The organism is Vibrio sp. JCM 18905, assembly GCF_055393305.1.
In genome coordinates this window covers 1,672,331-1,783,610 of sequence record NZ_AP043879.1, presented here as the reverse complement: position 1 = coordinate 1,783,610, position 111,280 = coordinate 1,672,331, and the positions used below count along the sequence as shown (strand labels likewise).

125 protein-coding genes (2 of these 125 cut by a window edge) are annotated in these 111,280 nt (G+C 43.7%); 91 read left to right on the top strand and 34 right to left on the bottom strand.

Annotated features, from left to right (window positions below; all coding sequences use genetic code 11):
* The 10 genes from ACZ5ZC_RS16400 to ACZ5ZC_RS16355 all read left to right on the top strand — a co-directional run.
* Nucleotides 1–314: the 3' portion of a hypothetical protein gene (locus ACZ5ZC_RS16400; protein WP_054868445.1), read on the top strand. It extends 112 nt beyond the left edge of the window; 314 of the gene's 426 nt are visible here — the last part of the coding sequence; its start codon lies off the left edge, out of view; its stop codon occupies nt 312–314.
* Between the two features lie 142 nt (nt 315–456).
* On the top strand, nt 457–768 hold the full coding sequence (locus ACZ5ZC_RS16395; protein ID WP_005477810.1) for an antibiotic biosynthesis monooxygenase family protein: 312 nt from the start codon (nt 457–459) through the stop codon (nt 766–768).
* Nucleotides 769–905: 137 nt separating this feature from the next.
* Nucleotides 906–1,331: a hypothetical protein gene (locus tag ACZ5ZC_RS16390; protein ID WP_054868447.1), complete on the top strand. Its 426-nt coding sequence runs from the start codon at nt 906–908 to the stop codon at nt 1,329–1,331.
* Nucleotides 1,332–1,468: 137 nt separating this feature from the next.
* Nucleotides 1,469–2,026, top strand: a complete 558-nt coding sequence (locus tag ACZ5ZC_RS16385) for a hypothetical protein (RefSeq protein ID WP_464932116.1) — start codon at nt 1,469–1,471, stop codon at nt 2,024–2,026.
* Nucleotides 2,027–2,162: 136 nt separating this feature from the next.
* Nucleotides 2,163–2,531 (top strand): VOC family protein, encoded by a 369-nt coding sequence (locus tag ACZ5ZC_RS16380; protein ID WP_054868449.1) that lies wholly within the window; start codon nt 2,163–2,165, stop codon nt 2,529–2,531.
* 153 nt (nt 2,532–2,684) lie between these two features.
* Complete coding sequence (locus ACZ5ZC_RS16375; RefSeq protein WP_054868488.1) at nt 2,685–3,179, top strand: GNAT family N-acetyltransferase; 495 nt, start codon at nt 2,685–2,687, stop codon at nt 3,177–3,179.
* Between the two features lie 108 nt (nt 3,180–3,287).
* Nucleotides 3,288–3,593, top strand: a complete 306-nt coding sequence (locus ACZ5ZC_RS16370; RefSeq protein ID WP_054868485.1) for a hypothetical protein — start codon at nt 3,288–3,290, stop codon at nt 3,591–3,593.
* A gap of 139 nt (nt 3,594–3,732) precedes the next feature.
* On the top strand, nt 3,733–4,539 hold the full coding sequence (locus tag ACZ5ZC_RS16365; protein WP_268854139.1) for a restriction endonuclease: 807 nt from the start codon (nt 3,733–3,735) through the stop codon (nt 4,537–4,539).
* A gap of 232 nt (nt 4,540–4,771) precedes the next feature.
* Nucleotides 4,772–5,149: a Tse2 family ADP-ribosyltransferase toxin gene (locus ACZ5ZC_RS16360; protein ID WP_025611528.1), complete on the top strand. Its 378-nt coding sequence runs from the start codon at nt 4,772–4,774 to the stop codon at nt 5,147–5,149.
* A 381-nt stretch (nt 5,150–5,530) separates the two neighbouring features.
* Nucleotides 5,531–5,977 (top strand): hypothetical protein, encoded by a 447-nt coding sequence (locus ACZ5ZC_RS16355; protein ID WP_464932115.1) that lies wholly within the window; start codon nt 5,531–5,533, stop codon nt 5,975–5,977.
* A gap of 180 nt (nt 5,978–6,157) precedes the next feature.
* On the opposite strand, the gene ACZ5ZC_RS16350 is transcribed toward ACZ5ZC_RS16355, so the two are convergent.
* Nucleotides 6,158–6,448 carry a hypothetical protein gene (locus ACZ5ZC_RS16350; protein WP_054868499.1) on the bottom strand — a complete coding sequence of 97 codons (291 nt, stop codon included), beginning with the start codon at nt 6,446–6,448 and terminating at the stop codon, nt 6,158–6,160.
* Nucleotides 6,449–6,733: 285 nt separating this feature from the next.
* Here ACZ5ZC_RS16350 and ACZ5ZC_RS16345 point away from each other — a divergent pair, with 285 nt between their 5' ends.
* The 27 genes from ACZ5ZC_RS16345 to ACZ5ZC_RS16215 all read left to right on the top strand — a co-directional run bounded on the left by ACZ5ZC_RS16345 (nt 6,734) and on the right by ACZ5ZC_RS16215 (nt 24,827).
* Complete coding sequence (locus tag ACZ5ZC_RS16345; RefSeq protein WP_464932114.1) at nt 6,734–7,354, top strand: hypothetical protein; 621 nt, start codon at nt 6,734–6,736, stop codon at nt 7,352–7,354.
* A gap of 105 nt (nt 7,355–7,459) precedes the next feature.
* Nucleotides 7,460–7,933 carry a hypothetical protein gene (locus tag ACZ5ZC_RS16340; protein ID WP_464932113.1) on the top strand — a complete coding sequence of 158 codons (474 nt, stop codon included), beginning with the start codon at nt 7,460–7,462 and terminating at the stop codon, nt 7,931–7,933.
* A gap of 104 nt (nt 7,934–8,037) precedes the next feature.
* On the top strand, nt 8,038–8,445 hold the full coding sequence (locus tag ACZ5ZC_RS16335; protein WP_053812756.1) for a hypothetical protein: 408 nt from the start codon (nt 8,038–8,040) through the stop codon (nt 8,443–8,445).
* A 147-nt stretch (nt 8,446–8,592) separates the two neighbouring features.
* Nucleotides 8,593–9,126, top strand: a complete 534-nt coding sequence (locus ACZ5ZC_RS16330; protein ID WP_005535745.1) for a cysteine hydrolase family protein — start codon at nt 8,593–8,595, stop codon at nt 9,124–9,126.
* 151 nt (nt 9,127–9,277) lie between these two features.
* The gene (locus ACZ5ZC_RS16325) at nt 9,278–9,670 is read left to right on the top strand and encodes a hypothetical protein (RefSeq protein WP_031850676.1); all 393 of its coding nucleotides are present in this window, start codon (nt 9,278–9,280) and stop codon (nt 9,668–9,670) included.
* A gap of 697 nt (nt 9,671–10,367) precedes the next feature.
* Nucleotides 10,368–10,814, top strand: a complete 447-nt coding sequence (locus ACZ5ZC_RS16320) for a GNAT family N-acetyltransferase (RefSeq protein WP_054868492.1) — start codon at nt 10,368–10,370, stop codon at nt 10,812–10,814.
* A 149-nt stretch (nt 10,815–10,963) separates the two neighbouring features.
* On the top strand, nt 10,964–11,410 hold the full coding sequence (locus ACZ5ZC_RS16315; protein ID WP_054868493.1) for a GNAT family N-acetyltransferase: 447 nt from the start codon (nt 10,964–10,966) through the stop codon (nt 11,408–11,410).
* Nucleotides 11,411–11,545: 135 nt separating this feature from the next.
* Nucleotides 11,546–12,022: a GNAT family N-acetyltransferase gene (locus ACZ5ZC_RS16310; RefSeq protein ID WP_054868494.1), complete on the top strand. Its 477-nt coding sequence runs from the start codon at nt 11,546–11,548 to the stop codon at nt 12,020–12,022.
* 157 nt (nt 12,023–12,179) lie between these two features.
* Nucleotides 12,180–12,572 carry a hypothetical protein gene (locus ACZ5ZC_RS16305; RefSeq protein WP_053809337.1) on the top strand — a complete coding sequence of 131 codons (393 nt, stop codon included), beginning with the start codon at nt 12,180–12,182 and terminating at the stop codon, nt 12,570–12,572.
* A 157-nt stretch (nt 12,573–12,729) separates the two neighbouring features.
* The gene (locus ACZ5ZC_RS16300) at nt 12,730–13,122 is read left to right on the top strand and encodes a nuclear transport factor 2 family protein (RefSeq protein WP_213971140.1); all 393 of its coding nucleotides are present in this window, start codon (nt 12,730–12,732) and stop codon (nt 13,120–13,122) included.
* A gap of 151 nt (nt 13,123–13,273) precedes the next feature.
* On the top strand, nt 13,274–14,419 hold the full coding sequence (locus tag ACZ5ZC_RS16295; RefSeq protein ID WP_054866997.1) for a hypothetical protein: 1,146 nt from the start codon (nt 13,274–13,276) through the stop codon (nt 14,417–14,419).
* A 123-nt stretch (nt 14,420–14,542) separates the two neighbouring features.
* On the top strand, nt 14,543–15,031 hold the full coding sequence (locus ACZ5ZC_RS16290; RefSeq protein ID WP_464932112.1) for a 2-thiouracil desulfurase family protein: 489 nt from the start codon (nt 14,543–14,545) through the stop codon (nt 15,029–15,031).
* Nucleotides 15,032–15,182: 151 nt separating this feature from the next.
* The gene (locus ACZ5ZC_RS16285; RefSeq protein ID WP_054866999.1) at nt 15,183–15,491 is read left to right on the top strand and encodes a hypothetical protein; all 309 of its coding nucleotides are present in this window, start codon (nt 15,183–15,185) and stop codon (nt 15,489–15,491) included.
* Nucleotides 15,492–16,146: 655 nt separating this feature from the next.
* Complete coding sequence (locus ACZ5ZC_RS16280) at nt 16,147–16,614, top strand: Sbal_3080 family lipoprotein (protein ID WP_054867000.1); 468 nt, start codon at nt 16,147–16,149, stop codon at nt 16,612–16,614.
* A gap of 159 nt (nt 16,615–16,773) precedes the next feature.
* Nucleotides 16,774–17,370, top strand: a complete 597-nt coding sequence (locus ACZ5ZC_RS16275) for a glutathione S-transferase family protein (protein WP_464932111.1) — start codon at nt 16,774–16,776, stop codon at nt 17,368–17,370.
* A gap of 146 nt (nt 17,371–17,516) precedes the next feature.
* Nucleotides 17,517–18,038 (top strand): GNAT family N-acetyltransferase, encoded by a 522-nt coding sequence (locus tag ACZ5ZC_RS16270; RefSeq protein ID WP_054867002.1) that lies wholly within the window; start codon nt 17,517–17,519, stop codon nt 18,036–18,038.
* Nucleotides 18,039–18,142: 104 nt separating this feature from the next.
* Nucleotides 18,143–18,544 (top strand): putative signal transducing protein, encoded by a 402-nt coding sequence (locus ACZ5ZC_RS16265; protein WP_047009861.1) that lies wholly within the window; start codon nt 18,143–18,145, stop codon nt 18,542–18,544.
* 146 nt (nt 18,545–18,690) lie between these two features.
* Complete coding sequence (locus tag ACZ5ZC_RS16260; protein WP_464932110.1) at nt 18,691–19,299, top strand: pyridoxamine 5'-phosphate oxidase family protein; 609 nt, start codon at nt 18,691–18,693, stop codon at nt 19,297–19,299.
* Nucleotides 19,300–19,400: 101 nt separating this feature from the next.
* Complete coding sequence (locus tag ACZ5ZC_RS16255; protein WP_258668785.1) at nt 19,401–19,682, top strand: RDD family protein; 282 nt, start codon at nt 19,401–19,403, stop codon at nt 19,680–19,682.
* Nucleotides 19,683–20,130: 448 nt separating this feature from the next.
* Nucleotides 20,131–20,772 (top strand): alanine--tRNA ligase-related protein, encoded by a 642-nt coding sequence (locus tag ACZ5ZC_RS16250; protein WP_054867004.1) that lies wholly within the window; start codon nt 20,131–20,133, stop codon nt 20,770–20,772.
* Nucleotides 20,773–20,892: 120 nt separating this feature from the next.
* The gene (locus ACZ5ZC_RS16245; protein ID WP_048626487.1) at nt 20,893–21,180 is read left to right on the top strand and encodes a putative quinol monooxygenase; all 288 of its coding nucleotides are present in this window, start codon (nt 20,893–20,895) and stop codon (nt 21,178–21,180) included.
* A gap of 143 nt (nt 21,181–21,323) precedes the next feature.
* Entirely contained in the window at nt 21,324–21,686 is a 363-nt protein-coding gene (locus ACZ5ZC_RS16240; protein ID WP_256875568.1) for an antibiotic biosynthesis monooxygenase family protein, read from the top strand.
* A 15-nt stretch (nt 21,687–21,701) separates the two neighbouring features.
* Complete coding sequence (locus ACZ5ZC_RS16235) at nt 21,702–22,307, top strand: hypothetical protein (protein WP_048626486.1); 606 nt, start codon at nt 21,702–21,704, stop codon at nt 22,305–22,307.
* 97 nt (nt 22,308–22,404) lie between these two features.
* Entirely contained in the window at nt 22,405–22,758 is a 354-nt protein-coding gene (locus ACZ5ZC_RS16230) for a DUF1428 domain-containing protein (protein WP_048626485.1), read from the top strand.
* Nucleotides 22,759–23,066: 308 nt separating this feature from the next.
* Nucleotides 23,067–23,693: a LysE family translocator gene (locus ACZ5ZC_RS16225; protein ID WP_048626484.1), complete on the top strand. Its 627-nt coding sequence runs from the start codon at nt 23,067–23,069 to the stop codon at nt 23,691–23,693.
* 169 nt (nt 23,694–23,862) lie between these two features.
* Entirely contained in the window at nt 23,863–24,327 is a 465-nt protein-coding gene (locus ACZ5ZC_RS16220) for a DUF2846 domain-containing protein (RefSeq protein ID WP_005397344.1), read from the top strand.
* A 158-nt stretch (nt 24,328–24,485) separates the two neighbouring features.
* Nucleotides 24,486–24,827: a hypothetical protein gene (locus ACZ5ZC_RS16215; protein WP_048626483.1), complete on the top strand. Its 342-nt coding sequence runs from the start codon at nt 24,486–24,488 to the stop codon at nt 24,825–24,827.
* A gap of 47 nt (nt 24,828–24,874) precedes the next feature.
* Here the strand turns inward: ACZ5ZC_RS16215 and ACZ5ZC_RS16210 are convergent, their stop codons facing one another.
* Genes ACZ5ZC_RS16210 through ACZ5ZC_RS16200 form a run of 3 tightly spaced genes read right to left on the bottom strand, consistent with a single transcriptional unit; the run spans nt 24,875 to nt 27,331 of the window.
* Nucleotides 24,875–26,230, bottom strand: a complete 1,356-nt coding sequence (locus ACZ5ZC_RS16210) for an FUSC family protein (RefSeq protein WP_464932109.1) — start codon at nt 26,228–26,230, stop codon at nt 24,875–24,877.
* Between the two features lie 14 nt (nt 26,231–26,244).
* A complete protein-coding gene (locus ACZ5ZC_RS16205) occupies nt 26,245–27,108 on the bottom strand; it encodes an HlyD family secretion protein (RefSeq protein ID WP_054867007.1) in 864 nt (287 codons plus the stop codon).
* A 10-nt stretch (nt 27,109–27,118) separates the two neighbouring features.
* Nucleotides 27,119–27,331, bottom strand: a complete 213-nt coding sequence (locus ACZ5ZC_RS16200; RefSeq protein ID WP_048626481.1) for a DUF1656 domain-containing protein — start codon at nt 27,329–27,331, stop codon at nt 27,119–27,121.
* 301 nt (nt 27,332–27,632) lie between these two features.
* Here ACZ5ZC_RS16200 and ACZ5ZC_RS16195 point away from each other — a divergent pair, with 301 nt between their 5' ends.
* Nucleotides 27,633–28,550 carry a LysR family transcriptional regulator gene (locus ACZ5ZC_RS16195; protein ID WP_464932108.1) on the top strand — a complete coding sequence of 306 codons (918 nt, stop codon included), beginning with the start codon at nt 27,633–27,635 and terminating at the stop codon, nt 28,548–28,550.
* Between the two features lie 221 nt (nt 28,551–28,771).
* Here ACZ5ZC_RS16195 and ACZ5ZC_RS16190 read toward each other — a convergent pair whose 3' ends face one another.
* The 7 genes from ACZ5ZC_RS16190 to ACZ5ZC_RS16160 all read right to left on the bottom strand — a co-directional run bounded on the left by ACZ5ZC_RS16190 (nt 28,772) and on the right by ACZ5ZC_RS16160 (nt 36,172).
* Complete coding sequence (locus tag ACZ5ZC_RS16190) at nt 28,772–29,764, bottom strand: DUF2955 domain-containing protein (RefSeq protein ID WP_048626479.1); 993 nt, start codon at nt 29,762–29,764, stop codon at nt 28,772–28,774.
* Complete coding sequence (locus tag ACZ5ZC_RS16185) at nt 29,754–30,818, bottom strand: HlyD family secretion protein (RefSeq protein WP_048626478.1); 1,065 nt, start codon at nt 30,816–30,818, stop codon at nt 29,754–29,756. Before ACZ5ZC_RS16185 ends, ACZ5ZC_RS16190 begins: the two co-directional genes overlap by 11 nt.
* Before the next feature lie 259 nt (nt 30,819–31,077).
* Nucleotides 31,078–32,229 (bottom strand): ABC transporter permease, encoded by a 1,152-nt coding sequence (locus tag ACZ5ZC_RS16180; RefSeq protein ID WP_464932107.1) that lies wholly within the window; start codon nt 32,227–32,229, stop codon nt 31,078–31,080.
* Complete coding sequence (locus ACZ5ZC_RS16175; protein ID WP_464932106.1) at nt 32,226–33,392, bottom strand: ABC transporter permease; 1,167 nt, start codon at nt 33,390–33,392, stop codon at nt 32,226–32,228. Before ACZ5ZC_RS16175 ends, ACZ5ZC_RS16180 begins: the two co-directional genes overlap by 4 nt.
* Before the next feature lie 22 nt (nt 33,393–33,414).
* Nucleotides 33,415–34,395, bottom strand: coding sequence for an HlyD family secretion protein (locus ACZ5ZC_RS16170; RefSeq protein WP_054867010.1), 981 nt, complete (start codon nt 34,393–34,395; stop codon nt 33,415–33,417).
* Nucleotides 34,396–34,398: 3 nt separating this feature from the next.
* Entirely contained in the window at nt 34,399–35,814 is a 1,416-nt protein-coding gene (locus tag ACZ5ZC_RS16165; RefSeq protein ID WP_054867011.1) for a TolC family protein, read from the bottom strand.
* 130 nt (nt 35,815–35,944) lie between these two features.
* Nucleotides 35,945–36,172 carry a hypothetical protein gene (locus tag ACZ5ZC_RS16160; RefSeq protein WP_005377125.1) on the bottom strand — a complete coding sequence of 76 codons (228 nt, stop codon included), beginning with the start codon at nt 36,170–36,172 and terminating at the stop codon, nt 35,945–35,947.
* A gap of 477 nt (nt 36,173–36,649) precedes the next feature.
* Between ACZ5ZC_RS16160 and ACZ5ZC_RS16155 the strand changes: the two genes are divergently transcribed.
* Together ACZ5ZC_RS16155 and ACZ5ZC_RS16150 are read left to right on the top strand one after the other, a co-directional pair.
* A complete protein-coding gene (locus ACZ5ZC_RS16155) occupies nt 36,650–38,269 on the top strand; it encodes an ATP-binding protein (RefSeq protein ID WP_464932105.1) in 1,620 nt (539 codons plus the stop codon).
* Complete coding sequence (locus tag ACZ5ZC_RS16150) at nt 38,266–38,952, top strand: response regulator (protein ID WP_161444213.1); 687 nt, start codon at nt 38,266–38,268, stop codon at nt 38,950–38,952. The genes ACZ5ZC_RS16155 and ACZ5ZC_RS16150 overlap by 4 nt, the downstream gene beginning before the upstream one ends.
* Nucleotides 38,953–39,043: 91 nt before the next feature.
* Here the strand turns inward: ACZ5ZC_RS16150 and ACZ5ZC_RS16145 are convergent, their stop codons facing one another.
* On the bottom strand, nt 39,044–41,179 hold the full coding sequence (locus ACZ5ZC_RS16145; protein WP_464932104.1) for a TonB-dependent siderophore receptor: 2,136 nt from the start codon (nt 41,177–41,179) through the stop codon (nt 39,044–39,046).
* A gap of 117 nt (nt 41,180–41,296) precedes the next feature.
* Nucleotides 41,297–42,229, bottom strand: coding sequence for a helix-turn-helix domain-containing protein (locus ACZ5ZC_RS16140; protein ID WP_464932103.1), 933 nt, complete (start codon nt 42,227–42,229; stop codon nt 41,297–41,299).
* Nucleotides 42,230–42,768: 539 nt separating this feature from the next.
* Between ACZ5ZC_RS16140 and zwf the strand changes: the two genes are divergently transcribed.
* From zwf to gnd, 3 genes are read left to right on the top strand one after another with little or no spacing between them, the layout of a single operon-like run.
* On the top strand, nt 42,769–44,271 hold the full coding sequence (zwf, locus tag ACZ5ZC_RS16135; RefSeq protein WP_005397367.1) for a glucose-6-phosphate dehydrogenase: 1,503 nt from the start codon (nt 42,769–42,771) through the stop codon (nt 44,269–44,271).
* Complete coding sequence (gene pgl / locus ACZ5ZC_RS16130) at nt 44,268–44,984, top strand: 6-phosphogluconolactonase (RefSeq protein ID WP_152814862.1); 717 nt, start codon at nt 44,268–44,270, stop codon at nt 44,982–44,984. The genes zwf and pgl overlap by 4 nt, the downstream gene beginning before the upstream one ends.
* Before the next feature lie 37 nt (nt 44,985–45,021).
* On the top strand, nt 45,022–46,470 hold the full coding sequence (gnd, locus tag ACZ5ZC_RS16125) for a decarboxylating NADP(+)-dependent phosphogluconate dehydrogenase (RefSeq protein ID WP_005397369.1): 1,449 nt from the start codon (nt 45,022–45,024) through the stop codon (nt 46,468–46,470).
* A gap of 82 nt (nt 46,471–46,552) precedes the next feature.
* Here the strand turns inward: gnd and ACZ5ZC_RS16120 are convergent, their stop codons facing one another.
* A complete protein-coding gene (locus tag ACZ5ZC_RS16120; protein WP_005397371.1) occupies nt 46,553–46,756 on the bottom strand; it encodes a hypothetical protein in 204 nt (67 codons plus the stop codon).
* 579 nt (nt 46,757–47,335) lie between these two features.
* Between ACZ5ZC_RS16120 and ACZ5ZC_RS16115 the strand changes: the two genes are divergently transcribed.
* On the top strand, nt 47,336–47,473 hold the full coding sequence (locus ACZ5ZC_RS16115; protein WP_193288449.1) for a hypothetical protein: 138 nt from the start codon (nt 47,336–47,338) through the stop codon (nt 47,471–47,473).
* 60 nt (nt 47,474–47,533) lie between these two features.
* On the opposite strand, the gene ACZ5ZC_RS16110 is transcribed toward ACZ5ZC_RS16115, so the two are convergent.
* Nucleotides 47,534–49,294 carry a sigma-54-dependent Fis family transcriptional regulator gene (locus tag ACZ5ZC_RS16110; RefSeq protein ID WP_464932102.1) on the bottom strand — a complete coding sequence of 587 codons (1,761 nt, stop codon included), beginning with the start codon at nt 49,292–49,294 and terminating at the stop codon, nt 47,534–47,536.
* A 239-nt stretch (nt 49,295–49,533) separates the two neighbouring features.
* Between ACZ5ZC_RS16110 and exaC the strand changes: the two genes are divergently transcribed.
* Nucleotides 49,534–51,054 (top strand): acetaldehyde dehydrogenase ExaC, encoded by a 1,521-nt coding sequence (gene exaC, locus ACZ5ZC_RS16105; RefSeq protein WP_256899035.1) that lies wholly within the window; start codon nt 49,534–49,536, stop codon nt 51,052–51,054.
* A 133-nt stretch (nt 51,055–51,187) separates the two neighbouring features.
* On the opposite strand, the gene exsE2 is transcribed toward exaC, so the two are convergent.
* Together exsE2 and exsC are read right to left on the bottom strand one after the other, a co-directional pair.
* Nucleotides 51,188–51,493 carry a T3SS regulon translocated regulator ExsE2 gene (gene exsE2, locus ACZ5ZC_RS16100; protein ID WP_005397379.1) on the bottom strand — a complete coding sequence of 102 codons (306 nt, stop codon included), beginning with the start codon at nt 51,491–51,493 and terminating at the stop codon, nt 51,188–51,190.
* A gap of 8 nt (nt 51,494–51,501) precedes the next feature.
* On the bottom strand, nt 51,502–51,948 hold the full coding sequence (gene exsC, locus ACZ5ZC_RS16095) for a type III secretion system regulatory chaperone ExsC (RefSeq protein WP_005397386.1): 447 nt from the start codon (nt 51,946–51,948) through the stop codon (nt 51,502–51,504).
* A gap of 387 nt (nt 51,949–52,335) precedes the next feature.
* Here exsC and ACZ5ZC_RS16090 point away from each other — a divergent pair, with 387 nt between their 5' ends.
* The 20 genes from ACZ5ZC_RS16090 (at nt 52,336) to ACZ5ZC_RS15995 (ending at nt 68,449) form a co-directional block, all read left to right on the top strand.
* Entirely contained in the window at nt 52,336–52,743 is a 408-nt protein-coding gene (locus ACZ5ZC_RS16090) for a YscW family type III secretion system pilotin (protein WP_054867016.1), read from the top strand.
* A gap of 615 nt (nt 52,744–53,358) precedes the next feature.
* The gene (locus tag ACZ5ZC_RS16085; protein ID WP_006741517.1) at nt 53,359–54,219 is read left to right on the top strand and encodes a helix-turn-helix transcriptional regulator; all 861 of its coding nucleotides are present in this window, start codon (nt 53,359–53,361) and stop codon (nt 54,217–54,219) included.
* 148 nt (nt 54,220–54,367) lie between these two features.
* The gene (locus tag ACZ5ZC_RS16080; protein ID WP_054867017.1) at nt 54,368–55,348 is read left to right on the top strand and encodes a T3SS regulon anti-activator ExsD domain-containing protein; all 981 of its coding nucleotides are present in this window, start codon (nt 54,368–54,370) and stop codon (nt 55,346–55,348) included.
* A gap of 12 nt (nt 55,349–55,360) precedes the next feature.
* Nucleotides 55,361–55,789 carry a YscB family type III secretion system chaperone gene (locus tag ACZ5ZC_RS16075; RefSeq protein WP_074191269.1) on the top strand — a complete coding sequence of 143 codons (429 nt, stop codon included), beginning with the start codon at nt 55,361–55,363 and terminating at the stop codon, nt 55,787–55,789.
* A complete protein-coding gene (gene sctC / locus ACZ5ZC_RS16070) occupies nt 55,786–57,660 on the top strand; it encodes a type III secretion system outer membrane ring subunit SctC (RefSeq protein WP_047009833.1) in 1,875 nt (624 codons plus the stop codon). Before ACZ5ZC_RS16075 ends, sctC begins: the two co-directional genes overlap by 4 nt.
* A 5-nt stretch (nt 57,661–57,665) precedes the next feature.
* Nucleotides 57,666–58,967 (top strand): type III secretion system inner membrane ring subunit SctD, encoded by a 1,302-nt coding sequence (gene sctD, locus ACZ5ZC_RS16065; protein WP_012841765.1) that lies wholly within the window; start codon nt 57,666–57,668, stop codon nt 58,965–58,967.
* Nucleotides 58,954–59,157: an EscE/YscE/SsaE family type III secretion system needle protein co-chaperone gene (locus tag ACZ5ZC_RS16060; protein ID WP_054867020.1), complete on the top strand. Its 204-nt coding sequence runs from the start codon at nt 58,954–58,956 to the stop codon at nt 59,155–59,157. The genes sctD and ACZ5ZC_RS16060 overlap by 14 nt, the downstream gene beginning before the upstream one ends.
* Nucleotides 59,158–59,174: 17 nt before the next feature.
* Nucleotides 59,175–59,423 (top strand): type III secretion system needle filament subunit SctF, encoded by a 249-nt coding sequence (gene sctF / locus ACZ5ZC_RS16055; protein ID WP_005395161.1) that lies wholly within the window; start codon nt 59,175–59,177, stop codon nt 59,421–59,423.
* Nucleotides 59,424–59,426: 3 nt separating this feature from the next.
* Complete coding sequence (locus ACZ5ZC_RS16050; protein ID WP_047009830.1) at nt 59,427–59,786, top strand: YscG family type III secretion system chaperone; 360 nt, start codon at nt 59,427–59,429, stop codon at nt 59,784–59,786.
* Nucleotides 59,783–60,418 (top strand): YopR family T3SS polymerization control protein, encoded by a 636-nt coding sequence (locus tag ACZ5ZC_RS16045; protein WP_464932101.1) that lies wholly within the window; start codon nt 59,783–59,785, stop codon nt 60,416–60,418. The genes ACZ5ZC_RS16050 and ACZ5ZC_RS16045 overlap by 4 nt, the downstream gene beginning before the upstream one ends.
* Before the next feature lie 8 nt (nt 60,419–60,426).
* Nucleotides 60,427–60,771, top strand: coding sequence for a SctI family type III secretion system inner rod subunit VscI (gene vscI, locus ACZ5ZC_RS16040; RefSeq protein ID WP_005377202.1), 345 nt, complete (start codon nt 60,427–60,429; stop codon nt 60,769–60,771).
* Nucleotides 60,771–61,517 (top strand): type III secretion system inner membrane ring lipoprotein SctJ, encoded by a 747-nt coding sequence (gene sctJ / locus ACZ5ZC_RS16035; RefSeq protein ID WP_086015689.1) that lies wholly within the window; start codon nt 60,771–60,773, stop codon nt 61,515–61,517. Before vscI ends, sctJ begins: the two co-directional genes overlap by 1 nt.
* Nucleotides 61,510–62,175, top strand: a complete 666-nt coding sequence (gene vscK / locus ACZ5ZC_RS16030) for a SctK family type III secretion system sorting platform protein VscK (protein ID WP_124008916.1) — start codon at nt 61,510–61,512, stop codon at nt 62,173–62,175. The genes sctJ and vscK overlap by 8 nt, the downstream gene beginning before the upstream one ends.
* Nucleotides 62,154–62,792, top strand: a complete 639-nt coding sequence (locus tag ACZ5ZC_RS16025; RefSeq protein ID WP_006741524.1) for an HrpE/YscL family type III secretion apparatus protein — start codon at nt 62,154–62,156, stop codon at nt 62,790–62,792. The genes vscK and ACZ5ZC_RS16025 overlap by 22 nt, the downstream gene beginning before the upstream one ends.
* Before the next feature lie 185 nt (nt 62,793–62,977).
* Nucleotides 62,978–63,409, top strand: coding sequence for a CesT family type III secretion system chaperone (locus ACZ5ZC_RS16020; RefSeq protein ID WP_054867022.1), 432 nt, complete (start codon nt 62,978–62,980; stop codon nt 63,407–63,409).
* Nucleotides 63,410–63,412: 3 nt separating this feature from the next.
* On the top strand, nt 63,413–64,576 hold the full coding sequence (locus tag ACZ5ZC_RS16015) for a VopS family T3SS effector adenosine monophosphate-protein transferase (protein ID WP_054867023.1): 1,164 nt from the start codon (nt 63,413–63,415) through the stop codon (nt 64,574–64,576).
* A gap of 264 nt (nt 64,577–64,840) precedes the next feature.
* Entirely contained in the window at nt 64,841–65,287 is a 447-nt protein-coding gene (locus ACZ5ZC_RS16010) for a type III secretion system chaperone (RefSeq protein WP_031780449.1), read from the top strand.
* Nucleotides 65,288–65,297: 10 nt separating this feature from the next.
* Nucleotides 65,298–66,272 (top strand): type III secretion system effector VopR, encoded by a 975-nt coding sequence (gene vopR, locus ACZ5ZC_RS16005; RefSeq protein ID WP_464932100.1) that lies wholly within the window; start codon nt 65,298–65,300, stop codon nt 66,270–66,272.
* Between the two features lie 230 nt (nt 66,273–66,502).
* Nucleotides 66,503–66,961 (top strand): CesT family type III secretion system chaperone, encoded by a 459-nt coding sequence (locus ACZ5ZC_RS16000; RefSeq protein ID WP_464932099.1) that lies wholly within the window; start codon nt 66,503–66,505, stop codon nt 66,959–66,961.
* Between the two features lie 9 nt (nt 66,962–66,970).
* Nucleotides 66,971–68,449, top strand: coding sequence for a cation transporter (locus ACZ5ZC_RS15995; protein ID WP_104974064.1), 1,479 nt, complete (start codon nt 66,971–66,973; stop codon nt 68,447–68,449).
* 75 nt (nt 68,450–68,524) lie between these two features.
* Here the strand turns inward: ACZ5ZC_RS15995 and ACZ5ZC_RS15990 are convergent, their stop codons facing one another.
* From ACZ5ZC_RS15990 to ACZ5ZC_RS15980, 3 genes are all read right to left on the bottom strand, one after another.
* Nucleotides 68,525–68,728, bottom strand: a complete 204-nt coding sequence (locus ACZ5ZC_RS15990; RefSeq protein ID WP_005395134.1) for a hypothetical protein — start codon at nt 68,726–68,728, stop codon at nt 68,525–68,527.
* A 596-nt stretch (nt 68,729–69,324) separates the two neighbouring features.
* The gene (locus ACZ5ZC_RS15985) at nt 69,325–70,068 is read right to left on the bottom strand and encodes an SDR family NAD(P)-dependent oxidoreductase (protein ID WP_047009819.1); all 744 of its coding nucleotides are present in this window, start codon (nt 70,066–70,068) and stop codon (nt 69,325–69,327) included.
* A gap of 63 nt (nt 70,069–70,131) precedes the next feature.
* Nucleotides 70,132–70,584: a MarR family winged helix-turn-helix transcriptional regulator gene (locus ACZ5ZC_RS15980; protein ID WP_104974065.1), complete on the bottom strand. Its 453-nt coding sequence runs from the start codon at nt 70,582–70,584 to the stop codon at nt 70,132–70,134.
* A gap of 135 nt (nt 70,585–70,719) precedes the next feature.
* On the opposite strand from ACZ5ZC_RS15980, the gene ACZ5ZC_RS15975 reads away from it, so the two are divergent.
* From ACZ5ZC_RS15975 to ACZ5ZC_RS15965, 3 genes are read left to right on the top strand one after another with little or no spacing between them, the layout of a single operon-like run.
* On the top strand, nt 70,720–70,980 hold the full coding sequence (locus tag ACZ5ZC_RS15975; protein WP_041852949.1) for a hypothetical protein: 261 nt from the start codon (nt 70,720–70,722) through the stop codon (nt 70,978–70,980).
* Nucleotides 70,981–71,030: 50 nt separating this feature from the next.
* Nucleotides 71,031–72,044, top strand: coding sequence for an HlyD family secretion protein (locus ACZ5ZC_RS15970; protein WP_005395128.1), 1,014 nt, complete (start codon nt 71,031–71,033; stop codon nt 72,042–72,044).
* A gap of 5 nt (nt 72,045–72,049) precedes the next feature.
* Nucleotides 72,050–73,582, top strand: coding sequence for an MFS transporter (locus tag ACZ5ZC_RS15965; protein WP_258685009.1), 1,533 nt, complete (start codon nt 72,050–72,052; stop codon nt 73,580–73,582).
* Between the two features lie 51 nt (nt 73,583–73,633).
* Here the strand turns inward: ACZ5ZC_RS15965 and ACZ5ZC_RS15960 are convergent, their stop codons facing one another.
* The 9 genes from ACZ5ZC_RS15960 to vscN form a co-directional block, all read right to left on the bottom strand.
* A complete protein-coding gene (locus tag ACZ5ZC_RS15960; protein ID WP_047009923.1) occupies nt 73,634–74,236 on the bottom strand; it encodes a TetR/AcrR family transcriptional regulator in 603 nt (200 codons plus the stop codon).
* 284 nt (nt 74,237–74,520) lie between these two features.
* Complete coding sequence (gene vscU, locus ACZ5ZC_RS15955) at nt 74,521–75,576, bottom strand: SctU family type III secretion system export apparatus subunit VscU (protein WP_048626449.1); 1,056 nt, start codon at nt 75,574–75,576, stop codon at nt 74,521–74,523.
* Between the two features lie 15 nt (nt 75,577–75,591).
* Nucleotides 75,592–76,377: a type III secretion system export apparatus subunit SctT gene (gene sctT / locus ACZ5ZC_RS15950; protein ID WP_031780447.1), complete on the bottom strand. Its 786-nt coding sequence runs from the start codon at nt 76,375–76,377 to the stop codon at nt 75,592–75,594.
* Nucleotides 76,374–76,640: a SctS family type III secretion system export apparatus subunit VscS gene (gene vscS, locus ACZ5ZC_RS15945; protein ID WP_005377227.1), complete on the bottom strand. Its 267-nt coding sequence runs from the start codon at nt 76,638–76,640 to the stop codon at nt 76,374–76,376. The genes sctT and vscS overlap by 4 nt, the downstream gene beginning before the upstream one ends.
* Nucleotides 76,641–76,653: 13 nt before the next feature.
* Complete coding sequence (gene vscR, locus ACZ5ZC_RS15940) at nt 76,654–77,304, bottom strand: SctR family type III secretion system export apparatus subunit VscR (protein WP_054867028.1); 651 nt, start codon at nt 77,302–77,304, stop codon at nt 76,654–76,656.
* A complete protein-coding gene (gene sctQ / locus ACZ5ZC_RS15935) occupies nt 77,301–78,269 on the bottom strand; it encodes a type III secretion system cytoplasmic ring protein SctQ (RefSeq protein ID WP_054867029.1) in 969 nt (322 codons plus the stop codon). The genes vscR and sctQ overlap by 4 nt, the downstream gene beginning before the upstream one ends.
* A complete protein-coding gene (locus ACZ5ZC_RS15930) occupies nt 78,266–79,414 on the bottom strand; it encodes a type III secretion system needle length determinant (protein WP_464932098.1) in 1,149 nt (382 codons plus the stop codon). The genes sctQ and ACZ5ZC_RS15930 overlap by 4 nt, the downstream gene beginning before the upstream one ends.
* Before the next feature lie 9 nt (nt 79,415–79,423).
* Nucleotides 79,424–79,885, bottom strand: coding sequence for a type III secretion protein (locus ACZ5ZC_RS15925; RefSeq protein ID WP_048626446.1), 462 nt, complete (start codon nt 79,883–79,885; stop codon nt 79,424–79,426).
* The gene (vscN, locus tag ACZ5ZC_RS15920; protein WP_258431690.1) at nt 79,882–81,204 is read right to left on the bottom strand and encodes a SctN family type III secretion system ATPase VscN; all 1,323 of its coding nucleotides are present in this window, start codon (nt 81,202–81,204) and stop codon (nt 79,882–79,884) included. Before vscN ends, ACZ5ZC_RS15925 begins: the two co-directional genes overlap by 4 nt.
* Nucleotides 81,205–81,389: 185 nt before the next feature.
* Here vscN and sctW point away from each other — a divergent pair, with 185 nt between their 5' ends.
* The 13 genes from sctW to ACZ5ZC_RS15855 all read left to right on the top strand — a co-directional run bounded on the left by sctW (nt 81,390) and on the right by ACZ5ZC_RS15855 (nt 93,026).
* Nucleotides 81,390–82,283, top strand: a complete 894-nt coding sequence (gene sctW / locus ACZ5ZC_RS15915) for a type III secretion system gatekeeper subunit SctW (protein WP_005395115.1) — start codon at nt 81,390–81,392, stop codon at nt 82,281–82,283.
* Nucleotides 82,264–82,548 carry a TyeA family type III secretion system gatekeeper subunit gene (locus tag ACZ5ZC_RS15910; protein ID WP_012841775.1) on the top strand — a complete coding sequence of 95 codons (285 nt, stop codon included), beginning with the start codon at nt 82,264–82,266 and terminating at the stop codon, nt 82,546–82,548. The genes sctW and ACZ5ZC_RS15910 overlap by 20 nt, the downstream gene beginning before the upstream one ends.
* Nucleotides 82,535–82,909 (top strand): type III secretion chaperone SycN, encoded by a 375-nt coding sequence (gene sycN, locus ACZ5ZC_RS15905; RefSeq protein ID WP_012841776.1) that lies wholly within the window; start codon nt 82,535–82,537, stop codon nt 82,907–82,909. Before ACZ5ZC_RS15910 ends, sycN begins: the two co-directional genes overlap by 14 nt.
* The gene (gene vscX, locus ACZ5ZC_RS15900; RefSeq protein WP_005377246.1) at nt 82,906–83,283 is read left to right on the top strand and encodes a type III secretion system protein VscX; all 378 of its coding nucleotides are present in this window, start codon (nt 82,906–82,908) and stop codon (nt 83,281–83,283) included. Before sycN ends, vscX begins: the two co-directional genes overlap by 4 nt.
* A 5-nt stretch (nt 83,284–83,288) precedes the next feature.
* Nucleotides 83,289–83,630 (top strand): type III secretion system chaperone VscY, encoded by a 342-nt coding sequence (gene vscY, locus ACZ5ZC_RS15895; protein ID WP_005395110.1) that lies wholly within the window; start codon nt 83,289–83,291, stop codon nt 83,628–83,630.
* The gene (gene vcrD / locus ACZ5ZC_RS15890) at nt 83,614–85,740 is read left to right on the top strand and encodes a SctV family type III secretion system export apparatus subunit VcrD (RefSeq protein WP_464932097.1); all 2,127 of its coding nucleotides are present in this window, start codon (nt 83,614–83,616) and stop codon (nt 85,738–85,740) included. The genes vscY and vcrD overlap by 17 nt, the downstream gene beginning before the upstream one ends.
* Complete coding sequence (locus ACZ5ZC_RS15885) at nt 85,740–86,153, top strand: LcrR family type III secretion system chaperone (protein WP_161445430.1); 414 nt, start codon at nt 85,740–85,742, stop codon at nt 86,151–86,153. The genes vcrD and ACZ5ZC_RS15885 overlap by 1 nt, the downstream gene beginning before the upstream one ends.
* A gap of 60 nt (nt 86,154–86,213) precedes the next feature.
* Nucleotides 86,214–86,498 carry an LcrG family type III secretion system chaperone gene (locus ACZ5ZC_RS15880; RefSeq protein ID WP_054867031.1) on the top strand — a complete coding sequence of 95 codons (285 nt, stop codon included), beginning with the start codon at nt 86,214–86,216 and terminating at the stop codon, nt 86,496–86,498.
* A 10-nt stretch (nt 86,499–86,508) separates the two neighbouring features.
* The gene (locus tag ACZ5ZC_RS15875) at nt 86,509–88,332 is read left to right on the top strand and encodes a virulence-associated V antigen (RefSeq protein ID WP_464932096.1); all 1,824 of its coding nucleotides are present in this window, start codon (nt 86,509–86,511) and stop codon (nt 88,330–88,332) included.
* Nucleotides 88,333–88,344: 12 nt separating this feature from the next.
* Complete coding sequence (vcrH, locus tag ACZ5ZC_RS15870; protein WP_054867032.1) at nt 88,345–88,830, top strand: SycD/LcrH family type III secretion system chaperone VcrH; 486 nt, start codon at nt 88,345–88,347, stop codon at nt 88,828–88,830.
* 7 nt (nt 88,831–88,837) lie between these two features.
* Nucleotides 88,838–89,980 (top strand): type III secretion system translocon subunit VopB, encoded by a 1,143-nt coding sequence (vopB, locus tag ACZ5ZC_RS15865; RefSeq protein ID WP_054867033.1) that lies wholly within the window; start codon nt 88,838–88,840, stop codon nt 89,978–89,980.
* 10 nt (nt 89,981–89,990) lie between these two features.
* Nucleotides 89,991–90,995 (top strand): type III secretion system translocon subunit VopD, encoded by a 1,005-nt coding sequence (gene vopD / locus ACZ5ZC_RS15860; RefSeq protein WP_054867034.1) that lies wholly within the window; start codon nt 89,991–89,993, stop codon nt 90,993–90,995.
* Nucleotides 90,996–92,054: 1,059 nt separating this feature from the next.
* Nucleotides 92,055–93,026: a TAXI family TRAP transporter solute-binding subunit gene (locus ACZ5ZC_RS15855; RefSeq protein ID WP_006741544.1), complete on the top strand. Its 972-nt coding sequence runs from the start codon at nt 92,055–92,057 to the stop codon at nt 93,024–93,026.
* Between the two features lie 305 nt (nt 93,027–93,331).
* Here ACZ5ZC_RS15855 and ACZ5ZC_RS15850 read toward each other — a convergent pair whose 3' ends face one another.
* The 5 genes from ACZ5ZC_RS15850 to ACZ5ZC_RS15830 form a co-directional block, all read right to left on the bottom strand.
* Complete coding sequence (locus ACZ5ZC_RS15850; RefSeq protein WP_005395076.1) at nt 93,332–94,102, bottom strand: sulfite exporter TauE/SafE family protein; 771 nt, start codon at nt 94,100–94,102, stop codon at nt 93,332–93,334.
* 81 nt (nt 94,103–94,183) lie between these two features.
* A complete protein-coding gene (locus ACZ5ZC_RS15845) occupies nt 94,184–94,699 on the bottom strand; it encodes a P-loop NTPase family protein (protein WP_065646435.1) in 516 nt (171 codons plus the stop codon).
* Nucleotides 94,700–94,976: 277 nt separating this feature from the next.
* Nucleotides 94,977–96,503 carry a tripartite tricarboxylate transporter permease gene (locus ACZ5ZC_RS15840; RefSeq protein ID WP_048626439.1) on the bottom strand — a complete coding sequence of 509 codons (1,527 nt, stop codon included), beginning with the start codon at nt 96,501–96,503 and terminating at the stop codon, nt 94,977–94,979.
* A 19-nt stretch (nt 96,504–96,522) separates the two neighbouring features.
* Nucleotides 96,523–97,017, bottom strand: coding sequence for a tripartite tricarboxylate transporter TctB family protein (locus tag ACZ5ZC_RS15835; protein ID WP_048626438.1), 495 nt, complete (start codon nt 97,015–97,017; stop codon nt 96,523–96,525).
* Between the two features lie 239 nt (nt 97,018–97,256).
* On the bottom strand, nt 97,257–98,228 hold the full coding sequence (locus ACZ5ZC_RS15830) for a tripartite tricarboxylate transporter substrate binding protein (protein WP_005395072.1): 972 nt from the start codon (nt 98,226–98,228) through the stop codon (nt 97,257–97,259).
* Between the two features lie 259 nt (nt 98,229–98,487).
* On the opposite strand from ACZ5ZC_RS15830, the gene ACZ5ZC_RS15825 reads away from it, so the two are divergent.
* From ACZ5ZC_RS15825 to ACZ5ZC_RS15780, 10 genes are all read left to right on the top strand, one after another.
* On the top strand, nt 98,488–98,886 hold the full coding sequence (locus tag ACZ5ZC_RS15825) for a GFA family protein (protein ID WP_053807462.1): 399 nt from the start codon (nt 98,488–98,490) through the stop codon (nt 98,884–98,886).
* Between the two features lie 265 nt (nt 98,887–99,151).
* Nucleotides 99,152–99,865, top strand: coding sequence for a GntR family transcriptional regulator (locus ACZ5ZC_RS15820; RefSeq protein WP_005395069.1), 714 nt, complete (start codon nt 99,152–99,154; stop codon nt 99,863–99,865).
* Nucleotides 99,866–99,877: 12 nt separating this feature from the next.
* The gene (gene prpB, locus ACZ5ZC_RS15815; RefSeq protein ID WP_176319610.1) at nt 99,878–100,774 is read left to right on the top strand and encodes a methylisocitrate lyase; all 897 of its coding nucleotides are present in this window, start codon (nt 99,878–99,880) and stop codon (nt 100,772–100,774) included.
* 130 nt (nt 100,775–100,904) lie between these two features.
* Nucleotides 100,905–102,047 (top strand): bifunctional 2-methylcitrate synthase/citrate synthase, encoded by a 1,143-nt coding sequence (prpC, locus tag ACZ5ZC_RS15810; RefSeq protein WP_464932095.1) that lies wholly within the window; start codon nt 100,905–100,907, stop codon nt 102,045–102,047.
* Nucleotides 102,048–102,203: 156 nt separating this feature from the next.
* Complete coding sequence (gene acnD, locus ACZ5ZC_RS15805) at nt 102,204–104,795, top strand: Fe/S-dependent 2-methylisocitrate dehydratase AcnD (RefSeq protein WP_464932094.1); 2,592 nt, start codon at nt 102,204–102,206, stop codon at nt 104,793–104,795.
* Between the two features lie 9 nt (nt 104,796–104,804).
* Nucleotides 104,805–106,001, top strand: coding sequence for a 2-methylaconitate cis-trans isomerase PrpF (gene prpF, locus ACZ5ZC_RS15800; protein WP_464932093.1), 1,197 nt, complete (start codon nt 104,805–104,807; stop codon nt 105,999–106,001).
* A 57-nt stretch (nt 106,002–106,058) separates the two neighbouring features.
* Nucleotides 106,059–107,936: a propionyl-CoA synthetase gene (locus ACZ5ZC_RS15795; RefSeq protein WP_464932092.1), complete on the top strand. Its 1,878-nt coding sequence runs from the start codon at nt 106,059–106,061 to the stop codon at nt 107,934–107,936.
* Between the two features lie 190 nt (nt 107,937–108,126).
* Nucleotides 108,127–108,603: a GNAT family N-acetyltransferase gene (locus ACZ5ZC_RS15790; protein WP_046874942.1), complete on the top strand. Its 477-nt coding sequence runs from the start codon at nt 108,127–108,129 to the stop codon at nt 108,601–108,603.
* Between the two features lie 194 nt (nt 108,604–108,797).
* Nucleotides 108,798–110,129 carry a trypsin-like serine protease gene (locus ACZ5ZC_RS15785; protein ID WP_464932091.1) on the top strand — a complete coding sequence of 444 codons (1,332 nt, stop codon included), beginning with the start codon at nt 108,798–108,800 and terminating at the stop codon, nt 110,127–110,129.
* Between the two features lie 388 nt (nt 110,130–110,517).
* On the top strand, nt 110,518–111,280 hold the 5' portion of the coding sequence (locus tag ACZ5ZC_RS15780) for a bifunctional NUDIX hydrolase/phosphatase PAP2 family protein (protein ID WP_085343811.1). Its footprint extends 683 nt past the window's final position; 763 of the gene's 1,446 nt are visible here — the first part of the coding sequence; the start codon lies at nt 110,518–110,520; its stop codon lies beyond the right edge, outside the window.

Below are 111,280 nucleotides of genomic sequence, written 5' to 3'. Positions count from 1 at the left end.
TTCCAATTGATTGCAAGTTGGTTGCTAGTAAATTAGATGCCGATCCTGAGCTCGTATTTGGGCGTTTGTATTATCATTTAGCTAACGTCTATAGATATCAGCAAAGTAAAGATGTTGAGGCTAAGCTATTCGAGTTTAAAGTTGATGGTCAACTTCACTGTATACAGTTTCCAATATTAGCTTCAGTTGTTGCTAACTTGAAAGCAGATAATAAGCGTCATAAATCAACGCTATTTGCTTCTGTATTTGCGGTGATAGTCGCTATTGGTGCGGCTGCCATCACTGCATATGACGTCTTCGGCTCCAAAACATAACAAACAGTTCAAGAGGGATTCAGCACGCGTGGCATTTTTAGTATGTGTTGAATTCGGTGTTGCAGTGCCATGCAGATGCTTAGTCATTGCGTGCTTCACCCCTTAACTGGGCGTTATAACCACGGCATAAAATGGAGTATTTATGATAGCAAGGGAATGGAAAGCTACTTGCCCTAAAGAGTATGAAGAAGGGTTTATTGCATACCTGTATGAGACAGGGATCAAAGATACATCTAGTACACAAGGTTTCCTCGGTGCTCAAATTTTAAATCGAGATTTAGGCGATATTGCTGAAATCACGTTGTTGACCTATTGGGAAGATCTTGAATGTATCAAAGCATTTTCTGGTGAAGACATCAGTGTCGCCAAATTATATCCAGAGGATGAAAAGTACAAATTGAATCCAGATCGTCATGTTAGCCACTATGAAGTCCGTGAGAACATGTGGTTATAACAAATTGTTCAAGAGTGATTCGGCACGCGTGGCATTTTTACTATGCGTTGGTTTTAGTGTTTAAGGTGGTATGCGGAGGCTTCGGTATTGCGTGCCTCACACCTTAACAAGGCGTTAGCTTTCTTTGGGAGAATAAAGTGAGTCAATATTTGATCGAACCAGAAGTTCCTGGGAGTTTGGGTGAAAATACTTTGGCAAATTTCGATTTGCATCCACCGATAATAGAAAAGCTACATTTTCAGTTTGATGGGTGGTTAGGTGATGATTTATTGACTTCATTTCCATGCTTTTTAGTCACTGAACGTTTAGCAACGGCCTTAAGTTCATCGCAGTTGTCAGGATACAATCTGGAAGTGGCTGAAATATCTACTTCTGACGTATTTGAAGAACTGTATCCAGAGTGTACTTTACCTCGTTTTTCGTGGCTCCAAGTATCCGGAACCATCGGTAAAGACGATTTTAGCGTAACAAATGATGGGCTACTCTTAGTTTCTGAAAGGGCAATGGTGTTGTTACAAAGATATCAACTAGAAAATGCTGACATCGTAGTGTACAAAAGCTAACAAAGCATTTAAGAGTGATTCCCAACGCTTGGCATTTTTTATTCCATCGTTAGGTTTCGTGTTTAAGGTGGTATGGTCAAGTTTTGTGAAAGCGTTGCTCACACCTTAATGCGGCGTTATACATTTTAGAGGTTTAAATGCACAATTTTGATAGCTATTTAGCTGATTCGGTCTCAAGAATAAGTGCGGAATATTTTCAATTAGAAGTTAATGGTAGTGATACTGTTATTTTCAGAGAGCGCGTATATTGCTATGAACTTTATCATCAACTGCGTAGCTGCTGGCCAAATGAAACTAACTGGAAAATTTGTGGCGAAATTGATAAACGAGGTCACCCAGTTCTGAGAGATTCTGATGAATCACCTGATTTTCTTGTTCATGTGCCCGGGGAGCCTGCAAACTTTGCAATTGTTGAAGTCAAACCTGCCGACTTTGATCGTCAGAAGATTATAAAAGACTTTAGAACAATAGTTAAATTTATGCAGTCTAATCATGCTGGATATGAACGTGGTATTTGCCTCATTTATGGTGATAAGCCTAGGTTGATCAGAAATATTACAAATGCTGTTACTCAGTTTGTTCAGGATGGTCATGATGCTAGCAACATTGAAATTTGGCATCATCCCAGTGTCGGTGCGCGTGCGCGCCACATTTCGATTGAAGGTACAAAAGTAGTTGTTGAGAACAATGTATAACAATCTGTTTAAGAGTGATTCGCAACGCGTGGCATTTTTACTATGCGTTGAATTTAGTGTTTAAGGTGGTTTGCGGTGGCATCGGTATTGCGTTGCTCACACCTTAACAGGGCGTTAGGGCGCAAGGAGTAAAATGATGATTCATCACATAGATCATATTGTTCTCACAGTCTCCGACATAGAAAAATCAGTGGACTTTTATAAACGGGTTTTGTGCATGGAAGAGGTGACTTTTGCCAAAGGCCGTAAGGCTGTAACGTTCGGAAATCAAAAGATTAACTTTCAGCTTCTTGGCCAAGAACCGCGAAATGTAGCTAATGTTGGTTCAGGTGATGTTTGCTTAATTTCAGATTGGCCGTTGACATCAGTGGTAAACCATTTAGTCAAAGAAAATGTCAAAATCATAGAGGGTCCAGTCGAAAAATCAGGAGCTGTTGGTGCAATCCAATCTGTCTATTTTTTGGATCTTGATAAGAACTTAATAGAAGTCAGCGTGTATCAATAGGCTCTGCGCCCTAACAAACTGTTCAAGGGGGATTCGCAACGCGTGGCATTTTTACTATGCGTTGATTTTAGTGATTAAGGTGGTATGCGGCGGCATTGGTATTGCGTTGCTCACCCCTTAACAGGGCGTTATGTGCTTATGAGGAAAATTGACATGGAAGTGGTAGAGGCTAACCCTGATTTGGCACCAATATTAGCGAGTTATGCGAAAGAATGCCTAGAATCGGGTATTCCAAAATATTCGGGTGTGGAGAAAGATCCGACAGCTTATTTGTCAGGTTTGGTCGAACGTTCTAAGGCAGTCTCCGAGTTGCCAAAGGGATATTTACCTAGTACAACTTACTATTGTGTATCGAACTCCGAAATTTTAGGTGCAATCCGAGTTCGCAAAGGTACTAATGCCAATGTAGAAAATGTCATTGGTCATGTTGGCTACGAAACTAGACCGTCAGCTCGTGGTAAGGGTGTAGCCTCATTTCTGCTTGCTTGGGTGCGAGACCATGTTGTCACTGATTCAGTTATTGTTACTTGCTCAATTGACAATCCCGCGTCTCAAAAGGTCATAGAAAACTGTGGTGGTGAATACCTCGGTAACTACACAGATGACAGAGAGGGTACGGTAAGGCGCTACCGTTTAGCACGCACATAACAAAGCATTCAAGAGTGATTCGCAACGCTTGGCAGTTTCGCTTCGCTCAAGTATAGCCAAGCGCTGCTCACACCTTAATGCGGCGTTAGACAAATAAAAGGAAAACATATGACACTTGGGTGGTTAATTCTTCTTTCATTTCTACACATTGGAGTTTGTCTTTTTAGTCCTTTTGTGTTTTTCATTGTCGTATTTCAACTGCGTGAATTTGAACTTTCTAAACATCACTCAGATATCTGTATGGCTTTAGGTGGAGCATATGTCATTTCGACAATTGTGAGTGTAATTATAGTTTTTAATTACTACCTTGCTGATAGCCAGGAACCATACTATTGGTGGTTTGCAATGCCTTGGGCACTATTAGTCGCTATTATTGTGTACATATTGAAAGTAGCGAAGGTAAAATTTGCCTAACAAACTGTTTAAGAGTGATTCGCAACGCGTGGCATGTTTACTATGCGTAGCGTTTGGTGTTTAAGGTGGTATGCGGCGGCATCGGTATTGCGTTGCTCACACCTTAACAGGGCGTTATGCCTTATAAAAGGACGGTATTTTGAATCAGAATACAGAATATGAATTACTGGTAGCTCAAATACATCAAGGAATGCTTCAGTTTGATGGTGTTGAAAATATCGCCGTAAAGCATGATGTTACGATTACAGGCAAAAGTGGCGCTACGCACCAGATAGATGTTTACTGGGAGTTTAAGTTGGCGGGTGTAACGTATAGGACATGTATTGAATGCAAAAACTACAGAAGCGCCATTAAAAAGTCGCAAGTCGCATCTTTTGCGGAAACATTGAGAGATATTGGCAATGCCAATGGCTTAATCGCAACAACATCATCATACCAAAAAGGGGCTAAACTGCTCGCTCAAGCAAATAATATTAGACTGGTCCTCGTTAACAATCTGCTCACCTCAATCCATTATAAAATTCTACCTATGCAGACACATTTTGATAATGTCGATTTCAACTTTAACCGAGAAAGCGGAAAGGCTGCTTTAGAAAGAAATAACATCGATAAGTTCGAGGTGGCGTATACATATTCGGGCGAGCATCCTTTACTAGATAGTGAAGGTAATCCGATTGGTACGATAAATTCTATTATAAATAGCTTCTCTTTACATGAGGGGCATAATGTTGTTGATTGTTCACATCTCCACCTAGATGTTGAAGGTTTGGGTTTAGTACAACTTGATTCTATTTCGGTTGACGTAAGTTACTCTCAGCGTACACCGATTGAAGGTGTCGTTGAGTCACCTCATTCAGCCAAAGCTGTAATTGAAGATATTGTAGATAACAACTGCCACTATCTTCACAGGGATGGCTCGGTTACGGACAACATAAATAATGCATAACAAACAATTTAAGAGTGATTCAGCACGCTTGGCATTTTTGGTTTGGGTCTAGTTCTGTGTTTACGGTGATCTAATCAAATATTGTGGTAGTGTGCTTCACACCTTAATTGGGCGTTAGCTTTTCATGGCTATTACACACGAGTTTTAACTCCATCGTATATTTAATATCGACAATTAGGTCACTTGTTAGTTCGTAATTAATGTTCAGGTTTTGTTTCATCTGGAGTTAATTATGTTTCCGAAAGATTTTTACATCTTACCCGAAGAACTATTTAGGATAGGTAATAAGGAAACTCCCAAGCTATCGCATGTGAGAGCTAGGGATGTGGACACGATGCAGTTAAACGGTATAACGGTAATTATTGCTAATGGAAAGGGGATCAGTGTGTTTGACAAGACTGGGATTAACCAATCTAATATGACGGGTTGGGTTTGGAGGTTTCCACCCAACACGCGCCCTCCTCAGGGGCTAAAGCTTGTAAACGATAAGCCACATCATTACGGTATCGCACCTATCACAAATATGCCTTTAGATAAGTATAAGGGGTTACTGGAAGAGATGGCTTTGAAAGCAACAAGGGTGTTTAAAAAAGAGGGTAAAGTAGTTTGAGACGGATAACTTTAGATTTAGCATCTTCGGATATGAAATTAGTCCTAGAAGGTTTGGAGTCATTGGAAAAGCAATGGGCACATGTTTGTGAGAACTCTGACGATGAGGATGAAATATCAGACTACGGTAACGATCTGATTGAACTGAGGTTGCTCATTAAATCACTACGAAACGATGCTATAAGTGTATTTGGAGATAATGTGGTCAATTTTTCAAGAGACCTTCTCTAAAATAAAGCTAACAAACTGTTTAAGAGTGATTCGCAACGCGTGGCATTTTTACTATGCGTTGCGTTTATCGTTTAAGGTGGTATGCGGCGGCTTTTGTATTGCGTTGCTCACCCCTTAGCAGGGCGTTATGTCGGTTCGAAAGGTTTAGTACATGGATAACTTCAAAAATGCTTTGATTTTATTAATCGCCGGTTATTTTTCTTTTCAAAGTCCGGTTAGTGCTCAAGAGCAAAACTGGGTGTTAAATTATTCAATCAAAGGTGTTGATATCCCATCACTTTATTTGACGCTGTCTATTAGTGGTTCGCAAGTCTCTGGCACAGGGAAAGCCAGCGATTGTCCAGAAGATCTAGCTACTGTTTCGGGAACTATCGAACAGGGGAAGATCGAACTTGTGCTTCATCCTATTGATAGAGTGCATAATGATGGTCAAGGTTTCTACTTTAGTGGACATTTAAAAAGTCAAATTATGTCTGGTTATTGGAGTATGCCTTACAACATAGAAAATAAGTCCGCACCATGGACAGCAAAGAAAACCGAGTTGTCTGCAAATGAAGCAATAAAGGGATTTATTCGGGTGTGTAATAAACCGACATAACAAACTGTTCAAGAGTGATTCGCAACGCGTGGCATTTTTACTATGCGTTGCGATTAGTGTTTAAGGTGTTATGCGGAAGCATCGGTATCGCGTTGCTCACACCTTAACAGAGCGTTAGGCACCTAATTATAGTGTACCGCTAAAGAGAGGCGTACATGGCACCTCTCCTGAATTTAGTAATTATTTTGCTGCTGCATAATATTTGAGAAGTGCGTTCGCAAGTATTACGCCTGCCATTATTAATGCACCAGCTGCCCTAGTCTTATGTTCAGCTTCATATTGTGCAATAAGGTTTTCCACGAACTCATCAGTAATTATTACTGGAACTGGTAGTGTCATAACCAGTTGTAGCCAACTGTCAGTAAGTTCTGAGCGTACAACATCATTAGATTCTTGATATTTGTCACGTAGCAAAGCAAGGCTTGCTATAAGTTCTTTAGTGGTGAAATCGACTTTAGTTGTAGTTGTCATATATCCTCCTTTGAAACATTATTACGCGTCCTTGTTAATGTTAGCTTGGTGAGCGTAAAACGAGTTTTTATATGCAATGTTGTTGATACGTGTCAATTATTGAGTGATTTGGTAGTTGGATCCAAGATGCCTAACAAACTGTTCAAGAGGGATTCGCAACGCGTGGCATTTTCACTATGCGTTGGTTTTAGTGTTTAAGGTGGTATGCGGCGGCTTTGGTATTGCGTTGCTCACCCCTTAACAGGGCGTTATGTTTTTCAACTAGACTAAGGAGAAATGGTAATAGTGGAAGCATTAATTCGATTTGGTTATGACGTGTTTGGTATGGATAAAGTATCAGCCATATCAATAATTTTGTTCATTACGGTATTCAAGATAATTAAAACGAGAATTGATCGCTATAAAGAACAAAATAAAGGCTTAATTTCAGAAATGATTGCCGAGATAGAAAAGAAGAATCAGCCTCGCTACCATTTGGTGGTAGAGCAGGTGTTTCAAAATAGATTTGGTATATTATTAAACTATCCTGAAATTAAGTTTCTTACTAAAACTCCCACTCCAAGTGCTAACATCGTTGATTATAAAATAGGTAAACGCTATCTGAGCTTTAACGAAGATTGCACAGATATAGGATTTAAAAATGGATACGGAGTCAATAAGTTAAAGTTAGTTAAATGGGTTTATATAAGTTTTTATTTTATCTTTGCGATGGCTGCTTTTTATTTAGTTTGGTTGATGCCTAGTTTGCCGTTAAATGTACATAGTGGAGTCGCAATGTACTTTCTGACAGTAGCGTCATTACTATTTTTGGCTTACTTATGTATAGACGAGTCTATACGTCCTCAAGCTGCAATTGACCTGATGGAAAAACATAACAAAGCGTTTAAGGCAGATTCGCAACGCTAGGCATTTTCAGTTCAGGTCGAGTTCTGTGTTTACGGTGCAGTGGTTTCTGTTGGGTAGTAGGCGTTGCTCACTACTTAACGCGGCGTTAGCCATCAAAGGAGAGAAATGAACAAATACACAATTTTGCGTCTATTGCCTTTGCCTAAGTCTACAAAGCTCAATTGGGTTATTACGTTCATAGAGCGTGATTATCGGGGCCATATTGGTAAGGCTGATAAACCAGAAAAAGTGCGCGATTTAATGCAATCATGCCGCTGGGAAGTTGGGGTGCCGGAAGAAGAACTAGAACACCACTTAAGCCAAAAAATCTTGAGTAAAGCTCGAAAAATGAGAATACCAGTGCCTGAAGCAGACTTTGACGAAGATAGTCACGATAACATGCAAAACTGGGTTGAAGGGAGTCAAACTGGGTATCGCTATCTTAGTGCGCAAGGTTATGCCAAAGTTCGCACTAGTATCCGTAAAGAGCTCAAAGAACGACGAGATTTAAGATCTCATTGGGTGGTTTGGTTATCAGCAATTACAGGATTAGTAGGTGCAATCACAGGTCTTCTTGCTGTTATTGGGTCAAATGGCTAACAAAGCATTTAAGAGTGATTCGCAACGCTTGGCAGTTTCGCTTCGCTCAAGTATAGCCAAGCGCTGCTCACACCTTAATGCGGCGTTAGCTGTTTGAGAAACAAATGAAAATAATCGATAAGCCGTTATTTTGGCTATATGTTAAAACGCGAGACTCAGTCTTTTCATCATTTAAAGGTTTTTCCTCTCTACTCTTAGTCATCATTATTGCGGCTATAGTGTCAGGTAACAAATCTACCGAAAACACCTTCATGTCTTACATGTTGTATCTGTTGGTGCTTAGTGTACCTACCTCAATGGGTCTTATGCTTTTGAAGCTTAAGTTTCGAAAAGTTGCAGGCTCCATTCCTAGGGCAGAGCTAGCGTACTTTTTACAGAATAATAAAGGTATCGAGCTGGAAAATGCTGCAAAAGGGATATTTTCGCTCTACCTATCATTGATGATTTATCTCTGGTTTTTGATGATGATTGTTGCAGTTTTGGGACCTTTGATTTTAATGCTAGTGTTGTAGTTCACAGCTAACAATCTGTTCAAGAGGGATTCGCAACGCGTGGCATTTTCACTATGCGTTGGTTTAAGTGATTAAGGTGGTGTGCGGCGGCTTCAGTATTGCGTTGCTCACCCCTTAACAGGGCGTTAGCCCTATCAGAGGAAAACAATGAAATCTGCAGTATTAGTTATTGATGTTCAGTCGATTCTGTTCGACCCGGAACCTCAACCATTTGAGTCACAAATCGTACTCACCAAAATTAATGAAGTTACGAAATTGGCGCGTGCTAAGTCTGTCCCAGTTATCTTTGTTCAGCACGAGCAACCTAAATCTGTTATTGAATACGAAAGCGCTGGTTGGGCATTGCAGTCGAGCTTAATTACACAAACTGGTGACCATTTCGTTCGCAAAACAACACCAGACTCTTTCTTGAATACTAATCTTCAAAGTGTTTTGAATGAACTCGATGTAGATAGCTTAATTGTGTGTGGCTACGCCTCAGAGTTTTGCGTTGATACCACCATTCGCAGAGCTGCAGGCTTAGGCTACCCCGTAACTTTGGTTTCGGATGCTCACACAACTCATGATAAGGAGCACGCCAGTGGGGCTCAAATTCGAGAGCACCACAATGCCACGTTACCTAGCATTTCTAGTTTCGGTGTTAAAATCGAAGCGGTAGAGGCGTGCAACCTTTGGGCATAGGGCTAACAAGCAATTTAAGAGTGATTCAGCACGCTTGGCATTTTTAGTTTGGTTTAAGTTTGGTGATTACGGTGGTTAAATTGAGTGTCGTGGTTGCGCGCTTCACACCTTAATTGGGCGTTAGGCAAATATTGGTGAGGTGATAATTGAAATGAGTTTAGAAAAAGCACTTATTAAAAATTTATTTACAGATGTTCTTATGGCGCCAGAGTTAGATGTTGCATTAATTGAGCAGTACGTCGACCCATCTTATATACAAAAAGTGGATGGAGTGGAGTTGGATTATGATAGCTTTGTAAATCATATAGAGGCACAGAAGAAAGTTATTAGTACATTAGATGTTAACTTTCTTACTTTGGTTCAAGAGGGCAATGTTCTTTTCAGTAATCATGTAGTAACAGCCCACAAAAAAGATGGCTCGATTATAAAAGTCAAAGTTATAGCCCAGTTCACGATACATAATAATCGTTTAGTCTTGTGTGATGAATTAACAAGGTTAATTGAGGGCGGTGATGAAGATCATGATATTGGGTCAAGGCATTAAATCACTTTGACTATTTGCCTAACAAGCTGTTCAAGAGTGATTCGCAACGCGTGGCATTTTTACTATGCGTTGGTTTTAGTGTTTAAGGTGGTATGCGGCAGCTTTTGTATTGCGTTGCTCACACCTTAACAGAGCGTTATGCGATAGGGCAAAGTTTTTAGGTTTCTTCACTTTCGTAGTCTTTGACCATCCGTTTTTTTGGTGTCGGCAAATCAGCATTGTCGACTCAAATTCTTGAGTCACTGAAACCGTAAAGCATGCCAAGGTTCGTGAAGTTGCCTCATTAAAAATCGTATTTGGGTGCGGAAAGTTTTCTGGCGCAAAGTGTGGAAAGGGCAAGTTTATGGAAAGTCCGTATCCGCTGAAATTTCGGCTCGTTAAGTTTCGGGCAAGCAAGGGCTAATTCTTCGCTGCAAATTAGCGTTCCGCGCTCGTGGCGGACTTTTCTGGAAATGTTGAGTTCGTCGGTTCTTGAATCACGAAAAGTTATCTGCGCGTTTGTAGTTTTTCGTGTTTAAGGTATTGTTTTCGTTAGCCAATTTAGCATTGTTGAAAAATTGCATAACAAACAATTTAAGCAGATTCGCAACGCGTGGCAGTTTTGGTTTGCAGTGAGTTTTGTGTTTATGGCGCAATGCGGAGGCTTCTGTATTGCGTTGCTCACCCCTTAACAGGGCGTTATGTGCTTGGAGGAAAAATGCAATATATCGAAGTCAAAAGTAGCCAGATTCCGCTAGATTTGCTGCTTGAAGCTGATCCTTCTGAAGCGAGTATTTCTTCATATGTATCCGATTCATGGTGCTTTGCTGCACTAGATAATGGGCGTGTTTTAGCAGCTTGCATAGTGAAGCCACAAACCAATAGGCTTGCTGAGATATTCAATGTCTCTGTATATCCAAAGTTACAAGGTCAAGGTGTTGGTTCTGAGTTGCTTAAGTCAGTTCTTTCTCAGTTATCAAGTAAGGGAATTTCTCGTGTTGAACTGGGTACAGGCACTTTTGGTTATCAACTGACTTATTATCAGCGTCTTGGCTTTCGGGTTGACTCAATCGTCAAAGATCACTTTTTGCTGAATTATCCAGAGCCAATCTATGAAAATGGTATTCAACACAAAGACATGCTGAGATTGTACGCACAACTTTAGTACGCACATAACAAAGCGTTTAAGAGGGATTCTCAACGCATGGCAGTTTTGGTTCAAAGTTTAGCTTTTGTGTTTATGGCACAATGAGTTAGGTTTGGTGGCTTGCGTTGTTCACCCCTTAACGCGGCGTTATGTGCTAGGACGGTCAAATGAATATCGAAGAAACGGAAATTTCAGATTTAGGCTTAGTCGTTGACCTTGTCACAAGTGTATCGTTCGCAAACATCCTGCCGCATTTTGATGTACAAGGGCAGACTACTTTTGCGTCAAAAATTCGTCCAGATGTTGAAACAGCTTTCGACAAAGTACGATTTCAGAGCGTGAAAGCCACGATAGGCAATGAAGTTGTTGGTTTTGGTGCGATACGTGACAAAGAGTATATTACTCATTTGTTTGTCGACGTAAATTACCAAGGAAATGGTTTGGGTGAATTGCTACTGAAACATATGCTGGCTTTGTCAAACGGGCGCGAAGTACGTTTAAGAGCCTCGGTTAACGCAGCAAAATTTTATAAATCACAGGGTTTTGTTGCCACAGACACAGAAACGGAAGTTAGCGGTATAAGGTTTGTGCCAATGGTTTGGGTTCGCACATAACAAAGCGTTTAAGACAGATTCGCAACGCGTGGCATTTTCAGTTTGATTCAGCTTTCGTGTTTACGGCACAATGGTTTAGCTTAGGTGGCAGCGTGGCTCACTACTTAACGCGGCGTTATACGATTAAGGAGAGAAATGAAGCCTGATTTACACGGAAGTAGAATTGTTTTGAGGTCAATTCAAACGAATGATTCTGATGATTTGTTTGAAATTTATGGTGATATTCAAACAATGGAATTTGCCTCAGACCCAGTTTTTACATCGAAAGATCTGATAGTTCAGATGCTAGAAAGCGTTGCTCGACTAGAGAAATCAGGTGAATCGTTGGAATGGGCGATTATGGTTCAAGCGACAAACAAGGTTATTGGAACCTGCGGCTTACATGGCTTTAGTGATAACGGTGATTCCTGTGAAGTCGGATGCTTACTAAATTCATCGTACTGGCGACAAGGGTATATGTCGGAAGCTCTTAGTTTATTATTTTCTCATGCTCAAGCTTTGGGTATTGAAAGATTGTATGCAGATATTGATGAGGGTAACTTTCGGTCTCAAGCTTTGTTTAATAAGCTAGGTTTCAAAGCTAAAAACGGTCAGTTTCAGTGCTTGGTGTGAGGCATCGTATAACAAACTGTTCAAGAGGGATTCACAACGCGTGGCATTTTCACTATGCGTTGAATTTAGTGCTTAAGGTGGTATGCGGCGGCTCCGGTATTGCGTTGCTCACCCCTTAACAGGGCGTTAGGCAAATATTGGTGAGGTGATAATCGAAATGAGTTTAGAAAAAGCACTTATTAAAAATTTATTTACAGATGTTCTTATGGCGCCAGAGTTAGATGTTGCATTAATTGAGCAGTACGTCGACCCATCTTATATACAAAAAGTGGATGGAGTGGAGTTGGATTATGATAGCTTTGTAAATCATATAGAGGCACAGAAGAAAGTTATTAGTACATTAGATGTCAACTTTCTTACTTTGGTTCAAGAGGGCAATGTTCTTTTCAGTAATCATGTAGTAACAGCCCACAAAAAAGATGGCTCGATTATAAAAGTCAAAGTTATAGCCCAGTTCACGATACATAATAATCGTTTAGTCTTGTGTGATGAATTAACAAGGTTAATTGAGGGCGGTGATGAAGATCATGATATTGGGTCAAGGTATTAAATCACTTTGACTATTTGCCTAACAAGCTGTTCAAGAGTGATTCGCAACGCGTGTCATTTTTACTATGCGTTGGTTTTAGTGTTTAAGGTGGTTTGCGGCGGCTTCGGTATTGCGTTGCTCACCCCTTAACAGGGCGTTATGTGCTTGGAGGGAAATAATGAATTCAAAGGAAGTCGTCTTAGCTTTTTGGGACGCAATGAAAACTAATGATTTCGCGAAAGCAAGTGAGTGGCTTAGCCCAGATTTTGAAGGGTTTTGGCCTCAATCTGGTGAGCTTATTGTTGGACGAGACAATTTCACAGCAATCAACACTTACTATCCAGCAAATGGTATTTGGGAGTTCGTCGTTCATTCAATCGTCTGCGATGGCGAAACAGTAGTCACTGATGTTTCTATAACTGATAGCGTTCAAGAGGCGCGTGCTATTACTTTCCATACGGTAGAAAATGGGCTTATCCGTAAACAGAAAGAGTTCTGGCCAGACTCAATGGAAGCGCAGGAGTGGCGTTCCAAGTGGGTGAGGGTGGTGCAAGAGCAGGCACGCACATAACAAAGCGTTCAAGAGGGATTCTCAACGCTTGGCGGTTTTGGCTCAAAGTTTAGTTTTTGTGTTTATGGCACAATGGTTTAAGTTGGGTGGTATAGCGTTGTTCACCCCTTAACGCGGCGTTAGAAATTATTTTTAGCTTCGGAGTTTTTGAGTGGAAAATATGCAAGACCAGATCTATTACAAGTCAATATACTTTGACTTGCCGTTTCTCATCTTTGTTAAAGGTGGATTTAAGGATAAGCAACTTGAAGAGTGGGCAGAAGCTTACCAAGCAGGTAAAGAGCTCCCTTATTCACGCTATGCTCCGAGCGGAAAAGGTTCAGGTGGATTAACGATAGGAGGTGGCTTTCCTGTGTATATTCCAGCTACTGTTGAAAGTGCATATGTAGTACAAGTAGAAAATAAGTATATGGGAGTTCAGTTCTTACGAAGAATTACTCAAAACAACCCTGCAAATCTCTGTGGTGAAATTGCTGGCGATAGAGCTGGAAGAGCTTCTTTTTCTTCTGTCCGAGTCAACTTTGATTTGAGAATGTTTGATCCTCGTTTTTACTTCAATACTAAGTATTTCGTAAACCTTGCTGTTGATGCTGTAAACAAGTTTATTGAAAACTATAGAGTATATACTGGCAAATTCTATATAAGACCAGTAACACCTGCAATAATCCAAAGCTTCACGATTTTTAATGAAATTAGAAATCAACCAACTTTTCATCAACATTACGTTACTGATTCAAGTGTACTTGATGTTAGCGATAGTGAACCATCAACGCTACCGCCTTCTAGCTATCATATGGATGCATTGATGCAGGGGATGGGAGGAGCTATCTCTGATGAAATTGATGCAAAATTAAGGGATGTACTTGCGACAGATATAGAACCATCAATTATTGAAACCCTTCATCTGGAAGTCAAAGATAAACTTGATTTGCGTGAATGGCGGCTAGCAGCAATTGAAGCTGCTGTTCTCTTTGAAACATTTCTCAACACATGTTTACGTGAGGAGTATAAAGCTAAAGGGTTACCAGAGTCAGAAATTGAAGATAAGTTTCATAAGACCGATCGCTTTAGAACGCCTCTTTCCTCATATGCAATTGCCAAAACACTAGTTAGTGATGCAACTGGTTTTGACTTTTCAGAAACACCTGAGTTTCAAGCTTGGTCAAATCATACAAAAGATTTGCGTAATGATGTTGTGCATGGGAAAACATATAAAGTTAGCAAACAGCAAGCGACTTTGAGTTATCAGTGTGTTGTAGATGCCATAAACATCATCTCAGCTCACATGGCACAATAATTTCTAACAAAGCATTTAAGAGTGATTCGCAACGCTTGGCAGTTTCGCTTCGCTCAAGTATAGCCAAGCGTCGCTCACCCCTTAACTGGGCGTTAGCTATTTCTAGTATATAAAGGAGTTCCAGTGGTAAAAGTTCTCGTTAGTTTATGTCTGGTTGGAAACAACGTTAGATACAATGCGAGCTGTTTATCAGTCAAAGAGCCTGAGCTGCTATGGCTCAAGTCAAACGCAGAACTAGTGACCTTTTGCCCCGAAGTCTCAGCAGGTTTACCTATTCCTAGAGCACCTGCCGAAATCATTACTGGTAAAGGTGTTGATGTGCTTGATGGTTTGGCAAACGTTGTTGGAAATGATGGTATTGATGTTACTGAACAATTTGTAAGTGGGGCAGAGAACGCTTTGGAGCTTTGCAAAAAACAGCAAATAAAGTACGCGATACTCGCTGAAGGCAGCCCTTCCTGTGGCAGTTCAAAAATTTATGACGGTACATTCAACGGGATCAAAATCGATGGCTCAGGGGTAGCTACTGCATTGTTAGAGCGCAATGGAATTAAAGTCTTCAGTCAACATACGATAGCTAAGCTCCGAGAGGCGTTGGAAAAAAATAGCTAACAAACTGTTCAAGAGGGATTCGCAACGCGTGGCATTTTTACTATGCGTTGATTTTAGTGATTAAGGTGGTATGCGGCGGCATTGGTATTGCGTTGCTCACCCCTTAACAGGGCGTTAGCAGACAAAAGTAAATCAAGGAAGAGGGTGCATTATGTCTGATAAAGTAATTAGGTCTTCAACAGCTACAATTCAAGTCGGTGCGACTAAAGCTGATGGGAAATTAGAACTAACGGAGTCGGATTTAATTTTTATTCCGTACAACGAAAAGTTGGGTTTTGGTCCATATCAATTAAAGCGCCAAGACATTGCTGCCGTAGCTAAGTGCTTGGGCAAAGGTGGTGGTGTAATTCCAATCACTACGGATGCATTTCGTATAAAATTAGCCAACAATACGTGTTATGAGTTTATTGTAGCGAAGCCCGAGCAATGGATAGATGCACTCGGTGAAATTGTCAGCTAACAAACTGTTCAAGAGGGATTCGCAACGCGTGGCATTTTTACTATGCGTTGAGTTTTTGGTGATTAAGGTGGTATGCAGAGGCTTAGGTATTGCGTTGCTCACCCCTTAACAGGGCGTTAGTTGGCTAACGAAGAAAAACGTACCTAAAGAAGAATGTTTAGGGCTAAAGTCCGTGTGTATTTGCTAGGTTTTCTTATTTCCATTTCTAGTTATTTGGGGTTGTGAAAATCGTGCTTTGGTTTCTTGTTTGGTTTGGATCTTCTGTTTCAGAAGCCGCTTTGTTTGTTGAAAGTCAGGTCTGTAACACCGTCTGTCTAAAAGAGCTTTTTTGTGTTGTTATTCCGTTTTCTAAGGCGTTTGAGTTCCAAGTGGTTTCAGTGACAAGTGCTTTGAAAATGCACCTGATTTGAGTCTTTCAAAGCGCATAAAGCCAGTGTTGGCAAAGCGGCAATCAACATCACATCAAAGCTTTAGGTTTGGCAACTAACAAAGTATTCAAGAGGGATTAACAATGCTTGGCAGTTTTGGTTTGAATCAGCTTTAGTGTTTACGGCACAGTAGCTTAGTTTGGGGGGCGTTGTTCACCCCTTAACGCGGCGTTATGCAGCCACTTAAAATTCATTTACAATTATAGATTTATTAAAAGAGATGTAAAATGTACAAGAAACTAATCATTCTTAGCTTGCCTATTCTATTGGTGGCATGCGCAGCGCCAAAATATACAGTTGAAGCTATTTCGGAAGAGAACCAGAGCAAGGAAATTACTATTGTAAAAGATGACGCCACACGAGATGTTTTCTTGGACTCGGTACAAGAATGGTGTTTGGATACAGCACATAAATGTACGGTTGTAAGTGATGGAACTCTTCCTAAGAGCTCTGAACTTACGTTGACTTATGTATCGCGCTGGAGTTGGGACTTTAGAACGTTTATTGCAGATGCCCAAGTTAAGGCATATAAAAACAGTAAAAAAGTTGGCGAAGTAGAGTTCAAAGCGCCAAATAGTGCCAATTCAGATAAGTGGGGAAATGACAATAAACGAATCATCGCGATGATGGATTTACTGTTTGGGAAACAGTCGGTTAATGAAGCTCAGTTCAAAATTAAATCGGGCGAAATGTAGCGACGTAACAAACTGTTCAAGAATGATTCCCAACGCTTGGCATTTTCAGTTCAAGGTTGGGTTTCGTGTTTAATGCACAATCGTTTAGTTTGGGTGGTAGCGTAGTTCACGCCTTAACTGCGCGTTATGCGCTTTACGAATTGAAACATGGAGAGTGTAATGGTTGTATATGGAGATTTGCAGTCAGGTAACTGCTTAAAAGTAAAATTACTATTGTCATTCCTTGGCATTGAGCACCAATGGAAACACGTTAATATCTTAGATAACGAGACTAAAACAACTGAATTTTTAGTCCTCAATCCAAATGGTAAAATCCCGACAGTCGTTTTAGATGACGGTCGAGTACTCTGTGAGTCCAATGCAATATTGGGGTACTTTGCAGAAGATACGCCTTATCTATCTAAGGACAGTTATCAAAAAGCAAAAATGTACGAATGGCTTTTCTTTGAGCAATACTCACATGAGCCTTATATTGCAGTAGCGCGTTTTATTCAGAAGTATCAAGGTATGCCGGAGCACCGTCTAGAAGAATATAAATCACTACAATCAGGCGGCCATAAAGCATTACAAATCATGGAACTACAGCTGTCAAAAACTAAGTTCTTAGTTGGTGATAATATTTCTATTGCTGATATCGCACTGTATGCTTATACCCATGTCGCAGATGAGGGTGGTTTTAACCTAGAAACTTACCCAAATATCGAGCGTTGGATTGGGGTAATTCGCAAGTTGGACAGTTATGTAGGTATGTATTAACCACGCGCATAACATAGCGTTTAAGATAGATTCGCAATGCGTGGCATTTTAACTATGCGTTGAGCTCAGTGATTAAGGCGGTATGCGGGAGTTTCGGTATTGTGTTGATCTCCCTTTAACAGGTCATTAGCCCTCAAAGGTCAAATATGGATATTTACCCAGAAATCGAGTTATCTAAAGCGCAGCATAATGCAACTGAGGCTCTGAGAAACAAGTCGTTTCCTGAACATCAGGTTGCTCGTTCTTACTATAAGCAACTCCCGCATATGAGAGTTCTGAAGTACGAAGGTGACCAGTTAGTTGGTTATATGGGATTAGACTACAGAGCTGTTCGCGTTGGTGATGAAATTTATAAAGTATTAGGTGTGAGTGACTTTTGTGTCGAGAGCACACTTCAAAGGCAAGGTATTGGCACAACAATGTTGTCTCAACTCAGCGAGTATGCGTCAACTAAAGATGTCGACTTCATCATTTTAGTCTCCGATTTGGATCGTTTTTATGTGGCTAATGGTTATGTGCGCCTAAACTCTCTAAGTTCTTGGTTGCGAGTTCATGAACATAAAAATTACGGTGTTGCTATAGAGCAAGTCGATGATTTATATGTTAAGCCTATCAGCGGCAAAACTTGGGCTGTTGGTCATATAGATTGGTTAGGGTATATGTACTAGTCTGTAGTGGGCTAATAAACTGTTTGAAAAGAAACGCCACACGTGGCATTTTCAATTCGCGTAGCTTATACCTTACGAGAGCGTTTTTCCACAAGGAGTAATATGTGATTGTAGTAGCAAGGTTTTCTTTTCCTCATGAAGCTCATATTGCGAGAGCAAGCCTAGATAGTGTCGGAATAGAAAGCCACATCGCTGACGAGCACACGGTGAATACTCAGTGGCTTTATTCAAATGCAATGGGCGGCGTTCGTCTGATGGTGGCCGAAAGTGATGCAGAAGACGCGAAACAAATACTTAGCAGTGATTTCTCAGAATCATTAGAAAATGAACTTGCCGTTGATGAAGGAAAAGATGTTTGCCCTAACTGTGGTAGTAAAGAGCTATATACATTTACAAAAGGTAAGCGTCCAGCTTTCTTAGTCTTTATTTTACTGGGTTTTCCATTGTTCTTTTACAAGCATGGTTACAAGTGTAAGCAGTGTGGGGAATTCAGTGAAAGGCTTTAATTTAAGTCGTTAGATAACAAAGCGTTGAAGAGATAATTTGCACGCGTAGCATTTTTACTTTGCGTTAGGTTGAGTGGCTATGCAGAAGTCAGAGTTCTGCTTACTTCCAAGCAAAGCATTATACGATAGTGAAGGGACAACATTGAATGAGTGAAATTAAAACAATAGAGCAGTTAAAAGAAATTTACGCAGAGCCAAGTGCGAGAGCTAAAAATAAAGCGTTGCCTGCCCTGGATGTTCATGCGATTACATTAATTAATAATTGCCATTTTGTAGTTCTAAGTACCGCCGATACTCAAGGCTATATCGATCTCTCTCCGAAAGGAGGGGAGCCTGGCTTCGTAAAAGTTTTAGATGAATCAACATTGTTGCTCCCTGATAGCTCGGGGAATAATCGTATAGATAGTCTAAAAAATATCATTAGTAACCCCAAAGTTGGGTTGTTATTGATGGTAAATGGTATTGATGAAGTACTCCGTATTAAAGGAATTGCAAGTATTCACACAGACTCCAAATTGATATCTGCTTGCCCCGATGGAAGTAAAGATCCTAAGGTTGTTATCAAAATAGTCATCGAGAGTATGTACTTTCATTGTGCGAAAGCTGTGATGAGAGGGAAACTTTGGTCTGATAACTATAAAGTCAATCGCTCAATTCTCCCTTCATTAGCTCAAATCTTTAAAGATCAACAAAAGTTAGAAAATAAAGCGCTTAATCAAGAAGAGATGTTGAAATATTACCAATCCAGCCTTTAGAGCGAGTGTAGTAAAGTCTTTAAAAGGGAGAAAAATGCTTGGCTCTTTAGGTTTGACCTGCTTCACGGCACTATGGATTAGTTTTTTGGGGCGGCTTAGAAATCGGTATTGAAAAGGAACTTGTTCGCGCTACAGCAGTAACAGCGGCTGTATCGTATTACCTTTTTTCTGATAGTTTCCCAAATGGTCAAAGTGTGGGCAAAAAACTTTTGGGCATTGCAGTTATAAGTGCAAGAACGGGTAAAAGGTGCAATATTTTTCAGTCACTTTTTAGAAATATTATTACTCCATTCTTCGGTTTTATTGACTCAATTTTCATTCTTGGTAAAAAGAGGCAACGGCTCGGTGATAAGTTAGTGAGAACAGTGGTGGTAGTTCACTAGCTTGTTTAAAAATTGACAGCGCTGGGGGTTTGGGTTCAAGTCGGGTTTTGTTTTCAGGGTGGAACAGCTTCGCTTAGGTGGTGGCGTTGCTCACACCTCAATTCGGTGTTAGGCAATCAGAATCAGTACGTAATTATGAATAAAGAGCATTCCGAAGCTTTCATTTTGGAGATTGATAAGGTTTTAGCCCCGAGCGGTTTCAAGTTTATCAAATCTAGACGAGTATGGCAGCGCTGGGAAGTGAATGGAGTAGTATCAGATTCCGCAATTTATGGGTTGTTAGCTAACCCTCTGGACAGCGTTTAGTATCCGGCCTTAAAAGCATCTAATAGGTCTAGCCTGCTCGTGCTCTATACACAGCCTTACACTTGACGGCGAGGTTTCTTGAATTGACTTAGTGGTCACTGAATGTACTATCAAGGATAGGACTTACTGCAAGGATAGCAGCATGAGCGAGAAATTATTTTGGGTTAATCCCTACCAAACAGAACTTAACTCAAGAGTGACCAATGTAGACGGAAATAAGGTTGAATTGGACCAGACTATCTTCTTTGCAGAGTCTGGAGGCCAAGAGAGTGATAAAGGAACGATTAATGGTATTCCGGTTTTGATTGCTCAAAAGCTAGGTGTTCGACTTATTTACACATTGGAATCCTCTCCAAATTTTACTCTTGGTGACATTGTAACTACGAATATTGATTGGAAGCGTAGATACGCCTTAATGAAGCTACACTTTGCGGCTGAAGTGGTGCTCGAGATGTTTTATCAGCGTCGGGAAGGCATTGTTAAGATAGGCGCGCATATTTCTGAAAATAAGAGTCGCATAGATTTCGAGTGGTTTGAAAGTATTGGCCCGCTATTGAAAGAAATTGAAACTGATGTGCAAGATTTGATTAACTCTGATTCACTTATTATTAGTGACTTTTCCGATCAAGAGAGTGAAAGAAGGTATTGGAGAGTGGATGGGTTTGCGCAAGTACCTTGCGGTGGCACTCATTTAAAGCGCACATCAGAAGTCGGCCAAATTCAACTAAAACGCAAGAACATCGGTAAAGGCAAAGAAAGGGTTGAGATAACCTTATGCTCGTAAGTCGATACACGTGGCATATTAGTTCATGGTGATATTCACATTTGCGATATGATGATTGAGATAGAGGGCGTGTTGGCTACTTCTTAACGAAACGCTACACGATAGGAGCGGGAGGATGATATGTCGAAAGTTACATTGAAAGGCTTTATTTTAGTTCCGGAAAAGGATTTAGAATCAGTAAAACATGCGTTAATAACTCACAAAAGGCTCACGTTAGAAGAGCCGGGCTGCCTTACTTTTCTTGTGACTCAAAGCTCGACTAATCCTTTTCGTTTTGATGTCTATGAGGAGTTCGTCGACAAAGCCTCTTTTAAGCAACATCAGGAAAGAGTTCAAGCCTCACATTGGGGAAAAGTAACAGCCAATGTTAAACGGCAATACGAAATCTTTGAATGTGTGCATGACTAATCGAATCGGAGTGATTTAGAGCGTTTACGCTTTGCTTTTTAGGTTGCTCTACGCTCTACTATGTTGCTTTATTCATCTATTCACCTGGCTTAGTGTTCTTGATACTTTGCCGTATTAAATCTAGAAATTTTAATGGAAGTGTTATGTTTAGAGTTGTGTATGAATGGCGTGTGCCAAGTGAAAAAATGGATGAGTTTCAAAATATATGGCGTTCGACGACAGATTCAATTCATCAGTCAGTAGATGGGGCGCTTGGTAGTTTTATGCTTCGTTCTTACGATATGCCGGAAAAGGTTTTAACTATTGCCAAGTGGCGAACACGTGAAGACTGGGAGCGGTTTTGGGGAACTAGTAACCCAGAAAAAATGAAGAAGATGAGTGAAATTGCAGAGCGTGTTTCAGTTGAACCATTCGATGAAATTGAAGATAGAACTAAGTCGGGCAATAGAAACGTTAAAGTGATGCCTAATGAACAGTTTGGCGGACAATATGAAAGACAACCTTAACCAAGGAATAGGGTTATGCAGATTTTAATCGTTGGAGGTAGTAAGGGGCTAGGAAGGTTCTTGGCTACGAACGTACAGGGTACAGAAATTTATGCGATTTCTAGATCAAAGCTAGTTGAGGAGGGAGTCGCTTCTGTTTGTATTGACGTTGATCCCGGTAAAAAGCCAGATTATACGTGCTTCAAAGGTGTAGAGTTTGACATCATAGTTTATTTGGCGTCGATGTGGGGAGAGTCTTCAGAATTGACAACAAACGAACTGATTGAGTTTATGAATGTTGGCCCGATTGGGTATCTTAATTTAGTCAATGAGCTTAACGCTTTAGGTTCACTTAACGATAAATGCAATATTGTATCTATTGGCTCTACAGCAGAGCTTTCAGAAAGTAGTGAATACCCTGCATTCGCCCTCAGTAAAAGATTACTCAAAGATATTTCTAGCCAGCTGCAAAACGTTTATCGTGATTACCGCTTTACTCACTTTACAATAGGTGGGATCGGGCATGCTGAAGAGGAACGTATTGAGTATTCGAGTGTTTTGGAGATTATAAATATGCTAACCAAGCTTGATCCAAACACATACCTTTCAAATATGCATATAAAGTCCAAGCTAGGAATGTAGCTCTCAAGCTGTATTACGTACCTGCTTCTAAGGTTTGGCATCATGTGCATTCTTTTTATTGAGCTATGGTTATAACTCCAATGAAAGGAGTTTACTTATGTCATACATTGATGGGTTTGTCGCTGCAGTACCGACAGCGCATAAAGAAAAGTATATCGCACACGCAAAAATAGCAGCAGAAATGTTCAGGGAGTTTGGGGCCTTAAAGGTTGTTGAGACGTGGGGGAGTGAAGTACCAGATGGTGAGATCACATCATTTCCCATGGCAGTTAACGCTGAAAGCAACGAAACCGTTGTGTTTTCGTGGGTAGTCTGGCCTTCAAAAGAAGTTCGGGACTCAGGGTGGCAGCGGATCATGGGTGATCCTCGAATGAGTCCTGAGAATAACCCAATGCCCTTTGATGGAAAGCGTCTCATTTATGGTGGATTTGATGTTATTTTGGAGCAGTAAAATATCAGAGAATCCCCAGCTTGATTCGTGACACTTGGTGCTTTAATCAGGATTACGCTTCTGATGTACATTCAATAAAGTATTCCGCGATAAGGGTTGATAAAACTTCATGTGGAGGCTTAGAGTAAAAATGGAAGGGATAAATTATTCACTGATTGTCGTATCAGCTATAGCTAGCCCCGGGCCTGCGATGGCAGGCACGTTAATGAACTACGGTCAACGCCTTGATAACCGACGGAAACCTAGACGTTGCATTACTTATAGTTCGATGAGATGTTATCCTGCAAGAAGTTAATCTGGAGAAAAGAATGGATTCAAACTCACTATTACTATTTGTTGTCGCTTGTCTCGCTATCAACATGATTCCTGGACCTGATGTAATTTATATTGTTTCTAATACAATGAAAGGTAAGTTCTCTGCTGGGCTGAAAGCGGCTTTGGGGCTTGGTGTTGGTTACTTTTTTCATACACTAGCGGCATGTTTAGGTTTGTCAGCAATAATTCTGAGTTCAGCTTTGGCTTTTAGCGTTGTTAAATGGTTAGGGGCTGCTTACCTAGTTTATTTAGGTGTTCAGTCGTTACTGTCCATGTGGCGTGGAGAAAGTAAAATCGTTGAAAACAAAAACGTTGATAATAATAAAAATGTGTTTGTTCAGGGTGTTATCGTCAGCGTCTTGAATCCAAAAGTAGCGCTATTCTTCCTCTCGTTTCTGCCTCAATTTATTGATACGTCTGCAAGCTCAACATCAATGCAATTATTAGTACTTGGCTTGCTGTTCAGCGTGCTTGCGACGACATGTAACGTTTTGTACGCATCTGTGGGTAATTGGGTATTTAGTCGTCCACACTCTCCACGATATTCAAGAACTCTTGAAGGTGTTTCGGGTATTCTGCTTATCAGTCTAGCGAGTAAAGTGGCATTTAGTGATCGTTAGATACAGGGCATTTTATTCTCGTGATTTTTATATGGCTAATGTTTGCTCAACCTATACGTAAAATGAGTGCTATTGCATAGGGTGAATCACAAATTTCATAAATACCAATAAGTGAACGTATTTATTTATAGTATGGTTGGCGCGATTTTATCGTAGCTAGGTTAATAACATGAAAAATAAAGTAATTCTGTGTTCCGCATTCCTTTTGGGTTTATCAGGTTGTGCTTCTGTACCTACTGTTGATTCGACAGTATCAAATCAAATGAAATCATTTGAAGCACCTCAAAAGGGGAACGCAGGGATTTACATTTACCGAGAAGATGCTTTTGTCGGAGCAGCACTTAAAAAGTATGTTTACGTCGATGGAGAATGTATTGGTGAAACCGCTCCTGGTGTGTTTTTCTACCATGAGGTCGAAGGCAATAAAGAACATCAAGTAAGTACAGAGTCTGAGTTTTCTGAAAATCACTTAACTATCTTAACGGAAGAGGGCCGTAATTATTTCGTTAATCAATACATTAAAATGGGTGTATTTGTTGGTGGTGCGGGCGTAGAACTCGTGGACGAAAGCAAAGGTAAAGCAGAAGTACTAAAAGTAGACATGGCAGAAAAAGGAAACTGTCCTTCGATCTAGTTTAACTGACTGATTTTACATTTAAAAGTACTTAAAAAAACACAACCCAGCGCTTGACATGAAAAGTTCAACGTTGGGTTGCGTTTTTATGGCCAACAGTTTTTACTTGGTGTTGTTATTGGTAATACATAAGCGTAAATCAGCAACAAGGATGTGTAATGAAAAATAAGATGTGGATCTTCGCAATTATCTTGCTCATTGGTGGGCCTTCACTATTGCCATTTAGTCTGGAAGTTATTTCTATCATCGAGTTATTTGGGCTGTTAGGGTTGTGGACGGTTTATTCATCCTATGCTGAATATTTGATCAAGCATTCTCGGCTCAAAAGAGGCGCATCTTTAGCTACATGTTGGGATCTTCAACCTCAAATATTATTCTCACTTCGTGATATTAAAGTATTCCCACTGCTGATATTTCATATGTTTCCTGTTCAAAGTGTGTTGGTTTGGTCTTTAATTTTTACCTTTTCGGGCAGTGTTATTTGCCATTACGTAATTTGATCTAACCCACTGTTCAAAGCATTTCCTTATTAAGTTTAATTGCTTGTTTAAGCGGTTACGCGGGGATGAAACAGGTCATTAAATAACTTGGCGATCATCAAAATGAGCATGATGTTTACCAGCATGAGTAAAGGTGTTTCGATACGATACTCCGGGGTCAAGTTAAGTGCGCCTGAGGTTAATACCACTAATAAATTGACGCCTAAGACCCTATGGATCATCAGCTGTGGTGTAGAAAATACCTCCCAAATCAAAATAATATTGATGAAATAAAATAACCCTAGTTGCCAGAGCTCAGTCATTATGGGCATCAAGAAGATGTATTGCAGCAGTATCACTGAACCTGTTCCCAAAACGCCAAAGAAGGCATCTTTAACAACGCTAGGAGGCATTGTAGGTACTATTGATGAAAAGACACCGGCCAACATAGGGAAGATAAACCCACCTGGTACAGGGAGATAAATCCAAACCAATAACGAGGTGATAAACATCGATAGGCCTTGTAAAACCTTTCTGCGGTCTTCTTTCAAGTGCTGTATGAAAGTCCGGTGTTCACGATGCCAAGATGTTTTCTGTTTCACTTGTTCTGTCAATAAGGTACGACCAATTAGATGCGTGGTTGGCTGAGCGATATCAAATAGTGTCAGGTTTTGAGCCACAGGTTTCCAGTCAATATCATCACAGTGGGGCTTTTCCACTTGTTCAAGTAATCGTTCTTGAATACGTTTCATCTCTTCGAGGCGCTGATGCCACAGTTTTCGATGTTCTTTGAGGTGGTAACTGCCCGTGAGCGGTAATCCCAGTAGTTGGCACATCTTCTCAATGTTTGCTGTGTTGGTTTCAAGCGCATCAATATCAATGTCATTTGGTTTGTTCATCGCTTTAAGCAACACCTCACGGCTGCTCTCAAAGCGTTGAATGAAATTCTCTTCAGTATTCACTGGCCAAACCAAACGATAAACAACGGAGAAGGTAATGATGCCAAGAATAGTTTCCTGCATTCGAAGTACTGCGAAATGGAACGTCACTTGACTATCAAACCCTCCCATACAAGCGATGATAGAGCACACAGCAAAGCCTATGGAGAACACATAACCGTACTTTTCGTCGCTCGACATGAAAATGCATACACCTAAAAATAGGGTAAAAAAAGTCAGGAACAAGAAGCGATCTTGAGAAAATGCTGTGATGAGGAAAAAGGCATAGCCAATGCCCAGTAGGGTTCCCACTAGGCGATTATGACCTTTGTTTATCGAGTGAGCGAAGCTTTCATTTAATGCCATTACCGCGACGGCGATCGCTGCCCAATAGGGTTTCTCCCATTGAAACCATAAGGCGAGGCAGATTGCGATAACGATAGACAGTGTAGCTTTAATTGCTTCTTTGGTTGAGGCATTAAACATACATTTCACCGCATTTATTGTTTGATGATTTTGATGGATGCCGTCATACCGACGCGTAGTTGAAAATCTTTTGGTAAGTTGTCTAATTTCACTTTAATTGGAATGCGTTGAGCTAAGCGTATCCACTGAAAGTTAGGGTTCACATAGGGCAAAAGATCGTTACCAGTACTACCATCTTGCTTCGCAATGCCGTAGCCAATGCTTTTGATTTTTCCTTCCAGCACAGCTTCATTGTGCATCATTAAGGTCACGTATGCTTTATCTTGTGGATCAACACCAACTAAATCCGTTTCTTTGAAATAGCCTTCGATCCAAAAGCTGTCTTCATCAATTAATGCTACAACTGGTGAGTTTGCGACAACTTGGGAGCCGGTGCGCAGATTAAAATTGGTGATGTAACCATTCGTTGGAGCGTACACCTTGGTGTAATCAAGGTTCAGTTTTGCTTCTTCGACGTTTGCTTTCGCCAGCTCCACGTTTGCGATTGCTGTCTCTACGGCGTTGTTCAAATTGTTCAACGTCAGCACAGGTACCGCGCCAGGTGTACGCTTTTCTAGTTCCAGTGCACGTTGTTCTTCATTTTTGGCTTTCGCTAACAACGCAATGGCTTGCTTTTGAGCCGCCTGGGCTTTGTGGTAAGACGCTTTATAAATGCTTGGGTCAATCTCAAACAGTAAGTCGCCCGCATTAACTTGGGAGTTGTCTTCAACATATACCTTGATGACTTGCCCGGTTACACGGGGCGTTATAGACACAATGTACGCGCTGACATGACCATCTCTAGTCCAAGGATTGTTTGAGTATGATTGGTAGTAACTGAAAATCACAGTGCCAGCGGAACACAGTAATAAAAATGTGATTAGATAACGTTTTATCACGGAATTTGCCTCAAAAGATGGTTATGAATCGACCAATAACGCCAGTAAAAATCACAATTAGACTCAGCTCTGCAAGTGCTGGAAACGCAACGTATTTGTGTACCCCTAATTTTGTTGCAACGGTTCCAACCAAAATGGTGAGCATGTAAGCCAATGCAATAACCAGCAACAAGGGTGGGAAATAAACTTCACCCCACACAAGTTCATGTGGCATTGAGTTCATGGTGCTTTTCTCTATTTATTTGATGAATACAAAGATAAGAGAAATCCTACAAATGTAATAATCGCTTTTGTAGGATCAAATCCATCAATGTATTTTTTAGAGAGTTCGTAATGAGTTACGTCTAATGTCGAGCGTGCTTTAAGGGGAGTGTGAGTGCGATAAGTTTTCGCATTTACGTGCGGAATAACTACGTATCTAATGATGAAGATAAAAGCCTCGGGTTAACCGTCGCTCTTTCGAGCTAGCATTCTCAATAACTTGTGATAGTTTAGCCATGTAGCCCTAAGATATAAGAAAACCTATGAATTTTAGCTTTGAACAACTATTGGCATTCGTTGCTGTTTACGAGGAGCTTTCGTTTAGCAAGGCTGCTGTAAAATTGAATAAGCACAGAACAACCATCGGACAGGTTATTACGAATTTAGAAGACCTACTTGCTGTGAGCTTGTTTAAACGGGTTGGCCGTTCCGTAGAACCCACAGAAGATGCTCGCCTTCTTTACCACTATGCAAAGCAAACAATTGAACAAGCCCGTACGTTCGACAAAGTCGCATTGAGCCTTGCTCATGGTGGCTTAGAGAGTGTCAGCATTGCCTATTCTAGTGCCATCCCACATCGTTTGCTGGTGTTACTTCGTGTTCAATTAGCGGCAGATTTTCCGATGATGCGAGTTAACTTTTTTGTTCGTAACCGTAACGAGATCAAAGAAGGTTTAGCGACTGGTGAGTACCAGTTCGGTATTGTTAATGTGCATGATAGCCGTGCAATACACAGTCTAGACTCGACGTTTTTAGGTCACTTTGAATTTGTTCCCTTTGTCCAGAAAGGTGGTGAACTGGCTTCTATGGCACCCGACCGAGTGTTAACTGCGTTGAGGAATAGTAAGCAATTTGTGTTGCGATCTTTCGTTGAAGAAGGAATGGGTGAAAAAGTTATCGTCAGTTCGAATCATGAAGAAGTCGATCAGTTGGCTCTTGTTGTAAAAATGGTTGAAGCAGGGCTAGGGTGGGCGATTCTTCCTAGAACGCTGGCTCATTCCGAATTTTCTAATAATGATATAGAGCCCGTTGAAGTCTGTGAATTACTAGAAGGCTTTAAGTTTGGTTTTGGCCTTTGGTGTCAACCCTCTAAGCAAATAGGGGATGTAAAAGACTCTATCATGAGGGTTGTTACGGCGTATCGGGAGAAGCTAATCCGCGATTTTAAAGCGACGCCATAACCGTATTCATCCAGACCACATTTATAAACAAGACTCAATTCGAGTCTTGTTTTTTTACTTGAAAAATTCTTTTCTTCTGATTGGACGTTAATGGTTATTGGGAGGGAGTAATCCTCTGTATGTGAGTATAAGATCGATGCTTTTTTTATTTATTCAAGCTTCGTTCAATGAGAAAGCTCATATCGCTCAGCCGCTGTTAGTTTAAGAAAGAGAGGCTGCAGTTATTTCACCTCTTGCTCTGATCTAAATAAATTGAGAACCAGTACCCCTAGAACTATAGCGATAGAAATAGAGACGAATCGAGTCATTTGAGCAGAAAATGATTCGATGCCCGTATTGTTAATAATCTGGTAAGTCAGCACAGTGAAGTTAGTAAAAAGCAATTGATAGATGGTTAAGTGTGTCTGTCGACGTATTGCAAAACACGCTAGTTGCAGGCCACAAAAGATGGTAACGCCAAGTACAACGTAAGTAGGTGCACCTGTGGCTACTGCAAGCATGCATGGAATAGTAAACAAGATCCCTAGGCTTGTAGTGATAATTCGATACCGCCCAAAGGAATGACTGTCTTGATTAATTGGGTGCTTAATCATGCTGCCAAATGTTATTGCGATCAATAGCGTTTGAGAGCTTCCGGATGATATTAGTGCATACAAAACAACACACAATGCGGTTGCTTTAAAGACGATAAGCCCGATATGTTCGTTTGCGCCATCAAGAGTGGTTTGGTCTGGTTGTATATCTTTTTCGTCCCCAGGGAATAGCCAAAAGCTAATATATGTGGCAACCAACGCAACAATGAAACTAGTAAATAAGACCCATGGCAATCCCTCAAGCGGCAACCCCATTTGTAGGCTTGTGACCACGATAATCAATACAACGATCAAAGTGAGTGTCGAAACAATGTCTTTGGGATCGCGATGACTTCGGTAATAACTCCAACAGAGAAGTGACCAAGTAAACAGTAAGAAGCCACTAGGGGAGCTCATGAGCGCTCCTGCTAAAGTTACGATGCCGAAGCTGAGAAGTGAGAGTATTACCAGCAATTTCAACATCATGTTGAACGGGGGTTTAGATGGCATCAGTGTTAGAAAAATCACAACGAATATTGGCGCGATAAAGGGAGTGGGCGCACCTGAATACTGTAAGTAAAACAGTAAAAGAATCGGAGTGAAAACCAATCTAATGATTGGGTTTGCTGAACTATGAAACATAAGTCCAGATACTCAACACTCTCATCCAGAGAGACGCCAGCCACTCTCCAAAGGTACTTTGCTCAGTTAAAAAGGCGACCGTTGCTTTCGAACCATAACGTACGTTTTCGGGAATATCTCCGCCTTCAAAAACAATATTTACAGGATAGCGCTGTGCGTTTAAGGAATTATTGTCTGCAACCAAAAAGCCAGTTGTCGGATCGACGTCGTTACTGCCACCAGTACCCCAACCAATGCTTTCTACTCGCCCTTGAAACACTCTGCCAGGTAAAGCATCCAACACAATCTTTGTTTTTTGTCCCGCACGAACATGCTCGAGTGAGTTTTCGCGAACAAGCGCTGATACCCACACGCCTCTCGGATCAATGAAAGTGACAAGAGGTGAGCCAGTCGTCGCTTTTTGCCCAACAGTGAGTTGTAAGTTAGAAACGATCCCCTTTGATGGAGCAATCACTTTCGTTCGCTGTAAGTCGAGTTGCGCTTTTTCTAGATTTGCTATAGCTGCGAGAATCTGGGGATTATCTTGCCCTTCGGGACCAAGATTATGCTTGGCTTGAGCTAAGGACGCTTCTGCTGCCTCTAATGTGGCTTGAGCTCGTGCTTTAGCTTCGATGGCGTTGTCTAGCTCAGATTTACTCAATACCCCTTTTGCGGCGAGCTCGGTTACGCGAGCTGCTTGTTCTCTTGCGTTGTCACGAGCTGCGAGTGATTCAATGACCTTAGCTTGTGCCACTTCAACAGCCGCGGTGTTGGCTCCAATGTTTTGGCCAGCAATGGCTAAGTTTGCTTCGGCTGAACGCAGATTAATTTGATAATCTCTTGGATCAATTTCGAAAAGCACATCACCAGCATTGACGACTTGATTATTGCGAACATGGATTTCAGTTAGGTTCCCCGAAACCTCTGGAGTAATACGGACAAGATAAGAATGAATCCGAGCGGTGCCAGTGATTGGTGTTACTCGATCAGCCCACAAGCTATATAGCCAAACCACAAAAACGAGGCCAATAATAATAAAGCTTAACTTTCTGGAAGATGATTCCGCTTTAGACATCCAATTCTCTCTTGTTACAATACGTTAGATAAACAATGTTACAACATGTGACATAAACAATGCTTCCAAAAAATCAACTATTTGTCGATAAGGTTATAGGATTGTTCCAAAGGTGCCATTTAGAGAGACTGAAGCATGCTAAACGAACTTTCCAATCACATTGGCTAATATCGCCAATAAAAAAGGGGCGATACATCGCCCCTCAGATCGTTCATCAGGTTTTTGATTTGTGATTATCTCTTTGAGCTGTAGAGAGAAATCAACTTAGACTTTCTGTTACAACTGGCTTGTTATTGCGCTTAGCAATCCAGTACGCAACGCTACCCCAAAGCACGGTCAATGCCCAAAGTGCCGTCCAATGTTGTGCGACTTGTTGCCAGGTTGCCCCCATTTGGTTTAGCGCTAAGAAAGCTTTGATCGCCCAAGTACTTGGGCTTAAATCAGCAATCCATAGTAGGGGAGCAGGAATAGCTTCAACTGGCCAAATAAAACCAGCCAAGAAAATGAGCGGCATAGAGCTCACGAGGACGACTAAGGTGACCAGTTCACGCCTAGGTAGTAAGTAACCCAGCCAGAAGCCTAGTCCGCAACAACCTAAAAAGAACGGGAACAACATGGTCAGTAGTTCGCCCGCGTTGGCGATATGGTTTACGCTTAAACGTTCGAAGCTAAAACCAAAATAATAGGCGCCGAGTAAATAATAAATTGCCACAAATACTAACGTTCTCACAAGCAGCAGCGATCCCGTTGATACTTGAGACCAGTAGCCACGACCATGACGCTGTGTTCCCGTTTGTAATCCAACCGCCATGATCAACGTTTGTTGTAAAATCAGAACAAATACTGCTGGCACTACGTATTCGATGTAACCCATGGTTGGGTTGAACGTCGGTTTCATATTAAGCTTAATAGCAGAGTAATTATGGCTAGCCATACTCATGGGCACACCATCTATCACCATTTTACTGACTTTCACTTGGGCCCCTAATGTGCCTCCCGCTTGGGCTAATCCCTCTACCACGGTTCCGTACACGAGAAAATACGAGGCGTCCGCAGCGTAGGCCAGAGTCGGGCTTTTACCTAGCATTAGGTCTTTGTAAAAGTGTTCTGGTATGACTAAAAAACCGGTGATCTCTCGTTGTAAAAATGCTTGTTTTGCATCGGCAATCGTATGAAGTCGAGTAACTACGTTGACTTGTGGAGAGGCATCAACCATACGTTCCAGCTTTAAACTCGTCTGACTACCATCTAAATTAACAATCGCGATTGGTTGTTCACGAGGCGTTTGTTGTGCATAAGGCAAAGGGTATAAAAACGAGTAAAATACGACACCACCAAACACGGTCAACGTAACGACTGGATTGGTTAGAACGGCCTTCAGTTCCGCTTTAATCAGTTGCCACAATGTCATACCGCCTCCTTCGCTTGGCGTGTTGATGAAGCTGTTCGATGTTTACCCATCAAGGCTGCGGTAACGAGCAGGGGCACAACGTAGCCAATCATAGGCCATAGCGAGCTTAAAGATTGTGCGGCCGATGCCCCATAGCTTGCTTGACTCACTTGCACTTCAATGTAATGGGTAATCGGCAATAATGAACGCCATGCATAAGCGAGCGTGTTCATGTCAGAAACTGGGAATGTAATTCCCATGAACGCGAAACTTGGAGCCGTAAACGCGCCAGCAAAACTCATCGCACGTGCAGGATCCATCGACAAGAAGAAGAACAACGCTCCCATAATGATACAGGCGATAACCGTCGCCAATTGTGCTAGTAGCATAACCACAAAACTGCCTTCCATTGGCCAATCAAGCACGGAATAAAACCAATACAAGAACAACGCACCTTGCGCCATAAAGACCGGAATGTACTGACTTAATAGGGAAGTGAGCCTGGCGTATGGCTTTTCGCCCAAAAACGCAAAGCCATTCTTTCCACCATAAATGCGAAAGTGCGCGGTAAGAATCAAAATAGTGCTTACTACAATACATATTTGCCAAATGGCTGGCACGATAGCCGTTACCAAAAATTGTGCGTAGTTATTGTTACGGTTAAATAATGCGGTTATTTGTGTCGACACGGGTACAGCCTGACCAGCCGCTGCTAACGTTGTGGTGTTACCTTTAGCCAAGTTGCTCATTACTTCAACCTGAGCATCGAAATAGCCTTGTGCTTGCGCAACGGCAGAGTTGATCAATTTCGCTACCAAAATGTACTGACTGTTGTAAAAGACAGAAAGTTGAGGTTGGCGGTGCTGGAGAATATCTTGATCGAACTTAGATGGGATGACCGCGTAAGCGTAGATATCGCCTTCAATCATCGCATTTTTTGCTTCGCTTGCACTGGTGTAGTGATAATTAACAGCCAGACTCGACGACGCATCCAAAGATTGAATGAGCTTTCGAGAAAGTTGGGAATGCTGTAGATCAACCACACCGATTGGCAGATCCCGGGCAATGCCCGCAGAGAACACTCCCCAAATCATCATCGCGAGCAAAATCGGTATCCAAGTAAGGCACGAAACTAACCACTTGTCTCGTCGTAAGATATGCCGCTGTGAAATCTTAATCGTCATAGCATTAACCTAGTGGTTGTGATTAAAGTTCAACGACAACACTCATTCCCATACGCAGTTCAGGTTCGGGTTGAGCTGGACGAGCTTCTACTTCAAAGGTACGAAGATCAAAACCTTGAGAAGCATCGGTTGCTCTCCACGTTGCAAAGTCACCCATAACGGCAACATGCGTTACTTTGAACTCAACATTTTTATTTAAGGCAGGCAAATAGGCATCAAAGGTTGCTCCTTTTTTAAAGTGTTGAAGGTAATCTTCACGCACATTCAGTGTCGCCCAGGCATCTTCTGTATCTATCACAGTAACAACCGGGAAGCCCTGAGGTGCTAATTCACCACTTTGAAGTAGAACTTGAGAGACTTCGCCGTCAAACCAGCTGTAGATCTGAGTATCTTTCGCATACGCTTCTACTTCGGCTACGGCACCCGATGCCATGCGCGCTTTTTCCGCCGCAGCTACTTTGGTTTCACTTCTCGCGCCTTCTTTTGCCATTTCGTACATTTGAAATGCGGCACTTTCGGTGTATTTCGCTGCTTGCCACTGAGTTAAAGCTTCATCGCGCTTTTGTTCTGCAACCACGCCATCGTTATAGAGGTTATTCACACGATTGTAGGTTTTTTCCATTAAATTCGCAGCGGCTTTAGCTTTCATCCACTGATCTTTTGCTGCTTGGATTTGTTGCTCACGTGCGCCTTTCTCAGCTTCTTGAGCTAAGGCGTCCGCCGCTTTTTCACCTGCTTTTGCTTGTTCTAACTTCGCTTCAATTTCAGGACTATGAAGGGTAAAAATAAGCTGGCCTTTCTCTACATCGTCGCCTTTACGGACCATGACCTCATCAATACGCCCTGGAACTTTTGAGGAAATGCTGTATTGCTGGGCTTCAATTAATCCCTGTAAGCGGATCGGTTCAGGTTGATAGGCTTGGTAAAATTGATAGCCAACCCAAGAGACAACACCCAAAGCACAAAGTGAGAGTAAAACGGGTTTTAGTGATTTAGCTGCCATGATTTATTTCACCTCTTTGGATGTTGAAGCAGGGATATAAGCGGTATTTTGATATTGTTCGAAGCTGTTCATTTCACTGCTCAATGCGAGTAGTTTGGTTAAAGATATTAAATAGCGGAAACGTGCCGCTGAACGTTGTGTTTCTATACTCGCGACATAAAGTTGTGCATCCACAACATCCAGAGAAGACGACAGACCCTGAGTAAATGCTTTTTCACGCAAGCGCAGGTTTTCGTTAGCGAGTTCAATGCTAGATGCGAGCCCTTGTACTTCATCAATGGCTTGCTGAGCCTCCAAGTATGTCTTTTGGACTAACAGCGATAAGTCTTGTTTGGCTTGGGACTTTAATGAGTCGACCTGCGAGACGACGCTTTGAGCTGCTTTGACTTTTTCGCTTCGCCCTGTTGATTCAATCAGTGGAATGCTCACACCGACACCAACTAACCAGTCAGGCTTCATTTGGCTTGCGAGAGAGTCGTCTTCATACAAGCTGTAGTCGCCGTAAAGGTAAACTTCAGGATAGTATTTCCCTTTTTCTGCTTTGATTAAGCTAGAGGCTTGTTTGTGTTTAGCGCTCAGAAGGTCTAACCCCGGATAGGTAAGCAACGTTTGATCGACAAAAGCGGTAAGAGGAGGAAGACTGTCGTTGATAAACAAAGATTCAGCGGGCTCTACGGCGTCACCTTGTGCGAGTAATTTACCTAATGCGGCCTGAGCGATACTCAAATCGCTAGCGGCTTTACGTGTTTCTACAGATGCTTTATCTAAAGAAGCCTCGGCTTGCAGGCGCTCAACGTGTGCGATTTGTCCTTGCTCTTCAAGCTTAATGGCAAAATCTCTATGCTTTTTTAGTCCAGCTTCAACCGCTTGCCGCGTTGCGAGTACTTCCTTTGCCAGCACGACAGAAAAGTAGTACTTCGACAAATCTTCAAAGCGCGCTTGTTGTTCCATTAGAAGCTGGCTTTTAGCCTCATCTGTTTTGCCTTCTGCTGCTGATTGAGCAGCAGAAATACGACCACCAGTAAAAATTGGCCAAATGGCACGAATAGACGAAGAGAAAATATCGCGTTCGGTTATGGTCGAAGTGGTATGAGCTAAGGCACCAAAAATAGGTTGAAAAGCAGGAGGTACGTTAATGTGTGCGCCTGTGCTGTCTAGGATCTGTTTTCCCGATAGCGTGATATCGGTATCTAAACGCGTGTAATTCGCGCCAATGGTAACCTGAGGTAAGTTGAGATTGCTGGTGGCACTCTCTTGGTATTGGTAATTCTCGACGTTTGAGCGTTGAGCTTTAAGAGAATAGTTGTTTTCTAGCAATAGCTGCCATGCGGTATCAAAAGTGATTGGTGCCGCATGACAGGCAAGGGAAATCGAGCTGCTAAGTAAGCCCAGTATCCAAAACTTTCCTGTTTTTTTCATAATGGCTGCTTTGTCGTAGAGTATTAGCTCTAATATAAAGGATTCGTAACTGCGTGTTAAGTAGGAGGGAAAATTGGGCAGTAGTATGCGCCCAGTTATGTTTGTGCTGGGCGCGGGAGATGTTACAAGTTTACTTCGTATATGGACAGTGAAACTCTGCTCTCCACTCAAGCTGACGAGAACCTCGCATCGTATTCAATAGGTCTTTTCCACTCATTTGAGGGAACGATAACAGGACCTTGAGATCAGAAGTACCGCCTCCGTTTTTTTCATAAGCCCTGACGTGTGTAAACGTTGAATACATATTCTCTGACAGCATGGCCTTATTCAGGCATATTCCAAAGGTATCGCGTTCCATGTTTGGTGTTCCTTCTAACTATAAATGCACCTCTGTTTATAGTTTTCCAGTTTTCAGATGGTGTCTAAGTGTTTGTCATATAGTCAGTATTTGTGTTTTGTTTTATTTGTGTCCAAATCACTGACATTAATGTTGAGCTTTTAATAGACTTCCAGCTTCACTGCTTTCTAACCGAAACTCTCAATGGTTTCGTTGATTAAAAATTATACGTTGGAAAGTCTAAAAACGCCTCAAAAACCGCTAAAATCGATGTGATCACGATCATGTTTTAAAGGGCAATTTATGTATGGAATTGAGTATCAGAGAGGAATGCTGAATTTGGTGAATGGTTGTAATTTTATGTTTCAGCTCGTCGATTAATTAACCGTAAACTCTGCGGTTTGCTTGTTTTCCTCACAGATTTATCACCGCAACAAAGCCATGCTGTTAACTGAGTGTTAACGTAATCGCTTGGGAGTGAATCATAAGGATGTATCAATGAGTTGGAAAACGATCAGCTTTCGTAAGCGAATGCTCATTATTATGACACTGTCGGGGTTGATAGAGCTTCTGTTGCTTGTCGCTGCAGGATTCACTTATCTCAAAATCAATCAAGAGCAAGAAATGGGAGAAAAAGCACTGGGTGTTGCCCGTTTTTTAGCAGACTCCGCCGTTGTTCGCGAAATGGTCGCAACCCAAAATCCTCAGCCATACCAACTTCGTTTCCGAGAATTAACCGAAGCCATCGGTGCTGCATTCATCGTTATTGGCGACCATGAGGGAGTGCGCTTAATTCACCCCGTTGATGAGCGGTTGGGTAAGCCAATGAGAGGTGGCGACAATCGTCGAGCGCTAGAGCAGGGGTTGTCTTATGTCTCGACAGCTCAGGGGTCGTTAGGTTATTCAGTTCGTGGTAAAGCTGCGATTTTTGACGAGCAAGGGAACATCATTGGTGTGGTTTCGGTTGGCTATTTGCTCGACCGGCTGCAAGACCGCATCGAGCCATTTTTGGCTTTTTTGATCTTCATGGTCATCGTAGTTGTTGTCGCTAATGCCATCGTATCCAATTATGCGTCGAGAAAGTTTCAGCGCGCCATTTTGGGGTTCGAGCCTGAAGAGATAGGGCGGTTGTACGGCGAATTAGAAGTGACGATGAGTACCATTAAAGAGGGCGTGTTAAGTATTGATGCCCAAGGGATACTTCGCTCGATCAATCGTAGCGCCTGTCAGATTCTCGGTATTGATAGAGAGGCAGCTCTTAATAAACCGTTGACTGAGACGTTACGCGATAGTGACTTATATACGGTGCTAGAAACCGGACAGGAAGATCATGATATTGAGATATTCCTTAATCATAAACGTCTGATCGCAAACCGTTCGCCAATTTATGTGGATGGAAAAATAGTGGGGGCAGTATCGAGTTTCCGTTTAAGGGATGAAATCAACGACCTAACCGAGCAGTTATCACAAACCAAAGAATATGCAGATTTATTACGTTCGCAAACCCATGAGCATCGAAATAAGCTAAACACCATTAGCGGGTTAGTTCAGATGGGTGAGCTGGATGCCGTACAAAAGTTAATTGGGCAAGAAACCGCACACTATCAAGCGATGATCGAATTTTTAAGAGACACCGTTAAAGACCCGTTAATTGCTGGTATGTTGCTTGGAAAAACAGAACGTGCTCGCGAGTTAGGCTTACAGCTGGTGGTTGAAGAAGGCAGTCGTTTGGAGCCTCTGCCTGAGTGGCTAAATTCGGAAGACCTTGTCACCATTCTGGGCAACTTAATTGATAACGCTTTCGACGCAACGTTAACCTCGATTCGTGATGAATCGAATGTCGCATCGGAGCGCAGAAATATCGATGTGTCAGTGAGTGATTACGGAAATGAAGTGATACTTGAGGTGATAGATCAAGGTTGTGGTTTACCAAGCGATATAGAGCCGCAGGTGCTATTTAAAAAAGGGGTGTCGACGAAATCTCGTCAAAATCGGGGGGTAGGATTGCATCTTGTCAACCAGTTGGCTACTCGATATCACGGCCATGTTGAGATGATGCCCAACACAAATTATGGAACAAGAATAACGGTGTATTTACCCAAGGAAGAACAATTATGAGTATGGCGACTCGCGTAATGATCATTGAAGATGATCTGGCTATTGCTGAGCTGCACCACAAATACTTAAGCCAATTGGCAGGTTTGGAAGTGGTCGGCATTGCGACCACGAGAATGGAAGCGGAAATGCAACTCGATATTCTTAAGCCAGACCTCTTGTTGATGGATGTATACCTTCCTGATGGAACAGGGCTTGAGATACTCAATACATTACGTGCGAACAACCAAACTTGTGATGTCATTTTGATTACCGCGGCAAGGGATGTCGATACGCTACAACAGGCAATGAGAGGGGGTGTCGTTGATTACCTACTCAAACCAGTGATGTTTCCACGCTTAGATGCCGCACTGAAAAAGTATGTGTCCCAACGCCAACAACTAGACATCGTAGAGAGTTTGGATCAGAACCTCGTTGATAAAATGCTGCAGTCTCACGCCAATCAAGACAACTTGCCGAACCGATTACCGAAAGGGATTGATGGTGTAACCTTAGATAAGATCAGAGAGTTGTTCCCAAATGATAGTGTGCTGACCGCTGATGAGGCAGGCGAAAAGATTGGTGCGAGCCGAACAACGGCAAGGCGCTATTTGGAGTATCTGATCAGCACTGGTGAACTAGAGGCTGATTTAAACTATGGGTCGGTAGGTAGGCCGGAAAGGTGTTATAAAAAAGTGACGCGGTAGCGTTTATATTGATGCTCTATGCAAAATAAAAAGCGATGGCTTGTTGTAGAAACCATCGCTTTACAAATTACTGCTGTTCCGCTCTAAGAGGTTAGAAGTTGTATTTTAACTTCGCCTCGATAGAGCGCTCAGCGCCAAACCAACAGTTATTTTTGTCGTAACAAGAATAGTATTCTTTATCGAATAGATTGCTTGCAGAAAGCGTGACGCTAGCCCCTTTCATTGATTCAGATACTGTTGAGAAATCGTAACTTGCTGCCAAATCAAACAAGGTGTAGTCAGGCACTTTTTCGCTGTTTTGAGCATCAATTTGTGCTTCTCCGACATAGCGAACGCCAGCACTGGTACGAAGGCCTGAAAGATTTCCTTCAAAGAAGTAGTTGGCCCATAAAGAGGCCGTTTGCTCAGGTACCCAAACCGGCGTTTTACCTTCTTGGTTGTAATAACTGTCCTCTGTAATATCCATATCGGTATACGTGTAGCCTAGAGTTAAATCAGCTTGTGCTGTGGCTTGCCACTTTGCTTCTAGTTCAACACCCTGTGATACCACTTCGCCAGCTTGATAGTTCGGTGCATAAGGATTATTCGGATCGGTCAAGATCGCGTTTTTCTTCGTAATATGGAAGAACGCTAAATTACCCGAAATATCGCCAGACAATGGCGCGTATTTAAAACCGAGTTCCCACTGATGCCCGGTTGATGGTTCAAACGCTTTGCCTGTGGCATCTGCACCCGCAATCGGCTCAAAACTCTCGGAGTAAGTAAGGTATGGGGATAGGCCGAAGTCGAGTTCATACAAACCGCCGACTCGGAAAGATACGTTGGTGTCGTCTAACTCTTCCTTGCTGTTGGATATTGCTCCTAGGTAATCGTTCACGGCGTCTGTATTTGAATCGTATTTATCCCAACGAAGACCCGCAATCATTACAAGTTGGTCGTAACGAACTTGATCTTGCAAATAAACGCCAATTTGCTTCGTTTTGATATCTAAGTTTTGTTTGTATTGAAAATTCAGTGCATTACGATCAATGCTGTTGTGGTCAGGATTAAAGATGTCCTGAGTTAGCGAATACCCAAGCGTATCTTTGTATTTTACATCCGAATCTAGATACTGATAATCAAGCCCAAACAATAAGTTATGTTCAAAATTTCCTGTTTTAACGTAGCCAGATAGTTGGTTGTCAATCACAAAGGATTTGGACTTTTCATCGGTTAAATAAGCATTTCGACCAACGGTACGGTTATCCGCTTCAAGTGCACCGTTATATGTGTTTTCCTGATAGGCATCGGCGGTCATGTAGCGGGCATTCTGTAGAAATTGCCAATTGTTGTTAAAGTCGTGTTGGACTTTGTAACCCATCATCAGAACTTCGCGTTCGTAAGTGTTCCAGTCCTCATCCCCCAAATAAGTGCTTGGTGACATCGAGCCAAGTGGGTTGTCAATCACTGAGCCAGACGCTGGCACGGTCGTGTAGATACCTGCTGATGGATCATTTTGATAGTAAACATTCACGTTGACTAAGGTGCTTTCTGTCGCTTGCCAATTGAAAGATGGAGCGAGGATATAACGTTCGTCTTCAGACGTATCGGCTTGACCATCTCGCTGTTTTGCTAGGCCGATAATACGGTAATCAACATTAGAGTCACCAATTTGTCCTGTGGTGTCGAACGTCAGTTCTTTTAGCCTGTTAGTCCCAGTACTAATCGAGACAGAGTGCGAAGGTGTTGACTGAGGCGCCTTGGCGATAATATTGACCATGCCTCCTGGTGGAATATTGCCGTAAAGAACAGACGTTGGCCCTTTAAAAACCTCGATTTGTTCAAGGGCAACGGAATCGACCTGAGGTTGAAGGTTCCAGCCGTTGTACAGCAAAGGAAGACCATCATAAAAGTTGGTGTAGTTAATAAAACCACGAATATTGAATAGGTCAAGTCGGGAAACGGCACCGCCACGCAGCTCTGTATTTACGCCAGGCGCGTAACGTAATGCTTCGCTCACCGAGTTTACGCCGCGCAGGTCCATGTCATCTTTAGTGATTACCGTGATCGCTTGCGGCGTTTCTTCCGGTTCTAAAACGGTTTTAGTTGCGGTGTTTCGGTATGTTTCGCCAAGTACTGTGATAGTTTCGTGCTGAGAAGTGCTCTCAGTGGCACTGGCGTGACCAGCAATAAGCGCGGATACCACGACTGCAACCGCAGAACGATGAAATCGATTCGGACTTTCCATATTTATTAATTCCACTACTTTTATTTGTTGATAATGATTGTTGTTTGCATTCTATAGCGAAAGAAATAGGAAAAGTTAACAATTTGGTGCAAAGCCAGAACCTAAGTGCTTAGGCTTCTATCTAATGGGAGTGGCTTCGTTCGGTTTGACAGGTATCCAGTAATGCATTTGGGCATTCTCGCTCTCAACATCATAGTCTTCTGGATAAACTTCTAACTCGTAGCCATCAATACCGTAATAATTGGAATAGGGGAGCCAGTGCAAAATGAACCACTCAAGCGTCGCCGCTAGATTTGATGCTTTACCTATGTGCGTAATCACTGCGTAGGTTTGCTCAGGAACAACCAGAAGATCTGGTTCTTGCGTAGAGCCTTTGGATATTGAAGTTCTTGACGCTGAGTTGTACTCATAACCTGCCCAATACTCGAGTTGCTGGTTGCTTGAATACGCTTTTGTTACGTCAATCACACCAAGATAGTTTCTTTCCAGATGAGTATGGTTTTCAGATGAATAGAGCTGTGACCACAGAAAGGGCACTTTGGATTGGAAGTTGGGCGTTGCGGAAAACAATCCATAAATAGGTTCATGATAACCAGCAAGCACAAAAGCAGGTTTTGTTTCTATTCGAACTTCGATAAAGCACTTATGTCTATTTTCGTCTTCTGGTGTATCGCGCAACGTTAAAGGTTGCCTCAAGCCCGTTAGTTGCTGAGCTTTACGATAATCTCGAGGACTCTTTGAAAACATATTTTTGAACGCTCGACTGAATGCATGTTCAGAAGCAAACCCCATTTCTATCGCAATATCTAACGAGCGATCTGATGTATGGATTAAGCGTTCAGCCGCAAGGCTTAGTTTAAGCTCTCTAATATAGTGAGCGACGGATACGCCAGTGTGTTGCTGGAAAACGCGTTGCAGTTGCCAACGTGACCAGCAGCTTGCTTTCGAGATTTCATCCACGCTAAGTGCGATATCTAGATTGTTGTGAATGTAATCAAGCACAGAGTGTATTCGGTTTATCGGGTGCAGATTCTTTGTGCCTGGTTTCATGACATTCTACTTTCGCATTAATAGTATCCTCATTATCTTTAATTGAGTATCATTATCAATAGAGTGAGAGGATAAAATTCAGGCTACATAGATCACAATAAAATTGTAATGGATTGCAAGGGTGGGTAAGGATTGTCCATATTAGAGTTTTTGCTTAATTTTTGTCTTACGTTAGTGCAACTTTTTTTATCCATAAAATACAAATATTTATGATGTTTTGTGCAACTTATTTAAACGTTTGCACTGGCAAGTGTTGATGTAAATCAAATAGTCGTAGACAATACTGCACCGTGTCGGACTCTCCTCCAGCGAGTACAGTGTGTACTTTTGAGACATAAGTGACCTAAATGACCTTAATACGTCGTGTTTCCAACAGATTTGGGAGTGCTACTTCTTGAGGTTCTTTGGGCCTATAGACTTTACCTATCAACGTAATAGGTAAGACCAATTTTCTATTTTGAGGTGCCATTGATAGGGTTGGCTCATCCTTTAGCCGTATCCGGGCACACAATAAGTACCTCGTTTTTAAGGGAAAGATGATGGTAATACCAGAAAACAGCAGCATCGTTATTTTTGGTGCTTCAGGTGACCTTACATACCGTAAGCTCATTCCTGCTTTATACCACCTCTATGCGAACAAGCAGCTTCCAGAAAATTTTGCCATTCTGGGTGTAAGTCGCACTGAATACAGTGATGAGTCTTACCGCGCGAAGCTGAAAAAATCGCTTCAGGAAATGGAAAAGACTGAGCCAGAAACGCTTGATGCATTTATTAACCATCTGCACTACCAAGCTATCAATACTTCTGACACACAAGATTACAGTAAGCTATCTTCTCGTTTAGACCAACTTGCTGACGAATATCGTTTCGATCAGCGCAATACGCTTTTCTACTTAGCAACCCCACCAAGTTTATACAGTGTGATTCCTGCAAGTCTTGCAGCACACGGCCTAAACAAAGAAGAAGATGGTTGGAAACGCCTGATTATTGAGAAACCATTCGGTTATGACCTTGAATCAGCGCGTATTCTGGATAAAGAAATTCACGAGCACTTCCAAGAGCATCAAATCTACCGAATTGACCATTACTTAGGTAAAGAGACGGTACAAAACCTTCTTGTACTTCGTTTCTCAAACGCGATGTTTGAGCCGCTTTGGAACCGTAACTTCATTGATTATGTTGAAATCACGGGCGCAGAATTCCTCGGCGTAGAGGAGCGTGGTGGTTACTACGACAACTCGGGTGCCGTGCGCGATATGTTCCAAAACCACCTGCTACAAGTATTGGCGATGGTGGGTATGGAGCCACCTGCACAGATCAATGCAGATTCGATGCGTGATGAAGTCGTTAAAGTACTCCAGTGTCTAAAACCTTTGGACGAAAACGCTCTGCGTAACGATCTAGTATTAGGTCAATACACCGCTTCTGAAGTTCGTGGACAAAGTCTACGTGGCTACCGTGAAGAGCCGGGGGTTGCAGACGACTCACGTACCGAAACTTATATCGGTTTGAAAGCATACATTAACAACTGGCGTTGGAATGGCGTGCCATTCTACGTGCGTACTGGTAAGCGTCTTCCAACACGCGTGACTGAAGTGGTTATCCACTTTAAACAAACACCGCACCCAGTGTTTGGTCAAAACGCACCAGAAAACAAGCTGATCATTCGCATTCAGCCAGACGAAGGCATTCAAATGAGCTTTGGCTTGAAAGAGCCAGGCGCAGGTTTTGAAGCGAAAGAAGTGAAAATGAACTTCCATTACGCTGACCTACAAGAAACGCAAATGCTAACTGCGTATGAGCGTCTTCTACTTGATGCTTTGAATGGTGATGCTACGCTATTTGCACGTAGTGATGCGGTGGAAGCGTGTTGGCAGTACGTACAGCCAATTTTAGATTTTAAACAAGATCCACAATCCCTCTTCGGGTACGCATGCGGCACATGGGGTCCTAAAGAGTCAGACGACCTGCTACAGCGTGATGGTCGCGCTTGGCGCTTCCCATGTAAAAACTTAACAGATACGGATTACTGTGAACTATGATCAACCATAAGATCTACCAAACAGCAGAGCAGGTAGTTGAAAGCCTAGCTAACGACATGAAAGCGTTCAGCGAAATGGGCCGACCTGTTCACATCTCTCTTTCTGGCGGCAGCACTCCTAAAATGCTGTTCAAACTGTTGGCTTCAGAGGCTTACGCAACCTCTATTCAGTGGCAAAATCTCCACTTCTGGTGGGGTGACGAACGTTGTGTCGCACCTGACGATGCGGAAAGCAACTACGGAGAAGCGAACGCGCTACTGTTTAGCCAAGTAAACATTCCAACAGAAAACATCCACCGTATACGCGGTGAAGATGACCCTAAAGTGGAAGCGGAACGCTTTGCGAAAGAGATGTCAGAGGTGATTCCGACTGAAAACGGAACCCCTGTGTTTGACTGGATCTTATTAGGTGTTGGTGCAGATGGTCACACCGCTTCTCTGTTCCCTGGCCAAACCAATTATGATGATGCGAATCTATCTCTTGTGGCGCCTCATCCTGAGTCAGGCCAGCTTCGTGTGTCAAAAACGGCACGCGTTTTAGAAGCAGCAAAACGCATCAGTTACTTAGTGCTGGGTGCAGGAAAAGCGGACATCGTTGAAGAGATCAACAGTTCACCTGCACACGCACTGCCATACCCAGCGGCTAAGATTCAAGCGAAATCTGGCCTGACGGAATGGTATTTAGATTTGGACGCAGCAGCAAAAATTGCTTAAACGCTGCTCGTCAATGAAACAAAATTGGAGAGAAACAATGAAAGGTGATATCGGTGTAATTGGCCTAGCGGTAATGGGTCAAAACCTTATCCTAAACATGAACGACCACGGTTTTAAAGTGGTCGCTCACAACCGTACTGCTGCCAAAGTAGACGAGTTTCTGGAAGGACCAGCGAAAGGCACGAACATCATCGGTGCATACTCTCTAGAAGAACTAGTAGAGAAGCTAGAAACGCCACGTAAAGTGATGCTAATGGTTCGCGCAGGTGACGTTGTCGATAAATTCATCGACGCTCTAGTCCCTCTACTAGATAAGGGCGACATCATCATCGACGGTGGTAACACGAACTACCCAGATACAAACCGTCGCGTTGCAGCACTACGCGAAAAAGGTATCCACTTCATCGGTACAGGTGTATCTGGTGGTGAAGAAGGTGCACGTTTTGGCCCATCTATCATGCCTGGCGGCGCTCCAGAAGCTTGGGAAGCGGTTAAGCCTATCTTCCAAGGTATTTCTGCGAAAACTGACGCTGGCGAGCCTTGTTGTGATTGGGTTGGTAACGATGGTGCAGGTCACTTCGTTAAGATGGTTCACAACGGCATCGAATACGGCGACATGCAGCTGATCACTGAAGCTTACCAGTTCATGAAAGACGGCCTTGGTATGTCTGCAGATGAAATGCAAGCGGTATTTGCTGAGTGGAACAACACTGAGCTAAATAGCTACCTAGTTGAAATCACGGCTGACATCCTTGGCTACAAAGACGAAGATGGTGAACCTCTAGTTGAAAAAATCCTAGACACTGCTGGCCAAAAAGGTACAGGTAAATGGACGGGTATCAACGCACTAGACCTAGGTATTCCACTAACGCTTATCTCTGAGTCAGTATTCTCTCGTTGCCTATCTGCACTAAAAGATCAACGTGTTGAAGCTGAGAAACTGTTCGGTAAGACAATCACGCCAGTAGAAGGTGACAAGCAAGAGTGGGTTGACGCACTACGTCAAGCGCTTCTAGCGTCTAAGATCATCTCTTACGCTCAAGGCTTTATGCTAATGCGCGAAGCATCAAACGAGAATGGCTGGGACCTAAACTACGGTAACGTTGCTCTTATGTGGCGTGGTGGTTGTATCATCCGCAGCGCGTTCCTAGGCAATATCCGTGATGCATACGAAGCGAATCCAGAACTAGCATTCCTAGGCTCTGATGATTACTTCAAAGGTATCCTACAAAACAGCCTAGTAGCATGGCGTAAAGTGGCGGCTAAGTCTCTAGAAGCAGGCATCCCAATGCCATGTACGACTTCTGCACTAACGTTCCTAGACGGTTACACAACAGCTCGTCTACCTGCGAACCTACTGCAAGCTCAACGTGACTACTTCGGTGCTCACACTTACGAGCGTATCGACCGTGAGCGTGGTGAATTCTTCCACACTAACTGGACTGGTACAGGCGGTGACACAGCGTCTACAACTTACGACGTGTAATCGTTTTAAGTAAATCGACTAAGTATAAAAGGATGCCTAAGCATCCTTTTTTGTGTCTGGCTTTATGAAACTTAAAGAGCGCCTAGGCGCTCTTTTCAGTGGTCGTTTTCTTGTTTTGATAAAACCTGTCTTTGAGGTAGAGAATTGCGCTGACCACAAGAGCTACTACAGAAACAGTAAATAGGGCATACATGCTGAGAATCCATGCGAATGTAGCCGTCAAAAACGCAATGAAGGAAAACATTCTGCTGAAAGACATCACATGGCCAAGTTTGCTACTTTTCATAAACGCCTCCCAAAGCTGAGTGGGGATAGACAAGTGTGGTCATATTCCACACTTAGATTGTCTTCCTTTCTTGGCGTTTTCACCCAAAAAAGTGGCTAAAGATTTCTCAAAAAAGGTGAAATATTGAACTGGTAGACAAATTTGTGGATGAAGTTGCAGCGATATGAGCTTATTTGATTATCACGTCACAAGAATTTTACTGCACTGGCCAGTGATGGTTATGCATGAATTTGTAATTTGAAACGTCGCCTGCCTTAATTTTATAAGGTGCATAGGAAGTGCTTCTCATCCTGTTGATTTATAGAATCGAAAATCACTTTTCTTTGTTTAACAATACTTTATTGAATATGCGTGATTGCATCAGGTTTGAGAATGAAACTAAGGTTGCAAGAAAGGCGAAAAAGAGTGCTAGGTAAGCCTTTGAACTACGCCTATAATTAGCGCCCACATGGAGGATGTTTAATAAATGAACATCCTTTATTTTTTGAAACCAGCAACAAGGATCCAGTAAAACGTGTTTTTCTGGTGTTGTTTACGTTGACCAAGAAGGTGATTAACACAACAAATTGAGGTTCTAAGATGACTCTTAACAAGTACTTTGTTTTCATTCCGGCAGAAATGGATCAGGAAATACACAAGGACAACCAAGTGATCTCTGAGAAGGAAACTCAACGTCAGGCATTAGTAAAACAGGCGCAACAACAAGGCGGCCTGTAAGCTAGGTTTCAAATAGAAAGAGCACCGCAAAGGTGCTCTTTTTGTATCTGAGGTTATGGATTAACCCAATATGCCGAGGCTTTTCAGCTTTCTATAAATCGTATTTCGACTCACGCCAAGCATACGAGAGGTTTTACTGATGTTGCCCTGATTTGCTTGATATGTTTTAAGCAGTTTGTCTTCGACGGTTGCACGCAGTTTTAATGTTGGCTCTGCCGCGGTTGTTACGTCTTGAGCTTGGCTGAGCTTCTTACTCAGGTGAGTCGGTACGTGAGCGAGCTCCAACGTTTCTTCACCTTGCGCCATTAACGCGGATACTTTGATTAAACTATCGAGTTCTCGCAGGTTTCCTGGCCAAAAGTAAGAAAGCAGCAGAGAAAGTAGGTGAGGACAGAGTTGTTGTTCAGATTCAGCATGACGCCGATGAATGTTCTCAATCAGTTGCTGCCTATCATCTCGTTCTTCAAAGCGAGGCAATTCGATGATCAAACCATTGAGACGATAGTATAAATCTTGACGGAACAATCCTTCGCTAACCAAGCTATCGAGATCCTTATGCGTGGCCGCGATGATTTGCGTATCGACTTGAACACTTTGGTTTGAACCAACGGGAAGTACGGTCTTATCTTGAAGCACATGAAGCAATCGGCTTTGAGCGTCCAACGGTAAGTCGGCGATTTCATCCAGAAATAAAATCCCTTTATGAGCCTGACGAATTTTACCCTGATAGCCTTTGCTGTTTGCGCCAGTAAAGGCACCAGCTACGTAGCCAAACAATTCGGACTCAACCAAATCTTTCGGTAGTGCGCCACAGTTGACGGAAACCAACGGCCCCGTTTTTCTCTGGCTGTTTTTATGTAGCGCTTTCACAAACTCATTTTTACCAACCCCAGTTTCTCCGAGAATCAGTAAGCTGATGTCTTTATCGATAACGCGATTGGCTTGTTGCCAGCAATGTTCGACAGTAGAATCGCCGTAATGCAGATCATTGGAAGCGGTAACGGAACGAGACTTCACTTTTTTGTCGGTCAACGGCTTTGTTTTGAACACGAAAGGATGGTCGGCACTTTGGATAGAAAGAATGTCGTCGAGCGATTGCCCGATGACGTTTTGTTGCGCGAGGAGCTGAGAAGCAACTTGGTTGTGCGCAAGAATCTGTCCATCTTCATTAGCGATGATAATGCCTTGCCATCCACTGTTTAGTAAGCCTTTTTCACACGCCAAATCCACACGAATATGCCCTTGTGGAATCAAGTTAAGCAATTGATTTTCAACTTGCTGAACCATGTTCTGTACCAGCACTTGCGTTGAGAAATCATGTTTCTTTTGTTCGCTGGTGATATCTAGCACACCAATCAAATGACCAAGATGATCGAAAATAGGATTGGCCGAGCAGCTAATAAAACGATGATGTTGGATGAAGTGTTGATCGCCGATGACTGAGACCGGTTTTGCTTCAACTATCGCAGTCCCAATCGCGTTGGTGCCTTTGATCTTTTCTTGCCAGCACGCACCAGAGCTTAGCGCAATTTCGGTCAACTTCTCGCGGAACTTAGGTTGTCCCCAACTGCCGATGATGACGCCGTCGGCATCCGTCAGAATTAAGCGGCTGTCACTATGAGCAAAAAGCTGATTAAACAGCGGGAGAGCAAACTGGGTGACGGTTTCCAATAAGAAGTTGAGTTGGTGACGCCTATCTTGAAGTGTCGCTGGTGTCACTCGAATATCTTCAGGGCGTCGACGCTGTTTTAAACCCGCCTGTTCACTTCGGATCCATGAAGTTGAAAGCCAATTGTTATCGCTAATGTGTTGAAGTTCCATGACTGTACCATTTTGTCACAGTGAGGGTGTGCCATTTTGGAACACTTGAACATTGGTGTTCACACCATACATCCGCTCAAACATCGCTCACTTGGTTTGTTATCGCTTGGTAATCATAGTTTTACATTTAATTAACAACAAGTGTGGTGTAGTTGGCGTGTGACTTGCGTAATGCTCTTTGTGAACAGTGCGATACGACACTGCAATAACACATTGAACGAGAAACAAAAGGAAGAGTTATGATCTATGCACAGCCAGGTAGTGAAAATGCCATTGTTAACTTTAAATCGCATTACGATAACTTTATCGGTGGGGAATGGGTAAAACCAACGGATGGTGAGTATTTTGACAATATCTCACCAATCAACGGACAAGCGTATTGTAAAGTTGCTCGTTCTGGCGAGGCGGATATCAACTTAGCATTGGATGCGGCACACAACATCAGAACTAAATGGGCAAAAACCAGTGTGACTGAACGCTCGAACATCTTGCTGAAAATTGCTGATCGTATTGAGCAGCATTTAGAAGAGTTGGCAGTTGCCGAAACTTGGGAAAACGGCAAACCAGTTCGCGAAACCTTGGCGGCAGATTTACCTTTAGTGGTAGATCATTTCCGTTACTTTGCTGGCTGTATTCGCGCGCAAGAAGGCAGTGCGGCGGAGCTGGATGAGCACACGGCAAGCTATCACTTCCCAGAGCCGATTGGCGTAGTTGGTCAAATCATCCCTTGGAACTTCCCTATGTTGATGGCGGCTTGGAAACTGGCACCGGCACTTGCGGCGGGTTGTTGCGTGGTATTGAAGCCAGCAGAACAAACGCCAACGTCGATTCTGGTTCTTATGGAAAAGATCGGTGATCTACTGCCTCCGGGCGTCATCAACGTTGTTAATGGTTTTGGTTCAGAAGCGGGCCAAGCGCTTGCAACCAGCAACCGCATTGCGAAGTTAGCGTTTACCGGTTCAACACAGGTTGGTAATCACATTCTAAAATGTGCAGCAGACAACTTGATCCCATCGACAGTTGAGCTAGGTGGTAAATCTCCAAACATCTACTTCTCAGATATTTTCGATTACGAAGATGAGTACCTCGACAAGTGTATCGAAGGTACGCTACTTGGCTTCTTCAACCAAGGCGAAGTTTGTACCTGTCCATCTCGCGTGCTGGTTCATGAAGCGATTTACGATAAGTTCGTAGAGAAATTGACGGAACGTGCGCAGTTAATCAAGCAAGGTAACCCGCTCGATACCGATACTCAAGTTGGTGCTCAGGCTTCTCAAGAACAGTTTGATAAGATTTTAAGTTACCTCGAAATCGGCCGTGAAGAAGGCGCAAAAGTGGTCTTTGGTGGTGGCGTATCTGAACAGCCAGAGTCAATCAATCAGGGTTACTACATTCAGCCAACGATGTTGGAAGGCCACAATAAGATGCGTATTTTCCAAGAAGAAATCTTTGGCCCAGTGATTGCTATCACTAAGTTTAAAGATGAAGCGGAAGCATTAGAAATCGCGAACGACACCGAATATGGCTTAGGCGCAGGCGTTTGGACGCGTGATGCGAACGTCGCATATCGTATGGGCCGTAATATCGAAGCTGGTCGAATCTGGATTAACTGTTACCACGCTTACCCTGCACACGCTGCGTTCGGTGGCTATAAAAAGTCAGGTATTGGACGTGAAACACATAAGATGATGTTGGATCACTACCAAAATACGAAAAACCTATTGATTAGCTACAGTGTTGATCCACTAGGCTTCTTCTAAATGAAGTAGTTAACAAAGAAAAAGCAGTACTAACCAAAACCCCGAGCCTTCGGGGTTTTTTATTGCATGGGCTTGCGGGTGGGAGGGTGTATATACGTGAAATTTATATTTTGAACCCATCTATATTGCGTGCTCAGGAACGTTGAATTACGGTCACTTTTCGTTCAAGTAGTTTTTCGACCGCGGTGTTTTGCTTTTCAAGACTAAACTGCTGATCAAAATCCAAGACGCGATTACAAGACTCAAGACTCGCAAACTGGTTTAAACATTCGCTAAGTTCTCTTTTAGAGCTCATTCGAGCCAAACTGCTTTCTGATGAAGAGAGTAGGGTCACTTTGCGGCCATGAAACGTTCCTTGTGGCAGAGCATCACTTTGCTGCGCTTGCTTTACTTCATGAACCGGTAAGTTAGTGTATTTAGATTGGATGTCGTTGGACATAGAGACACCTAAACTCTTAAGTCTAAAGTTTGTGGCATCGGAGCTACCTCAGCAGTGGCGACATGAGCAGACAATAACGACTCCCACGACTCACTTTGCGTCAACAATTCCGCCAAAGCTGTTTCAAAATACTCATAATCCAGTCGCTTAATGTTAATGAGTCGGTTTAAGCAGAGTACATGTCGATGATTATCTAAGCTAAAGAATAATTGATGCTCAGGCCAGTGATAATTAAAGGCTAGGAAAGAACGATAGAGATCGGAATTAACGATTTGAAGACCAACAATCTCAGCTTCGAGCTGGAGGGTTGTCGATTCAGGATGAAAGATGATATGCACTCTTAGATTATCATCAAACGCTAAGCTTACTTCATTTTCCGTTAGATGCAGTGCAGGCAAGCCTATTTGATGAGCAAACTTTAGCAAAATCTCATCGATAGTTTGGCGTGCTGACATAGGAATAGTCCCTTTTGAAATTTTATCAAGGAAAATATTAGATGTATCTCTTCGTGTTTATCAATATTGGTCGGTTGTTATTATATTTTGGTTTTTAATTTCGGTGAGCTAAATAGAACAGCGATAACAAATGTGCTCTGATGCATATTGTGGTGCTTCTTAGATATTTAAATATCTTTGTTCTCTAATATACCCGCCTAATTGAAAGTGTATTAAGGTGCAGTCACGATGAGTTAAATTAAATCTAATGTTAAATATGTGTTGTTGAAGAATGCGATTTATTGTCCGCTTGTAGTATAAATATAAGTTGATCTTTTATATTTTTACATAAAGAATTGTGTGAAATTAAAATGAACTAAGTCTATAAAATAAGTTTATGGTGTCATAATGAACAATTCTATGTGGGCTGGTTTTGTCGGACTATTCCTACTAAGTGGGTGTAGTCAATCTGTGTCGATTGTAAGGGAAGGTAGCTTTGACACAAAGAGTCAGGCGACACTCTATGGTTGGGTTTCTGTCGATGGATACTTTCCACCTTCGATTACGTCTCTTGATGTGGAAATATGTAAAGTAATTGAAAATCAGTGTCTTAGGTCTGCATTGCAGCACTACCAAGGCGTTCAATTACCCGTACAGTATTCATTTTTAATTGCACCGATTCAAGCTGGTGACGGAAACATGAAGATAATTGGAAAGCTATACTCGAATGGGGAACTTGTAGCGGAAAAAGAAAAGAACTATTTATTTTCAGTGGAGGGAAAACAGGAAAACTTGATACTCGTGCCAAAAAAATAACCAGATGAAAAGTAATCGGTTACATTTAATTAGACCTTACTAAATTATTAAAAATAAAGATTTGCTCTTTCCTGTTGTGAAAGTTTTGTTGTTTTTTACAAACATTAATCACATGGTTTAAGTCATCGGGTCAGTTGTTTTTTAGACTTATACTTGTTGCAAAAATAGCATTCTTTATGATTATATCTCGCTCCTTGAACACGTTGGCTTGGCGTTTTAGGCTATAAAACATACAATTTTAAGATTTTGGAAATTTCAGTTTGTTCGATAAACGATACCATAATCTATTTAATTTTATTCTAATGTATAACAAAAATCCTAAACTTTAATAACGAAATGATATTTAAGTTTTGGCTAATAATAAACGCTATCTGATAAAAATAATAAAGACGGACAGCAGAGTTTACTAAGATAAACTTTTACCTTTAGGTAAGGGTAATGCTTAGGATATTCGCTAATTATTCGGGGGGTATGGTAAGTGATATGAACTTCTATGCTCTTTTCTTTGCTTCTTTAATTGATATAGCAGTACTTAGAAATAACAACAATCAAAGTATTGCTTTGAAAGTTTCTCAACACTCGTACTGAGAAACTCAAAATAATGAAGGGTAGAAAATGGATGTGTCAGGCCAACTAAACACAGAAAAGGTCGGCTCGAGCTCGCGAAAAATTCGTAGTTTTTCCCGCTATGAAAAATCTGACGAAGTATTTCACTCAGACCAATCTCACATTGTTGTCGTTCACAATGGTCAGCTTCGAGTTCAAACAGGTGATTGCACAATCGATGTCGCGGCAGAAAACGGGGTGTTTCTATCCCAAGGGGATTACTTATTCGAGTACTCGCCCTTAGACGGGGCATACAAAGCGTCGATTATAACCTACGACAATGAACTCGTTAGCCAGCTATTACAGAAGCACAGTGATCTTTTGATGATGCTGCCCAAGGTAGATAAAGTTTGTTCTGGCTTGTTTACTTTTGGTTTGAACATACTCGTAGAGCAAGTGCTTTCCAGCATGCAGACGCTTGAGCAACAGGCGTATCCAGATGCGATCATGTGCCTAAAATATGAAGAGTTACTCATTCTTTTGCTGCACGGCAAAGGGGGCGAATCACTCTATGCGTTGCTGTCACAACAAACGAACCGAACATCGGAACGGTTACGTCGATTTATGGAACAACACTATCTCAAAGAGTGGAAGTTGACTGACTATGCGCAAGAGTTTGGTGCTAGCTTAACGACTTTTAAAGAGCTATTTAATGAGCACTATGGCATTTCACCAAGAGCTTGGATCAGTGAGCGCCGATTGTTGCACGCTCATAAACTCCTGTTGACGAGCAAGATGAGCATCGTGGATGTGGCGATGGAGGCTGGGTTTTCTAGTCAGTCTTACTTTACGCAGAGTTACCGCCGTCGTTTTGGAACGACGCCAAGCCGTGTACGTTCGGGAGACGATCAAGTAGCTATCGCGAAATGAAATGACTTGGGACTAAAATTTTCTGACTAATTTTGAAAGTCACTCATCAGCGTAAATTCTATTATGCGTCATGTAACAACGAACGATTAAAAATTATTACACCTCTTTCTTTCTGGATCGTTCGAGAGGGGTGCGGAGACGAACATAAATGAAAAAGCAGCATTGGCGACGCCGTTCGCTTTTTCCAGACAGCATTGTGACACAACGGAAAGTGACTGTTTTGCAGAGAGGAGCTCGATATGAAAGTGCTTCTAGATCAACGCAGGATTTCAATGTTGTGCACGTCAATCACCGACAATTGTTGAGTGAAGGCGTCATTAATTATGAACAGTTATCTTTACTTCAGCGCTTGTTGGATAGAAGCGTCGTCGATAGCCTGTGCGCAAGCCAGTTGGTGAAAACGTATCAAAAGCTCGGTGCGTCGCTTGACCGATTCGCCATGCGTTTATTTTTGGAAATTGGGTCGCAGCTCAGTGATAGCCGCACACTCGTGACTTTTGAACAAAGACTGGAATACATCAACGCGCGTCTTGGTTTTCGCTTCAATTTAGCGGTACCAAAAACGTTGATGCTTTGTTTTCATTTATCGCTAAACGAGTGGATTAACCGTCAAGTTGATCAAAGCGCTTTGCATGCCTCCATTAAAGTGGAACAGCTTATCAATCAGCTCGATATTCAAAAGGAATATTGGTCGAAACTATCTGGAGAGGACACCAGTGCGGTGTTTGTACAACAGCAACTCGATTTAATTGAGCGCCAACAACACCAGTTGAAAGATCAACTCGGGACGTTGAGCGAACAACAGATGCAAGTGATTGAATGTCATCGTTCGTTAATTGATAAGTGGCAACCGTCCCTAGACGAGCTTAAAGGGTTCGCAGAGTACACTTCTACGACTGCTCAGTTTATCTCTGAGTGGAAAAAGTGGTGTTCGGAAGTTCGACTTGAAGCTCCTGAGCTGAACGAAGTCTGGGATGCATGCGATGTGGTTTACAACGACCAAAATGCGGTTGCGAAAGTATGGCAGTGGTTCAAGAGCATGCAAATTGTTGGCGACATCGATCACTACTATTTTGACACTCAAAGCGGCCAGTGCGGCCAGGCTTGCAATCACCTCAGCCAGATTTAAATAGGGCGTTAAATGTTAGATAAGATGATGAAATCTTTAGCGGAAACGCTAAAGGTAGGGGATTTTATTGCCTCAGAAAATGGCTCTTACAACATCGAGGTTGATCAGTTGTCACTGACCATCAAACAACACGCATCATGGTTTTTATGGGAAGCGGCTTTACCCTTCCAGTTTAAAGAGCATCTAGATTATCAACAAGAACAAGCGTTGCAACGTTGCATGCAGCTCTCATTAAAAACAATCCGTGAAGATGGCTGCGTACTAACAGCGAATGATGATCAGCAGCTGATTTTACAAAGCAAAGTGAGGATCGAGGACTGTTCGATTGAGCTGTTCTCTTCTTTGCTTTCTAAGCACGTTAATCTATGTGAGCGTTATATGGCATTATTGGAGCAAGAGCGCGTGAACCACACGATTAATCATAATGTGTGGTTGCCATGATGCGAAAAGTCTTTCCGAACATCAGACGTGCTGCCACAAAGATACTGTTGTGTGCTGTGAGCTTTGCTCCGTTGGGATTCGCACAAGCAACAGACTTACACTGGCCCGAACAACCATTCCGATACTATGCAGATAACGACTCATTAAAAGAGTTGTTGAATAACTTTGGCGCAAACTATCGCGTTTCGGTTTCTGTGAGTGACAAAGTTAATGATCGAGTGAGTGGACGTTTTACTCCTGATGATCCGGCTGAGTTCCTCGATTACTTATCGCAAGTCTATAACTTGATGTGGTATTTCGATGGTGCCGTCTTACATGTCTATAAGGCGACAGAAACGCGCTCACGTTTACTCCAATTAGAATTATTGACCGCCAGAGAGCTACGAAGCACGTTAATTTCCACTGGAGTGTGGGATTCGCGCTATGGGTGGAGAGCCGCTGAGAGTAAAGGGTTGGTTTATCTTGCAGGTCCTCCACGTTATGTCGACTTAGTGGTACAAACGGCCGAAGCATTAGAAACGCGCCTGCTGCAGAAATCGAATTCAACCGACGAGTTATTCGTTGAAATAATTCCTTTGAAGTACGCTTCTGCAACGGATAGAGAAATTGCATATCGAGATCAGACCATTACGGTTCCGGGTATCGCATCGGTTTTAAAGCGAGTCGTGTCTGGTGTTCAAACTCAAGTCACGAGCGCGTCGAACAAAGAAGTTACCAGTTCAGATAAGCCTGTAAAAAGCAATAAAACCGCCTCAGTTCATGGCGGAGCAACGGTTGAAGCAGAGCCGGGCCTTAATGCGATTATTGTTCGTGATACTCAAGCGCGATTACCGCTCTATCGCAAACTGGTCGCTCAATTGGACCAACCGCAATCAAGAATTGAAGTTGCGTTATCGATTGTCGACATCAGTGCCAACGATTTAAGTCAGTTAGGCGTGGATTGGCGAGCGGGAGTGTCTGTCGGAAATAATCGAATTGTTGATATCAAAACAACAGGGGATGTGAGTTCGGGTGATGTGACGCTCGGCAGCGGACAAAATTTTAAGTCTTTGCTTGATTCAACCAATCTGAATTACCTGTTGGCTCAAATCCGATTATTGGAATCTCAAGGCAGTGCTCAAGTGGTTTCAAGACCAACACTGCTAACCCAAGAAAATGTCGAAGCGGTACTGAACAACAGCAGCACGTTTTACGTCAAGCTGGTTGGTAAAGAGACCGCAGCACTGGAAGAGGTCACGTATGGCACGTTACTGAGAATTGTCCCGCGTATCGTTGGTGACAGGTTTGCTGCCCGACCAGAAATTAATCTGAGCCTTCATCTCGAAGACGGGGCAAAGATTACCGATGGTGGTGTCGACGACCTTCCTTCCGTTCGTAAAACTGAAATCAGTACCTTGGCGACGGTGAAGCAAGGACAGAGCTTGCTCATCGGTGGTGTTTATCGAGATGAAGTGAGTCATCAGTTACGTAAAGTACCACTGTTGGGAGACATCCCATATTTAGGTGCGTTGTTTAGAAGTAATACCAACACTAAACGCCGCACGGTGCGCATGTTTATTCTAGAACCGCGAATCGTTGTGGATGGTATTGGTGATAGTGTGTTGATTGGTAATGAGTACGATCTGCGACCAAGCATTGGCAAGCTCAACAACATTTCCAACAACAGTGCTGAATTTAAATCGGTCGTCGAAGTGTATAGCTGCACATCAAAGACTCAAGCAGAGCGCTATCAGCAAGACTTATTGTCACAGCAACAGTCGTCTCAATTGACGCAGTGCCAATTGCCGACAGGGCAAAAGGGTTGGCGTGTAAAAGTATTGGAATGCGATGACTCACAAAGTGAGTGTGTGCGTCCATCAGAGGAGCCTTAACCGCGATGCAGCAATGGAAAATTCGTATTTTATCAGGCGTGCATTCCGGAGTTGAAGTCACCTTACCTGAGGGCGCTCTTGTGCTTGGCAGTGACGACTTTATCGCAGATCTCGTGCTGTCTGATGCTGGGGTCGAAGCTAACCATTTCACGTTGGTTTGCCAGCAAGACTCGGTCATTTTACGAGGCTGCAAAGAGGCAAATATTAACGGTGAAAACATCTCTGTTGAAGATGATGGGATCGAGCTGTCACGCCATGCCGTTGTCTCTGTAGGCGTTGTGAAGTTCGCACTGGGGTACGCAGAAGATGCGTTAATCGTGAGTAACGTCAGCGACGAATCTAGCGAACAGGATACACCTGTTGTTGCTGTACAACGCTCTAGCTGGAAAAAAACAACGCTCATCGCCTTGCTTTGTAGTTTTGTCCCGAGTGTCATTTTTGCTGGTATGTGGTACAGCCAAGCTAACGGAAACAATAATGAGACTGTCACAGAAGCAGAACCCATTGTTTTGGTGCGCAACATCTTAGGCGAGCTCAAACTTAGCGACGTTCGTGTGGAATGGAATGCCGCCGCACGCCAAGCGGTTTTGGAAGGCTATGTTGAAGATCGAACTCAGAAACTCGATCTGCTTGGTCGAATTGATGTACTAGGTATCAATTACAAAAGTGACTTAAGAACGATGGAAGAAATCCGTCGCGGGGTTCGATTTATTTTGCGAAACCTCGGCTATCACCAGGTGAAAGTCGAAAATGGGGATGAGACGGGCACACTGTTACTGACGGGTTATATCGATGATGCCAGCCGCTGGAACCAAGTTGAGCAAATTTTAGAGCGAGACGTACCGGGCCTAGTAGCGTGGAAGGTTGAACTGCAAAGAGCGGGTGCCTACATGGATACGCTAAAAGCCTTATTGACGGATGCGGAGCTACTGAAAAAAGTCCAGTTGGTTACCAGCGGTGATCGCATCGAAGTACGTGGGGAACTTGATGATATCGAAACGACTCGATTTTACGGTGTGACTCGAGACTTCCGAGAACAATATGGTGAAAAACCATATTTAGTTTTGAAATCCATACCTAAGGTGAGTAAAGGCACCAACATCGATTTCCCGTTTCGTAGCGTTAACTTTGGTCAGGTTCCATATGTGATTCTGACCGATAACGTTCGTTACATGGTTGGTGCAAGAACGCCTCAAGGCTACCGCATATCCAGTGTTACGCCTGCTGGCATTGAGCTGGTCAAAGGCGGGCGGGTGATAACAATAGAACTCGGATACGAGGGCGAGACGAACAATGACAAATCTTGAACAAATTTTAAATAACGACAAAAACGGTGCGGAAGTGCACAAGATTAAGAGCAAGCTCTTAGAAGCACAAGCGGTGGTGAAACGTCAGTTGGATTTAGGGTGCTCACCACAGCAGTACCAATTGCTACTCAAACAGCATGAAGCTTACACCGCCGCACATGCGGTCGTTGAATCATACGAAGCGAACTAAAAATACGAGGAAGTCTTATGTCATTTTACGATGCTAGTAACAGTGTAAACCTTGATGATGTTAAAGCTAAGTTAGAAAAACAAGCGAAAGATGCCAACACAGAAGTGACGACTGCCATCAAGAACCTAGAAACAAACGCCGATGATCCATCTAAGCTGGCTGAACTTCAGCACGCGATCAACAAATGGTCTGTTGTTTACAACATCAATGCGACCACCACTCGTGCGATTAAAGATGTGATGCAGTCGATTCTCCAGAAGGTATAAAGCATGGAACGAGAAATGCGCCAATTGCTGGCTGAAATCGCGCTGATGGCAACCGGTATGCATCGTCATCAAGAAGCTAACACGATTGCGGACGGCCTTGAAGCAAGCTCCGGTTCTGAAGAGACCGTGGTGATGATTCGTGCAATGAGCCTCATGAATAAAGGCTTGTACGAAGAGGCTCATCAATTGCTCGAACCACTTTGCAACGCCTATCCAGATCTGATCAGCTTAGCGGCCCTGGCTTCTGCAAAAGCCGGCTTACTGAGCAAAGCGGAAAGTTGGGTAGAACTCGCATCACAGGGAAGTGAAGAAAGCCAAGCATTTGCTGCAAGCTTTTCTCAGGACATTAGGAACCTTGGATGATCGTTGATTCAAGTAATCTAACTCTTCAACCACAACCTCTGCGCCAATCGGAGTCGCGCCATTATGAGCGGAGCGATGAAGATAAGATGAATGTGCACATGGAGCGTAATGCCAAGCAAGCGGAAGCTTCACACGCCTCCCCAAAAGAGACGTTAGAGAATACAGAAGCGAAACTGGCGGGCATCAAAGCGTGGTATGAATCACTAAAAGAGGCAGACGTTGTCAGTAAACAAAGCGTCTTATCGTCGCTGAATGAAGCGTTCTCCGATCCTCAAGTTAAACGAGAGGCAATGTGGTACGCCTTTTATGAGGCGAAGAGTGCAAAGGGCACCGAACACCCGCAAGCCGATTTATTAAAGGTGTTGAAGCAGGAGTTGCTAGGGGATTTTTCGGGCCAGCTTATTGCCGAACCACCTGTCGATAAAGCAGCACTTAAAGAAATGTTGGCGCAGCATTTTCCACTGGGTGCCCAGAAAGAACAAGGCTTGTGGCACTGCTGGGCTGAGTTGAAGTCGTTACCTGATATGGCATCAACACTGGACATGGTTCGTGATGAGCTTAGCTTCATGATTCAAAAAAATGCGATGGTGAAAAACATCGTCACTCATAGTCACAAGTTAGATTTGTCTTAGGAGTACATATGATAAACACGCAGTACACCGAGGTGATGCAAACCAACATTGATAAGTTGCAGGATGCGCAAGTCGAAGACGGTTTAAGTGAACGTTTCGAACAAGCTATGTCGGTTCCCGAGGCGAATAATGGCTTGGAGGGCGGTTTGCTCGAAAACATCAGCGAGTTAAAAAATACTATCGATAACGCGAAAAGTAACCTGCAAGACAACATGAAGATGGTGGGTGATGATCCGGCGCAATTACTGCAAATGCAGTGGGCACTGACGCGCATTACTTTTCAAGAAGAGCTGATCGCGAAAACCGTGGGTAAAACCACACAAAACGTAGAAACCTTATTGAAGGCACAATAGTGATGATGAATAAAATGAGAGCGGTTTTCATCATGCTCACGTTGTTTCTGGTGGGTTGTCAGACCGAGCTGTACACCAACGTAACTCAGAAAGAGGGGAATGAGATGTTGTCGATCTTATTATCCGAAGGTGTCGTTGCAACAAAAGAACCTGACAAAGACAACACCGTCAAGTTAATGGTAGATAGTTCTCAAATCGCCTTCGCTGTAGACGCGCTGAAGCGAAAAGGGTATCCAAGAGAGCAGTTTTCTACATTGAAAGAGGTGTTTCCCAAAGACGATTTGATCTCGTCGCCATTAGCAGAACGAGCACGTTTGGTGTACGCGAAATCTCAAGAACTTTCTTCAACCTTATCTCAGATTGATGGCGTGCTGGTGGCACGTGTTCATGTTGTTTTGGAAGATCAAGATCTACGTCCAGGAGAGCGTCCAACTCCTGCATCTGCTTCTGTGTTTATTAAACACGCAGCGGATATTGCGCTTGATTCGTATGTTCCGCAGATCAAATTATTGGTGAACAACAGTATTGAGGGGTTGAATTACGATCGAATCAGCGTAGTGATGGTACCCTCATCAGAGGTACGAGTTGCTACTCAAAACAATCAATTTAAAAGCATTTTGTCGGTTCAGGTCACCAAAGAGACGGCGAATAATTTTGTCGCCATCCTGGTGTTCTTGGTAGCTGCGCTTATCGGTTCAAATATCGCTACTTTTACTTGGTGCCGCAGGAACACAAAGCGTGGTTAAACCAGAAACACCACTCGCGCAGGTACAACATCAATTTAACTACGCGCCTTGCCAATACATCCATAAAAGTTGGATAGAACAGAAACAGCCTTGGTTATTAAATATTGAAGGTTGGAGAGATAACCCCATGTTTAACCAATGGTGCATAAATGAGTGGGCGTTATCTCCGGTTCCAGAGACGGCTTTTAACAAACCTTGCCATAGCTTGGCGTTGCTCCCAGCGGATGCGTTGAATCAACTCGTATTGATGGTGGGCGGAGCTTTACATTGTGTGGCAATGCGAGGCGTTGTTTTAAAACATCCGAAACAGGTTCTGAACAACGTCTTTGGATTGGAAGGCACTCGGTTCTTGATTCAAAACGGGCCGATGTTGTTATCCAGTTGGCCGCAAGGTTGGCAACATCCGTTGCCAGAATCATTGGATGAGCGGTCTGTTGAAGCAAAAATGCAAGCGCTTGGGTACTCCTGGATAAGGTTTGTTTTAGTTAACTCGCCAGAAGACATTGTCCTGCGTTGGCAATTCAAACTAGAACAGCAGCTCAGCGAGAGTACGGAAATGGCTAGCTGGTTGGCAAAAGATCAGCGAGATCTGGCGTATCGACTCACAAAAAAAATCGCAAAACAGGTTATTCCCCAATGGTTTCATTTGTTGAAATAAAAACAGACAACTTGCAGCTGGCACCTGGCTTAAAAGTGCTGAAAGCGAAAGATTATGCCAGTTATCTTGATTCGCAACACTTAGTTGAAGCCGCGAACTCCAAAGCTGAAAGCATCATTGCTAATGCCCAACAAGCCTACGAAACTGAAAAACAACGTGGTTATCAAGATGGTCTCGCACAAGCCAAGATTGAAAATGCGCAAACGATGGTTGAAACCCTAGCGCGTTGTAATGATTACTATCAGCAAGTCGAAGAAAAAATGACAGGCGTGGTGTTAGAAGCGGTACGTAAGATCATCGATACCTTCGATGATGTCGATACCACGGTGAGCGTCGTGCGAGAAGCGTTGCAATTGGTGAGCAACCAAAAGCAGGTCATTTTACATGTCCATCCAGAGCAGGTTGTTGATGTGAGGGAAAAGGTGGCTGGTGTATTGAGTGATTACCCTGAAGTCGGTTACGTTGACGTGGTAGCAGATGCGCGCTTGAAAAATGGAGGCTGCATTTTGGAAACTGAAGTCGGGATCATCGACGCCAGTATTGATGGACAGTTGCATGCATTAAAGCAAGCGATGGTGAAGCAGCTCAGTGAGCGTAAAATTACGATTCATGAATAAATCTTAAAAACTCAGCACTTGCTGAGTTTTTTCATTTTAATGCCTTTAAACAAAAAAAATCCGACCATTTCTAAAATATTCACTGCCATAAATCCTTAAGAATACACCCAAGAAAGCTGCTTAGTTGATAAGTGTTGCAACCAAGCTGCGCCTCTAAAACAACAAAAATAGGATTATTTAGTCGAATGGCTAATGGATTTATAACTTCTTTACTGACAGATTTTGCCAGCCGCTGCCAACTGGAGTCGCTGGTTTTTGATGAGGATGATTGTTGTCATCTGCTCATTGACCAAAACACAGCAATCACAATTCGCGCACAAGAAGATCGCCTGACACTTATTGGGCTAATTTCAGGCGATAAGCCGAGTGATGATGTTTTGCATCAACATATGAAAGATGCCTTAACGCAAGGCTCTCCAGCGGTATTCTGGGAGGCAGAAACGGGATACATCGGTTTCATACACCTGCACCAGCAACTGTTAACTGCTTCTTTTCTTGATGAATCATTAGCGAATTTCATCGAATGGCTAAAAAGTGCGAACACGCAAAAAGTAACCAATAAAACAACCGAAGTACCGGTAACGAGTACTACTCATTTTTCCACATTAAGGGTTTAAAACATGATCAGTTTTGGAAGTGTTAGCGCATTGCAGGCTGCCATGCCGCAAGCTCGCAACGAGATACTAAACGAAGGCAAGCTGAGTATTGGTGGCAAAGAATACCAAATCAACGCTGCGACCCAAGAATTTACTTGTGCCAATCCTACTAATGGTGCGGTAGCACGATTTTTTGAAGCGACAGGAAAACTGTTTCGCGAAGGCAGCCCACAATCGGTTGCGAAAGCCCTTACAAAAGCCGTATTTGATAATGAGCAAGGCCAAGCTCAGCGTTTACGAGCTGCTTCTTCTGTTGAGCATGGACAAATGTTCTTCAAAGATGGAAACATAAAAACCGCATCAGATGTATTAAATGCATTCGCGAAATTGGATAGCAAAACGGTCCAATCGCACTCTGCTGAGCTAAACCAGTTAGCGGAGCGAGCAATGACAGAATCAATGCTAGAAACCGATTCTGGTAAAAACCTCACATCACTGATTGGAGAAAGTGCAGCGAAGTCGCTTGCTGGACGTGTAGTAAAAGACTACGGCGGTGGTGTATCTGCAGCGCAGAAAAACCCGGCAGGTAGCATCAATCAAATGCAAGCGGTGTTTGATATGGAGGTGATGCATCTTAAATCGGCGCAACGTCATATCGAAGGTCTAGCAAGCACCGATCTAAGCCAAGGTGTATACGCTGAAGGACTGGCAGAGGACGCGTTTAATAAAAGTGGCGTCACCGATAATGTCGAACGAGCTGCGGCGTGGATCATTAATGCTTCTAACTCTAAAGGAAACGATGCCGAAAACATTACCTCTTTACTTAAAGAGTACGCGTCTAATGGTAAAGACTTATTGAATATGGACAACTTAAAAGAGCTACACGCTCGATTGGTACCTGATGTTGAACGTGACTACAGAGGGCCAAATATTTCGGGTGGTACTCTGCCTTCAAGTATTGGCGGTGAGGGGATGCTAAAGCAGCACATTGAAGGATTTTTGAAAGAAAACCCAGTGGCGGATAAAGATCTGGGTAAACACTTGTTTGCAGGAGTCATTGGGTATCACGTGTTTACTGATGGAAACGGTCGCATGGGACGCATGCTATACGCGATAGCAGAACTTCGTAACGACTCATTCAATCCTTTGGCTATGAACGCAGAGAACAGCCTTCACGGCATCAAGTAATTTTTCTCTTCTATTCCAATTTTAGAGCGGCGATTGCCGCTCTTTTCTTATTTCTTTATCCAACTTACTCTTCATTTTTCTACCTCGCTAAAACGGCTAATAGCAATAAAATTGAGACGTTTAAATAAAGCTCTTGTGTCTATCACGCCATAAAATCGCTCTTATCCTTATGAGCTTATTTAAATAAGCCGTTATACCCAAGTCGTCTCGCTGCATCATATATTTCGAGGCTACTTAGGTATATTAAATTAGGCAGGACACAACATGGATACAGGAAAGATTAATATGCTTCTCTCTGAACTGGGAGAAGTGCTGAACCTTGAGCGCGTGACAGCGTATGACGATCAAATGTGGTCACTGCATTTTGCTGAAAATAACAGTGTCGATGTTCTGCTTGTGGAGGAAAAAGGCGAGTTGTTGATTTCTAAAAACCTGCACATAGAACAAGAGGATATTACGTTAGACAAACTTCAAGTTTTACTTGAATACAACTTCTTATATCGAGAAACCGGCGGTGTGCAGTTTTGCGTTAATCCAACCACTAAAGATGTGGTTCTTCAGGTTGCCATCGCGGCCGAGAGTGAACTCACCAATATTGCTAACTTAATGATTCAACTGAATGAGCTAGTGGATACTTGGGCTCAGCTATTTCAGAACAATACGGTTGTAGATTTTAGCCAAACAGACGTACACGCATTTATTCAGGTTTAAGGCATCAAACATGGTCAATATTAATACATCACACATGCATTCGTTGAGTCAGTTAACGTCCCATTTGGCGACACAAAATCAAGCTGACGATAAAGAGGTTCGAGCGCATAATGGCAAAGATATTTTTGTTAAAGAAGGGGCGCCTAAAAACAAAAGCGTCAGCGCGCGTATTAGCCACCAGAATAAAGCGAAAGACATTGTGGTGAATCTGCTCACGAAGCAGGGCATTCCTAAAGACGTTGCGAAGCTGATGCTACAAAATGTGTTGAACGGTGAAAACAAGTTAACGCTCGGTAGTCTGAAAAATCTTGAGAGATTGTCGTCTGGTCCTAGCTCACATTGGCCAGCCGCACAAACGGCCTCTTCTTCTCAAGCGAATAAAACCTCATCGAGTGTAGCGCTGATCAACGAACATAAAACTAACCTTCAAAAGCTTGGTGATTTTGCCTGTACAGACTTAAATACATTTGGTGTAAAAGGTTCGCAGTTTTATGAAACCAAAGGAAAGCCTAGATTAGAAGCGCTTCACGCGAATCAAGCGCGAATCATGCAAGATCAACGAGCGACTATGTCTGCAAACGGAGTTCAAGCTGCAGCACAAAGAGGAACCGCACCGCAATTAAGCACTCTACAGAACATTGCTAAGGCAGTACAAAACGCGAAAGCCGGCTGCTGTACTACATTTGCCTTTGCTGCCGCTGCTGAGATGATTCAAGGCATGTCAGGCACACCTGAAGGTGAGCCTAAAGTCGAAGTGGTTGCGTTTAAAAAGGGTCATTCAGGTACACACCTTTATGTACTGGTTGGTCGACAAGAGGGGAGTGATATTAAAGATCCCTCAACATGGAGTAAGGATGTGAAAATTGTTGATCCTTGGGCCACATCGGCATTCGGTGCACCAATGTTTGGAGATGCGCAACGACCACCTGTTTCGAATATGTTCCCGCCAACAGAAGTCATTTTTGATAGCCATAAACTGGGTTAGTCACTCTGCAAAAGAAGTGAGCAAATACATCATGCTAATCATCTAACCTTTATTGAAAGAGCAGCCCTGAGCTGCTCTTTTTGATTACTCTGGCAACTCGTTTTTACAGCGAGATTTCTGCGGAAAACCTCACAATGAAGGCGAAAAAGTGACAAAAATAAAGCCATTACCGACATCGTTCAATCTGCAATCGTTGTTCAATAGAGTTATTGAAACAAAAGGAAAAAGTTATGAACACGATTCAACAACTGCTCTTGGAGTTTTGCCAACTCAATGAGTTACCCGAACTGAGTTTTGAAGACAATGAACGCTGTCAGCTACTGGTCGACGACCGCTACATGCTGTATTTCATCGCGACAGATACGGATGACTTAATGTTGTCCGTGACGTTCGGAGGATTAGAAAAGTCGGGCGAACAAAGACTCAAAGGTTTAGAGCTTATTGCTCATGCTAATTATCAGGGCATCGGTAGTGGCAGTCTGGCACTTGCTTTAGCCCCAAATGGTCGACAGCTTGTCTTAGCGGGACGTAAACCAGTTGAGCACCTAAACACGACGAATCTTACTGCTTGGTTTCATGAGGTTATTGAACAGACTGAATTGTGGCAAGCGCGTTTTGCAATGTTGGATCAAGCGACTCCAACCACCCCTAATCATGAACAAGCTCATGTTCAATCACTTCGTGTGTAGGAGAGAAAAATGGTCAATACAACGCAAAAAATCAGTCAAAGCCCAGTACCTGATCTAGAACAGTTTCGTGCAGTCGCTGCGCAAAAAGATGACCGAGTGATCAGTAAAAGAGGTGAGGTAAAAGAACCTTCAACGTTCCACAAAGGTCACAAGTTTGCTTCTATCCACGAAGGCGTGTTGAGAAGTAAATACACTAAGTTTTTCCAAGAAAACATCAAAACTCACCTTGATTTGAAACAGGCGCTACTTAAACAAGAAAAGCCTGAGGTTGCCTTGCTAGCTTACTCATTAGTTAGCCCTTCTGGTTATCGCGGTGAGCCGCTTACTGAGCGCAAAATCCTAGAAGTTGTCAGCTTGTTGGATGAAGTCAAGGTGAGCAGCGATACGTACCAGCAGCTTAAAAATACGTTTGACGCGATCAGCAAAGATCCGCGTATGCAGGTGAGTTTAGAGGCTCAGTACCCGGGGAAAATGGATGGTTTTGGTGCCGAACTGTTACAGATGGGCAAAGAAAAACTGAAAGGTTCTGGCGTTAATGCAGTCATCAACCTAGCTTTGCCTGGCGTAGGGCTATTAATTTCAACAGGACGCGAGCTGCACAAAGCGGCAGTCAATGGCGATGCTGAAGCTTACCACCATCAGCTGGAGCAAATTTCGCAGCTTCCAGGGCGAGACCAACGTCTCTCTATGCCGATGCAACAAACATTGGCTCAAGGTCATGCAATGTTATCAGCTGAAGGTGCAGTTGGGGCAACATTGGGCATGGCGACAGGGAGCTTGGGTACTTTTGGTGTGAGCTCCGTAGCGACAGCGGGTGTTACGCCGATAGCAAAAGAAGCCATTGGTTCGGCTGCCACGACTGGCATTATCAGTGGTGGTGGTTTTGTTGCGAACCAAGCTGGAGCATACGGACTAAATACAGAAGTCAAAGAACAACTCATGCAAGGTGAGATGTCTGGTGTTTTACCAAGGCTTGAAGTTTCTAATGCCAAAGGAGACTTTACCTTCAGCATGCAAGATCCAGCTTCTGTACGCGCATTAATGGCGTACCTTGGCCCTAAAGAGAACACGGCGATGACATCACCTCAAGCGCCTAAAGAAGCACAAGAGATGGAAGCTGCTCGCTTAACGTTGAAAAAGATGTTGGGATCAGAGCCAGGTGAACACTTAGTCCCTGACGTTGATCCTATCTTGAAGCTAAGTCCAGAAGATGCGCCAAGTAAAACTGAGGCAACTGCTAATAGTGCGTTTAAAAAGCTGTTGGGCGAAGATTGGGATTGGCTCATGCCTGCAGTTCGAGCGATCGATAAAGGTGAGGCGAGTCAAATCAATGAAAAGCTGACTTACAAACTGCCACTTGATGCCGAAAATGGACGAGTATACCTTGATAAATGCCCAAACCTGAGTGACGCTCAGTTGGATGCATTAGATAAACTGGGCTCACCAAGTCAATTGCGACTGATGTACTTAGCGGAAGGTTGGGTTTAATTGAAAGTAAGGGAGCAGATGCTCCCTTACCGTATATGGTGTTTTGCCGGATGTTTATCTAGGCGTTAAACTGGCCTACTGATTTCGCTTAAAAAAGCGCTCGGCATTAGCAAATAGAGATTCACAGTGCTTTTTCTGCTTGTCGTAGTCAGCCGAACCTTCTGGCATTGCGTCTAATACTTCTTTTGCGCTGTGGTATTCTTTTACCATCAACTCAAATTTATCTTCATAATTGCTTTTTTTATTCTTTTTTTGAAAGCTATCTCGTTTTTTTCTCATTTTTATTCCTCTAGATCGTGTTTATTAAAGGTCAATCTAATTAACCTCTACTTTTATAGGAATAACGAAGTCAAAATGGTTTAAATTAAGTCTAAATATTCCATTGTCATCGCGCTGATTAATATATTCCACCGCTAATGACTATTCCTAAATAGTGGTGATATATACACGACGTGGCTATGTGCGTTATGTCTTATTTTGACGCTTACTGATTGTTTTTATAAGGTTAAATTCCTTATGAACCTATCGATGTAAAGACAGCGCGTTGTGATAACCATGCTAAGAGAGCTAACTCTCGTTCGTATTTAAATCAAAACTGAGGCTATTTAATGGAAGATAAAGAATAAGTTGCTACAGGAGTTGAGTAACGAAATGACTCGAAAGAAAACTAAGAAGAGACTCGAACTAAATATTTCATCAATAGCTCACGGTTAGGAGCTGAGCTCACTATACACCGATTATAAGAAATAGATAGGACTTTCTATTTTTCTTCAGACAAAACTGCCCATGAAGGAAGCTTGCGCGTTGCAAAGCAATACCTAAAGATACAAAGGCATGCGTACATGCCTTTGTATTTGTGCCTAGCACACTTGGCGCTATGGTAGGTAGGCGCCGCCACATACTGGATTGTATGTGCCCGTGATATGTCCGCTTTTTTCACTTGCCAAGTAGCTCACGGTGTTTGCTACGTCTTCAGGTGTGGCAATTTTCTGCGTTGGTGTGAACATTCGAATGGTTTCTTTAAACTCTTCAGGAGCACCTTTTGTTGCGTCTGTTTCTACAAGACCCGGAGCAACGACATTAGACGTAATCCCGAAGGGACCAAGTTCTTGGGCGAGGTATTTACTAAAGCTATCAAGTGCACCTTTTGCACTACCATGAGCAATAAAGCTTGGTGCAGGGGCTTCTGATAAGGTGCTAGAGATAAAAATTAAGCGACCAAACTGGCTGGCTTTCATATTTTCTACCGCCAATTTTGCCGTTTGATATGCAGCGTGCATTTCGTCATTTAGCTTTTGTGAAAACTCTTCCCACGACTGCTCAGTGAAAGGTTTAGCGGTAAAGCTCATGTTTGCGTTTGAGACAAGAACATCAACGCCACCATGTTCATTTGCGATGCTGTCGAACATTCCTTGTATTTGTGCGTCATCTCGAACGTCAGCTTTTAAAGTGTACGCCTCACCACCGGCGTTTTGAATTTCTTGAGCTAACGCTTCCGCGACCGCAGTACTATTTACGTAGTTGATAAAAACTCGGTAACCATCTGCAGCGAGTGCTTTTGCTGTTGCTGCACCAATTCCACGAGCGCCACCTGTAATTAAAGCATTGCGTTTTGTCATCGTATTTCTCCAAGGTTGAGCCTGACTGTTAAACCAGCTTCTGTCGCAACGTACGCTGATAAGTTAAATTTGTCCGTTAAGCTTGCGTAAGTTCGCTACCACGCTAGAAAGTTGCTGTTTGCTGTTATCTAGGTCGGCATCAGCAAGGTTCTGTTGGGCTTCTTGCAGTACTAGCGAAGCGATATTTGCACATGTATCAACGGTGTATAAAGATTTTTCTGTTAGCACGACTAACTTGCTTCGACTATCCGTTGGCGAAGGTTTCCTCTCTGTCCAACCGCGCTTTTCAAGCCCATCAATTGAGCGACTGACGCTCGATTTTTCTAAGTACAACAGTTCACAAATCTGACTTTGAGAAAGGGCACCGTTGTTTCGCAACAGCAACACGACACCCCATTGTTCTGCTGTCATATCAATACCAGCATCTTTGAAACGGGTGGTGAGTAATCGGTTAAACAGACGACTAGCAAGCCCCGTAAGGTGACCGAGAGACTGATGATGGTTGTATTGGGACATGGAAAATTTCACCAAATAACATGAACGAACAATATGGTTGTATACACAACTATGTTGGGCGATGTCAAATTCGTTTGAAGAAAATGCTACTAGCTTGTGCTTATCGTTGGGTTGATGTGTCAGATTGAGGTGCTAATGAAAATTGGTGAGGTAGCTTCGAAAACTTCGGCCAGTCAAATGTTTGCGCCTGATGCACCGAGTTGGGGAGCAAGCTTCAATAAAGGTAGGGGAGTTGCAATCCTTTCTTTATTTATTCAGTTTAAATGTGTTTTTTGTTTACATTACAAATGGTTAGATTTTAATTCTTTTCATTCGAAACACTCTTCTCAAGAAGTTCATGATAAATCAATGAGATTGATCTTTTTGATTGGCAATGATCAAATGTATCTTTACTAAAACTGTACGGTACAGTACAGTTTGTGAAAGTCATAAAATGGGTTTCAAACATGAAGAAGAAAGTTATCGCCTTGTCGCTTGTTGTTGGTTCGTTATTTGCTGCTGGCTGTGCCTTATACCAGCCGAATACTGTAATGACGGATAACGCATATGTTCATTCAGACGTTACGGCCATTTCACCTGAGGTTGGGGGGCAAGTAAGCGAAATCTTTGTCAAAGATAACCAGTGGGTAAGAGAAGGAACTCCTTTGTTTGTCATTGATGATGAAGACTTTATTGCCAACCAAGAAATTGCTCGAGCAGCACTAGATGTTGCGAAATCTGAGCTTACTGCAAATCAAATCAAAACGGATATGCAGTTAATGAAAATTGAGCAGGCGAAGCAAGGTATTCGCCGCGCGAGTGCAAATGCCGAACACCAAGCGGCGGAGTTTCAACGTCTTTCTCGTTTGGTACAAAAGCAATCTGTGAGCAAAAATCAGTTTGAAGCACAAAAAACGCGATCTATTGAAGCAAGCAGTAATCTTGAAACCGCTAAATTGGGCTTAGCTGCTGAGCAAAAACAGCTCGACACATTGATGACTGAGAAGTTGCAACTGACAGCACAGCGTAAAAAAGCAGAAGCAAACTTACGACTGGCTAATATTTCACTGGAAAGAACCACGGTGCGTGCACCATTTGATGGCTATGTGGCAGATAGACAAGTGCAAGTCGGCAAGTTTGTACAACCAGGAATGGGGCTCATCGTGATGGTGCCAGATTATGTTTGGATAGAGGCAAACTTTAAAGAAACACAACTTGAGAACGTTGTGCCTGGGCAAGAGGTTGAAGTGGTATTGGATATGTTTCCAAACCATCCATTGCATGGCCGTGTTTCTTCGATAACCCCGGCGACTGGTGCACAGTTTAGTTTATTGCCACCTCAAAATGCGACAGGCAATTTCGTAAAAGTAGTACAACGTGTACCAGTACGTATTGAGCTAGAGATCCCTCAAGAGTTGAGTCAACGAGTCTATCCGGGGTTGTCTGCAGAAGTATCGATCGAGACCGCGGCACAAGGTTAACTGCAATGGAAAAACGTTCACCGCTGCTGATTTTGACGCTTTTTGCGATTGCTGCTTTTGGTATTAACTCCGTGATGTTTACCGAGTTATCGTATGAGATGGCGGCAACGTCAGGTTTATCTGTCGATGAAGTTGCTCTGGTTAAAGTCGGCTTTATGATTACCCAGGTATTAGGTTTTATATTCACACCAATATTGGTGCGTAGATTGGGTACGTTAATTCTCTTACATGCCATTTTATTGGTAGGTCTAGCGAGCAACCTTGTACTTTACTGGGGCGGACAGCAAGAACTGGTGTTCACTCTGACTTGGCTCTCGAGTGGCTTTTTTATGAGCATGTTAATGGTGGTATTAAACCTTTACCTGCTCCACTTCTTTGAGCAGCGTTGGCTACCTGCCATTATCGCTTTAACGTTAGTATTCTCAACCTTGCTACCGATCGGCGCTTACCCTTGGGTAGTGGCCAATATTGTCGAAATCTTTGATTGGTCACTGTTGTGTGTCGTGTCGGCTTGGCTGTACTTCTCTGCCTTGGTAATTGCATGCATATACAATCCTAAGTCGATTCAAATCGAGGCCGAACCCAAATCTGGCTGTTGGTTTTATTTAGTTTTTGCCCTGACAATAAGCCTCGTTGTATTTCTATTGATGAGAGGCAGTTATTACAACTGGTTTGACTCGGAATGGTTTGTTAAAGCCTCTTCGATAGCCGCGGCTCTGACTTTATTAGTGGTGTATTACTTTGTGAAAGCCAGTCCTTTAAATACAGCATCAATACAGCTGCATAGTAAGTTGAAAACTAATGTTTTTATGTACAACGCTTTTTTGGCAGGTTTTGCTGTTATGGCGAGCAATGTGTTGTTTACTAGCTTTTTGAAAATGGCGTTGCAGTACAACAACCTTAATGCTGGATATGCCCAACTACCGGCATTTTATGCCATGCTAGGTGGTATGTTAGTCAGCGTGCTGGTGTATTACTTCCGCCGTCCATTAGCGGATGCAGTCGTCCCGTTTGGTGTGGTGATGATTATACTTTCGGTACATAAGTTTAGTCAGTTACCTAGCTTTGCTGGTACGGAATCTTTGTCCGTTCCGATGATGTTGCGTGGGTTTGGTGTCGGCTTATTAAATGTGTCTGTGACCATTGCAGTCTTGATGTACTTCCAGGTCGGGCAGCGTTTAGAAGGCATCGCCAATTTCTACCTCTTTCGTACCATTGGTGGTGTGATCGCTGGTGCCGTGTTCTCACGGGTAATGCAAAGCCATAGTGCACAAGCTGCTGGAGAGATTGGCCGAACGCTAGATGATGTGAATCATGCTTTTGGTGTTTATAAAAATGCGTTGAGCAGTACGATTCTGACTCATGGACACTTGCCAAATTCGGCATTAGGAATGAGCCAAATTAGTTCTGTTGTCAAAGAGCAGGCGACCACTCTCGCACTGAGTAATTCATTATTGATGTTTATTATCTCGGTCTTTGCTCTCGCGCCAATCTTAATAATCGGTAAAAAACTGGCGGCGAAGCGAGAGATTCACTAAGCCATAGAAACAACAAGGGAGCGATGATGCTCCCTTTTATATTCAGTGAGTTTATCTTTGGTATAGATTTAGGAAGGCGGTGACCGCTTTTTTTGTATGTGCATCTAACTCTTCATCTGTCGGAAAATCGAAGCCAATTAGTGCCATGTTCTGGTAATCAAGTTTAATTAATGCAAGTAGTTGCTCACAAGCGAGGTCGGCATTTTCAACATCGAGTTGTGAGCTGACAGTTTCACTCTTTAAAAAGTCGATGAGGTATTGATGAATGCGATGCGGCCCTGTCTGCCAGAATTGATTTGGTACGGAATCATGTTTGTTGAAGTCAGCCGAAACGATCCGATAAAGTGATAGCATAGGATTGGAGCATACACCTTTTAGGTACTTCTTGGCGAAGTCATTCAATGTTTCTTGTAAAGGCTCCGATTGCTTGTCGGCAAGCTGGAAGACGGACTCTAAGCTGGTTTTGGTATTGTATGCTAAAACTTCAACAAATAACCCTTCTTTGTTCGAAAAATAGCGATATAACGTCTGCTTTGAGCCTCCACAAATCGCGACGATTTGATCGAGTGATGTGTCTTTGTAACCTTGCTTTATAAAAAGGTCAGTGGCAACTTTGATGATTCGAGTTCGTTTCTTTTCGGTAGATATGCGCATAAATAAATCAACCTAAGCAAAAATCCACCTTTGTTGTGGCTGGCGTGGTTTCTTACCGAGCTCTAGGTGGTTTAGAGATGAAAGTAAAACTGTCCAGTACAGTACCACTATTGACGTTAGTAAACACGACTTTTCATGAACCAAGTGCTTCATTGAGACAAGCAAAAGTAGGCAAATTCGATATGCTGAAACCTATAGCGAAGGATGACTCATTTAAAAATCTCATTGCGTATAGAAAAGTGATAACCGTTCTTCGTACGATAGCCTTTACTCTCGAAATCATGTTAATTCAGCGTCTTATCGGACTCCAATGATGCCAACCAACGAAGCACTTCGGCGGTTGCCTCAATAAGATCACTTGGGATGTACTGGTCGACGTTGCCGTCCGCATATAGTGCGCGAGCAAGAGGGACTTTTTGCATCACAGGCACACCTTCCTCTTTGGCGATTGCGATCATACGTTTGGCTACCGCATCGGTTTCCATCAAGGTGATGACGGGCAGGGGCGTTTCGCCTTTCTTGTAATAAAGACCAACTGCTATATGTGTTGGGTTTGTAACCAATACATTAGAACGTTTAACGTTTTCGCGTTGATTGGAGGCTTGTAGCTCTTGGTGCAACTGACGACGTTTACTTTTGATTTCAGGGCTGCCTTCCATTTCTTTGTATTCGCGTTTCACTTCGTCCTTGCTCATTTTGAGTTTCTTCGTGTGGTCAAATTTTTGGTACGCAAAATCAGCTGCAGCGATGACGATGAAACCTACCGAAGAGATAATCATTAATTGTTTAATCATGACGCCAGTAATGGTCGGGACACATTCTAGCCCGCAAGTTGGAATTTGCATCAAAGCGTTGATGTTACCGCGTAAGGTCACCCAGATAATGCAGGAAAGAAGAGAGACTTTAAGGATCGACTTGATAAACTCAATCACACTCTTAAGCGAAAAAATGCGTTTGGCACCTTCGACGGGATTGATCTTTTTGATGTCGGGTTTAACGGATTCACCACTAAATAGAAAGCCGAACTGCCCCATATTGGAAAAGATGGCGACGAGTGCAGCAACCAGAATAATCGGGGCGAGTAGATAGGCAATTTCTTTTGCGATGGCAATAGCGACATCGACTAGCGCATCTTGGAAGCCCTGATAAGCAAGCTTACTTGGTAGGAGAATAAGCGCTGAGATGTGCGACATGTAATAATCGGCGAACGCAAACAGTACAATTATGAGCGCCAAAATTAATGCAGACGATACGATTTCTTGGCTTTTGGCTACCTGACCTTTCTGCCTGGCATCGCGTAACTTTTTTGCGGTGGGTTGCTCTGTTTTTTCTGCGCTCATAAAGAATCCTAAGCGTTATTGCCAAATGGTATTGAGTTGTTCTGCGAATCGGGTAATGCCATAAAATTGCACTTCAAAGTGATCCATCATTAGCCCGAGATACACGATCAGTAAAACACTCGCGATGGCACTTTTTATTGGCATGGCAAGGAAAAAAACATTCAATTGCGGTGCAAAACGACTGATAAGCGCCAGACCAAACTCAGCAAGAAACATTGCCAACACTAATGGAGCGGACATCAACACACCAAGCCACATAAGCTGTTCAAATTGTGCGTAGAAGAAGCTTACCCATGCATCGCTAACGGTTGGGAAAAAGTCCACGATCGGCCAAGATGTGTAGCTTTTGAATAACGCGTAGATAAAAGTGACAAAGCCCCCGCCAGAGAAGAACAGGGTAATCAACGTTTGGGTCAGCAACACTGCGGTTGGCGTCGATTGCGAGCCTAGCGTTGGGTTAAACATACTTGCCATGGCAGCACCACGTTGGTTGTCGACCAGAAAGCCAGCCGCTTCTATTGCCCAAAAGGGGATAGCAGCAACAAACCCGATCAATAGCCCAATTAATACCTCTTTACCCAAAATCACTATCAGCCAAATACCGTCGGTTTCTGCGGGCAAGCTTTGCTGATTAATCATCGGAAATATAAACAGTGCGAGTGAGCAAAGCACACCATTTCTCACCATGGTGCCGCCTAGCATTTGCTTGCTCAAAATAGGCAAAAAGATGAAGCATGCCATTAACCGAGGTAACGTCAGGCTGTACAAAAATAAAGCCTGGTGTAAGTCGTGATAACTCATCGTATTTGAGGAATTTTATCCATGGCAAGCGAGGCGAAGGCGTGGAGCTCTGCCCCTAGCCACTGCGTTGTGACAAACAGCGTAATAATGACCGCGATAAGCTTGACGACAAACCCCAACGTTTGCTCTTGGACCTGAGTGAGCGCCTGAATAAGCGATACCAATGTGCCGACCAACGCTGCGACTAAAATCGGCGGTAACGACAAGTACAAAACTAGGGTTAATGCTTGAGTCGTGAAATGAATGATTTCAGCAGAATGCATACTTTCTCCGTGATTAACCGTAACTCAGTACTAAGCCGTGAGTGAGTTTCGTCCAGCCGTCAAGCAAGACAAAAAGCAACAATTTGAAAGGGAGAGAGATGGTCATTGGCGATACCATCATCATGCCCATAGCGAGCAAGATATTCGAAACAATTAAGTCGATAGCGATGAACGGCAAGTACAATAGAAAGCCAATCTCAAAAGCACGGGTAAGCTCACTGACCGTAAACGCTGGCAGCAACAGCAACAAGCTATCTGACTCTAAACGGTCCACGTACTTTTGAGGCCATAATGTGCGCGCAGCATCGGTAAAGAATATGGCTTCGGTTTCCCGAATATGTTTTTTCAAAAACACTCGATAAGGCTGTAAACCGCTTTCAATGAGGCCTTCTACACTTGCAGAATCTTCGAGGGAGATATCATGCTGCTTTACGTAGTCGTAGGTTTCAAAACCGACGGGAGCCATGATGAAAATAGACAAAATGATCGCCAATCCGTACAGCGCCATGTTCGGTGGAATTTGCTGTACACCGAGAGCGTTACGCAGCAGTGAGAATACAACGGCGAGTTTGACAAACGACGTCGCCATCATCGCGATAAATGGGATCAGTGCCAGCAGTGCTAAGCTGACAATGAGATTGAGCTCGTCAGGTAACTGGATCATGCTGGCTCCTGCGTGCCACCAAACAGTTCCAGTACGCGCACACCTAAATGCTCATTAACATTAACCAGTTCACACTCACCGACGATTTTGCCGTTGGCACGCAATGTTACCGGCTTAGATACAGGTTGGTTTAGCTCGAATACGTACCCAGGCTGAAGCTGGTTAAGCTGTTCTAGAGTGATGGTTTGATGGCCGATATCAAACGTGAGTTCCACGGGCAGTTGCTGGTGGTCGGTTAACATTTCTGAAGTGTTTACGTCATTCATATTGGTTTCTTTTTCAATAATGTGAAGAATTTGGTCATCCAGTTGGCAGCGCCAGAGATTCTGGTTAGATACTTGAAAAATGGCTTGTTGTTGGGCGATATAACAATCGTCAAAAAAGATCACATCTCCCAGTTCGAGCGAATTAAATTCGCTTAACATTAAATGGGTCTTTCCAAGGCTTAACCACACAGGTAAAGCGAGATGTCGTGCCTGAAGAGAAGCGCTGTTTGGTAGTGCATCCAACAGCACGTTTGCTCCTTCGCTAACCCACAAACAAAGAGAGCCGTTAGGTTTATTGAGGGTTAACATCAAGGTATGCTCTTGAACTTGGCTCGACTCTAACGGTTGTAACTGGCTAAGAATGGGCAACTGACCAAATAGTGCTTTGAATGCCTCACTATGCGGTTCAATCTGAGAACTCAAAAGTGCTAACTGGAGCGAGTTGGGCAGTGACTCGAATGCAGTGGCATTCAGAGTAGACTCAAGCCATTTCTGGAGTTGCGCACGACAAAAATCCACTTGGATCGTTTGCCCTCCAATCAACGTGGTTAAACGGAATCCTTCAAATGAAGGGATTTGAGAAACAGTAATCGATACGCTCTGACCATCAGCCCCTTGGAAATGGCATTGCTTTGCACAAAGTTGATTACTGAGCGCAATACTGTCTGAATCGACTTTGGGTATCGTTAACGGCGTCATAGGTCATTCTCCGCTTGCCATTCTTCATACACGCTACGTTTCTGGCGTGAGTGTTGTTGTTCATTCTGTTGTTGATCGAACTGCTGAGTTTGTTCGCTGATCGCTAGACGAAGTGGCTGCTCACCGCCAAATCGGTTTAGGCGTTCGGCAAGATCTTGTCTAGCTTGCTGGCTAATAATGGAAAGGGCATGCTCTTGTCGAATCGTCACGCTATAACCTTGCGCGTCCAACTTGATGTGGATTTCGCCACCTTTTAATTGTCCTTCACTCAGAAACAGCCGAACCTCTTTGTTGTCGGATGCGGTTGGCAGCGAAACATAGATTTTGTCCACCAATTGTTGGAGTAACGTGTTTACTTCTCGAGCAGGGGCCGGCTGAGCCTGTGAAGCGACACTCTTTAAAATGACATCGCCTTGTGTTGCCGCGCTCGCAAGGTGTTGAGGATCTGCTTTTTCGTCATCCGCTTTAACGGCCACTAGTGCGATTTTCGTCTCGATTTTCTCAAGCGATCTAGTTTCAGAACGACCATCGGTTTTGTCTGACAGCTTGCCAGTGTCTTGTAGCCGCTGCGTTGCACGTTTATTGTGTGTCGTTTCGGTTAGTTTCGTCGTGAAGTTAGCATGGTTAATTGCATCTTGAGTGAGCGCTTTCCCTGCGGCCTTTTTCGGGAGAGAGCCGTCAAGATCAGGTTGTGCTTGAGAATGGGGGCCAACGCGCTCAAGCGAGGATGGGCTTGGAGCCTGACTGCTCTCAAGTTTCTTATCTTTCTCATGCAATTTACTGTTTTCAATCAGACTTTCTTCGCGATTTAGTGAAGAGCTTTCGTGCTTCTCTACATTATTTTTGGTCACAGTGTCACTTTTGTCTTTTAATGTAGCGGTATTTCTATAAGTGCTGGTTTCTTGGTTAGAAAGTTTCGATTGTTTGTCTAGGCTTTGAGATGCTTCATGTCTTAACGGAAGGCTCTCGTCTCTGCTCTGAGTGTCTTTTTTGCTCGCAACGGTAGATTCTTCTTCCTTGCGAGGTTTCTCCGTCATTGCACGCTCGAACTGTGACTGAAGCTCAGCCTCTCGCTCCAGGGGCTTTTTTTCTGGCGTTGATTTGTACAGCGTATTCGGTGTTTCTTCTGTTGGAGTAATGCGCATAATGAACCTTTAGATAATATCGACAGTGCGAAACTCTTCTTGTTCGAGTTCTTCTTGGTATTGTCTTTCTCGCGACTGTTCCGCGAGTTCTTGTTGTTGCAACTGAACGAATTTTTCTTTGGTTTTATGGGCTTGCCGTGCCTCTTTTTGTTTTTCTTTAAGTACCGAACGTTCGTACTCAAGCGCTTTTTTTGCTTCGGCAACGCGCTGTTTAAGCTCGGCTTCTCGCTCTCTCAACAACGCGATTTCTTGTCTCAATGTTTCCAACTCTTTGAGAACGAGTGTGTGTTGCTTTGCTTTGGCAAAACGTCGTTCTTCTTCTTCCTGACGCCAAACGTGATAGTCCGCTACGGAACGTTCGGCCTTTTGAACCTGTGCTGCTGAATTTGATACTCGGTATTCTTGGCGCTTAACGGCTTTATCCGCACGTTCAGCTCGAATTTGTTTGATTTCTAATAACCGTTCGATCATTGGTTCGCCATCCCTTTTAGTTGAGCGATAGCACCATCAAGATCACTTGGCTCATGCGTTCCTTGGCGTAAAAAGGCGCGTATATCATCACTTTGCGCAATCGCCATATCTGCTCGGCTATCTGCCCCATGCTGGTACTCGCCAATTTTGATCAGTAGCTCAACTTCTTCGTACTTGGCTAACATTTCGCGAAGGTGAGCAGCAGACGCCTGATGATCAGGTTCAACGATTTGATTCATCACGCGGCTTGCTGACCGGAGTACATCAATGGCAGGATAATGGTTCATTGCCGCAAGTTTGCGCGAGAGAATGATGTGCCCATCTAAAATGGAGCGAGTTTCATCGGCGACAGGCTCTGTCATGTCGTCGCCTTCAACCAACACGGTGTACAGCGCTGTAATTGACCCTTTGTCAGATTGACCAGCTCGTTCCATCAGCTTTGGCAAAGCGGCAAAAACGGAAGGCGGATAGCCGCGTCGTGTTGGTGGCTCACCTGCGGCTAGGCCAATTTCTCTCTGTGCGCGGGCGAAACGCGTTACAGAATCCATCAGCAGTAACACGCGTTTACCTTGGTCACGAAAATATTCAGCAATAGAAGTGGCAACAAAAGCGGCTTTGGCACGTTCCATGGCCGGGCGATCGGATGTCGCGACCACTAAAACCGACTTAGCCATTCCTTCTTCGCCCAAGTCATTCTCAATAAACTCTCGTACTTCGCGTCCGCGTTCACCAATCAAGGCGAGAACGGTCACGTCAACGTCTGCGGATCGAATCAGTTTTGCGAGGAGGGTACTTTTACCACCGCCAGCCGCTGCAAAAATGCCCATGCGCTGACCTTCACCACAGGTCAGTAGTCCATCAATGGATCGAACCCCAAGAGAGATTGGCTTTTCAATCAGTTTACGTTGCATTGGTGGCGGTGCATCGCGATAAACCGGATACCAAGCACTTGGTTCCTGACTTTGCGTACCATCGAAAGGACGCCCAAGCCCGTCAAGCGTTGTACCTAATAGGTGATCGCCAACGCCTACCTCATGCATTTTTCCCATTGGGCTAACTTCTGTATTTGAGGAAATCCCAAACATATTTCCTAACGGTGTGAGCAGAGCGTGATGCTGCTGAAAGCCAACGACTTCCGCTAACAAAGACAGAGTTTGATCAGGATTACGCAACTCACACAGCTCACCAACACGAACGCCGGGGACAACGGCCTTGATAATGGTACCGGTTACTTGCGTAACGCGCCCGCGAATTTGGATCAGACGAGTTTGCCTGATCGCAGATTGTTGGATATCAGTGATGTATGAGAAATCGTTCAAGGTAAAAATATGCGCAATGATTGATGTTGGGAGGATAGAAAGGATGAGGGGGTATTTATAGTGAATATCAGTCGGGAGTTTTTAGAAAACTGAAAACGCACTAAAAAAACACGTCTGATTTTGACAGCTTCGAGAAAGCGCACTTCCTATAATTCGCCTGTATTGTACGGAAGGAGTGCAAGTGAATGAGTATTATCAACAATCATATCGCAACAAACCCAAAGTTTGATGCGTCTATCCAAAACGGGTTGGAATCGTCTCGTACCGACGCTTCACGAAAAGGCAATTACCGCGGTGAAACGGTCCGTGTTCACAATGCCACACAATCACTTTTTGATGCGATGGAAGAGCTCACTTCACTCGGTTCCGAAAAAGCAGAAAAAGATTTGACCAAGCGTAAAGTGAAAGATAGTGGCGTTCGAGTGAATGAAGCGCACGAACTCGTTTCGGACTATTTAAGAAAAGTCCCTGATCTTGAAAAGAACCAAAAGATCAAAGATCTGGCTGCAAAAATGGCGGGAGGAAATATCTCGACCATCGCTCAATTGCAAGCTTATTTGAATGGATTTTCAGAGGAGAAAAGCCATCAATACCTTGCGTTAAAAGCCGTTAAAAAGTTTTTGAGTGCGAGCCCAGAAAGTAAACATCTACTAGCGCTGATTGACCAAGCGATTCTGAGAATCGAGCAAAACCCAGATTCTTGGGCTCAAATTGATACGGAAATTCGCGTCTCAAATTTTGCTGATGAGTACAGCCAAGAGCAAGAGTTTAGCTCATTACATCAGCTGCGCGGTTTCTATCGCGATACCGTTCATAGCTATCAAGGGCTCGGCGCTGCTTATCAAGACGTAGTGGCGCGCTTTGGTGAACAGGAGGTCTCGACCGCTGTTGAGTTTATGCTGCAAGGCATGAGTGCAGATCTTAGTGTTCAAGGCAGCAGTATCGACTCGGTTAAGTTGCAGTGGTTGATGTCCGATATGCAAAAACTCAAAACTCTAAATACGTTGCAAGATCGCGTGAGTCAGTTGTTCCAAATGTTTAAACCGGAAAGGACGAGTTATGGCTTATCAAGTTTCTAATTTGATGGCTGATGTGATTGCGTTGGTAGAGCAGCGATGGGTAAGCAGTGATGAGATTTGGAAAGTCGCCAACGCAATGGAATTGACGGCGGTACAACAAAAAATCGATTTTTTTCGAGAGTTCCACAAGTTAGTTCGCGCGATCCCTATTGACGTATTCGCCGATGAAGAACAACGACAGAATTTAATACAAGCGGTACAAAAGGCGCTAGACGAAGCCATTGATATAGAAGAAGAGGAAGCGTGGGAAGATGAGTTGGATTGATGCATCCGTCAATGAATTTTGCCGAGGAATGGGGCTCGATGCCGTCGATTTCTCATCAGCTGGACGGGTGCAGCTGGATTTTGAGCAAAGCGGTACACTACATATTGAGCGACACGGGGAGCAGCTATTCTTGATGTTGTCTCAAGCGTTATCTTGGCATCAAACCAGTGACATCATTCAAAGCGCACTCAGTTTGTGTCATGCCGATCAAGGCTGGCCTTTCGAAATTAAAACTGGTTTGTTAGATGAGCAAACTTTGGTTTTTTCCGCGCGGTTAAACGGAGAAGAGGTCACACTTCCGACTTTAGAACAAGCGTTTACGCTTTTGGTTCGTCTACATAACGATGTGGCAACCTCATGACTCGAGTAAGCACTTTAAACGTAGGAATAGAAGCCTTCACGCATGTTACTCATAGTGAGGTTAAGGCCGATTTCCCTGAACGGTTTCAATTACTTCCTGATGGACAGGCGGTCGCTACGCATTTAGAGAAGCTCTATGACCTCAGGCCTTCAGACCAATACTTAATCGCGTTAACCAAGCCAAAATTGTTGCACTCAGAATTGTTGCGTCCAGAAAAGTACCGCCAACAGTTCGATGAAACGTTGGCTCAGTTGCAAGTTCTTGCACAGGATTCAGGCTCCGCTTCTTTTATCAAAGCATCCGAAACGCTACAAAGTACGCAACTTGATCAGCGTTACCTCACTATGGCGCTCAATCTCCTTATCCAGGTCTAACCAACATGTTGAGATCCAAAGACATTGAACTGTTGCTTGTTCACGCTGCACTACAAGTTCAATACCAAAAGCCAGAGCATGCTATCTCTATTCTCGATGCGGTTTTAGAGATAGACCCGCAACACAAAGAGGCGATGCAAACGCTCGCAGTGGCGTGTTTACAAAGTGGTCGATATGCCCGTGCGGTTGAGGTATGTGAGCACTTATTAAAATCCGACCTTAAACCTGATTCGGCAGGACTTTGGTTTTGCTTAAGCCAAGCTCGTTGGAAACAAAATGACGTCGATGGGGCACGCCAAGCGCACCGACGCTATCTGCAATCTTTAAATAGTGAATCACATGAATAAGTTGATCGATATTTTAAACAAGGTAGGGCAACGTAAAGACATTATGCTTGCTGTGATGTTGCTCGCGATCGTCTTTATGATGATATTGCCACTGCCTACCGCGCTGGTGGATGTGCTGATTGGCACCAACATGAGCATTGCGGTGGTGCTGCTTATGTTAGCGATTTACATCACTACGCCGCTTGAGTTCTCTGCATTTCCCGCAGTGCTACTGATCACGACATTGTTTCGTTTGTCTTTATCCATCACGACAACCCGTTTGATCTTGCTGCAAGGCGATGCTGGTCAAATCGTTTATACCTTCGGTAACTTTGTCGTGGGCGGTAACTTAGTGGTCGGTATTGTTGTTTTCCTGATCATTACTATTGTCCAGTTTATGGTGATCACCAAAGGCTCGGAGAGGGTTGCAGAAGTTAGTGCGCGATTCTCACTTGATGCCATGCCTGGTAAGCAGATGAGTATTGACGGTGACATGCGCGCTGGGGTGATTGACGTACACGAAGCTCGACACCGACGATCACTGATTGAAAAAGAAAGCCAAATGTATGGCTCGATGGATGGCGCGATGAAGTTCGTTAAAGGCGACTCCATTGCTGGTTTGGTCATCATTGTGGTCAACATCTTAGGTGGCGTCACGATCGGGGTAACGCAAAAAGGCATGAGTGCTTCTGAAGCACTTGAGTTGTTTGCGATTTTGACCGTTGGTGATGGTTTGGTATCGCAAATTCCGGCGCTGTTTATCGCGATTACGGCCGGTATTATCGTGACGCGTGTATCTCATGAAGATTCTTCTGATCTCGGCTCGGACATTGGTGGTCAGGTCATTGCTCAGCCGCGTGCACTCCTCATTGGCGGTGTGCTTTTGGTGCTGTTCGCACTGATTCCTGGTTTTCCAAAAATTACTTTTCTGGTCTTGGCCACAGTGGTTGGTGGTGGTGGTTTCTTCCTTTTCTATCAACAGAAAAAACAGGCGGAATCAGATAGTACCGACTTATCAAGCTTTGTTTCGCAAGGGGCGGGTTCACCAGCAGCGAAGCCAAGCAAACCAACCCCATCTAGAAACAGTAAAGGCAAGTTAGGTGAGCAAGAAGAGTTCGCCATGACGGTCCCACTCTTGATTGATCTTGACGCGAGCCTTCAGGAAAGCTTGGAAGCGGTCGCATTAAATGAAGAGCTAGCAAGGGTGAGGCGCGCACTATATCTCGACCTCGGCGTGCCTTTCCCAGGTATCCACCTGCGTTTTAACGAGGGGATGCAAAATGGCGAATATTTAATTCAGTTACAAGAAGTTCCGGTTGCACGAGGACGAATTGTAAAAGACCAACTCTTGGTGACAGAAGGGAATGAACAGATCGATTTATTAGGCGTGCCTTATGAGCAAGATGAAGATTTTCTACCTGGTATTTCTAGCATTTGGGTGGCACAGAGTTATGAGCAAAAACTCATAGCCAGTCATGTCGGTTTTCTCACACCCGACAGGATTTTAACGTACCACTTGTCTCATGTTCTCAAGGAGTACGCACAAGACTTTATTGGTATTCAGGAGACGCGTTATCTATTGGAGCAGATGGAAGGCAGTTATTCGGAGCTCGTTAAAGAGGCCCAGCGTATTGTTCCGTTGCAAAAAATGACGGAAATCTTGCAACGCTTGGTTTCTGAAGACATTTCTATCCGAAACCTTCGCGTGATCTTGGAAGCGATGGTTGAGTGGGGCCAAAAAGAGAAAGATGTTGTACAGCTGACGGAGTACATTCGTTCCAGCTTAAAACGTTACATTTGCTACAAATACGCGAGCGGACAAAACATGTTGCCCGCTTACTTATTGGATCAAAGTCTCGAAGACACAATACGCAGCGGTATTCGTCAAACCTCAGCAGGGAGCTACTTGGCGTTAGACCCGTCTGTAACTCAACAATTTGTGAGTGATGTGAAACAGACCATTGGTGACTTAAGCCGCATGCCGAATAAACCTGTGCTAGTTGTGTCTATGGATGTACGCCGATATGTGCGAAAGCTTATTGAATCGGAATACTACGATCTGCCCGTTTTGTCATTTCAAGAACTAACCCAGCAAATCAATATTCAGCCACTTGGAAGGGTGGGGATGTAATGAAAACAAAACTAATACTCTCGCTTGCGCAAGCGGGGATCGAAGTGACGCCATACTTTTGGCAAAAAAGTGAAATTCAACTTGGTTATCGAATTGAAGTTGAGGGCTTAGAGCTCGTTTTTCGGGTGGAGGACGGTGAAATCATCATCGTTCTTCTGAAACGCGTTCGTCCAAAATTGGGGTTGAGTAACCCCTTTGCCGGCTTATTTCTCTTGGCTGAACATGCCATTCAACTTTATCCCTCCGATTGGGTCATTCGCGGCAACGTCGATGTGTTACGTGGTAGCAACATGAGCAGCCAGCGATTGGCACAGTTCTATCTAAAAGCATGCGGTGCAAGCCATGATGAGCTAGAAGACTGGTACTGTTTACGCCTAGCAGATTATAGACCTTTGAAAAAATTGAAAAAGTAAAAACTCACGACTGTTACTGACAGCACCGATGAGATGACCCGCTTTAAGATAGGAATCAAGATGAAGCAACCGTTTACCGATGCGATTGAGAACGCTGAGCTTGCCATTAGAAAAGCTGAAGACAGAACCGATATTTTTAACGAGCTATTGGAAGGCTTAGGTGTTGGTCCTGTTGCGGGTGATGTTTTACTTGGCGGCATAAAAGCGCCAGTAAATACCATGAAACGTGCAGAGCAAGAGCTAATAGACGAAGTCCAGCGCCGCCGGCAACAACAAAATCAGCTACAAGGTACGTCAGGTAAACGTAGAAAGCGTCCCACAGTGATGCGCGGCATGATGATTTAGAGGTTTGGAAATGACGAATATGAAAACGACTGGCTCTACGACAGGAGCAACAGACACAGCTGCAAGTAGTGCACCATTACCCACTTTCCAACAAAACTTGATAGAGGCATTTACCCCTGTACTGGGTGAAGCAGAGACTCAGCAACTTGCCTCTCTAATCTCTTCATTGCCAACTATCTCGGGACAAACGGAATCACAAAGCATCGCGCTTTATGTTGATACACTTGAAAACCTAAAAGCGAAAAATAACGCATTTGCTGATATATCATTGATCGACACCGCATCTGTTTGGATAAAGTCGCTACAAAGTGCTAACTTAGATGGCGAATTAACCGCAGCCGAGTTCAATGCTCAAACAAACCAAACACTATCAAATCAGTTTCAAGCTTGGTTTAGTAAGTTACTGACGGAAAGCGTAGATAGCTCGTTATCTACGGAGTTTGTTAGTCAATTTAATTTGGGGACTCAGAGTAACCAAGCGGAGCAGATCGCTAACCTCTCCGAGACAGAACTGGTTAATGCCACCAAAGAAATTTCTCTTTTTGTTGCAGAGCTTGCTAATCAAATGGGCTCCCGTGAAGTGAGAGATGCTTCTATTTCTTTTCTTCGCAATGCCTTTAGTGGTTTAGGTTCCGTTAATCTCGCGCAACTGAAGAGCTCGGACTTTCTGTTGACTAAAGAGAGTTTCGCTCTTCAAGTCTCAGCTCAATTAAAAAGTAGTTTTCAAGGCATCGGTATTACTTTAAGCACCGATGACGCAAGTGCGCTAGCTAACAGAATTACCTGGACTCCTGGTATTTCTAAACAGCAGCTTAAAGAAGCGTTAGATGAAATGGCCGCTCAAGTGAAAGGCCAATATAGCGCAGCTTATGGAGATGCGGCTGGAACAAACAACCTAAAAGCAGCACTTAATACTGTCATTGGCGGAACCGAACCTTTGACTCTTTCTGGCTTGTTCGCCAACTTCGCCGTGAGTTTAACAAAGATAGAAATCGACAACTTTTACCAAGACAGCGCGATAGACGATGTCCAAAAGACACAAATAACGGCAGCTCAAGTTAATTTGATCAAAGAAAACACCGAACGAGACATCCGATTACAGTTTGAAAAAATAGTAAAAGGTGAATCTACCGGGGCTTCGTTTACCGAGCGGTATGAGGCATTGCGCAAGAACTTAGGGGCATTGAAAGAGCGTCTACTCAATATCACCGATAAAGAGAAAGCGGATCGCGAGGTGAGAGCAGAGCACTCTCTAACGGCTCGTGATTTGTTGGCCGTTGTTGAGTCTAGCATTGGAGACCGTTTTGATGAGCGCGTGCTGTTTGCCTTAAACGAGCGTCGCGTAAATCGCTTAGAAAAACGTAACGAGCAAAAGGAAGCACTGCAAGATTTAACCGTGCAACTAAAAATCTTTGGTGTTGTTCAGTCGAAAATTCACTCTACGCAAAGTGTTGATGGAGTTTATAAACCGGGAGATCCAGAAAGTAACTTCAAAGCGAGTGACTTTAACTACAGCAATCAAACGGATTTCGAAGCTTCACCTGAGTACAAGTATTTGACGGATAATAAGATAACAAACCATCGAGACTTCCTTCAAAAACAAGGTATTACTATCGGTGATGGTGCGTCGTACCAAGACGAAGAGAAGTCGAAAAAACTGTCTAATTTTTCTAGTTCTGTCAGTGCTAAATCCAAGTTGCTTAACGATGAAGTGCAAATCAAAACCACTGAGCTGAACGACACCAGTTCTCAATACAACTCTACCGTTGAAGCGATGAACAAGTTTGTTCAGAAGTACCACAGTATTTTACAAGAAATCCTACGAGCCATTTAAGGATAACCAACCATGACTAAAACAAACGCGACCGATCCATCCCAAATGCAAGCAGAAGAGCTGCTGTCTTTTCTGGAAGAGGGAGGCACGCTAAAAATGTTGCACGATGTGTCTCAGGACACCATCGAACACATTTATGCCGTAGGTTACAACTTTTTCCAATCGGGAAAGATTGAGCAAGCAGCGAAAGTATTTCAATTACTCAGCATGCTTGATCATTATCAGGCGCGATTTTTCATTGGCCTTGGCGCGGCTCGTCAGGAGTTGGGTGAGTATCTGCAGGCAATAGACGCCTACAGCTACGCAGCGCTAGTGGACGTAAATGATCCACGCCCACCTTTTCACTCTGCTGAATGTCACCTGAAACTGGAACAACTGACAGAAGCAGAGAGTGGGTTTTACAGCGCGAAGGAGATGTCTGCCGGAAAATCACAATATACAGATTTGCATGAGCGTGCAGGCATCATGTTAGAAGCGGTGAGAAATAAAAAGGAGTAATTAGACTATGAGTTCTATTGCACTTGACCGCATCCAGACACAGGTTTATAGCCCTGAATCTGGCCAAACCACGTTAGATAACGTGCAGAAAACGGCGTCTACAGCGACGCCTTCTGTGACGGTAGAAAACGTGAAGAGTAAAGATGCAGATGTACTGAACACTGGAAAAGTGAAAGTTCAGTTAGATGCACCTAACGCAGCTGTTAGCGACAAAGTGAATGATTTGACGCTAAAAGCCATGGCACAGCTGCAAAAGATCGTCGATACCATTGCAAAATCTCTCCATGCAGTTGCAGATCAAACAGGTTCGATTGCAGTCAAAATCATCGCAGGTTCTGCTGATGATTTTGAAGTAGAGCTTGCTGCTATCACGGATAAACTGAAAAGTGCTCAAAACGAGCTGAAAATTCAGGAAGTGAAGGTCGCAAAAGCTAAGCACGAAAAAGAGATGGTGGAAAACCAAGACAAAATCAAAGAATCGGAAGCCGCTGCAAAAGAAGCCCAAAAATCAGGCTTAGCAGCGAAGATCTTTGGTTGGATCAGTGCGGTGGTTTCTATTGTTGTTGGTGCTGTGATGGTGGCAACGGGTGTTGGTGCCGCAGCCGGTGCGCTTATGATCGCTGGTGGCGTCATGGGAGCTGTGAGCATGGCGCTGCAAGAGCCAGCCGTTCAAGATGCGCTAAAAGAAGCGGGCGTAAATGTCGATGTGCTAAACAAAGTGGTGATGGGGTTAGAAATTGCTGTCGCCCTTATCGGCGCAGCCGTGACTTTCGGTGGCGCGGTGGCTGGCAGTATTGCGAAAGTAGCGAACATGGCTTCTAAAGTAGCGGACATGGGCTCAAAAGCTGCGACAACAACAGCGAAAGCGATTCGTTATGGCGCAGAAACCGTCGATATTGCCGTCAACGTGGGTAAAGGCGCAACAGACAGTGTCCATGCTGCTAACAATGCTCACGTAACTGAGATTCAGGCAGATATCACGGACCTTCGCGCCAAAATGACCTTAAGCCAGGCCGTCATCGACAAGCTTAAAGAAGAAATTGGCAAGTTGATGGAAGATTTCCAAGAGCTGATGAGCGTCATCATGCAAATGATCCAAGCGAAAAGTGAAACCATGCAAACGGTGTTAAGCCGTCCTGCAACGGTATAAGGAGTTTATTATGCTAGATAAAGTAGGCGGAACGGGACGCGGCGAACTGTATGGTTTAGGCGACACTATAAAAACAAACAAAGCAGAAAAAGCACCAGAAACAAAGCTTGAAGCGGGCGCTATTAAAAGCCAAAGTGAATCAGGTGTTTATGGTGGAGCGCGCCACCAATTAGATGCACCTAAAGCACCAGCGGTGAGCAACCAAGCTCAAGTTGTTGCAAACTTAATGAACGCTCTTGCACCGACGGTCAGTTCGCTAATGAGTACAACAATGAAAGCGCTTAACGGTGAAGAGGTGATCAAGTCACCATCAGATGCGGTATCACAATCGTTGACGCTATTAACATTGTTGTATCAAGTATCAAAGCTGAGCCGTGAGCAGCAAGTGCTACAACGTGAAATTGCTGTTGAAGCAAACGTCGCGAGTTTAGAAAGCCAAGCGGCAGAACTAAACAACTCGGCAAGTGCGATGATCGCGATGGCAGTCGTTTCGGGTGTATTAGCGGGTGCTACCGCAATTATTGGTGCCCTTGGTTCTTTCAAAGCAGGGAAAGAAATCAAGAATGAAATGGCGAGCAATAATGTACTGAAAACGCAAAAAGCAGGCTTTGAACAAGCAGAAGAGTTGATGAATAACAATGGATTATCTAAAACTCAGCAAGATCAGGTTAAGCGTGCGCACTCACTAGCAAAAGACAATATCGCGGACACGACAGCACAGCTGACAAGTGGTGGCCGTAAGTTCGATAAGCTGATGAGTTCAAACCAAGCGAAGAACGCCATTCTTCAAGCTTTGGGCCAGATGGCAAACTCTGCATCGAATGTAGAGCAAACCAAAGCGCAAGCGCGCAGCAAAGATGATGAAGTGCAAGCGACTCGCGCACAAGCAGCCAAACAGAAAGCCGATGAAAACATTGGTTTCCAAGAAGGCTTATTGAAAGAACTACGTGACTTGTTCCGCTCTATCTCAGATAGTCAGAACCAAGCGTGGCGAGCGTCAGTCCCAACGGTGTAACCGTCCATCTTACTAACTACAAAGCGTTGTTTATACAACGCTTTTTTTGTTTCAGTTATCTAAGCTAACAACTAGATATTGATACTTACTGAGGAATTGTTTTGTAACACAATATAACGTAGTTAGGGATTTGCTCTATCCCACTTCCTTAATAATCATCAATAATTTAATTACCTTGCTAAAAGAGATTTATCTTGCATCGAAGTTGTTGTTTTTGTTGAACTCAGCTCAAAGTTATCACTCCATAGTGGCTTTGTTGCATAAAATTGAGTTAGAGTGTCATTATTACTCACAAAAAGTGTTTTTTGTAGTGGGAGTACTTAAAAGGAAAATATGGCGGTTCGACTGGTGAGTATTTGGGAACAGAATTATATAAAACTCAACTTAATAAGTAGTCGAAGATGGAAGATATCAGTTTAGCATCAGATTTAGTTATTTATCTGACTACGGTTGGAATTTTAGGTATATTCACTTGGGTTTTGTTTGTTATTTATTTGAAATCCAACTGGTTGAAGTATCTTGAAGATACTCTTGATAATGGAGTCCGATACTACACTCTGAATATATTCTTATCAGGTCAAGGTGTCCTACAATATGGCACTGTCTTTCTGAGCAAGTTTCATGCGAAACGGTATAAAATGCTAGAGAAGAGAGATAAAGTTCCAAAGCATATTAAACGATTATTTGTTCTCTCTTTCGTCTTGTTTATTTCAAGTGCCTCATGTCTTTTGTCTGGAGTTATAATTCATCATATTAATATAGAGTAAAGGTTGTTTAACAAGATTATTGTAATTGACCTGATTGTTTCTATTTAATAGATAATTTCGAATAGATATGTCTGTCTAAACATTTCATAAATGAAAAATTTTAAAAAGATTTAATTTTCTATGCGATACGGGTTGCGCTTACATCTTATATAGAGCCTTGTATGATGGCAGAATATGCTGATAAAAATGGTGATTGCTAAGCCAATCTGCAAGGATGAGAACTCAAACGTTATCAAATTGTTAACGGTTGCTATACTTAAACGGTCATCAACACAGGTAAAAAGGATGTTCAATGTTTAAGTTTAAGCAAATCGCACTTGCTGCTTCTTTAGCGGCACTCACAACTGGCTTTTCTGCGTCTGCGGAAGAAACGTTTGTCACGATTGGTACTGGTGGCGTAACAGGGGTTTATTATCCGACTGGTGGAGCAATTTGTCGCTTGGTTAACAAATCGCGAGAAGATCACGGTATCCGTTGTTCGGTAGAAAGTACTGGGGGATCGATTTATAACATCAACACTATTCGTGCTGGTGAATTGGATCTCGGTATCGCTCAATCAGACTGGCAGTATCATGCTTACAAAGGAACCAGTAAGTTTAAGGAAAGCGGGCCTTTTAAAGAACTACGCGCCGTATTCTCCGTTCATCCAGAACCGTTCACTGTCGTTGCACGTAAAGACGCGAACATCAAAACTTTTGATGATTTGAAAGGTAAGCGCGTCAACATTGGTAACCCTGGCTCAGGTCAACGAGGCACCATGGAAGTGTTAATGAGCCAGTATGGCTGGAGTAACGATGACTTTAAGCTTGTGTCTGAGTTAAAAGCAGCAGAGCAATCAAAAGCACTTTGTGATAACAAAATTGATGCGATGATTTATACCGTTGGTCACCCAAGTGGAGCGATTAAAGAAGCCACTACGTCGTGTGATAGTAATATCGTAACGGTAGCTGGACCTAATGTAGAAAAATTGGTTGCAGACAATAGCTTCTACCGTGTCGCAAATGTACCGGGTGGTATGTATCGTGGCACAGATAGTGATGTTCAAACCTTTGGTGTGGGTGCGACGTTTGTTTCCTCTACTGCTGTACCAGAAGATGTGGTTTATAACGTGGTTAAAGCGGTATTTGAAAACTTCGATGATTTCCGCCGTCTCCACCCAGCGTTTGCGAACTTGAAGAAAGAGGAAATGGTAAAAGACGGTTTATCTGCGCCTCTTCACCCAGGTGCGCTCAAATACTACAAAGAAGTAGGGCTGATTAAGTAACCGTTACTTTCTCTTCTTATTGATGTAAAACGCCATCTTTCTCGATTAATGCCACTCGTTTAACAGCGAGTGGCATATTTCTATCTCTCGTCATCCTGTACAGCGACGGAGGAGCGTGATACAGGATCTTCTATCCGAGCCCTTTATGGTCAAAATTGTTTCATTAGCCGCTCAGCGTACTGCTATTAGATACCTAGTCACGCCAAGGCTCGCTGGAATGACACAAAAACATCGTTAAGCGATCAGCATTAATCTTTCGCGATGGCGTTTTTTGTTGGGGTGTTATCTACTTGTGCAAGTTTTACTTAAGCATAAACATCAATGAAAAAGTAGATAGTGATCAGAATAGAAGAAAGAGCAACAAACCCTTTAACATGATTGGGATTAAGTTGACGAGATACACGAGCGGCAAGATAACCACCCACCAACGTACCGACCAAAACAACGCTACCTGTGCGCCAGTCAATGGAACCATTCGCAACAAATATCACGATAGCAATGAGTGAAACACACGTAGATACCAGCAATTTCAAACCGTTCATTAAATTAATGTCTTGGTGACCCGCTACTACCAGATAACTCAGAACAATAACCCCTAAACCTGCGTTGAAAAAACCACCGTAAGCAGAGACACCAACAAGTAATAGACCCAAAGCGATTGCTCCGAGTATTCCTGCGTGTTTGTGCTCTTTCGCGACAGTTTTGATAAGCATTGTTAAACGAGAACCAGTCAAGAAAAGCACGGTGGCAAACAATAGTAGCCAAGGAATGGCTTCCAAAAATAGCGATTCTGGTGTGTTGAGCAGCAGATATGCTCCGACAGCGCCACCTACTAAACTGAATGAGACTGTGAACAACAGTTCTTGCTTGTTCTTCATGATCTCTTCTCTGAAGCCAACGGCTCCGCTAATGTACCCTGCACATGAAGCATAAGTATTTGTTGCGTTGGCCATAATTGGAGGCACACCAACCGCCAATAGGGCCGGAAAAGTAATAAAGCTTCCGCCTCCCGCAATGGAGTTAATGATCCCACCAACTACGCCGGCAACGAATAAAAGCGCTAGTTCTAAAAGCATAAACAATCCTTGTTATGTTCTTTTTCATTGTTAGAGCTTTAGATGGCCCATCCCACATGCTCTAGTGTTCTGATATGAAGTTTACTTTACCCGCTCTAAAACAAAATTGTTCAGTTCTGTGACGTTTTTGATGACATGAACGGTTTTACTTTGAGAGTACCCTTCGAGACGAGACATAAAGTCATCATTCCAGAATGCAGGGCATTGCTGAAGAACTTTGTAGCTTTGTAATGTCCCTTTCAATACCGAACTGCCATCAGGCCAACCTTCGGGTTTAATGAATAGCCCTTTAAGGAGACGTTTCGTCACAAACCAATAGCTTGCGGAGTATGGTAGATCAATATAAACGAGAGTATCGGCTGCATCTAAACGAGCATTAAAAGAGCTGATAGGCCCCAGACCATCTATAATCCAACGATCTGAGCTAAGTATATTGCTATGTGCTTCATCAAAAACGTTACGCTCAACGGGCTCACCGTTTGGTTTATAGACTATTGAATCTAATTGATGAAGAGGGAGACCGGTAGCAGACGCGATTGCTTTACTTACCGTCGATTTTCCACTGCCGGGTTTACCAAAAACTGCTATTTTTTGCATGTGACCGTCTCCAAGAGAGTATTCCCCATACGGTAGAAACAGAAAACCCACCGCTATGGGTGGGTTCGATAAATATTGAGCGCATCAAATATCCCACCATTCCTATGGAATGATGATAATTCGTTGGTTAAGTTGTGCTAAGTGTGTATTCATGCAACTACTCTTATATATAGGCGATGACTTGTCAATATTGTTTTGCTTAATAAGTGAACGATTTGATAGGAGAAAGAAAAGCCATCGCGATGGATGGCTTTATCTAGGTTGTAAGAGACAGTTATTACTGCTCAACGCTCACTGGTTGTGCTTTAAACTTTTGAATCAGCTTTACGATTAGTGGACTTGCCAGTACCAATACGGCCAAAACAGTAAAGGTAAGGGTAATAGGGCGCTCCCATAGGAAACTCAATTCGCCGTCTGAAATCATTAATGCGCGGCGTAAGTTCTCTTCCATTAATCCCCCAAGGATGAAACCCAGCAATAAAGGCGCAAGTGGGAAGTTAGCGAGTCGAAGTGCAATGGCAGCCATAGCGACAATCAGCATCACGAACACATCCATGGTATTGAATGAGACCAAATAAACTCCGGTGATTGAGAAGAATAAAATCATCGGCAGAAGTACCGTTCTAGGCACCGCCAAAAGCTTTGAGATGTACGGAATCAACGGTAAGTTCAGGATCACGAGTACGATGTTGCCGAAGTACATGGAAATGATCACCGACCAGAACACGTCTGGGTGCTCAACAAACAGGCGAGGGCCAGGCTGAATACCGTAAGCGATCAGCGCGCCGAGCATAATAGCTGTCGTACCAGAACCTGGAATGCCAAGCGTTAGCAGTGGAACAAATGAACCACTAGACGCTGCGTTGTTCGCTGACTCTGGCGCGACCAAACCACGGATACTGCCTTTACCGAACTCTTCCTTTTTCTCTTTAGGTGCGAGGTTGCGCTCCATACCATAGCTTAAAAAAGCAGCAATGGTTGCTCCTGCGCCAGGAAGAACGCCAGTGAAGAAACCTAATATTGAAGAGCGAATTGAAACAGGCGCAACATCTTTGATTTCTTCCTTGGTCACTTTCATTGAGCCAATGTTACTCAGCTTTTCCTGTTCTTCATCGCTGGTGTCTTTTGATGGTTTAAGAATGCCCATCAATGTTTCACCCAGTGCGAATGTCGCCATTGCAAGCAACAAGAAGCTAAAGCCATCCATTAAATCCGTCAAACCGAAGGTAAAGCGTTCAACGCCTACGCCTTTATCGATACCAACTGTAGATAGCATCAAACCAAGAATGGTCATCATCCATGCTTTGATGACCTGACCTTTCCCCGCAAAAGCCGCGACTGCTGATAACCCAAGCAGCATCAACGCAAAATAGTCTGACGATTGGAAGCTAAGTGAAACGCTAGCCAATGCTGGTGCTGCGACAAGTAACATAATGGCAGATAGCGTACCGCCAGTGAAAGAAGAATAAGCTGCCAAAGCTAATGCTTTACCTGCTTGGCCTTTTTGAGCCATTGGGTAGCCGTCGAATGCTGTCACCACGGTTGAAGAACAACCCGGCGCGTTAATTAAAATCGACGATGTAGAACCACCAAATACCGCACCGTAATAAACACCCGCCATCAAAATAAGGCCAGAGGAGGGCTCTAGGCCATAAGTAATTGGGATCATCAAAGCAATGGCTGAGATCGGCCCAAGCCCAGGTAACATGCCGATAAATGTACCGACGAAGCAACCAACGATCACCATCATGATGTTCATTGGCATTACTGCAGTGGATAAACCTTGTAGAATTCCATCTAACATAATTCAGTCCTTTCTTTGACTACCAGATGGTGAAAATCAAACCCGGTTCGAGGTAGATGTCCAAACCTTGAGTAAGTAATAAATAGAACGCGATCACGAATGGAAACGACGCGCCGAACAGAACGGGTTTACGTCTTTCCCCCAGCAGATAGAAGCCAGCCAATAAAAAGAAGCCAGTAGCTATAACAAAGCCTAGGTAAGTCAGGCCCACGCCGTACAGCGCCATCAAAACCAAGAAAGCGATCAGTAACTTCCAATTAAAGGTCAGCACCGCGCCACTTTGTTTATCTGGTTGTCCTGTTACCAGTAATAACAAAGAAAGGCCAGCACCAACGTAAGTCAGGATGGTTGGCAAAGTACGTGCGGTGAACGGTTCGTATTCATCACCAGGGAACAATGGAATTTGCGAGGTTTGATAACCGTAGCAAAGACAGAAGAGTAGAAAGATCATTGCGCCGACACGGTCACGACAGAGCAAATATTCTTTGGTGAAAAAGTTGGTTGAACGAGACATATTCAACTCCTAACAAAAATAAAAAAGACCGCATATGGACGTTAATGAATAAACTAAACCATTAACAATTAAGCATTTCGCTGCTAGTCGAGCTGCTTTGGGTATATAAACAAAGGAGTGTGCATGCCGATTGTCGACAATATCCATATACGGTGAAACTTAGAGTGCAAATACAGTTGGGGAAATACCAACCTCACGTTATTGGGTGAGGTTGGAATCTTAGGGACCCTGTTCGACTGTTACTTTAGGAAGCCTAACTCGCGCATTAGGTCACCCATTTGCTGCTCTTGCTCTTCAAGGAACGCGAAGAACGCTTTGTCCGCTTTGTAGTTGTCTATCCAACCATTGCGGTCACGGACGACTTGCCATTCGTCAGTGTTGTACATTTTGGTAAATGCTGCATTCCATTCATCCAGCTTTTCTTGGCTAGTACCTGGTGCAGCAAAGAATCCACGCCAGTTAGCGAAGACAGTTTCGTTACCATATTCTGTTAGCGTAGGGATGTTTGGTGCGGCTTCTAGGCGTTTTGGTGCAGTTACCGCTAGCACTTTGACTTGACCAGATTTTGACATCTCCAGTACTTCACCTAGGCCCGTAGAGAGCAGTTGAGTTTCGCCTGAAAGAAGGGCTGCCATGGCTTTACCGCCCGCATCGTAAGCGATGTAACGAACTTTACGCGCATCAAATCCTTCGCCTTTAAATGCGGCGGCAACGACGAGGTGGTCCATAGAACCACGAGCAGAGCCACCCGCAATTTTCACTTTGCGAGGGTTAGATTCAAATGCTTTTACTACGTCTTCCCAAGAATTGTATGGCGAATCAACAGAGGCTACGATGGCACCGTAATCCGCAATGGTGGCTGCAACGGGAGTGAGATCTCTAAAGGATTGAGGGAAAATACCTGTTAGAGAGCGAACGACGATCGGTGTTGAATTCACCATCAGCGTATCTTCTTGGCGATCTGCCGTTTCAATCAAGTGCGCAATGGCTTTACCGCCGCCGCCACCAGAAAGGTTTTGAAAAGATACCGTCTCAACGATGTCTGATTTGAGTAGCACATCACCTGTACCTCGTGCGGTCATGTCCCAGCCGCCACCGGCACCTCCAGGGATCAAGAAATGCATTTTTTCTACATCAGCAGCAAAAGCGTTAAATGAAAATGAAGCTGCGATGATCGATGCGGCGAGCGTTGGTTTGATTACCTTTAACATGTTCACGTTCCTTATGTTGGTGACTCTATTTTTTGATGAGTCTTATTTTTGTTTCAGCCTTTAACTCGAACTGGAGGCTGATGTATCAAAGGTTAATTAAGTGTTAAATCGATGTCTTTAAAACGTCGATAAAGAGAATATTGAGCATAACGGGTATTTTGTTCATAAAGTTCACGCTGAAAAATTGGTTGCACATCACGCGTGCGTGCTAACAATTGCGTCATAATGGAATGACATCAAACGAATAAGGAAACAGAGAATGAAAGGGACATGTTTGTGCGGCGCTATTGAAGTGATCGCAGATGCTAAGAATGAAGTGAGTCTATGCCACTGCTCGATGTGTCGAAAATGGTCGAGTGGAGCACTCCATGCTGTGCATTGTGGTCCTAACGTAACGTTTAAGGGGGCCGAGCCAAAGCGTTATCAATCGTCTGACTGGGCGGTGAGAGGTTTTTGTGGCGAATGCGGCACAAACCTTTTCTATCATTTGTTACCGACAGGCGAGTACATTCTCTCCGCTGGTTTGTTCGACAATCCAGATTTCAAACTCTCATTAGAGATCTTTACCGATGAAAAGCCCGCGTATTATGACCTCAATCCCACCTCACAAAAGATGACATCGCAGCAAGTTTTTGAGCAATTTTCACCTAAAGAATAGCCTTTTGTATCCTTAATTGTTCGACAGCTTAATTATTTTTCTTTTATATCATTATGTTAAGAGGCGTTTAGTTGTCGACAATTTGCTTTTTCCTTCGCAATTACCCCTCAATTTAGCTCGTAATAGATGATTTTCATCGATTTAAATTACGACCTTAGTCTAAATTGTCGACAATTTACTTGATTGTCGACACTTTGATCGACTATTTTATATTCAGGTTAAGAAATTGTAGACATTTTGATGTCGGTAACGTGAGTATCTGAGTATGAACTCTGAGTTGAAAACTCGTTATAAAGTACTGGGTTCTGAGAAAGAGCACACCAAGTCAGAAACACTGACAGAAACACTGATTGAAGTCATTGTGAATGGCGATGTTAAGCCTGGTCATAAAATCTCGGAGCCTGAACTGGCGAAGAAATATCAAGTCAGCCGTGGCCCTTTGCGTGAAGCATTAATGCGTTTAGAGGGGCTAGGGCTCATTGAACGTATTCCTCATGTCGGGGCTAGAGTGACCACTTTTTCTCCAGAAAAGCTGATAGAACTCTATGCGGTTCGTGAAGCGCTAGAAGGTATGGCGGCAAGGTTAGCAGCGCGACATATTACGCAAGAAGAGCTCTTGAGCTTGGAAATGCTATTGTCGACACATTCTAAGCACATCGATCAAGTGGAGGGAGCCTCTTACTTCCATCAGCATGGAGATTTTGATTTTCACTATCGCATCATCCAAGCAAGCCGAAACAGCAAGCTGATTTCTCTGTTGTGCGACGAGCTTTACCACTTGTTACGCATGTACCGCTATCAGTCACCGCGCGCGCAATCTCGTCCAAATGAAGCGCTGACTGAACACAAATTCATTCTGGAAGCCATTCGCAATCGCGATGAAGAGCTTGCAGAAATGCTGATGAGAAGACACATCTCAGGAAGTCGAAAGCTCATCCAATCGCAAATTATACATACAGAAAGTTTAGACAAAGACTAGAAGGAATTCGTCATGAGCTTAACACCGGGAGCGAAGTTCAGACTCGCCATTGAACAAAACAATCCGCTGCAAATTGTCGGCACCATTAACCCTTACTGCGCCATGATGGCGAAAAACTTGGGGCATCAAGCGATTTATTTGTCTGGCGGCGGTATTGCAAACGCGTCATACGGACTGCCGGATCTCGGTATTACAACATTGAACGACGTACTGGTCGATGTTGATCGCATCACTAACGCGTGTGATTTACCGCTATTGGTCGACATCGACACCGGTTTTGGAGGCGCATTTAATATTGCTCGCACGATCAAAGCAATGGAAAAGGCGGGTGCTGCTGCGGTTCATATGGAAGACCAAGTCGCACAGAAACGTTGTGGGCATCGTCCGAACAAAGCAATAGTCAGCCAGCAAGAGATGGTTGATCGCGTAAAAGCCGCGGTTGACGCACGCAATGATGAAAGCTTTGTGATTATGGCTCGTACTGACGCGCTAGCTGTTGAAGGCATGGACGGTGCAATTGAGCGTGCGATTGCGTGTGTGGAAGCTGGCGCAGACATGATCTTCCCAGAAGCGATGACCAAGCTGGATCAGTACCTTCAGTTCTCAAACGCACTTGAGCAAGCTACTGGAAAGCACGTTCCTATTCTGGCGAATATTACCGAGTTCGGCGCAACGCCACTGTACGGCTGCGACGAGCTTGCAAAAGCGAAAGTCGATATGGTGCTTTACCCATTAAGTGCGTTCCGTGCGATGAACAAAGCCGCTGAAACGGTTTACAAGCATTTGCTAGAAGTGGGCAATCAGGAAGCTTTGGTTGATTCAATGCAAACACGCAAAGAGTTGTATCAGCACCTGAACTACCACGATTACGAAGACAAACTTGACCAGCTATTCTCTGAAGGAAAATAGCTGGAAAAGAAAAGATAGACGGAAGCCCAAGAAAAGATAATCGGAATTTATCTAATTCAATAACGTGAAATTCGTCTGGCTAAAAAACGCTCCAAAGAGGGCAAAGCCAGACAGAAAAGGAGTTCAAACAATGTCTCAAACTGCAGAAAAAAAAGCAGAGTTAGGTGGTGCAGGCCTACGCGGTCAAAGCGCTGGAAGCACAGCTTTATGTACTGTCGGAAAAACGGGGACCGGTCTGACTTATCGCGGTTACGATATTACTGACCTTGCCAATAATGCTCAATTTGAAGAAGTTGCACATCTTCTGTTACGCGGTCACTTACCAACTCAGAAAGAACTGGATGCGTACAAGACACATCTCTTAAACCTTCGCGGCTTACCAACTGAGCTTAAGCAAGCGTTAGAGCTTATTCCTGCTACTGCTCATCCAATGGATGTGATGCGTACTGGTTGTTCTGTGTTAGGAAACCTAGAGCAGGAAATGAGCTTCGATGAGCAATTGCATTCGACGGAACGTATGCTGGCGCTTTTCCCAGCTATCATCTGCTACTGGTATCGTTTTAGTCACGATGGCGTTCGTATCGATACAGAAGATCAAACCGAAGACTGCATCGGCGGTTACTTCTTACGATTGCTTACAGATAAAGAGCCATCAGCGCTACACAAGCAAGTGATGCACTGTTCCTTAATCCTTTACGCTGAGCATGAATTCAACGCATCAACTTTTGCAGCGCGTGTTTGTGCATCAACGTTGTCAGACATTCATTCTTGTATCACGGCAGCAATCGGTACGCTTCGCGGCCCACTTCACGGCGGCGCAAACGAAGCAGCGATGGAAATGATTGAAGATTGGCAAACGCCAGACGAGGCGGAAGCGAACATCATGAAAATGCTGGCCAACAAAGACAAGATCATGGGCTTTGGCCATGCCATCTATCGCGAAAGTGATCCTCGCAACGCGTTGATTAAGCGCTGGTCGAAAGAGCTGTCACAGCAAGTCGGTGATACACATCTATATGCTGTTTCTGAGCGTGTGGAATCAGTGATGAAGCGAGAGAAAGGTCTGTTCTGTAATGCGGACTTCTTCCATGCATCGGCTTACCACTTTATGAACATTCCAACCAAGCTGTTCACACCAATTTTTGTGATGAGTCGTTTAACGGGCTGGGCGGCACACGTTTATGAGCAGCGTGCCAATAACCGCATCATTCGCCCAAGTGCTGATTACACGGGCCCAGACCATCAAGAATGGGTACCTATCGAGAATCGCTAGCGCGAAGGTCAATCAGGGCACATACGCTTTGATTGACCACCTCCTTCCTTTGTACCTCTCTCTGACAGAGTAAGGAGTCCCTCTCATCACGATGTTTCTGGAGCAATGGAAAAACGTTGATGAAGGCAAGATGTACAGACTGAATGGAAGCAAACCATGAACACAAATATTAATACCCAATATCGTAAGCCGCTTCCGGGAACTCAACTGGATTACTTTGATGCACGCGAAGCCGTCAATGCCATTTCTCCTGGAGCCTATGAAAAACTCCCTTACACCTCCCGCGTGCTAGCTGAGCAACTGGTCCGTCGCTGTGATCCGAACACATTGACGGATAGCCTGAAACAGTTAATTGAACGTAAACGTGATCTTGATTTTCCTTGGTATCCAGCACGCGTTGTTTGTCATGACATTCTTGGTCAGACCGCTCTAGTCGATTTAGCGGGTCTGCGCGATGCTATTTCGGATCAAGGTGGCGACCCTGCAAAAGTGAACCCTGTGGTTGAGACTCAGCTGATCGTCGACCACTCTTTAGCGGTTGAGCATGCGGGCTTTGACCCTGATGCCTTCGACAAAAACCGCGCGATTGAAGAACGTCGTAATGAAGACCGATTCCACTTTATCGAGTGGTGTAAAACAGCGTTTGAAAACGTAAGCGTGATTCCTGCGGGTAACGGCATCATGCACCAAATCAACTTGGAGAAAATGTCTCCTGTGGTGCAAGCGAAGCAGGGTATTGCCTACCCAGATACCTGTGTGGGTACGGACAGTCACACGCCGCACGTTGATGCATTGGGCGTTATCGCGATCGGTGTTGGTGGTCTGGAAGCTGAAACCGTAATGCTTGGCCGACCATCAATGATGCGTCTACCTGATATTGTCGGTGTAAAACTAACGGGTAAACGTCAACCAGGCATTACCGCAACGGATATTGTCCTCGCGATTACTGAGTTTCTGCGTAATGAGCGTGTGGTCTCTTCATATCTTGAATTCTTTGGTGAAGGTGCTCGCGACCTAACAATTGGTGACCGTGCAACCATCTCCAATATGACACCAGAATACGGTGCAACCGCGGGTATGTTCTACATCGATGAGCAGACCATCAACTACCTAAAACTGACTGGTCGTGACGAACAGCAAGTTGACTTAGTTGAGAAGTACGCAAAGCAAACCGGACTTTGGGCAGACGGTCTAGATACAGCGGTTTACGAGCGCGTACTTGAATTCGATTTGTCATCAGTCAGCCGTAACATGGCTGGTCCTTCAAACCCGCACCGCCGTTTGCCAACTTCTGAATTGGCACAACGTGGTATTTCTGGTGCATGGGAAGAAAAAGAAGGCGAGTTGCCAGATGGTGCAGTTATCATTGCAGCTATCACATCATGTACAAACACCAGTAACCCAAGAAACGTGGTTGCGGCTGGTCTTGTAGCGAAGAAAGCCAATGAGCTCGGCCTTGTACGCAAACCTTGGGTGAAATCGTCTTTTGCTCCGGGTTCTAAAGTTGCACGCTTGTACCTGGAAGAAGCGGGCCTATTACCAGAGTTAGAAAAGCTTGGCTTTGGTATCGTCGGTTACGCATGTACCACATGTAACGGTATGAGTGGTGCGTTGGATCCAAAAATCCAGCAAGAGATCATTGATCGCGATTTATATGCGACAGCCGTTCTGTCTGGTAACCGCAACTTCGATGGCCGAATCCATCCTTACGCAAAACAAGCTTTCCTTGCATCACCACCATTGGTTGTTGCTTATGCGTTAGCAGGTACCATTCGTTTTGATATCGAGCGCGATGCTCTGGGTATTGACCAAAACGGTAAACCAATTTACTTAAATGATTTGTGGCCAAGTGACGAAGAGATCGATGCTGTTGTCGGTAATCATGTTAAACCTGAGCAGTTTAAGCAAGTTTACATTCAGATGTTTAAGCTGGATGACGCAGAGAAAAGCTCTAGTCCGCTTTACGACTGGCGTCCGATGAGTACCTACATTCGCCGTCCACCTTACTGGGAAGGTGCGCTGGCGGGTGAAAGAACACTGTCTGGCATGCGTCCATTAGCGATTCTGGGCGACAACATCACGACTGACCACCTGTCACCATCGAATGCGATCATGGCGAGCAGCGCGGCTGGTGAATACCTTGCCAAAATGGGCGTTCCTGAAGAGGACTTTAACTCTTACGCGACACACCGTGGCGACCACTTAACGGCGCAACGTGCGACTTTTGCTAACCCGAAACTGTTTAACGAAATGGTGAAAGAGAACGGTGAAGTCGTGCAGGGTTCTCTGGCTCGAATCGAACCAGAAGGCAAAGTGGTTCGAATGTGGGAAGCGATTGAGACCTACATGAACCGCAAACAGCCATTGATTGTTGTCGCCGGCGCGGATTACGGTCAGGGTTCATCTCGTGACTGGGCAGCAAAAGGTGTTCGACTGGCGGGCGTAGAAGCCATCGTTGCCGAAGGCTTTGAACGTATTCACCGTACTAACTTGGTTGGCATGGGCGTGCTGCCATTGCAATTTAAGCCGGGAGTTAACCGCAATACGCTAGAACTGGACGGTACGGAACTTTATGACGTAGTTGGTGAGATCAAGCCGGGCGCGGATTTAGCCTTGGTTATCACCCGCAGCAACGGTGAAAAAGTCGACGTTCCGGTTACTTGTCGCTTAGATACCGCTGACGAAGTTCACGTGTACAACGCAGGCGGTGTTTTGCAGCGTTTCGCGCAAGATTTCCTGGCGCAATAAGGAGTGGTTATGGAAAGCAAAACTCCGAATCAAATGAGCCAAATCAAAGTGCCGGCGACGTACATGCGTGGCGGTACAAGTAAAGGGGTCTTTTTCAACCTTGAAGATTTGCCATCAGAGGCTCAAGTGGCAGGTGAAGCGCGTGACAAACTGTTGTTGCGAGTTATCGGCAGCCCGGATCCTTATGGTAAGCAAATCGACGGTATGGGCGGCGCGACGTCAAGTACAAGTAAAACGGTAATTGTTTCGCGCAGCAGCCGTGACGATCACGATGTTGATTACTTGTTCGGACAAGTATCCATTGATAAGCCATTTGTGGACTGGAGTGGGAACTGCGGTAACTTGTCTGCCGCAATTGGGCCTTTTGCTATCCATGCAGGCTTGATCCCACAAGGTCGTATTCCAGAAAACGGCATTGTGACGGTGCGTGTATGGCAGGTGAACATCGGTAAAACTATCTTGGTTCATGTGCCGATTGTGAACGGATTCGTGCAAGAGACCGGAGAATTTGAACTTGATGGTGTGACGTTCCCGGCCGCAGAGATTCAGGTCGACTTTGTTGACCCGGCAGATGGGGAAGGCAGCATGTTCCCAACTGGAAACTTAGTCGATGATTTGGTGGTGCCTGATGTGGGGACGTTTAACGCTACCTTCATCAATGCGGGTATTCCAACCATATTTATTGATGCTGAGTCGATTGGTTACCAAGGCACGGAGCTGCAAGATCAAATCAACAACGACGATGCAGCGTTGGCGATGTTTGAATCTATCCGCGCACATGGCGCATTAAAAATGGGTCTGATTTCTGAACTTGAAGAAGCTCAGACACGCCAGCACACACCAAAGGTCGCGTTTGTATCCAAGCCGAAAAGTTACCAGTCCTCAAGCGGTAAAGCGGTCAATGAGTCGGAAATTGATGTGTTGGTTCGTGCGTTGTCGATGGGCAAACTTCACCATGCAATGATGGGAACCGCAGCCGTTGCGATTGCTTCGGCGGCGTGTGTGCCGGGTACGCTGGTGAACTTGGCAGCTGGTGGCGGCGAAAAAGAGTCAGTGACTTTTGGCCACCCGTCAGGGACGCTAAAAGTCGGAGCACAAGCGAAGCAAACCGAACAAGGCTGGGTGGTACAAAAAGCCATCATGAGCCGAAGTGCGAGAATACTAATGGAGGGATTTGTGCGTGTACCCTCTGATGTCTTTGAGTGAAAAGAACGGTCTTTGAATAGAACGAGAGCAATGTCAGGACATACTGGAGGAAGCAATATGTCTTCATACGAAAAAGAATATTTATGGGCGAAAAACGAACCGGAGAGTTTTTGGCGCGCTCAAGCGGAGAATATCGATTGGTTCGAATCTCCTAAAACTATCTTGAAATCTGATGAAAACGGCATAGAACGTTGGTTTCCAGATGGTGTAATGAATACGTGCTGGTTAGCATTGGATTACCATTGCGAGCAAAGACGCGGTGATAATACGGCACTCATTTATGACTCGCCAGTAACCGGCAATAAAACAACGTATACCTATAGTGACCTGCGTGACCAAGTGGCAAAAATTGCCGGCATGCTATCTGCCCAAGGCGTTGAAAAAGGCGACCGAGTCGTTATTTACATGCCGATGATTCCAGAAGCCGCAATGGCGATGCTAGCCTGTGCGCGTTTGGGGGCGATTCACTCCGTTGTATTCGGTGGTTTCGCACCTAATGAACTTGCTGTACGAATTGAAGATGCAGAGCCGAAAGTCATCATGACGGCGTCGTGTGGGATTGAGATCAACAAAGTTATTCCATATAAGCCAATGGTAGACAAGGCCATTATGGACAGCCGATGGAAGCCAGAGAAAGTATTTGTATTCCAGCGCCCTGAGTGCGAAGCCGATCTAAACCAAGAAAGAGATCTGGATTGGCAGCAAGAGTACAACCAAGCGTTGCCACACGGTTGTGTTCCGGTGTTAGCAACCGATCCACTCTACATTCTTTATACTTCGGGTACGACAGGTAAGCCAAAAGGCGTCGTGCGTGATAACGGCGGCCATGCCGTCGCGATGAAGTACTCTATGAGCGCAATCTACAACATTCCTCAAGATGGCGTATTTTGGGCGGCATCTGATGTTGGCTGGGTAGTAGGGCACTCTTACATTGTTTACGCGCCACTGATTCACGGTTGCACAACAATCTTATTCGAAGGCAAGCCCGTCCGAACACCGGATCCTGGTGCATTTTGGCGAGTGTGTGACGAATACAAAGTAGATGCGTTGTTCTCTGCCCCGACAGCGTTCCGTGCGATCAAGAAAGAAGACCCAGAAGGTGAGTTTTTAAAACAGTATGATCTCTCTAAATTGAAAACCATCTTTATGGCAGGAGAACGCCTTGACCCTCCAACACTGGAATGGGTTCAGAGCAAAGCAGACAAACCCGTTATTGACCACTGGTGGCAAACGGAAACGGGTTGGGCTATCGCTGGCAACCCAACAGGTGTTGAAATGATGCCAGTTAAAGCGGGTTCTTCGACGAAGCCAATTCCGGGTTATCAGGTCGAGATTCTGAATGAACTTGGAGAGTCGGTCGGGCCTAACCAACAAGGTTTTGTCGCATTAAAACGTCCGTTGCCACCGAGTTGTCTGCCAACGGTTTGGCGTAACCATGACCGTTTTGAAACCGGTTACCTCAGCCAATTCCCTGGCTACTATGTGTCAGGTGATGGGGGCTATCTGGATGAAGACGGTTACCTGTTCATTATGGGACGTATTGATGACGTGATTAATGTCGCGGGGCATCGTTTATCGACAGGCGAAATGGAAGAGATTGTCGGTGGTCACCCAGCGATTGCGGAATGTGCAGTCGTGGGTATCCACGATGAGTTAAAAGGGCAGTTACCACTTGGTTTTGTTGTGCTTAAAGATGGTGTCAAAGTGGACGAGCTTGATCTTGAAGGTGAGCTTGTTGGCAAGGTACGTAGTGAGATCGGTGCGGTTGCCTGCTTTAAGCATGCATTGGTTGTAGATCGCCTACCGAAAACACGTTCGGGTAAAATTCTGCGCCGAACCATACGTCAAATAGCCGATGGTGAAAAATACACCGTTCCGTCAACGATTGATGACCCAAGTAGCTTGAACGAAATTGAACGAGTGTTAAGACGTTAATTAAAACTCAATTCTAACTAACCCCTGATCCTCGAACTCTGTAGGTTGGTTCTGCCTCTGTACGCTTATTAAGTGCAGGGGCTTTTTTGTTTGTAGATAGCGTAAACGTCTCGTGCAGGCAATTTTGTGACTTGCCAATACGGCATTTTCCTCACAAACTACAGCCATTCAATTTTTAGTGACCCTTTGTATGACCACGTTTGTAATTAAATCTGCGTGTTTTAGCGACCTTGAGTCGCTCAACGACCTTATGTTTGAGCTGCATGATGAGCATCATCTTCAATCTCCTGAGCTGTTCAAAACTGCAGAGGAGATAGAGCAAGAAAAAAGTATTGCTCGATACATTGATGATCCTGAATGTCTTGTTTATGTAGCAAAACAAGGAGATGAAATTATTGGTTTTATCTCTGGTCATTTCTGTGAACTTGTTTCTACCGTCAGTCAGCCGGTTATGATGGGAAGTGTGGATGAGCTCTATGTATTACCTGAGTTTCGGAAACAAGGCACAGCTCAGGCATTGATTAACAAAATTGAGTCAACGTTCTCTGATTACGGTGCAAAACAGATGTTTGTTGAAGTATGGCACTTTAACCAGGGTGCAATCTCTTTGTATGAAAAACAAGGGTTTGCACACCATATTCACTATCTAAGAAAGCCGTTGAGCTAATGACCATGCTTAATTTTAATATTGTGATACACATTCTAGCGAATTGAAATCATTCAGTTCGTCAATAGACTTTTCTCTATAAGTTGCTCGCAATGTTAGTAAATTAATATGCGCCCACATTGGTATTGGCGTTTTTGTCTGCTTGTTTATTAGTAGCACGAGGATCGTGCTTACAAAAACAAGAGGACAATATTTTGAAACTAACAAAATCGTTACTTGCGTTGGCTGTTTTGCCAATGTTCGCAAGTGCTGATGATTTGTCACAGACACAAAATCACACTATACAACCCCAGATCGTAGGCGGCATCACTGCTGATCCTAGTGAGTGGAGATTCTACACCCAAATTGTTAGCCGTTATGGTAACCGATCATATTGTGGTGCCAGTTATATTGGGAATGGCTACGTCCTTACTGCGGCCCACTGTGTCGAGGGTGATTCGCCGAATCAGATTGCGGTTAAAATCGGTGGCGTCGTTTACAATGGCACTGACGGTGTTCGAGCTAACGTGAGTGAAATCCACATGCACCCGGCATATCGCCGAGCAACGCTTTCTCACGATCTCGCAGTCTTAAAGTTGGACTCTGTACCTCAAGGTGTTGCTGCGGTTGAAATTGCCGATGGTAGTCTAACGCAATACGCCAGCATCGGAGATTGGCTTACAGTCGCAGGTTTAGGGAGAACCTCTGAAGGAGGAAGCTCTCCATCTCGATTGCAAGAGGTTGACGTTCCGCTCGTGTCGGACTCGACTTGTCGTCAAGCCGGTGGTAATTACACAACCGTTGGAGAGGTGTCTTTCTGCGCGGGAATTCCTCAAGGCGGGATAGATTCCTGTCAGGGAGATAGCGGTGGTCCAATCGTTATTAATCGTGGTGGCGTAATTACTCAACTTGGTGTGGTCAGTTGGGGAATAGGTTGTGCTCGTCCGGGTATGTATGGTGTTTATAGCGATATCGCCGCCATGCGTAATTTTGTTAATGGTGTCATTGGCACGACTACACCTCCGAAAGAGAATGTTTCTGTTGGGTATACCACCGAACAGATATTGGCATCATTTAATGTTGGCGAGTTGCAGCAACATAGTTTTGTTATCAAAAATTCAGGTAACACGACGTTCACTGTAGAAAACGTTCGCGCGTTTGCTTCTGGCGTTGCTGATGCTGCCGTTATTGCAAATGATCAGTGTTCTCAGGCGACGTTAGCAATGAATGCAAGTTGTCGTGTCGATGTCGAATTTGGAGCAGCTCAGGCGGGAGAAGCAAGAGTTGCTTTGAACTTCAACGTTGATAAGACCAGTACACAATATCAGGCGCTAGTGTCGGCTCAAGCGAAAACAGTGACAACGCCTCCAACAGATAACTGCGCAGCAGAATGGCAAGCGAGTACGGTGTATCTCAAAGGGGATAACGTTACTTGGAATGGCAAAGTGTGGCAGGCGCAGTGGTGGACTCAAGGCGATAACCCAGCAGACTCTGGACCTTGGGGTGTTTGGCAAGAAGTTCGCGACGCACATTGCAAGTCTAACTAACCATCAAGCATTCAAAAGCTGATTCGTTGGTGACTTGAGGTAGAATTCATTCTTGGTTTCAACGAGCAGCGCATAGTTATCATAAGCAGGGTTTATTGTTTTCGAATAATAAGCCCTTTTTTATTGTTCCAACTTTGAGAACCCATAAAATGTGTATGACTTTATCCTGACGCTACCTTCATATAACTGGCAGAATTGCGATCAACATTTCATGTTTTGTCTGATTTTTGTCAGGTTTGCATTAAATTACTCTCCAATGAGCTTCAAGATCATGCTTTATTCGATCAACGTTGTTTGGCATAACTCGTTACTTAATTTTTATCGAAAAAGATAAGATTAACTGCCATTATTCATTGGTTATCATAATGTTTACTTAAGGTCATATTTTGTGTTGAGACAGCTGTTATTACTCATCCTTTGTTTTATTTTGTTACCTGTTTCACCAATCTCTACGGCTAAAGCTGCCGCGAGCGAAGTAAAAGGGGCGCTCTGCGTTGTTCGTGCTGACGACAAGTTAGTGCTAGTTCATGAAATATTGACGGATAAGATTTCTCTACCTGGTGGGACAATTATTGATGGAGAATCTCCCAAAGTTGCTGCGCAAAGAGAAACGTGGGAAGAAACGGGTTTAGTGGTCACGGTTGGGGAGGAACTTGGCAGAACTGACACCGCGGTTTATTACGATTGCATATCAGATTCTGAGATTATTGCTTTTTCGATGAACAATTCCTTAGGTGGGAATGAGTTACCTATTTGGTTTGCTCCTCACTACGGGGTAGAAATCGCATCTGCAATGTTACTTGGACCATCCGAGCTGCCATCATTTTTGTACCGCTATCCCGCTCAATGGCCACAAGCCATTCAGTTTTTTGAACAAGCTACTCAGCAGTCCGCATCTTATGTGACTCAGCTGATCGAATCCGCGCCTTCATTTCGTCAGATTGAATTGAGGTGGATGAAAGACTTACAAAGCTGGGTAGGGGCTTTATCAGAAACGAGTTTCGAGGTAGCGAATCAGATCTCAAATCTTGTTATAGAACTGACAGAACCTACGATACTGCTTTTTCTATTTCCGTTAGTAATGATGCGTTTTGGCAGTCGATTTGTATTCCGACTCTTTTTCGCTATTAGCGCGACGTCCCTGATGGTAC

Excerpts from the sequence above, each read along its gene's own strand:
- ACZ5ZC_RS16395 (WP_005477810.1), top strand. The coding sequence starts at position 457 with ATGATAGCAAGGGAATGGAAAGCTACTTGCCCTAAAGAGTATGAAGAA.
- ACZ5ZC_RS16385 (WP_464932116.1), top strand. The coding sequence starts at position 1,469 with ATGCACAATTTTGATAGCTATTTAGCTGATTCGGTCTCAAGAATAAGT.
- ACZ5ZC_RS16380 (WP_054868449.1), top strand. The coding sequence starts at position 2,163 with ATGATTCATCACATAGATCATATTGTTCTCACAGTCTCCGACATAGAA.
- ACZ5ZC_RS16375 (WP_054868488.1), top strand. The coding sequence starts at position 2,685 with ATGGAAGTGGTAGAGGCTAACCCTGATTTGGCACCAATATTAGCGAGT.
- ACZ5ZC_RS16370 (WP_054868485.1), top strand. The coding sequence starts at position 3,288 with ATGACACTTGGGTGGTTAATTCTTCTTTCATTTCTACACATTGGAGTT.
- ACZ5ZC_RS16360 (WP_025611528.1), top strand. The coding sequence starts at position 4,772 with ATGTTTCCGAAAGATTTTTACATCTTACCCGAAGAACTATTTAGGATA.
- ACZ5ZC_RS16355 (WP_464932115.1), top strand. The coding sequence starts at position 5,531 with ATGGATAACTTCAAAAATGCTTTGATTTTATTAATCGCCGGTTATTTT.
- ACZ5ZC_RS16350 (WP_054868499.1), bottom strand. The coding sequence starts at position 6,448 with ATGACAACTACAACTAAAGTCGATTTCACCACTAAAGAACTTATAGCA.
- ACZ5ZC_RS16340 (WP_464932113.1), top strand. The coding sequence starts at position 7,460 with ATGAACAAATACACAATTTTGCGTCTATTGCCTTTGCCTAAGTCTACA.
- ACZ5ZC_RS16335 (WP_053812756.1), top strand. The coding sequence starts at position 8,038 with ATGAAAATAATCGATAAGCCGTTATTTTGGCTATATGTTAAAACGCGA.
- ACZ5ZC_RS16330 (WP_005535745.1), top strand. The coding sequence starts at position 8,593 with ATGAAATCTGCAGTATTAGTTATTGATGTTCAGTCGATTCTGTTCGAC.
- ACZ5ZC_RS16325 (WP_031850676.1), top strand. The coding sequence starts at position 9,278 with ATGAGTTTAGAAAAAGCACTTATTAAAAATTTATTTACAGATGTTCTT.
- ACZ5ZC_RS16320 (WP_054868492.1), top strand. The coding sequence starts at position 10,368 with ATGCAATATATCGAAGTCAAAAGTAGCCAGATTCCGCTAGATTTGCTG.
- ACZ5ZC_RS16315 (WP_054868493.1), top strand. The coding sequence starts at position 10,964 with ATGAATATCGAAGAAACGGAAATTTCAGATTTAGGCTTAGTCGTTGAC.
- ACZ5ZC_RS16310 (WP_054868494.1), top strand. The coding sequence starts at position 11,546 with ATGAAGCCTGATTTACACGGAAGTAGAATTGTTTTGAGGTCAATTCAA.
- ACZ5ZC_RS16305 (WP_053809337.1), top strand. The coding sequence starts at position 12,180 with ATGAGTTTAGAAAAAGCACTTATTAAAAATTTATTTACAGATGTTCTT.
- ACZ5ZC_RS16300 (WP_213971140.1), top strand. The coding sequence starts at position 12,730 with ATGAATTCAAAGGAAGTCGTCTTAGCTTTTTGGGACGCAATGAAAACT.
- ACZ5ZC_RS16285 (WP_054866999.1), top strand. The coding sequence starts at position 15,183 with ATGTCTGATAAAGTAATTAGGTCTTCAACAGCTACAATTCAAGTCGGT.
- ACZ5ZC_RS16280 (WP_054867000.1), top strand. The coding sequence starts at position 16,147 with ATGTACAAGAAACTAATCATTCTTAGCTTGCCTATTCTATTGGTGGCA.
- ACZ5ZC_RS16275 (WP_464932111.1), top strand. The coding sequence starts at position 16,774 with ATGGTTGTATATGGAGATTTGCAGTCAGGTAACTGCTTAAAAGTAAAA.
- ACZ5ZC_RS16270 (WP_054867002.1), top strand. The coding sequence starts at position 17,517 with ATGGATATTTACCCAGAAATCGAGTTATCTAAAGCGCAGCATAATGCA.
- ACZ5ZC_RS16260 (WP_464932110.1), top strand. The coding sequence starts at position 18,691 with ATGAGTGAAATTAAAACAATAGAGCAGTTAAAAGAAATTTACGCAGAG.
- ACZ5ZC_RS16250 (WP_054867004.1), top strand. The coding sequence starts at position 20,131 with ATGAGCGAGAAATTATTTTGGGTTAATCCCTACCAAACAGAACTTAAC.
- ACZ5ZC_RS16245 (WP_048626487.1), top strand. The coding sequence starts at position 20,893 with ATGTCGAAAGTTACATTGAAAGGCTTTATTTTAGTTCCGGAAAAGGAT.
- ACZ5ZC_RS16240 (WP_256875568.1), top strand. The coding sequence starts at position 21,324 with ATGTTTAGAGTTGTGTATGAATGGCGTGTGCCAAGTGAAAAAATGGAT.
- ACZ5ZC_RS16235 (WP_048626486.1), top strand. The coding sequence starts at position 21,702 with ATGCAGATTTTAATCGTTGGAGGTAGTAAGGGGCTAGGAAGGTTCTTG.
- ACZ5ZC_RS16230 (WP_048626485.1), top strand. The coding sequence starts at position 22,405 with ATGTCATACATTGATGGGTTTGTCGCTGCAGTACCGACAGCGCATAAA.
- ACZ5ZC_RS16225 (WP_048626484.1), top strand. The coding sequence starts at position 23,067 with ATGGATTCAAACTCACTATTACTATTTGTTGTCGCTTGTCTCGCTATC.
- ACZ5ZC_RS16220 (WP_005397344.1), top strand. The coding sequence starts at position 23,863 with ATGAAAAATAAAGTAATTCTGTGTTCCGCATTCCTTTTGGGTTTATCA.
- ACZ5ZC_RS16215 (WP_048626483.1), top strand. The coding sequence starts at position 24,486 with ATGAAAAATAAGATGTGGATCTTCGCAATTATCTTGCTCATTGGTGGG.
- ACZ5ZC_RS16210 (WP_464932109.1), bottom strand. The coding sequence starts at position 26,230 with ATGTTTAATGCCTCAACCAAAGAAGCAATTAAAGCTACACTGTCTATC.
- ACZ5ZC_RS16200 (WP_048626481.1), bottom strand. The coding sequence starts at position 27,331 with ATGAACTCAATGCCACATGAACTTGTGTGGGGTGAAGTTTATTTCCCA.
- ACZ5ZC_RS16195 (WP_464932108.1), top strand. The coding sequence starts at position 27,633 with ATGAATTTTAGCTTTGAACAACTATTGGCATTCGTTGCTGTTTACGAG.
- ACZ5ZC_RS16190 (WP_048626479.1), bottom strand. The coding sequence starts at position 29,764 with ATGTTTCATAGTTCAGCAAACCCAATCATTAGATTGGTTTTCACTCCG.
- ACZ5ZC_RS16185 (WP_048626478.1), bottom strand. The coding sequence starts at position 30,818 with ATGTCTAAAGCGGAATCATCTTCCAGAAAGTTAAGCTTTATTATTATT.
- ACZ5ZC_RS16180 (WP_464932107.1), bottom strand. The coding sequence starts at position 32,229 with ATGACATTGTGGCAACTGATTAAAGCGGAACTGAAGGCCGTTCTAACC.
- ACZ5ZC_RS16175 (WP_464932106.1), bottom strand. The coding sequence starts at position 33,392 with ATGACGATTAAGATTTCACAGCGGCATATCTTACGACGAGACAAGTGG.
- ACZ5ZC_RS16170 (WP_054867010.1), bottom strand. The coding sequence starts at position 34,395 with ATGGCAGCTAAATCACTAAAACCCGTTTTACTCTCACTTTGTGCTTTG.
- ACZ5ZC_RS16165 (WP_054867011.1), bottom strand. The coding sequence starts at position 35,814 with ATGAAAAAAACAGGAAAGTTTTGGATACTGGGCTTACTTAGCAGCTCG.
- ACZ5ZC_RS16160 (WP_005377125.1), bottom strand. The coding sequence starts at position 36,172 with ATGGAACGCGATACCTTTGGAATATGCCTGAATAAGGCCATGCTGTCA.
- ACZ5ZC_RS16155 (WP_464932105.1), top strand. The coding sequence starts at position 36,650 with ATGAGTTGGAAAACGATCAGCTTTCGTAAGCGAATGCTCATTATTATG.
- ACZ5ZC_RS16150 (WP_161444213.1), top strand. The coding sequence starts at position 38,266 with ATGAGTATGGCGACTCGCGTAATGATCATTGAAGATGATCTGGCTATT.
- ACZ5ZC_RS16145 (WP_464932104.1), bottom strand. The coding sequence starts at position 41,179 with ATGGAAAGTCCGAATCGATTTCATCGTTCTGCGGTTGCAGTCGTGGTA.
- ACZ5ZC_RS16140 (WP_464932103.1), bottom strand. The coding sequence starts at position 42,229 with ATGAAACCAGGCACAAAGAATCTGCACCCGATAAACCGAATACACTCT.
- zwf (WP_005397367.1), top strand. The coding sequence starts at position 42,769 with ATGGTAATACCAGAAAACAGCAGCATCGTTATTTTTGGTGCTTCAGGT.
- pgl (WP_152814862.1), top strand. The coding sequence starts at position 44,268 with ATGATCAACCATAAGATCTACCAAACAGCAGAGCAGGTAGTTGAAAGC.
- gnd (WP_005397369.1), top strand. The coding sequence starts at position 45,022 with ATGAAAGGTGATATCGGTGTAATTGGCCTAGCGGTAATGGGTCAAAAC.
- ACZ5ZC_RS16120 (WP_005397371.1), bottom strand. The coding sequence starts at position 46,756 with ATGAAAAGTAGCAAACTTGGCCATGTGATGTCTTTCAGCAGAATGTTT.
- ACZ5ZC_RS16115 (WP_193288449.1), top strand. The coding sequence starts at position 47,336 with ATGACTCTTAACAAGTACTTTGTTTTCATTCCGGCAGAAATGGATCAG.
- ACZ5ZC_RS16110 (WP_464932102.1), bottom strand. The coding sequence starts at position 49,294 with ATGGAACTTCAACACATTAGCGATAACAATTGGCTTTCAACTTCATGG.
- exaC (WP_256899035.1), top strand. The coding sequence starts at position 49,534 with ATGATCTATGCACAGCCAGGTAGTGAAAATGCCATTGTTAACTTTAAA.
- exsE2 (WP_005397379.1), bottom strand. The coding sequence starts at position 51,493 with ATGTCCAACGACATCCAATCTAAATACACTAACTTACCGGTTCATGAA.
- exsC (WP_005397386.1), bottom strand. The coding sequence starts at position 51,948 with ATGTCAGCACGCCAAACTATCGATGAGATTTTGCTAAAGTTTGCTCAT.
- ACZ5ZC_RS16090 (WP_054867016.1), top strand. The coding sequence starts at position 52,336 with ATGAACAATTCTATGTGGGCTGGTTTTGTCGGACTATTCCTACTAAGT.
- ACZ5ZC_RS16085 (WP_006741517.1), top strand. The coding sequence starts at position 53,359 with ATGGATGTGTCAGGCCAACTAAACACAGAAAAGGTCGGCTCGAGCTCG.
- ACZ5ZC_RS16080 (WP_054867017.1), top strand. The coding sequence starts at position 54,368 with ATGAAAAAGCAGCATTGGCGACGCCGTTCGCTTTTTCCAGACAGCATT.
- ACZ5ZC_RS16075 (WP_074191269.1), top strand. The coding sequence starts at position 55,361 with ATGTTAGATAAGATGATGAAATCTTTAGCGGAAACGCTAAAGGTAGGG.
- sctC (WP_047009833.1), top strand. The coding sequence starts at position 55,786 with ATGATGCGAAAAGTCTTTCCGAACATCAGACGTGCTGCCACAAAGATA.
- sctD (WP_012841765.1), top strand. The coding sequence starts at position 57,666 with ATGCAGCAATGGAAAATTCGTATTTTATCAGGCGTGCATTCCGGAGTT.
- ACZ5ZC_RS16060 (WP_054867020.1), top strand. The coding sequence starts at position 58,954 with ATGACAAATCTTGAACAAATTTTAAATAACGACAAAAACGGTGCGGAA.
- sctF (WP_005395161.1), top strand. The coding sequence starts at position 59,175 with ATGTCATTTTACGATGCTAGTAACAGTGTAAACCTTGATGATGTTAAA.
- ACZ5ZC_RS16050 (WP_047009830.1), top strand. The coding sequence starts at position 59,427 with ATGGAACGAGAAATGCGCCAATTGCTGGCTGAAATCGCGCTGATGGCA.
- ACZ5ZC_RS16045 (WP_464932101.1), top strand. The coding sequence starts at position 59,783 with ATGATCGTTGATTCAAGTAATCTAACTCTTCAACCACAACCTCTGCGC.
- vscI (WP_005377202.1), top strand. The coding sequence starts at position 60,427 with ATGATAAACACGCAGTACACCGAGGTGATGCAAACCAACATTGATAAG.
- ACZ5ZC_RS16025 (WP_006741524.1), top strand. The coding sequence starts at position 62,154 with ATGGTTTCATTTGTTGAAATAAAAACAGACAACTTGCAGCTGGCACCT.
- ACZ5ZC_RS16020 (WP_054867022.1), top strand. The coding sequence starts at position 62,978 with ATGGCTAATGGATTTATAACTTCTTTACTGACAGATTTTGCCAGCCGC.
- ACZ5ZC_RS16015 (WP_054867023.1), top strand. The coding sequence starts at position 63,413 with ATGATCAGTTTTGGAAGTGTTAGCGCATTGCAGGCTGCCATGCCGCAA.
- ACZ5ZC_RS16010 (WP_031780449.1), top strand. The coding sequence starts at position 64,841 with ATGGATACAGGAAAGATTAATATGCTTCTCTCTGAACTGGGAGAAGTG.
- vopR (WP_464932100.1), top strand. The coding sequence starts at position 65,298 with ATGGTCAATATTAATACATCACACATGCATTCGTTGAGTCAGTTAACG.
- ACZ5ZC_RS16000 (WP_464932099.1), top strand. The coding sequence starts at position 66,503 with ATGAACACGATTCAACAACTGCTCTTGGAGTTTTGCCAACTCAATGAG.
- ACZ5ZC_RS15995 (WP_104974064.1), top strand. The coding sequence starts at position 66,971 with ATGGTCAATACAACGCAAAAAATCAGTCAAAGCCCAGTACCTGATCTA.
- ACZ5ZC_RS15990 (WP_005395134.1), bottom strand. The coding sequence starts at position 68,728 with ATGAGAAAAAAACGAGATAGCTTTCAAAAAAAGAATAAAAAAAGCAAT.
- ACZ5ZC_RS15985 (WP_047009819.1), bottom strand. The coding sequence starts at position 70,068 with ATGACAAAACGCAATGCTTTAATTACAGGTGGCGCTCGTGGAATTGGT.
- ACZ5ZC_RS15980 (WP_104974065.1), bottom strand. The coding sequence starts at position 70,584 with ATGTCCCAATACAACCATCATCAGTCTCTCGGTCACCTTACGGGGCTT.
- ACZ5ZC_RS15975 (WP_041852949.1), top strand. The coding sequence starts at position 70,720 with ATGAAAATTGGTGAGGTAGCTTCGAAAACTTCGGCCAGTCAAATGTTT.
- ACZ5ZC_RS15970 (WP_005395128.1), top strand. The coding sequence starts at position 71,031 with ATGAAGAAGAAAGTTATCGCCTTGTCGCTTGTTGTTGGTTCGTTATTT.
- ACZ5ZC_RS15965 (WP_258685009.1), top strand. The coding sequence starts at position 72,050 with ATGGAAAAACGTTCACCGCTGCTGATTTTGACGCTTTTTGCGATTGCT.
- ACZ5ZC_RS15960 (WP_047009923.1), bottom strand. The coding sequence starts at position 74,236 with ATGCGCATATCTACCGAAAAGAAACGAACTCGAATCATCAAAGTTGCC.
- vscU (WP_048626449.1), bottom strand. The coding sequence starts at position 75,576 with ATGAGCGCAGAAAAAACAGAGCAACCCACCGCAAAAAAGTTACGCGAT.
- sctT (WP_031780447.1), bottom strand. The coding sequence starts at position 76,377 with ATGAGTTATCACGACTTACACCAGGCTTTATTTTTGTACAGCCTGACG.
- vscS (WP_005377227.1), bottom strand. The coding sequence starts at position 76,640 with ATGCATTCTGCTGAAATCATTCATTTCACGACTCAAGCATTAACCCTA.
- vscR (WP_054867028.1), bottom strand. The coding sequence starts at position 77,304 with ATGATCCAGTTACCTGACGAGCTCAATCTCATTGTCAGCTTAGCACTG.
- sctQ (WP_054867029.1), bottom strand. The coding sequence starts at position 78,269 with ATGACGCCGTTAACGATACCCAAAGTCGATTCAGACAGTATTGCGCTC.
- ACZ5ZC_RS15930 (WP_464932098.1), bottom strand. The coding sequence starts at position 79,414 with ATGCGCATTACTCCAACAGAAGAAACACCGAATACGCTGTACAAATCA.
- ACZ5ZC_RS15925 (WP_048626446.1), bottom strand. The coding sequence starts at position 79,885 with ATGATCGAACGGTTATTAGAAATCAAACAAATTCGAGCTGAACGTGCG.
- sctW (WP_005395115.1), top strand. The coding sequence starts at position 81,390 with ATGAGTATTATCAACAATCATATCGCAACAAACCCAAAGTTTGATGCG.
- ACZ5ZC_RS15910 (WP_012841775.1), top strand. The coding sequence starts at position 82,264 with ATGGCTTATCAAGTTTCTAATTTGATGGCTGATGTGATTGCGTTGGTA.
- sycN (WP_012841776.1), top strand. The coding sequence starts at position 82,535 with ATGAGTTGGATTGATGCATCCGTCAATGAATTTTGCCGAGGAATGGGG.
- vscX (WP_005377246.1), top strand. The coding sequence starts at position 82,906 with ATGACTCGAGTAAGCACTTTAAACGTAGGAATAGAAGCCTTCACGCAT.
- vscY (WP_005395110.1), top strand. The coding sequence starts at position 83,289 with ATGTTGAGATCCAAAGACATTGAACTGTTGCTTGTTCACGCTGCACTA.
- ACZ5ZC_RS15885 (WP_161445430.1), top strand. The coding sequence starts at position 85,740 with ATGAAAACAAAACTAATACTCTCGCTTGCGCAAGCGGGGATCGAAGTG.
- ACZ5ZC_RS15880 (WP_054867031.1), top strand. The coding sequence starts at position 86,214 with ATGAAGCAACCGTTTACCGATGCGATTGAGAACGCTGAGCTTGCCATT.
- ACZ5ZC_RS15875 (WP_464932096.1), top strand. The coding sequence starts at position 86,509 with ATGACGAATATGAAAACGACTGGCTCTACGACAGGAGCAACAGACACA.
- vcrH (WP_054867032.1), top strand. The coding sequence starts at position 88,345 with ATGACTAAAACAAACGCGACCGATCCATCCCAAATGCAAGCAGAAGAG.
- vopB (WP_054867033.1), top strand. The coding sequence starts at position 88,838 with ATGAGTTCTATTGCACTTGACCGCATCCAGACACAGGTTTATAGCCCT.
- vopD (WP_054867034.1), top strand. The coding sequence starts at position 89,991 with ATGCTAGATAAAGTAGGCGGAACGGGACGCGGCGAACTGTATGGTTTA.
- ACZ5ZC_RS15855 (WP_006741544.1), top strand. The coding sequence starts at position 92,055 with ATGTTTAAGTTTAAGCAAATCGCACTTGCTGCTTCTTTAGCGGCACTC.
- ACZ5ZC_RS15850 (WP_005395076.1), bottom strand. The coding sequence starts at position 94,102 with ATGCTTTTAGAACTAGCGCTTTTATTCGTTGCCGGCGTAGTTGGTGGG.
- ACZ5ZC_RS15845 (WP_065646435.1), bottom strand. The coding sequence starts at position 94,699 with ATGCAAAAAATAGCAGTTTTTGGTAAACCCGGCAGTGGAAAATCGACG.
- ACZ5ZC_RS15840 (WP_048626439.1), bottom strand. The coding sequence starts at position 96,503 with ATGTTAGATGGAATTCTACAAGGTTTATCCACTGCAGTAATGCCAATG.
- ACZ5ZC_RS15835 (WP_048626438.1), bottom strand. The coding sequence starts at position 97,017 with ATGTCTCGTTCAACCAACTTTTTCACCAAAGAATATTTGCTCTGTCGT.
- ACZ5ZC_RS15830 (WP_005395072.1), bottom strand. The coding sequence starts at position 98,228 with ATGTTAAAGGTAATCAAACCAACGCTCGCCGCATCGATCATCGCAGCT.
- ACZ5ZC_RS15825 (WP_053807462.1), top strand. The coding sequence starts at position 98,488 with ATGAAAGGGACATGTTTGTGCGGCGCTATTGAAGTGATCGCAGATGCT.
- ACZ5ZC_RS15820 (WP_005395069.1), top strand. The coding sequence starts at position 99,152 with ATGAACTCTGAGTTGAAAACTCGTTATAAAGTACTGGGTTCTGAGAAA.
- prpB (WP_176319610.1), top strand. The coding sequence starts at position 99,878 with ATGAGCTTAACACCGGGAGCGAAGTTCAGACTCGCCATTGAACAAAAC.
- prpC (WP_464932095.1), top strand. The coding sequence starts at position 100,905 with ATGTCTCAAACTGCAGAAAAAAAAGCAGAGTTAGGTGGTGCAGGCCTA.
- acnD (WP_464932094.1), top strand. The coding sequence starts at position 102,204 with ATGAACACAAATATTAATACCCAATATCGTAAGCCGCTTCCGGGAACT.
- prpF (WP_464932093.1), top strand. The coding sequence starts at position 104,805 with ATGGAAAGCAAAACTCCGAATCAAATGAGCCAAATCAAAGTGCCGGCG.
- ACZ5ZC_RS15795 (WP_464932092.1), top strand. The coding sequence starts at position 106,059 with ATGTCTTCATACGAAAAAGAATATTTATGGGCGAAAAACGAACCGGAG.
- ACZ5ZC_RS15790 (WP_046874942.1), top strand. The coding sequence starts at position 108,127 with ATGACCACGTTTGTAATTAAATCTGCGTGTTTTAGCGACCTTGAGTCG.